Source organism: Streptomyces sp. NPDC041796 (assembly GCF_055590785.1).
The window spans coordinates 1-103,158 of the sequence record NZ_JBVJAH010000018.1; the positions used below are offsets into that span (position 1 = coordinate 1).

A 103,158-nucleotide genomic window follows, 5' to 3' on the forward strand; every position below is an offset into this window, starting at 1 on the left:
GCCCGGGCGTCGGCCTCGGCGGCGTGGGCCGTGCCGGGCAGGTTCACCGAGAGGGCGAGGGCGGCGGCGGCTCCGGAGACGGTGAGGAAGCCACGGCGACCGAAGTGACGGGCGGCGGCGCGGAGTTCGGGTGCGTGGTGGGCACTGGACCGGTCTGCGGGTGTCATGGACCCCTCCCCTGACGGTGTCTGTCAGAGGCATCTCAGTAGCACCGATTGTCGAGTACACAACATCCACATGTCGGCCACATGAGTTCCGCGTGCCGGACTCTCCCGTACCCTGCGGCCCCATGAGCGCTGTACGGAGGATCGCGGTGGTGACGGGGGCCGGCTCGGGCATCGGCCGGAGCGTGGCGCTGGCGCTGGCGGAGGAGGGCTGGGCCCTCGCTCTGGCCGGACGCCGGGCCGAACCGCTGGAGGAGACGGCGGCCCTCGCCGGTACGGACGCCCTCTGCGTCCCGACCGACGTCACCTCGCCCGACGCGGTCGCGGCCCTCTTCGCGGCCACGCGGGACCGCTTCGGCCGCGTGGACCTGCTGTTCAACAACGCGGGCACGTTCGCCGGGGGCGGCACGCCGGTCGAGGACCTGGACCACGAGACATGGCGGGCGGTCGTCGACGTCAACCTGACGGGCGCGTTCCTGTGCGCGCAGGCGGCGTACCGTCAGATGAAGGAGCAGTCGCCACAGGGCGGCCGGATCATCAACAACGGCTCCATCTCGGCGCACGTCCCGCGGCCCCACTCGATCGCGTACACGGCGACCAAGCACGCCATGACCGGCCTGACGAAGTCACTGTCCCTGGACGGCCGCCCCTACCGCATCGCGTGCGGCCAGATCGACATCGGCAACGCGGCCACGGAGATGACCGAGCGCATGCAGGCGGGCATCCTCCAGGCGAACGGCCGACGGGCGCCCGAACCGGTCATGGACGCGGCGGACGTGGCCCGCACGGTGGCCCACATGGCGGCACTGCCCCTGGAGGCCAACGTCCAGTTCGCGACGGTCATGGCCACGACGATGCCCTACATCGGCCGCGGCTGACCCGGCCGGCGTCCCCCCTGCCGTCCGGGCACCGCGCCCGCCCACCCGCCGGGGACTCCCGCGCCGGCCGGCACGGCTACGCCTGGCCCGTCTCGAAGCGGCTCACCTTCCCGTCGTCGCCCACCGTGAACCGCCACGCGGTCCGCATCTCGCCCCAGGTGTCGTTGCGGTAGCGGACGACGAGCGCGCGGCCGTCGGCCTGCTCGGACTCGACGTCCATGTGCCCGTTGGCGGAGAAGATCTCCCGCTCGGCCCACTGGTCGAGGTCACGGTCGGAGCCGTCGTCGGACATGGTGGCGCCGGGCGTGAGCGCCGCGTGGAACGCCTGCTGGTCATGGGCGTTGACCGCCGTGACGAAAGCGCGCACGGCGGGGTCGGTGAGCCGGTCCACGGGCACGGTCATGGTGTCTCTCCTTCGGTACGGGTACGAGGACGCCCCAGCCGTACACGCCGGTACCCCACTTCCCGTGCACCTTGCGCCACCCGTGGCGCGTCAGCCCCGGCCCCGGCCCGTGGGCGGGCGGACGGCCGCACGCACCCGTCCGGGTGAACGGACTGTGTCCTGGCGGCCGGGGGCGTGGCCCGGGGCGGACCATCGGCCGCATGCACGCCGTCAGTCAGGTCTTCGCCCTGATCGCCGCGGCGGTCCACGTCTTCGTCTGGCCGCTGGAGAGCTTCCTCTACGGCCGGCCGTGGGTGCGCGTCTTCCTGACCGGCAGCACGGCCGACGCGCCCGAGGTCCGGCTGTGGCGGTTCAACGTCGGGTTCTACAACCTGTTCCTGGCGCTCGGGATGATCGCCGGGTTCGTCGCGCTGCGCCTGGGACACGAGACCACCGGCCGCACGCTGATCATCTACATCTGCGCCTTCATGATCGGCGGCGGGATCATGCTGCTCGTCTCCGACCCCAAGCTGTGGCGCGGCTCCCTGGGGCAGGCGGTCCCGCCGCTGGTCGTCCTGGTGGCCGACCTCGTCGACCGGGCGTCCTAGGCCGGGCCCGGCCGCTGTTCGACCGCCTTCGCCACGTCGGCCAGGTCCCGCTCGACCGCCTTGGCGACGGCCCGGCGCCCCAGCCCGCCGAGCAGCTTGGCGAGCAGCCCGCCGACACCGCGCGGCGGGCGGGCGGAGAACGCCATCCGCACCACGGTCCGGCCCGGCCCCGCCTCCCGCACGGTGAACTCCGAGACGTAGTGCGCGCCCCTCGACTCGGCCTCCACCACGTAGCGGGACGGGGCCTGGCAGGCGGTCACCCACATCTCCTCGGTGGCCTCCTTGCCGAACATCTTCCGGGTCTCGATCCACCGGGTGCCGGTCTGGAACGGCCCCTCGGTGAGCACCTCCACGCGGGTGACACCGCTCAGCGTGCCGGGCATGCCGTGCAGGTCGGTGAGCGCCTCCCAGACGCGGTCGCGCGGGGCGGCGATGGGGCGTTCGACGGTGACGACGGCGACCTGTGGTGTGTGGTCCATGTCCGGATTGTCACCGAGAGGGGAGAGGCAGACGAGTCGGGCTGTACGCCGGGTTCTGTGCCCAGCAGGTTTGCGACCTGTCGACATCTCCCTCTGAGAGCCCGATAAGCCTCTGACCTCGGTTCTCTTCTGTTCTCTTGTTGGGTCGATGGTGGGTCGATGTTGGGGCATCTGAGTCTCCCCCACCGCTCCCCACCCCCAGATTCTCCCCAAGCGCTCCCCCAGGACCACCCTCCCACCAGGCCGTCTACAGCAAAATGCCGCCCGCCAGATTCCCGGCGGGCGGCATTGAGGGGGTCGTCTACGGGCCGAGGCTTCCAGGTTCGTAGCTGAGGCCGCGACGGACGGCGTACCGTCGGCGCTCGGCCTCGAGGGTCAGAACGCAGCAGCCGCATGCCGCGATCTCGTAGGTGTCCCCCGACGGCGTGACGATCCGGTCTAGAGGCGAGACGAATACATCCTCGTCGGCACACCGGAAGCAGTTGCCAGGCTTCCACTCGTACAGGGCAAGGACAGCGTCCGGAGTCAGACGGGGTGGCATGACGTTCTCCGCTGGAGCCGACGTGGGGCGAGCTGTATTCGCCGTGGCGCTGCACTGCGGCACGGTGCGTGCCGCAGCCTTCTCTTGTCCAACGGTTGGAGTGACCACGCCGTGGTTCATCCTTTCGTGTGAACGTTTGTTCTACTACCGACAGTAGCTTCGACTCTGTGGCATATGCCAGCAAGCCGCGAGGTGTGAGCTGTATGGAGTTGGGGGTTCCGCTTACTGTCTCGCATGCTCCCAGTTCACCCACCATGATCACAAAAGGCGCCAGTTCTGGCGCTGACAATCGATCATGATCGCAGCAGGTTTGTCGGGTGTACGCCGATCTACCCGAGTGGGTACTAGAGTCCCGCCGGGTCCTAGGTCGGCGAATTCAGGACGCCCGCCTGGCTGCCGACATGACGCAAGAGGAACTTGAGGAGCGGACCGGCATCGCAAGGAGGACACTCCAGCGGATCGAGGGCGGCTCTAACGACCCCAAAATGTCGCACCTCCTGCTCATCGCTCGCGCCGTCGGCGTGTCGATCCATGACCTGCTGCCATAGCCCGCTCAGGTGTGTACCTCGCGAACGGACCTGACCATCGTCTCGGCATATTCCACGCCACGAAAGTGCACGGCGCAATAGTTGTCGTGTAAATCGTGCGCGCCCCGTGTGAAACGGTGACGCTGAGTATCCGCCCGCCGGGTCCGCCGAACCGGCGGGCGGAGTTCATAGGCAGCACGGGCCGGCGTAGACGGGGGCGTCGAGATCGTGGGCCCCGTTCTGACCAAGGGTCACGCCGACGTACCGGCCGCCCTCCCAGATGGGCCGTGCGCACCAGACGCAGTGGGTGCCGGCGTACTGCCCGTGGGTCAGCTCCTCGGGCGGCGGGATCTCGCGCCCGCCCCCTGCCGTGCCTGCCGTGGCGTCGGTAGCCTCACTCATGCCGTCAGCCCTCCAGCTGGTGGCCACGCCCCCGGGCCGGTCGCGCGGTCGCGGGGGTCCTTGCTACTCAGGCCCACATTAGCGCGATAGGTGCGATAGGCGGGATAGGTGAGCTTGTCTCGCCTGGAGGACCAACCCCACCTAGCGTCCAGATCATGGACTGGAAGCCGGAGATTCCCAGGTGGAAGCAGGTGTACGACCTCTTCGAGGAGCGCATCGACAGCGGCGTGTACCCCCCTGGCGAGCGGCTGCCGTCCGCCCTCGACATCCAGACGGAGACGGGCATCAGCCCTGTCACCGCCCGGCGCGTCCTGAAGGAGCTGCGCGAGGCAGGCCTGGCGTACATGGAGCCCGGCATCGGCACGTTCGTCTCGCGGCTGCCAGACCGGCCGAGCCAGCCCTGATGTCAGACCGGCGCCGTACCCTGATCGGCATGACTGGGGTGGGGCGTACCGCAGATGAGCTGAACGCCGCGATTCGGGCCCTGTGGCCGGCCGGGGCGGTGCAGCCACTGGACCGCGACCGCTACGAGCGGCTGCTGGTGGAGTGGGCGGACGCGGCCCGTGCCGAGCGTGGGGAGCAGCAGCTCGCGGCATAGGATCCGGCCGTGGCAATCGAATTACCCGCCGAGCTGATGCGGCTCGAAGAGCGTGCTTGGGCTGAGCAGCAGGCCGGTGCGCTGACTGTGGAGACGGCACTCGCGGTCCAGCAGGCGCTCACCGCATACGCTGCGGCTATCTGTGAGGGCCGGTACGAGGGCGAGGCGACGGTGGAGCGGGCCGCCAGGAACCCGGAGCCGGACGAGTCCTGACGCGTCTCCGCCCGTCGGTCGCTGTCCCCGGTGGGGCCGACGGGCGGGTCCGGTAGAGCTGCGCCCAGCCAGAGGCGCGGATAGATGCCGCCATGGTACGAGCGGGCACTGACAACGAAAGGCCCCGCCGTTGGGTGCGGCGGGGCTGCGTTGCCAGTCAGGCGGCGGCGGTTCCGTACTTGCGCCTGACCCATTCCGCGCCCTTTGGGGTGAGGAGCAGGGTGCGGGTCCAGCTTCCGTTCGGGAGTGCTTCCCGGACGAAGGCGAAGCGTCCGCCGTTCTTGTCGGCGTACACGTCGTACTGGACTCGCCGCGGGTCGTCGGGATGCGGGTACGAGAAGACGTACTTATCCGTGATGAGCTGGTTGCGGAGGTCGGTCTCCTTCACGCCGATCTCCTTGGCGACTTGGCGGAGGCGGACGTTGTCCTTCTCGTCTTGCCAGTGCTCGAACGCCTCCGCCTTCGGCTTGGCCTGCTCGAGCTCGAGCTCGGTACGCACGAGCTTGAGGGCCGTGCTGTGCAGGATCGACGCCATCTCGAGGACGCCTTGCGAGGTGCTGATGTCGGGGACCGCCGACTGTGCGAGCTCGGCCTCGCGGGTCTTCACCGCGAAGTACGTCTTGGCCGCCGCCACTTCGGGCTTGCGTCCGTCTCCTGCGAGCGCTACGTGGTACGCGCCGAAGCGGGTGAGTCGATAGTCCTTCACCTTTGTGCGGCCCCACCTGCCGGTCTCCATCACTTTGGCGGCACCGACAATGTGATCAAGCGGGTCTAGTCCGCTGGCTTCGATCGTCGCTGTGGCACGAGAGATCGTGTCGTCGAACTTCCGCCACTCCTCGTAGCCCATGAGCTGCTGGAGGTCCCGGGCAGACCACCGCTCTTGCCCCCGGTGGTCCAGAAGCATGATCTGGTCGAACGGACTGCCTGCCGGAGTACCGTCACGCGGCTCGGGCAGGCTAGTGTGGAACTGATCCAAGGGTCTTCTCCTTGATCCGAGCCCCCGGCGGACTGTACCTCCGCGCGGGGGCTGATCTTGTCCCGCTCCGTGGCCGCATATGCCGCCACGGATGGCCTAAAGGCTACGCGCCGTGATCAGTCGAGTAGGGCTCTAGACGAGGGGCGCGCAGGAGCGTCTGTGCGGCGCGGATGCATGTACGCGCGCCCCACGCTTGACTCTTTCCCGCAGCCCGCTTCGTCGCTCGGCTGTGCTTCTCTCTATATAGACTCGAACACGTGTCCGATCAGCCCAGCCGTCTTGACCTGCTCCGGTTCCTCGAGCGCGTCCAGCTCCAGCAGCTCGACCAGACGCGCCGCTGGATCGAGGACGAGCAGCGGCGGCAGCAGATCCAGGCCCGCACCGCGCCGCCACCCCCGCCGCCGTACCGGATCCAGCGCGGCCTCACCGCCGAACGCGCGCCCGTCAAGGTCCACCTCGGGGACTGCGCCATGGGGAAGAAGGGGCAGGGCTGCGACGAGCACGACGCGAGGCGGGCCATCGTCGAGGGCGTCGAGGCCTGCGCCGTATGCCGCCCGGACAGCGAGCTCGGGATGCTGGACTGACGGGCTGACCTACCGGCCGAAGCCTCGAGCGGCAATCTCGCGCATCCCGTGCCACGGTGGGATTGGAACACCTGGAGGTCAATAAGCTGAACGGAGCACGCCATGGTCATCAAGAAGTTGCACGACATGGGTCTGCGTAGCGAACACGCATACGCCGCCGGCCTCGCCTCCATCGGCCTTACCGTCGCCATGTGGGCCGCGTCGCTGAAGGTGGAGCCCGGCACCGGGCTCGCCCGCGCTGACAGGTGGGGGATTTTCGTCGGCGAGTGGGCGCCCACATTCTTCGGCCTTGGTCTCGCCCTGTCGCAATACGAGCAGCAGGAGGGCACCCTCACCTCCACCGGCGCCGACGTTCGGGATCTCCATCGAGCCGTCGGATAGCCGCTCCCCGTAGATGGAGGGGGGTGGACGCGTGCGCACGCGTCGGCCCTCCGTGGGAGCCGGGAGACGGCGCGGCCCCGCCCCAAGGCGTGGGAGGGCGGGGCCATTACGGTCCCCCTGACGGGGGTGATGGGGAGGCCGTGCGGAAATCATGCACCCCGAACCGGCCACAGGGGTAGATGTGCGGCTGGAATATGTCGGGACGCGAAGAGGCCCTCCCCGACGTGGAGAGGGCCTTGATCGCTGACCTACACCGGGCAATGGGGACCGGGTCAGCCAACAGGTGTGCGAGCCGCCCTGCCCCATCGCAGCGTGGGGCAGGGATGCTCTACGCGGAGTCTGGGACCCTTGACCGTCGAGCGGCTCCGGCGTGCGCGTACTGCCGTGCTTCCAGTGTGGCACGAGGATCTGACAGTCGGGGCTATCTACGGCATGCCAGGCACTCGCTCGTAGTCGGGGCAGCGTTGGTAGAGGCAGATGACCCGCTCCGGCTTGCCTGGCTCTGCGTACCGCCGCAGACCCCATGTCTGACAGGAGGGGCATGCATGCTCCGGGAACGGCTTCGTGTACTTGGCGATGAACTCGCCAAACGGTGTGGGAGTCATCGCGCCATGGTGCACCCCTAACACCCGAAGACGCCACTGACCAGCGCATAACGTCGGGTTACTCGCGGGGTACGCTGACGCGGCGGCGTCCCGCCCACTTTCCCTGGGCGGGGCGCCGTTCTGCTGGCGGTGGCTAGTCGAGGTCTCCCCCGTGCTCCTGGTTGAGCCGGGAGGCTTCTTCCCATGTCATCGCAAACTGGTGGTACGCCCGCCTCGGGTTTCCGGAGAGCACGTGCTCCAGCTCTGTCCGCGCGCGTTCTCGCGCCCGCTCTGCTGCTTCCTCAGCGCGCCACTCGATGATCTCCTCAGGGGTGGCGTCCACGACGATGAACGTATCGGTGATGCTGGAGAAGACGGCGAACTTCCCGTCCGGTTGCTTAATGATCTGCTGGCCCATAGTCAGGCTTCCTTCCTGTCGAGGTACTTGTAGATGGTGGTGCGGGCGACGCCGAGTTCGTCGGCGATGCCTTGCACGGTGTGCTTGCGCTTGCCGTCCTCGCCGAGCTCGTCGTACATCTGCTGAGCGAGCGCGGCCTGCCGGGGCTTGAGCGCCTTCTTCCTGCCGCCGACTCGGCCCCGGGCGCGCGCGGCAGTCAGGCCGTCGTGGGTGCGTTCGACGGTCATAGCCCGCTCGAACTCGGCGACGGCGCCGAGGATGTGGAAGAACATCCGGCCGGACGCGGTGCTGGTGTCGATTTTCTGGTCGAGCACGACGAGGTTGACGCCCTGCTCGCGCAGTTGCTCGGACAGTTCGATGAGGTTCTTCAGGGAGCGCCCGAGGCGGTCGAGCTTGGTGATGACGAACTCGTCTCCCTCGCGTGCTGCGATGAGGGCCTTGTCGAGTTCGGGTCGTGAGGCGAGCTTGCCGGACGCCTTGTCGACGAAGATCCGGTCGCACTCGGCCTTCTTGAGCGCATCCTCCTGCGCGTCTGGGTTCTGGTCGCGGGTGGAGACCCGGCCGTATCCGATTCTCATGAACCCAGTGTAGTGCTTGCTAACCCTTTGTGCGACATAGTTCGTGACACGAGTTTCCGTCAAATCCGTCCTGCGGGAACGCGGTTGGGCCACGCCTGCCCGTCATTCACTCGTTTCTCGACGCCCTCGATACGTGTGGGGCGGGCACGACGAAGGCCCCCACCCGAAGGTGGGGGCTCTGTCACTTCGGCGGGGTGTCCGGCTTCTTCCCGCGCTTCACCCAGGCGGCCACAGCCTTGACCGTCGCCGGGTCGAGAGTGGCGACTTCCTCCACGGCGGCTGTGTCGGCGTCGCTCTGCGGCAGGCCGGCGTCCATGAAGGCGCTGTTGAGCATCATCAGGTTCGCGGCCTCTTGTGCCGGGTCCGTCGGCGGCCCCTCGGGGGGCTCCGGCTCAACGGGCGGTTCAGGTGGCGGCGGTTCGGGCTGCGGCTCCTGCCAGCCGAGGCTGACCTGGGTAGCCATATCGGCGGCGCCCACGTCAGGCCGGCGGGCGACAGGCCGCTCCGCGGGCATGTCGGTCATCCGCACTCCAGTTCTCACGCGTCGATGTGATGGATGTACTGACGCGCCCGGTCCGACATCGGCTCCGGAGGGGGCGGCTCCATGCCCTCCCGGCGGATGTAGGAGACGAGGCCGCGCACTCTGCCCAGTAGCCAGCCGATCGCCTCGTCCTGATCGGCGATGCGCTGCCGCTGCTTCTCCGCCTCGGCCTCTCGGAGTTCGACGCGCTTCTCCAACCGCTCGATTGCCTTGCCCTGCTGTTCTGTGACCGCGACGAAGTCGTCCCTCCTCTCCTGCTTCGGCGTGCGGCGGGCGGAGCGTGCCGCCCACACGCCGGCGCCTGCGGTCGCGATCGTCACGCCAATCTGTGCCCAGGTCTCAGGATTCATGCTCATAGGGAGGGCCCACTCTCTTGCGGCGGGGCGGCTCCTGCCATCCCGCGACCACCAGCACCGGGACGGTGATTGCCGTCCATACCGCAGCCGCGATCCAGCCGCGGGGGTTGTCCCCGAGAGCCCAGGTCGCGAGATTTGACGCCATCCACGGCACCACGACGATCACGAGTGCGGGGAAGGCGACTGCGTCACGGCCCGGCGGAGCCCACGCGTACACCAATGCCACCAGCCCGGCGCCTATCCAGCACCATCCCCAGGCGGCGAGCGGCATCAGTTTGATGAGGAGGACGAGGCCGCGCTGGTCAGGCTGCGGCATCGTCACCTGTGCGAGCCCATAGAGGGCCCACACGATTCCGTAGCAAGAGAGGATCGCCCCGCGGCGGCCGAGCTGTCGCCTGAGCCGCCGCAGCAGAGCGCACCGCACCTACACTCCAGTCAGGCGACGGTCGGTGCTCGGGGAGACCTGGCCACGGGTGATGAGCCCGAGGACGGCGAGCACGACCGCGTTGAGGGCGCCGACGGTTTCCGGGGCGACCTCGAGCCCGTAGGCGGCGAGCAGCGCGACGCCAGCGGCGACGAGTCCGGTGAACGCGGACGGCGCAATGGGCCGGGTCACGGCTGCGGTGGCCGCGGCGAACACGGCGCTGACGACAGCGACGATCGCGCCGGCCTGCTCGGCGGACAAGCCGAAGTTGAAGGACACGATGAGCGACAGACTGGCGCTGATCGCGGCGATGAGGAGAGCCGGTTCACGGCCGAAGGTCTTCATGGGTCTCTCGTTTCTGCGAGGGGGCTACTCGGCGGCCCAGTACAGGCCGGACGCGATGCGGTGGAGCAACTTGACGGGGCTGCCGTCGGTGGTGGTGGCGCGGACCTCGAAGCGGAGATGCTTGCCGTCGGGGACCTGGCCGGTGAGGTGGAACTGCACGCCGCCGCGGGCCCGCTTGGTGATGGGCAGGTAGGCGGAGGGGCTGCCGCCGGCCGTGTCCGTCAGGTAGAACCGGCCCTCGATGACCGCGTCGGCCGGGGTGCTGGGGTCGAGGAGCAGGTGGACGGTGGTGGCGTGAATGCGGGGTCCGGAGTGGACGACGGCGTCGGCGAACGCGAGGCCGGTCCAGACGCCGGACTCGAGGACGGCGTCGACCGGGTTCGGTTCGTTCAGGACCATGGGCGGCACGTCGGCCTCCTCGACGGGTGCAGGGGCAGGGGCGGGCGTGGGTGTCGTGGGTGTAGGGGTCTGGCCGGTGGCGCGGGCGACGATGCCGGGGAAGACGACCTCACGGAACTGGCGGACGCGGGCGTCGCCGGGGCAGGCGGTGCCGGCGACGGCCCAGGCGGAGTGGAGCCGGTGGTAGCCGAAGCCGGGGTCGTCGTGGGTGCGGCAGATGCGCAGCGGGATGCCGTGCCGTTGGTGCAGCCACACGCCGAGGCGGATGAGCATCTCGACCTGCTCGTCGGTCCACGGGTCGGTGCCGCTCGTGTTGCTGGCGGTCTCGATGCTGACGGCACCAGTCCCGTCGGGGCGGCGGTTCGCCGCAGCGTTGGCGTCGGCGCGGGTCTCGGTGCCGATGAACTGTCCCAGGTCGCCCGCGTACCCGAGGCCGAAGTGCGACTCGAGGTTCGTGCTGTCCCGCCAGTACTCGTAGGTCCGGCGCGCGGTCCAGGGGGCGATGATGCTGTGGACGATGAACTGGGTGGGCCGGATCGCGGGCTGTGTGTCCGACTCGGGCTGCAGCTCGTAGCGGGTGGCGAACGGGCACCAGGCCATGAGGCACCCCCTTCAGGTGGTGGTAGGCGGGTTACATGCGGTCGAGTCGCAGCCAGGAGTGGGTGCGGAGGATTGTGGCGGTGGCGTTGCTGGCGTTCTGGGCCCAGACGAGGGAGAACGTGCCGGGGGTGCCTGCGGTGATGACGAGGCCGCGGGGTTCGGCGGCGAGGATGGTGCCGGCGCCGATGGTGCCGATGGCCATGGTGGAGGTGGTGACGTCGGTGAGGGCGCCCCAGCGGGGGTAGGCGGCGAACGCTGTGGCGGTGGTGCTGTCGGGGCCGCCGGGCCACCACGATCCGGTGGTGCCGGCCGGGGCGGTGAACCCGATCTTCAGGTCGCCTGAGTCGTGGCCGTCGAAGATCAGCAGCCCGTTCAGGGTGTAGGTGGTGTTCGCGGCGACCGTGAATGTGAGGTGTGGGTCGGCGGTCGCGGTCGTTGTCGAGGCCCGGCTGGTGTTCGCGGTCTTGTAGGCGAAGAGGCGGGCATCGTGGGGGACCTCCTGCCAGGCGGAGCCGTCGTAGACGTAGAGCCGGTTGACGTCCTGGAGCCAGGTCACCATGCCCTCGACGGGCGAGGTGAGGGTGGCGGCCCGGGCCGAGGAGGAGGCGAACCGCATCACCGACCTGGGGATGATGCCGTTGGCCAGGTTCGTCGCGAGGGCCTCGAGGTTCGGGCTCTCAGAGTTCTGGTAGACGGTGACGGACTGGCCGTAGGTGTCGGTGGCCATCAGGCGATCCTCCTCAGTGTCAGCCAGGAGTGGCCGCGCAGGATGGTCGGGGTGGCTGAGCTGACCTGCTGTGCCCAGGCGAGGCTGATCTGCCCGGTACCGACGACGACTGCGGTGCCGACGGGGCGGCAGGCCATCAAGTTGCCGGCGCCGACGCCGGCGACCGGGCGGGTTGAGACGGAGAAATCTCCGAGGGCGCCCCAGTTGGTGGTGCTGGCGAACAGGGTGTTGCCGCTGTCGGAGCCGTGCGGGAACCATGCGCCCGTCGTGGAGGCTGGGGCGAACCAGCTCAGCTTGAGGTCGGCTCCAGCGTCGGCGTCGTAGTAGAGGAAGGCGTCGACGACGTAGGTGCCGGGCACGACGTTGATGATCAGGTGCGGGTCGGCGGCCAGCGTGGTCGTCGATGCCCGGGATGTGGAGACGCTTTTGCGGACGGTGACCGTCTCGCCGACCGCGAACGCCCCGGTCGATCCCCGCCCCCAGGCCAGCCAGTTCCCCGAGCTGGACTGGGTGATGACGATGGTGTCGGAGACGGCGGCTCCGACATAGGTCTCCATACGGCGGGCGACGATTCCGTCGGACGTGGTGATCGTGCCGTCCGAGCCAACCGTCGCGACGACAGCCAGCCGCCAGTCGCTGCCCCGCACGCCAGGCGTCTCGCTGCCCGCGCTCTTTGCCTGCTCGCGGACGGCTGCGGCCAGGACTTCGGTGAGGGGCCGGGCGGAGGCGCTCGTGGGTTTCACGTGCCCTCCTTCGCCGAGATGGTCTGGATCGCCATGTCGCCGCCGACGAGGTCGATCGGGAAGGAGTGCACCTGATGGAGCTCGGCGGTGCCGTCCGCGTACACCACCCGCAGCACGTCACCGGGCTCGAGGGCCGGGTTCACCATCGACACGAGGTTCGCGGTGGCGTTCGGCGCCTGGGCGGCGCGCAGCTTCAGCGTGGCGGCGGCCGTGCACTGGCCGGTCGTCAGCAGGGTCGAGGAGCTGTAGAACATCGGCCGTCGGCCGAACGGGCCGGACCAGTAGGTGGGCGATCCCGAGTCGCCGTCGACGACGAGAGCGGAGACGGGGGCGGAGTTCGACTCGGTGTTCTCCCCGCGGGCCAGGACGCCGTTGTAGACGCCATCGCTGGTCATGCCGCGGGCAGCCGAGATGTATGAGCCGCCCTCCCCTACCGACACGGTCCACGCCGGGGTAGTGGTGATCGGGTCGGGTAGCTCGGAGATGACGAACGTGCCGTCGGCGTCCGTGTAGCACTCGGCGCCGATCGCGGCAGCGAGCTCGGTGACGGCGGCCCACGGGTCGCCTTCGATGTCCCAAGTCCGGGCGCCGATCGCCGCATCTGTCGCCGTGGAGCTGACGGCCGCGTCGGGTATGGAGCGCTGAATGAGAGCCGTGATGGCGCCGACCGCGGTCCCGGTCGCCCTGTAGGGGGTCGTGAACTTGTCGTCGGCGACGACACACTCAAGGCTCTTGCCGCTCAGGGTGACCGGCCCTTCGTCGATGTCGCCCTCGACCGAGTCGAGGCGGAACAGACCGACCGGCACCAGCTTGCGGTAGGCCCCGACCTGCACACCGCGGGAGACCCGCAGCCTGGCGCCGTACACGGACAGCTGGTCGGTTGCCGTGCGGGGGATCATGCCCGGGTCGGGGATGGTGACGGTGCACTGGCGTCGGCACTGCTGGCCGCGGTCCACCTGCACCGACCCGCCCGTCACCTCCAGCTGCTCCACCCGGCCGTCGGTGAGGAACAGATCGACCTCGGCGACCGGCTGATGGGACTCGACGAGTGCAGCCAAGAACCGGTCGTCCACGGGATACATCAGGACCTCCGCCCGAAGAGCAGGTCCTCGCCGGTCTCGTACCGCTCCAGGACCTCGAAGCCGGTCGCGTTCTCGGCGATGACGTCGTAGCCGGTGCGGCCCGCGGAGGAAGCGACACCGACAGCGGTCGGCATGTCGACCTGGACGAGGGGCAGCGTCCATACCCGCATCTCGTCCGTAGCGATGCCGCCGCCGCGGGCCTCGGCAATCTGCCCGACAGCGACGTACATGTCGTCGACGCCATGCCCGGGAGCGGCTTGCCACAGCAGGATCGTCCCGGCGTCCAGGAGCCAGTGCAGGGCGGCCCGTTCGTCGTCCGACCAGGTGTAGACGGACAGGTCGCCCTCGAGGCTGCCCCGCACGTCGGAGAGGACGACGGGAGCCTGTCGGCCGCGGACCCGCTGCGCGGTCTGCTGGATGGGCCGCTGCCAGTCCGGCGCCCGCGCGATCATGACGTGGCAGTTGCGGCCCGGGTTGCCAGGGTCCTTCAGCCAGCCGTACTGAGGATCCCCGGCGTCGAGGGTGACGGTGTCACTCACACGGTTCGCCACCACCACGCCCGAGCTGTTCTTTGCCTCGGCGTAGTAGGAGACGGGCACCCCGAGCGGCGCCTCGTAGTCCTCGACGACCAGGGTTTCCGACGTGAGCGGCTCGTCCTCCAGCAGGCCGTTCGGCCCGCGGACCAGGGTGCGGGCACCGCCCTGGGACAGGCGCCACATGGTGACCGTGTCGCCGATCGTGAACTCGCGGAATGTCACCGTGATGTAGGCGTCGTCGTCGTGGGCTTCGATGTCGTCCAGCGGCAGGGACTGCCACAGAGCGGCCCGGTCCAGGCGCAGCACCGATGACCCGGCAGTCGCGGTCAGGGACCATTCGATCGCTGCCTGGGTCGCCCCCGTCGGGGCCGTCCCCGCGACACTCAGGTACCACCAGTTGGGCGAGGGCACGGCAGCGCTGCCGCTCGTGGTGACCCCGAGGTCGACGTTCGCTGCGTCGTACCAGCGGATCCCGCGGACCAGATTCCACCCACCGGCCTGCACCTTGGCGCCGATCTCCGCCGTGAAATCGAGACCCGTTGCCGCCCCGATCGGGAACTTCGCCGAGCGGATGACGCTGGTCGTGGCGGTCGCCGAGCTGACGGTCATGGAGTACGAGCCCTCGAGGCTGTCCGTGCCCCACGGGGTGAGGCGCGCCAGCGTCGCTACACCGCTGGCAACCGTCCACCCGGCGACGTCCTTCTCGAAGCTCGCGTCGGCGTAGGGGACGACGGAGCCCTCCCGGAGCGGGGTGGCCGGGATGATGACCGCGCCGTCCGCGCGCACGATCTGACCGGCCGTACCGCCGGTGATGCCGACGGCGAGGGCGGCGAAGGCCGCGGTGGCGGGCGCGACCTTGGAGACTTTCTGCCGGTAGTAGCCCGTGCCCGGGGCCGACAGGTTGGCCCGCTCCGAGGTGATCAGAGCGAAGCTGGCGTCATAGAAGCGCAGTTCCACCCATGTGGTGCTGCCAGCTGTCGGCGGGTTGAGGTAGGCGTAGCCGATGTACTCCTGGCCAGGCGTGACCGGCGGCCAGTCTGTCGTGCGGGTCCACGCGTCACCGGAGGCGGTGACCGTCATCGCCAGGACATGCCCGCCGGCCAGGTACCAGTCGACCGACCAGTTCGTGGGAGGCGTCTGCCGGGACAGCGTGCAGTTGTTCTCCGGGTGCCACAGCAGCGTCGGCGCGTCCATTCCCTCCGCATCGGCCGACAGCAGATTGCCGGTCGTGCGCATCGGCGTACCGAGGTACACGTTCTCGAAGTGCTGGATCACGCCCGCGCCCGCTGGGGTGACCGCCGAGACGACGACCTGCACCTTTGCCGCGCTGGCGGGGGCGTAGTCGGACACGCTGATGCGGTGCCACGTCGACGAGGCCGCCGACGTGGTCACCGACCACGAGATGCTGATCTCCGTGTTAGCCGCGTTCAGCCAGCGCAGACCGATCCGGTCCGGGACCGTCGCCCCAGACGCGTCACAGAACGCCTGGTACTCCTGCCACGGCACGACGGTGTACGAGGAGACGGTCCGGGCCTGCATCTCGCCTGCGGCCAGGGACGACAGCCGTAGCGTGCCGTCCCCGTTCCTGCCGCCCGTGCCCTTCGAGATGGAGCAGTTCAGCTTCGCCGTCCACCCGGAGGTGTTCGGGTCAACTGATTCCGTCGTCGCCGACAGGAGATTCCCGGGGATCGCCATCGGTCACCCCCTCCTGCCTGCGATAGCCGGGGCCACGGCGCGCAGGGTGGACTCCACCCGGACGTCGGCCACCTGCTCCAGGTACGCGTCAAACTCTCGGTCACGCACGACCAGCTTCAGTCGCTGTCCCTCCAGCGACTGGGCGCCCACGGCTGCGAGGACGGACATGTCCCGCCACTGCCCCGGGGTCAGGACCGCCTCCGGTTGGCGCAGATGATTCACGCCCACCTGTCCGGGCCCGAGCCAGCCGCCCGAGTCGTAGCCGCCGGGCCGGTTGTACGCACGTGGCAGGCTGCCGTACTGGGCCAGCGCGTACCGCATGGAGGCGTACACGTTGGCCAGCGGGTTCGTCGAAACGCCGTAGGAGAACGGGCCCGTGTTCCGGTACCGGCCGGCGTGGCGACGGAACGTCGGTCCGATGACCTGCATCAGGCCGACACTCGGGGTGCCGCGCTTCCAGTTGGAGTCCCACCGGTTGACGATGTTCGGGTCGCCGCCGGACTCCTGGTTCATCCGCCGCAGCGTGATCCCTGTGTACGAGGCGGGCTGCCCGACCAGGCCCAGCGCCTTTCGCACGACGCCAGACCAGCGCTGGACGCCTCGCCCGCCCGTGTCGCCGGTGACGCCCGTGAGGTACGGCATGGGGTCGACAGGCTTGCCGTTGAGCCTGGCCTCCAGGTGGAGGTGCGGCCCGGTGACGTTGCCGGTGGCGCCGACCCGGCCGATCTCCTGGCCGAAGCCGACTGCCCCGCTGTCCCGCGTGGCGGCGGACAGGTGCGCGTACAGGGACTGCAGGCCTTTGCCGTGCTGGACCAGGATGTGGGTGCCGTAGGGACCCTTCCGTCCCACGCCGAGGACTTGCCCGGGCGCGACCGCATGCACGGGCGTACCTGTGCGCGCGGGGAAGTCCAGGCCGGTGTGACGGCCGGACGACCACATGCCGCCGGCGACACCGAACTTCGTTCCGTAGGCGGCGTTGACGGGCTTGACCCACTGGCCGCCAGCGGCGACTTCCCGGTCCTCGGTGCCCTTGATGACACCCAGGGCCTTGTTGAGCAGCGCGTTCGGCACGGCCTTGACCAGGGTCCCCCAGCCGCCCTTCAGGCCGGGGATGCGGTTGATCAGGTCACGGATCGGCCGGGACGCTGCCTGGGCCGCCTTGTGTACCCCGCCAAGGACCCAGTCCTTGGCATTGGACAGGGCGTTTCCGATGGCCTCGACCTTGCCGCCGAACCAGTCCCGGATGCCGCCGTGCGCGCCTGAAACGTCGCCGACACGGCCGCCGCGGGCGAAGCCCGGGAGGCGTCCGGTCTGGTTCATGTAGTCGAGGTTGCCGAAGCCGATTCGGCGAGCACTGTCCCGCTTGATGATGTACTCGTCAGCCATCGCAAGGAGCGGGATGGAGTCCTTGCCTGGTACACCGCCTTCGGTCCGGCCGCCCTCGGCGAACTTGAGTACAGGCAGGGGGTCTATGGGAAGGACCTTGGCTGCGACATTCCACATTTTTCGCAAGCCGTTATTCCACACGAAGTCGATCACCCATTGCACGGGCGTTTTCGTCAGGTCCTTGATCTTTTCCCACGCCTTGCCGATGGCGTCCTTCGCCTTACCGAAGGAGGTGGCGACAAGGCTGACGCCCTTCTTGATGGCCTCGAAGGCAGGCCGGATGCCGCCCTCCCAGGCGGTCTTGATGGCCCACTGGATGCCTTTCCAGATCGGCTGCACGATGTTGTTGTTCAGCCAGGTGAAGGCCGGGCCGAGCTTGGTGCGCACCCACGTGACGAGGGAGGCGATACCGGAGACCAGTCCCGCGATCCAGCCGATGACCGTCGACAGAGCTCCGGCGAGAACACCGACGAAGAACGAGGCCAGCCGTACCAGCGGCGGTAGCAGGGCGGAAAGGACGCCGACTGCCAGGCGCAGCACCAGGCCGACCAGCTCCATGAGGGGCGGCAGGATCGGCGTGAGCGCCACGAACAGGTCGAGCCCGGCCTGGATCAGATCCATGAGGGGCGGCAGGAGCTGCTGGAGCAGCGACCCGGCGAGCTGGATCACGATGCCGAGGATCTCCGCGATCAGCGGGAAGATCGGCTTGAACGCCTCGAAGAGGATCAGAAGGGCGTCGATCAGCGGCGGGAGGGCGGCAGCCAGCGCACCCGCCAGGATCGTCGCCAGCTCGGCGAAGACCGGTGTGACGCTGGCGAGGATCGGCGCGAGCTGCTGGCTCATCGAGGTGAACACCCCGGCCAGCGGCCCCAGCAGCGCCTCAAGGGCGCCTGCAATACCCTCCAGCGCGATGCCGAGAACCGGCAGGATCGGGGTCAGCGCGCCCAGCACCGACTGCACCAGCTGGATACCGATCCCGATCAGCGGCTCGATCGCCGTCATCACCGTCGACAGCGCCTGCGAGAAGACGCCCGCGAGGAGCGTTGCCACCTGCCCGATCAGCGTGACCAGCGGGGCGAGGAACGGCTCCAGGGCTTCGAAGATGCGCGCGATCACCTCGCCCGCCAGGACCAGCGCAGGAGTCAGGGCGTGGATCACGGAGCTGAGCGGCCCGACCAGGACACTGACGAGCTGCGTGACGATCCGGATGATGGGAGTCAGCGCCGGTGCGAGGGCGCTGACGACGTCGGCGATCAGCTTGCCGATGGGTGCTAGAAGCGGCGTGACCGCCTGCACGACCTGCAGCAGCGCGACACCGACCTGGGTGATGACCGGCAGGAGCGCCGAGATGATGGGGGTCAGCGCGGCCGTCAGCGTCGTGATGAGCTGGACCAGTGTGGGGCCCAGCGTCTGCACGATCGGCAGGAGCGCGGCGCCCAGCTGTGTGGCGAGCTGGCCGAGGACCGGTCCGATGGCCGTGGCCATCTCGGCGATCGCGGGTGCGATGGCGGCGAGGATCGGCACCAGTGCCTGCACGACCGCGCCCAGGACCGGCACGATCGCGGCGACGATCTGGGCGACGGCCGCGAAGACGGTGCGCAGCTGGGCCTGAATCTCGGGCAGGCCGAGGACACGGCGCAGCTCCGCGAACGCCGCGGAGAGTGCGCCGATGATTGATCCGCCGGCGTCTCCGGCAGCTTTGAATATCTGGCCGATCGTGCCGAGGATGTTGCCGATGAGCTGGCCGAACTGGCTCAGCACCTGGAAGGCGGTGTCGATCCCCTGCTGCAGGCCTCCCGAGGCGAAGCCCTTGGCGATGCCGTCGGTGAACCGGGACATCGCGCCGGCCATCTGTCCGGAGAGGCGTTCCATCGCTGGCTGAGCGGCGATGCTGAGCTGCCCAAAGGCCGTGATCATCTGGCCCGGGATCTTCTCGAAGGCGGCGAAGTTCCGGTTGGCGCCCTCGAAAATCTTGTCGAGCATGCCCGACTTGGCCATCTCGGAGATCGCGCCGGCCGCGTTCTTCGCCATCGCGTTCCAGATGTCAGCCGTGCCGCCGAGCTGTCGCTGCAGGATGGGGATTGTCTGCTGGCCGAGGCTCGTGATGGTGGAGTCCAAGCCCGCGAACAGCCGGTTCTGGACGGACATGCGCATGGCTGTCCACGCCGGACCAAGGCCCCGGACGGCGGTCACGAAGGACTTGGCGTTCGGGCTGAGTTTCGCCATCGCCTCGTCGAGCTTCGAGGTCTGTGCGGCGGCTGCTGCCTGTGCGTCGGCCAGCGCTGAGACTGCTTCAGCGACGGCGCGTTCCGCGTCGGCTATCTGCCGTTGCCCGTCGACCCGCGCCTTGGCCACCCCTGCCTGAGCGTCCGCGAGGTCGCGCTGCGCATCCGCGACTGCCCGTGCGCCCTCCACGCCCGCGCGCTGCGCGTCCTCCTGCGCGCGCGCAAGCTGCCGCTGTCGGTCGGCGACCGTCGCGGTTGCCGCGCCGATCCGCTCCCGCGCCTGGACAACCTGGGCACTGCCATCGACACCGGCCTTGTTGGCCTTCTTCGCGTCGTCGGCCAGCCGCTTGGTATCCCGCTGCTGATCTTTCAGGTTCAGCGCGGCCCGGTCGTAGGCGAGCTGGAGCTTGGCCAGCTGCTCAGGGGTGGTGCCCGGCTTGGCCTGGGCAGCCTTGAGTTCCCGCTCCGCCTCAGCCAGGCGCAGCGTCGCCTCACGCTCGTCGAGCTGCGACTCGGCGAGCCGCTGGTTCATGTCCTCGAGGCTGCGAATCGCCTCACGCCGGGCGTCCGTCAGCGACGCCTGCGCCTCACGTGCGTCATGCTGGGCGTCACGCAGATCCCGCTCCGCGTCCCGCACGTTGCTCTGCGCGTCCAGCTGCCGCCGTGCTGACTCCTCGACCGTGTCAGCCAGGTTCCGTTCGGCGTCTGCGACCGCGCGCTGGGCTTCGCGCACCCGCTCGGCCGCCTGCACGCGCGCGTCCGCGAGGGCGCGTTGCGCGTTCGCCAGCCCGCGCTGCGCAGACTCGACCGCACGTGTAGCCGAGGCAGCTGCCTTGGCGTCCGCGGTGCCGTCGGCGAAGGCGGCCTTCATGGCGTCGCCCACTCCGGCGAGGCCCAGCTTCAACGCGCCCGCCGCGGTGGCGGCCGTGGCCAGGGCCGGCGCCAGGACAGCTGAGGCGGCGACGACGTTCTGCAGGTTGGCGGCGACCGCGACACCGGCGAGGACGCCGATCCCCTTCAGCCCGGCGCCGAACGCCTTACCGAAGCCGGACCCGGCAGCCTTGCCCGCGCTCGAACCGCGAGCAGACGCCTGCCGGGACCAGTCACCCTCAAACTCGGGCCGGATGCTGACGTATCCGCGTCCGACGAGCACACCGCCAGCAGCCACCGCGCACCCCCTACCGTCGTGATGCGCCCCCGAACACGGCGGCAAGCTGCGCCGCCCCGGAGCCGTGGCGGCCTCCGAAGCGGATGACGTTCGACTTCTGGCGCCGCGGCTCCACACCGGGTCGTTCGATCGGCTCTGGCGGCTTGAGCCGGCCACGCTTCTTCGGATCCGTGTTGACCAGCAGTGTCAGGTGCGTCAGCTCGCGAACTGCGTCCGCGGTCGTGGCGATGAGCTGCTGATCAAGAGACCAGGAGTTGTCAGGGTTCAGCGCCCGCGCGGTGGCCGACCCCGGCGGCAGATACCGGAGGAAGACGCGCAGCTCACGCCACGACATCTCCCCCCGGTACAGCTCCAGCAGTGACCGGCCCGGCCAGTAGTGGGCGACGTCCCACTCGACGGCCTCCCCGTGCTCCTCTAGGAGGCGGTGGAGGCCGGCGATTCCCCCGGCTCCAGCCCGCTGCGCCGCTGCCACTCCTCGGCGATGAGCTCCAGGTCACCGAAGGTGTAGCCCGCCTTGTACATCTCGCGGACCTTCTCGGCACCGAGGACTTCCTTCATGACGCCGACGGAGTCGTTGAGGTCGCCGACCTTCTCCTGCAGTTCGAAGGGCAGGGCCTTGACGGGCGGGAGGGTGAACTCGACGCCCCACAGGTCGTAGGTAGTCGGCGAGGGGAGGGCGTCGCGGCGCTGCTTGGCGAGGGCGTCGAGGGAGACGACTTCCCGCCCGGTGTTCTTGGTGGTCATTCGGTTCTCCTTGCGGGGTTGCGGGTTAGGCCCGGCAGGCACGACCCGCATGCGCGCCTGCCGGGAGTTCGGTTACGCCGTGGCCCAGGCCGGGTCGTTCGACAGCCACGTGGCGATCTCCGGGGCGCTGCTGGCGTAAGCGGAGACGGTCATCTCCAGGCCGACCGCCGCCGACCGGCCGATGGTCACGGCGCTTCGCTCGGTGACCTCACCCCGGGGAATGATCAGACGGTTGGTGATCGTGCCGTCCTCCCACTCCAGACCGAACGCGAATTCGGCGCTGTCGGGGGCGGCGGGGATGCTGAGGGTGTGCACGCCCGAGGCCGTCGCCAGGGTCGCCCCAGGGAAGTACAGGGTGACGGTGTCGGCCTTCAGCTCGATCGCGGTGAAACCGAGTGTGAAGTCGACGCCCGTCAGGACACGCCTCACCGGCGAGAGGGATTGCCAGGCGTTGATGTCCTCGTAGTCGGTCGACGGCTCCAGCGACACGCCGTCGTCCGACATGTAGCCGAGGTCCTTCCAGCCCGCCCCCCAGGCGGTGGTCAGGTCGGTCGGTGCGGTCGTGCCCTTCGGGGCCATGTAGATCCGGCCGGTCAGACCAACGCGCACGTTGTCAGCGTTGAGCGCCACGATTGCCTCCAGGCATCGCGAGGACCCGCGCGGCGCTCGCCGGCGGGTGAACGGATAGGTGGGTGCGGGTTGAGTCCTACGCGGGGCGGATGACCATGCTCATCACGAGCACATACCGCGGGGTTCCGGTGACATCGTCGGGGAGCCAGATCAGGCTCGTCTCCTCGACGTCATAGATGCGTGCCCCCAGCTGCACAGTGCCCTGGGCTGAGAGGAGGTGCGCGGACGCGAGCGCAGCCAAGTCGCGAGCGTCGGCCTTTGAACCTGCAAGGACGTCAATGTCGAGGGTGGCCTGCCTGGTGACGCCCTTGATCCGGGATCCCCCGCCGCCCAGGCTGACCGCCACGACCGGAAGGGAGTCGGCGAGGTGCTCTGGCCACTCGCTGCCCACGGTGACCGACTCGTCGAGCACACGAGACAGCAGACCGATCGCCACCGCCTCGATGTCAGGGAATACCGTGAGCGGGAGCTGGGCCACTACTCCTCGCCCTTACCCGTGCGGCGTCGCGGCGTCGGGCCCGGGTCTGCCGGCGAGGGAGCCGGATCCGGTACGTCGCCCCCCGTCTGGACGGTGGCTGATGCGTCCGCCGGCTGATCGTCGACGACCCGTGACACTCGTCCATCTCGTGCCAGCGCTGCGGCTTCCTCATCAGTCACCTCGATGACGTCGCCCGGCTTGGCGCCGCCCACCCAGTGGGCCAGTTGGATCTTCTTCATCAGGTAGTCCTCATCGCGTCAAGGGTTCGGCCAAGCACGCGCCACTTGGGGGAATGGCCCTCCTGGGGGCGTTCGCGGGAAGTGTTCGGCCGACCGGATCCGAACTCCACCTGTACCGCGTAGGCGACATTGGCGCCGATCTCGCTACGCCAACCGAAACTGTTCCGGGTGAGCTTCGCGTCCAGCGACTTCTTGTAGTCCCCGGACCGCACGACCGCGCCCCATGTCGGGCCGCTGTACACGGGGGCGAGGGCCTCAGCGATGGCCCGGCCCTGCTGGGCCAGGCCAAGCAGGTACGAGGCCATCTCGGGGCTGGACGCAATCTGACGGAACAGCCGCCGGTCCAGCACGATCCGGGCGCGGGCCATCAGTCGATCTCCTTCAGCCGTGCCTCGATGTGGTGCACACCCCCCGTGAACGGGTCGGGCCAGCGGCCGACCTTGCCGTCCACCTCCAGGGTCATGCCGTCGTACTCGACCCGATCGGTGGCCAGGAGGTCCAGGTCAACGCCTTCCGGTGTCTGCAGCTCCCACCCCGTGACCAGGGTGAGCCGATCGTCGTCCTGCTCGCTGGGCTGCCGCTGCCCGACCGGCTGGATGTTCACGCCCTCCACCGTGGTCCGCTCGGCGTTGCCCCAGTCTCGCTCGCGGTTGTTGTACCGGTCGGGGACGAGCGGCGCGCGCACGCGAACGAACGACTGATGGAACAGCATCGGCGCTCACCCCTTGAGCCGGTACTTGTCCACCATGGCCGACCACTGGGCGGTCACGCCGATCGAGGCCTGAGCACCGTAGGAGACGCTCTGGCCGCCGACCTGAACGGACTGCACACCGGGCTGCACGCGGTAGACGGCGCGCGCCTGGTCGATGACCACTTCCTGTATGTCTTCCGGTACCTGCGCATACCCGTGGGTGTAGGTCACTGCAAGGCACCGCAGCGTCTGCGGCCATGGAGCGTCCAAGCGGCGCAAGAAGCCGTCCTCGGACCACTCATAGTCGGTGCCGGCCGTGAGCGCCGTGCCCTCGAGGGAGACGCTCTCCACCGACAGCACCGGGGCGGCAGGCAGCAGCAACGAGTGGGAGCCAGTCCCGTCAAGGACAACCGTGTCTCCGGATACCAGACTCACCGGATGTCGCACCGCGCCGCGGAACCGGCGGGATGCGGCGTTCAGCGCCGCGAGGAGCTTCGGGTCCGTCTCAGGCACGCCGAGCCATACCGCAAGCTCGGCCGGGTCCGCGAGCGGGTCAGTCGCCACCACCCGTACCGCCGTCCTTGGTCGCCGCGGCGGTGCGAGCCTTGTTGCGGGTGGTCGTGCGGGCCTTGGCCGGCGCCTCGGCCGGCTCCGAGCCGGCGTCGGTCGAGGCCTCGGTTTCGGCGCCCTCCAGGACACCGAGCCGCTTGGCGTCGGCGGCGTTGAGCTTCATGGTCGTCTCCACGCCCGAGGGGGTGGTGACGTTGTACTTCTTCAGCGGACCGCCCACGACGGCCACCTCCATCCGTTCATCGAGGGGGACCGAATCCGAGGCGGCGCCACAGGTGGCATGCTGTGCGCCGCACATGGGGCACCGGCCTCGGATCAGTCGAGAGTTGACGAGCGTCACGCCATCAGCCCGGCGTTCTTCAGGGCGGTGATGATGGCGTTGACCTTGTCGGACAGGTCGCGGAAGTTGTTGTTCAGAGTGGCCTGCGAGAAGCTCGCCCCCACGTCCGCGATCGTTCCGTCCGCCGTGCCGTTGCTGTTCGTCAGCGCCGTGACCGCCGCTGCCTGCTTACCCTCGCGAGCCGCGCCCGCACCCGGGTTGAGGTACGCCATGTCAGCCTCCTCAGGCAGTCAGGTCGATCTCGACGAAGGCGTTCGGCTGGATGACGCCGAAGGCGGCCCTCATCTCGGCGAGGATCGCGACCATGTTGCGGATGAAGAAGTTCGCGTGGCTGTCCGAGATGGTGATGGACGCCTGCTCGCGGTCCCACAGGACGGCCTTGCGGAAGTCGCCGACGTAGCCGGTGCCGGCCGGGACGGCTTCGGTCTCGATGACCGGCAGGCCCCACAGGGTGCCCGCAGTTCCGAGCCCGGACGGGCCGCCGAAGTAGAACCTCGCCTCGTTGTCCTGCAGGAGGTCGATGGCCTCCAGGTCCGAGGGGTTGAACAGGTAGGCGTTCGGCGTGGAGCGGCCGACGAGGCGGACCTTTGTGCGCGCCTTGCGGGTGGTGGTCAGTAGGTCGCTGTCGTAGGCCTGGGCCTGAACGCCGGAGACGTTGGCCAGACCCTCGAGGTTCTCGCCGGTGCCGTCGCCGGACACCATCTGGTCCTCGAGTTCCTCCTCCAGGCCGTAGCGGAGGAAGGCGTCGATGATGGTGCGCACCTGAGCGGCGTCAGACAGGGCCCGCTTGGTCAGCGGAATCCAGTGCGCGATCGTCCGCACGGGCGTCGTGACCTTCGCCCATGCCAGCGCGGACTCGGGCTTGACGCCGTTCGCCGCGTTCATGGTGCCCGGGTCGGCGGTCGCCGTCGACTCCGCCACCGGGGCGGCGTTGTTCGTCTGCGACGTCATCCGGACGTATTCGATGGTGTCGGACGTGGTGGTCAGGTTCGTGACCACGTCCCGCAGACGCAGCGGGCGCTGGAAGGCGAGCTGTCCGACCTGCAGGCCCATCATCTGGTTGGTGACGAACGCGCCGCCGGAGGTGTCCGAGCTGCCGGTGACGAGGGCCTTGTAGCCGACCGGGCGGGACTGCACCCTGTGGTCCTTGCCGAACACCCCGTTAGGGGCGGACGCCATCAGGCCCTGGTACTCGGCGGACTTGACGAACGTCTCGCCCAGCGAGGCCTTGGCGTCCGGCACGATCAGGCCGGACGGGGTGCGGCGCTCGCCGGACTTCTCCTCCACCTGGATCTCGTCGCCGAGGTCGGCCAGGGCCTGCCGCATGGTGGCGGAGGCCTTGGCCTTCTCCAGCCCCGACTTCGCCTCCTGCGCCCGGTCCATGAACTGCTTGACCTGCGTGCGCTCGTCGTCGCTGAAGTCACGGCCCTCGTCGTCCGCCTTCGCGGCGATAGCCTGCGCCTGCAGCAGGTTGTGCTTGAGCTGTTCCTTCAGCTCCTGGATCTTGTCCACGGTTCTCCTCAGTCCGTAAGCGTGTAGGCCTCTGCCGCGAGGGCTTCGAGGTCGGCGTGCAGACGGAGCGAGGCGGGGCTCGGCCCGGCGGGCTGGACGGCCTTGGCCTCAGGGGCTTCCTGGGGCGAGGCGTCAGCGGGCTGGGCAGGCGTGGCCTTCTCGGCGTCCTGCGTGTTGTCGCTGGAAGGCAGGGAGTCCAGCAGCTCCTGGGACAGGCGCGCGATCTCGCGCACCTTCTGCTCGTTCTGAGCCGACAGCGTCCTGCCGGCCTTCAGAGACTCGAGCGTCTCCTGGACCTTCGCGAGGTCAGGAAGCATGTCGGTTGCGCTCTTCACGTCGATAAGCTCGGTCGCCTGGTTGGCCCCGATCAGCGTCGGGCCAACCTCGTACAGCCGCAGCTTGCGCAGCTCGTAGTACCCGGGACCGTCCTTCTGCTCCACCCACGAGCCCTCTTCGATGTCGTAGGCGAAGCTGAACTGAGTGACCCTGCGGCCCTTGAGCAGCCTGTATACCTGGGCGGCCTTGGTGCCGGGCTCGGTGTCCAGACGGGCCTTGACCCACAGGCCCTCCGGCCGTTCCTCTGCCTCCAGTACCTCGCCGATGTGGTACTCCGGGTCGTGGGACATGTGTGACCACAGGACCGGGATCGGGTCACCCCGGCCTTTCCACTCAGCGAGCGTCTCGGCGAACGCACCGGGGGTGATCTTGTCGCCGACCGAATCGACGTTGTACGCGGCGACGATCGCCTCGAACGTTCCCTCGTCGGTCCCTTCATGGGTGCCCGCGGCCTTGATCCGCACCGGGCAGCTCTTGATCCGCATGGTCACTCCGTTTTCGAGTACGTCAGAAGGCAGCGGCAGTTCGCCGTCTCGGCCGCATCTCCGTTACCGTCACCCGGCCATCGAAGGCCGTTGGAGAACGCGTCACCGAGAGGGACGGTCTCGCCGTTCATGGAGGCGTGCTGAGCACGGGGGCTGGAGCTCGTGGTCTGCCAGGTCTTGAAGCCCAGCCCGGATGCTTCAGCAGCGTCGTGGCCGCCGAAGGACATGGCCTCCGTCGCGGCGGTCTCGCTGCGGGTAAGCGCCGCAGCAGCCCACAAGCCGCCTGCCAGCAGCAGCGCCGCCGCCACGCCGCCCTCTTCAGGGGGCTCTTCAACCGCGGCGACGGCAGCCTCCTCGCCCGCGGCGTCATGCAGCTGTGCATGGTGCAGCGCGGCGGCCAGCAGCCACGGCTCCATCACTTCCGCCGACCAGCCGTTCTCCGAGGGATTGGCCTGCTCCAGCACCGCTCGCGCGCCTGCGAGCCCGAGCCTGACCATGAACTCGCCGATCACCTCAGCCAGCTTCGCCAGACGGCCGGAACGCCCGGACTCCCACCAGGACCGGACTGCCGCCACGCTGGCCGGGTCAGCGGCAATCAGCCTGGCGAACTCCGCCTCGGTCAGCTCGCTCAGCGCCTTGGCGAACTCCTCGCGCAGCTCAACGACCGATGAGGGTTGCTCCGTCGCCTGCCCGGCCTTGGTTGACACCGGCCGGGCCAGCGCTTTTGGGGCTGCTTCAGGCTCCGGAGCGGTATCGCGCGGAGAGGCTAGGCCGCCCTGGGTGACATTCAGCGGGACGATCAGGTCGTCGCCGCCGTCCACCGCGGGCAAGTTGTTGCGGGCCCGGGTCTCGTTAACCGTCATCCACGGCCGGCCCGTCGCTGTCGACGCGGCAGCCGCCTGCTCCTCGAAAGAGCCGCGCATCTTGGCATCGATGTTGAACTCGCAGTACACGTCCTGGCTGTCCGGAAGGTCCGGCAGGATCTGCGCCTGGATCTCCTGAGCGAGCATGACCATGTACGGGCCCAGAGTGTCCTGGTACAGGTGACTGTGCTGCTCTTTGATGTTGGAGTAGGTGGCGTGGTCGAGGATCCCGATCAGCGGCGGCGGGATGAAGTACGCCGCCGCGCACTCCTCCCTGGTCAGCTTCCGGCTCTCGATGTACTGGGCCTGCTGCGGGTTGAAGCCGACCGGCTCGTACTTCATGCCGTCCTCAAGGATCGGCGTGCCCCCCTCGCCGCCGCCGCCCTGCGTGAATGCGCGCCACATCTCCCGGAACCGCGCCTTCTCGCCCGGCCCCCACTCGGGCGCCTCCGGCGGACGGATCAGGACACCCGTGTGCCGGGCCCCGCCCTTCCACATCGCCTGCCGCTGCTTTGCTGACTCCGCGGACTCCAGGAGCAGATCCCGCAGGGACTCGATCGGCGAGGTCCCGCGCGTCAGAGTTTCCGGGCTGTAGCCGTGGATATGCACGACTTCATCCGGGCCGAAGTCCCGGCCACCCGCCGTCTCGTAGTACTCCGGGGCAATCCAGTTCCCCTCGGCCGGGCGGATCAGCGTGGGCGGCACCGGAAGCACCCGGAGCCGGCCGTCCAGCCGCAGCTTGATCCCGTAGAAGTCGTCGTAGAGGGCGTAGTCCGACACCATCCGCTCGATGAATCGGTACTGCGTCATGCGGGGCAGAGGCTCCGCCAACAGCTGCGCCAGCGGGTGATCCTTCAGCCGCTCCCGGTCTGTGTCACTGATCCTGCGGAAGGTGTGGATACCCACCTGTGCGATGTTCCGCGCGAGGAACGAGATGACCGTGCGGACCTGCGGCTGCGTGCGCCAGATCGTCTCGTACTCCCATGGCGCCGCAGCGATCGGCATCGCCGAGAACATCGGCGTGACGCCCGCGCCCGTGATGGCGAGCTGCCCCGAGCTGACCACGAACGCCATCAGCCACCCCCGCCCGTGAGGACTTGGGTGAACTCGACCTTTGAACGCTCGACCACGACCTCGCCGTCCATCGGCTGAGGAGCACGGCCAGCCTCGAGGAGCTCGACGTCGCGCAGCACCAGCAGCGGACCGCGCTTCGCCCACAGGATCCCGGAGAACGCCTTGTCGGCCAGGTTCACGACGACTCGCTTGCGTACAGCCGTGCGGCGCCATGCGAACATCTGCGACCTCCCGCCAGGCCGCTACACGACCATGATCTCGTCTTCGTCCGCGTAGCGGGACTTCCGCCGCGGGGGCCGTGCCACGATCTCCGCCATAGCGGTAGCCAGTGCAGACACGCCGTCGATCTTGTCTCCGCTGTTCGCCTTGTCCGGCTTGACGTTGCCCGCCGGGTCCATCGCCACAGCCAGGTTGTCCACGCACCAGCGCACGACCGGATGCCCGCCGTGCCGGAGCGCCGGGGCTCCTGGGGTGCCCTGCAGCACCAGTCGCTGGATCTCCTTCAAGACAGGCGACATGGTCGCGAAGCCTTGCCGCACCTTGACCATCGGCGCCCGCTCTGACACCAGGTCGTTCGTGAGCTGCGAGGCGTTCCAGGGGTCGTAGCCGATGCTGCGGACCTTGAACTTGTCGCGGTCGCGGCGGATCTGCTCACGGATCCAGTCGTAGTCCGCCACGTTGCCCGGCGTCGCCGTCAGCCAGCCCTCGCGCACCCAGCGGGATGCCGCCCCCGCAGTTCGCTTGTCGAGCGCCTTGAGGTTGTCCTCGGGGGTCCAAAAGCGCCAGAGCGCGTCGAGCGTGCCGGTCTCGTCGTCCGGGAAGAGCCAGCACAAGGCGCACAGGTCGCTCGTGCTGGCGAGGTCCAGCCCGCCCCATGTGTCCCGACCGGCGAGCGCCTCCTCGTCGACCATGCCCGCGTTGCTGTCCCAGTCCTCGAGGCGGATGAAGCGGGTCGACTGCTTCGTCCGGATGCCCAGATGCAGCCGCAGGTACTTCGCCAGATCGGCGGGGCTCTGCTGCGCCTCGGCCGCCGCCCCCTTCAGGTAGGCCGCACTCGGGCTCACGCCGTACCCCGGGTTCGCCTTGCGCTGCGTCTCCACCGAGAACGGATCATCGCCCTCGTCCGCACCCCAGACCACGCCGTAGGTATCCGGATCGTGCAGGGCCCGCCGGGCCAGTTGCTCCACGTACTGGCGGCGCCGGTCGTAGATGGACTCCTGCTTGCCCTCATCCGCCGTCGTGATGATCACCACGAGAGGCTGTCGGCGTGACCCAGTACCCGTCTCGATTGTCTCCACCAGGTCGGGAGACTTGTGGACGTGGAGCTCGTCGATGATCCCGCCGTGGACGTTCGCCCCATGCAGGGCCTCGGCGACCGAGGAGACGACCGTGAAGTAACTGCCGCTCGCCGGGTGGGTGATCTTCTTGGTGAACGCCTTGACGTTCCCCTTCAGCGCCGGCGCCCGCTCCGCGATCGTCTTGATCGGGTCGAACGTGTACCGGGCCTGCTTCTCGCTCGTGGCCGCCGCATACACCTGGGCGCCCGGCTCACCGTCCGCCGCCATCAGATAGACGGCGATGCCGCCGCTGAGAGTCGTCTTCCCGTTCCGCCGGGGCACGTCCACGTACAGCTTGCGGACGATCCTGACGTAGCCCTCAGCCTCGTCGTCCCAGCGGACCCACCCGAATACCGGGGCGATGATATACGCGACCTGCCACGGGTCCGGATCCAGGGGCTTGCCGGCCCACTTGCCCTGCGTGTGACGGAGCAGGTGGAACGCCTTCAGGACCCGGTCCACCCGGGTCGGATCGAACACAGCGCCCGGAGCCTCGCCTGGCGACGGCGTCTGAATCTTCGGAGGGCAGTCCGGGAGAGGAATGCCACGGGACCGCAGGTACCAGCCGACCTCGGGGCTGATACCCAAGTCAGCCAGAACCTGCGAACGGGTTCGCCTCGTCCCCATCGTCGCCCCCGCCTCGCGCCAGGGCCTGCTCCGTCGACGGCGTCAGGCCGAAGTGAGCCGCCCACGACCGCATCTCGCGGCCCGCGTTACGGGCAATCGCCACGCACGGATGCGCCAGCTTGCCCTGCCGTGCCTCGATGACGAGGCCCTCCTCCTGCACGACTCGCGTCGCGGACACGAACGTCGCCCACGCCTCGCAGTACGCGGCCAGCGCCGCACGGTCCTGCTCCTTGACCAGGTCCAGCCGGGACAGCTCCGGGATGACCCGGTCCCACTCCTCGGCCGCTTCCGGCGACAGCCAGGCCGGCGCCTGAGGTGGCACCCTCTTGAACGCCGGCCCGGTCTCGACCTTACGCCCGCCCGAGTCTCGGCCGGCCGAACGCCCGTTGATCAACTTGAGTGACGCCGGCGCTGCTGCCCTGGCCATGGCATCCCCCTATCGGCGATCTGAGCGCGCGTCTCCCGCTCTGGCCGCGGCGGTCCCCAAATGATCTCCGGCCGTGATTTTGACTCCCCTCCCGGCCGTGATCATTTTTTTCGCTCTTCCTTTTGGATCTTCTTTTCCCGCGCCCGCCGGCTTCCTTCGAGCGCCTCCCGGGCCGTCTTCTCGCGATGGCACGGCTCCGAGTGGATCAATCCGAGGTTGTCGAGATCCCGGGCAGCCCCTCCCTGGCTCACGGGAGTGATGTGCTCAAGCTCGTCAGCGCCCTCGCCTCCGCAGACGTAGCAGCAGCCGTTGTCGCGTCGCGCTACCCGCCTCTTGAGCGCTCGCATCGTGCCGCTGCTCATGCCGTAGCGCTCCTGGGGCGATGACCGTCCTCGCCAGGGCTCAGGCTGATGCTCGTCGCATCGCCCGCGCGTGGTAGCGATCTCGTAGCACTCAGGCAGTGCGCATCGGCTGGGTGGTGCGATGGGCACAGTGCACCTCCAGCCTGGTAACGGATGCGTCACACGCCACTGTCGATCTTCCGTCTCTGATCACATCGTGCGCACGCGCATGAGCACGCAAGAGACCAAGGAGTACGCGATGGCGTCTGGTTGCCGTGACTGTTCGACCTGTACCAAGCCCGGCTTGGTGAAGCTCGCCCAAGACTGGTCCGTGGGCTTCTTGTACCTGTGTACGGCGTTCATCGCCTACGTGGTCAAGAAGGGCGGCATGCGGCACTGCCCTCAGTGCAAGCACCTGTACAGCAACCATGCCCGACGCGCGGACGGGTCGTTCATGGACTGACCGACTCCGGGTGTACGTCCTGGATGTGCTGGCTAATGGGGCTGGTATCGATGCGCGCCACGTGAGTCTCGGTCGCCCCGCGAGCAGACGACGCAAGAATGGTGACAGTCAGCTCGATCTGCCTGCCGCAGCCGGGGCAGTCGATGACGGCCTTTGCTGTGGCCGCCATCAGACGCGGATGGCGTTGAGGACGAGCTCGGCGTGGGCGACGTCGACCAGCAGGCTCGTTCCGTAGTCGTTCGGGTCGAAAGGCCCGAACAACTGCGTCTCCCCCGCGGGCACGGCCTCGACGCGCGTGGGCGCGGTGAGCCCGTCCACGGTGCGCGAGGCGTAGAAGGTGACGTTCCGCGAGGACGCTCCGGTGTTCTTCACCATGAGGATCACCCGGCCATCGTTGGCGACGGAGTGGTTGTTGGTGGCGTCACCGGTCGTGGCTGCGGGCAGGACCGTGCCCGCGCGCGTGGACTGGGTGACGGGGACAGCTACGCGAGGCATGGCCTGCTCCGTGGGTGAGTCGGCCGTCAGGCCGTGGTGTCGTCTTGGATGAGCCCGAGGGCTTCGAGCGCGGTCAGCAGTGAGGCGAGCGCGGTTCCGTCGACCCTGGAGCCGGTTACGGTTTGTCGCGCGACGGGCGTAGCCCCGAAGAATCCGGCCGTGTTCGCGGCTCCGTCGAGGACGTGTCGTGTGGCCCCGTACAGCCCGGCCACGAACTCGACCTTGCCAGCGATCTGAACGTTCTGGGCGTCGGCTGAGAGCCGCATGTAGCTGCGCTGCGTACCGTTGAACGCCGTGCCGGACCAGTTGGAGACGATGAGGTCGGCTCCAGTGGCTTCGAGGTCGAGTCCTCCGCCGCCGCGGCGGAACCTGTACCCCTTGCCGGTGCCTTCGACGCTGAGGTCGGCTCCGATGATCCGGGCGGGCCCGGTGGTGTTGAGCCCGGCAAGGAATGCGGTGCCACCCTCGATCGCCGCTACCCGGGTGAGGCAGTCGTTGACGAAGACGTCGAGGTTGGCCAGGTTGCCGTTCGTCGTGTTCAGCGCGGCCATCGTGGCGAACTTCGCGTCGCCCCAGGCCCGGTCGCCATGCGGGTCCGTAGCGGCTACGTGGGCGGCTACGGCTGCGTCGGTGTATGCCTCCGCGTCCGCGTTCGACCCGTCTGCGCCCGCGGGCCCTTGGGGGCCGGCGGGTCCGGTCTCGCCTTGGGGTCCTGCGGGCCCGGTTGCCCCGGTCGGCCCTGCGGGCCCAGTGACGACCACGTACTCGCCCGCGGCGGGCGCGGTGGGCGCCACGTCGGCCAGGTCTACGGCCGGGGCCGCGGAGGGCAGCGAGAGCGGGTACGAGCGGCCCGGGGCGTCGTACCAGCGCTCCTGCACCCGGTACGTCCAGCCGGTCGGCGTGACGTCCGCGTCATCGGTCGCAAGCAGGGTGACGCTGATGTCGCCCTCGGCGTCCGGTGCGGCTTCGACCGTGCCCAGCAGCAGGGTGCCGTGCGTCGCTGAGGTGAGAATCGCGGGCTCCGGCGTGAACAGCAGCTTGCCCTTCAGCGGCGTTCCGTCAGGATGCTTGTAGGCGCCGGATACGGTGACGGTCGACAGACCAGGAGGCAGCGGCATGGCACCTCCTTGTGTGGGGCCCGCTCCGGCTCGGTGAGGGACCGGAGCGGGTGGTCCTGCCGCCCGGCGGGGGCCCGATGACGGCAGGACGACTAGGTGTAGTACCAGGTGACGCTTTTGACGCGGACGATGCCGTCGTGGGTCTCGAAGACCGGCTCTATGCGCCGGGCCCCGTCTGGGGCTGCGTCCACCTCGAGGATCACCACGGTCAGACCGGGCTCGCTCGACGGCCGCCGGTCACGTTCCCGCGCTTTGAGGAGCAGCAGCGCCTCGGGGAGCTCATCGAGCCAGCTGTTCGCGACGAACATCTCCACCACAGCCACAGCGAGCGCCCTCCCGGTAGTCAGGCGGCGTGTGCGCCCTCGGGGAGCGGCGGCGGGGCTCCCGGTTTGATGAGTTCGCGGGTCCATTCGTCTCGCTCAGCCTTGTTGAGGCCGGAGACGTCGTAGCGGGCTTTCTTGCCGCTGCCGACCTTCGTGAGCCGCCCTTCGGACGCCCAGCGCCATATGGTGCCGACGGGGCGCCCGGCGTAGTAGGCGGCGTCTTCAGCGGTGACAAGCCACGGCATGGGCACCCCCGGGAACGCGAAAGGCCGCCCGTGGGCGGCCTCAAGAGCGCAGGAAAGCTATTTGAGCAGATCATGACTTCGGTACCTGCTCTTGTCAAGTTCTCCTGCCGAAACCCTTTACACGCGGCAGACTGCGGGTTATGGCGACGGTGTTCAGCGTGCAGGCGGATTCGCGCGAGGAGTGCGAGCGGCAACTGACGCGGCTGTGCGAGGTGCTGGGGCTGCGGCCCGCTTTGGCGCCGTCGCGGTCGATCGGCACGGAGCGGTGGATGGCGCGAGCCACGGCCGTAGACTCACGCGAGCGCCCCACCCACTGAGCCTGGGTGGAGCGCTTCGCGTGGACCGTCAGAGGTTGTTGGTGGTCTTTCCCCACAGCCGGGTCTCACTGTGGACGGTCTGCTGGTGGACGGTGCCGGTGTAGTAGTGGTGGTGCTCGTCGGGCAGGACATCCTTGGCGCGGCCGAGCAGGCGGCCGATCGCGAGGGCGAGGGCGGTAGGGGCGCCGAAGACGAGGGCGATGACGGTGGGGTTGGCGTACCCGGAAGCCCACAAGAGGGCTGTGGTGGCTCCGCCTGTGGTGGCGATGAGGACGCTCGCGGAAAGCATGCGGACGCTGTCGTCGACAGCCTTGGGGCTCATGGGAGGCCGACCGGGCTGGGCGACTGGCGGGGTGTCCCCGATTGCGGGCAGGGGGGTCGGGTCACGGAACGACAGGATGGCATCGTCGATGATGCGCTTGGCCTCGGTGGCGGCATCCTCGTCGGTGAGGGGCTGCCCGAGGGCCGCCCGCTCGGGCAGCTGGCTCATGAGGTTCTCCTAGGCGATTCGGAAGGTGTCGGGGCGGCGGGTCTCTTGAAGTTGGCCGGTGTCGAGCAGATGGGTGATGTGGGCAGCGATCCAGGTCCGGGAGCGGCCGATTCGGGGAGCGGCCTCGGCAAGGTCCGCTGTGGTGATGCGGGTGCGGCCGGCCGCTGCGGCTTCGGCGAGGAGTCCGTCGATGACGGCGGCGGCGCGTTCAGGGGTGGAGTGGCTGGGTCGGTTCTCGGCGAGGTCGTCGCGAAGGAAGCCGAGGAGCCTGGCCTGTTGGCGGGCGGTGAGGCTGGTGGTGGAGGCGAAGGCCCAGGCGGGCGGGTAGCGGATTTCGATGCGCGCTACTGGGGGTTCGGGGTCGTTGTCGACGGTGGTCCAGGTGCGGAGGGCGGCGGCGAGGACCTTGGCATGAGCCCCGTCCGTTTCGGGTTGCTTCACGTGGTTTGTCTCCTGTGTCAGGTTGAGGCGTCAGCGGAGGGCGGTCACGCGCGCGCACGCGCATGACCTATAGGGATCGACCCTCTCGAGACGACTGACACCCGATACTGACTCTGGATCATGGTTTTCGGGTGTCAGAACGGTGTCACTGCAGGTCAGATGGGGTGTCAGTGCTGACGCCCCGGGTGTCAGGCGTCGGCCATCTCCGGGTAGAGGAGCCGGTAGACGCCCGCCTGCTCGGTTTCTGACAGGTGGATTCCAGCGTCTGACAGCTCCCCGAGGGCTTCTGACACCCAGGGACGGGACCGCCCGATGCGCTCGCCCTTGCCGAACGGGCCGAAGTCCTTCGGGCCGACGAACTCACGCTCTTCGGCCCGGAACTCGTCGAGCATGGCCATCAGGGCGGCCATGCCCGCCTCGGGGGTGTTCTCCTCCCGCTGAGGCCCCCCCGGCCCGAACGACCACGTTTCGGCGGCGGGCGGGATCTCTTGCTCCGCGTCGACGTCGGGGACGAACCCGTCGTCATCGGGGTCGTCGCCGACCGCTGCGTCGATCTCACGGGCGACCTGCTTCTCGATGAGCTCCTTCTCTGCTGCCTCGGTCTGGTCGGCGTTCATGGTGGCGGTCTCCTGTCGCGGGCTGTCGTCGGCGGTCAGGCTCTGTTCGGTGTCGTAGCGGTTGCGGTTGGCGTAGGCCTCGCCTGCGGCCTGGGCGGTGACGGGGTCGATGGGGGTTCGGGGCAAGACGGCGAGCGTGCCGCTGATCTGCTCATCGTCGATGAGGTAGGTCCGCAGCGGGGTGGCGTATCGCTCCTCGTCGATGCCGGGGGCGACGAGGTAGGCGTAGCCGGGCTTGCGGTTCTCCCAGGCTTCGGGCCGGGCGCCGGCATCGCGAACGTCGTCCGGCAGGGCCATGTCCGCGGTGGTGGAGCCCTTCACTCCGAAGCACAGGACGCCCCCGAGTTGTTCGCGCACGTCGGTGGGCATGGAGGTGGACGACGGCCGCTGAAGGCTGATCTCCACGCTGATCCCGGCGGAACGGGCCTCCATGACGAGGCCCTCCATCTCGGTGCCGTTTCGGAAGAACTTGGCGGCTTCCTCGATCCAGACGACCATGTACGGCATGCCCAGCTTCTCGAATGCCTCGGGGGTCCAGTTCTTGAAGCCGTGGCGTCCGAGCTCGTTGGCGCGGGCGGTGATGACGTTGGTCAGAGCGTCGATCATCCGCTCGCCGCCGGCCGTGGTCATCTCCACCCAGTCCAGGTAGGGCAGGAACGGGGCGAAGGTCTGCTGACCCTTTGACGGGTCAACGGCCCAAATGACCACGTCACGCCTGGTGAGGACTTCCGTGGCGACGACGGACAGTCCGGTTGACTTGGCCGAGCCGTTCATTCCTGCTACGAGGAAGTGGGTGGCGTTCCTCTTGGTGTGTTCGTCGAACGGGAACCAGAGGATGGCCTGCTGGCCGTCTTCGTAAATGCCGATGACGATGGGCTCGGTGATGGAGCCGCCGGGGCTGGAGGGGCCAGGCCAGACGGTGCTGGTCTTCAGTTCGTCCTTGGGGACGACGACGAGGGTGGCTTGGTCGGCCCGGTCGGGGTCGGGGACGATGCGGATGCTGGTCGGTGATACGCCGAGTTCGCCGGCGATGTGCTTGATGCGGTTGCCGAGGTCGTCGGAGGTGACCTGGCCGGCGGCGAGTTGCAGCGGCGCGGTGACCTTGTTCGGTTCGACCTTGGGCTTGGAGCGCAGGGCGACCTTGGCGTCGCCGATAGCCTTGACGAGCACGCCGGTCTCTACGGCGCCAGCGCCCTTCTCGGAGTCGGGGTTGACGCGCAGTGCTTGCCGGATGTTCCACGACCCGGCGGCGACGGCGCCGCCGATGACCAGCGTGGACAGCAAGGCGGGATTGAACGGGTCGCCGACCGTGCCGACAACCAGGTACGAGGTGCCGGCGGCGGTGGACAGGGTGGCGTGGATGCGGCGGGCGGGCTTGGTGCCCATGCCGGCCCACCAGGTCGCGGCGGTGAGGGCGCCGGCCGCGACGGTCAGGCCGACCGCCGCGATCGGGGATTCGCCCCATGCCTGGTGGGCGGCGAAGGTGGCGGGGACTTCCGCAGCCACAGTGAGCCAGGGCCGCATGCGGGGGTGCTTGGTGGCCTTCCACAGGTCGGCCTTGAGGCTGTCAGCCACGGGGGTTCTCCTGCTTGGTGTCGGGGGTTAGCGCCAGCCGAAGTTGCGGCTGGGCTTGACCTGGTGGCGGGCCTTGCCGATCTTGCGGAGGTCGGACTCGTACTCGCGCTCGAAGGTGGCGTAGACACTGGCGGCGTACTTCTGGATGTTCTTCTCGGCTGCCGCGATCTTCTTCATCCAGCGCGAGACGCGACGGGCACGAGCACGGGCGCCGCCGAGGCTCCCCCCGAGATCGGGGATGGTCTTGAGGACGGCCTCGAGGTGGTCGGCGTCCATGGCCCGCTCGGTGGCCCGGTTCCGCGCCTCCTTGCGGAGGTACTCGCAGAAGGCGCGGATGTCCTCGTTGGACATGAAGTCCGAGCCGGGGATCTTTCCGCCGGTCCCGGTGCGGCTGCCTGCGGCGGGGCTCTGGCCGACGGTCGGGGGGCCGGCCTGCTTCTCGTTGACGGTGAGGTTCAGTGAAGGGTTGAACCCTCCGCCTACGCGGGTCTTGTTGACGTTCTTCTGCGTCTGCGGGCTGCCGTTGCTCGGGGCGTGCCGGGGCGGGGGCGGGAAGGTCATCAGGACTCCTGCTCGGTAGTGGTTGCGGCGATGGACTGACGCTTGGCGTCGGCGGCGAGAGACCGCGCGACGCGGTGGAACTTGGGGGTGTCGCCCTTCGTGCGACGAGGCGGCGTGGGCCTGTACGAGGAGGCGCCTCGAGGAGCCTTCACTTGGATCGCACGCTGCGACGATGCGGCCTTGACCGGCTTCTCTCCGGGGGCTTCGGAGCGGGCCGCGAGGACGCGGCGCTGGGCGGCGTTCCGGGTGCGGATGACGTCCGCCGACTCGCCCGGCTTGGCGCCTTCGACGTCGAGCTTGGCTCGCTCCCAGACGACGTTCGGGTCAACCTCGCCGAGGTCCGCGGCGAGCTTCACTGCGTGCTCCCACACCTTCGGAAAGAGCTCGGCACGCTGAGCCGCGAGCTTCTCCGCAGCCTCCGCTGCCGCCTTCTGGGCGGCCTCCTTCTCGGCGCGCGCCCGCTGCTCCGCCTCCGCCTTCTCTCGGGATGCCTTCGCCTCGGCGCGGCGCTTCTGCCACCGCTGACGCCAGGTCGGCTTGCCGTCCCGCTGACGGATCCGGCCGTGCTCGTGGAGGTCCCACATGCCGGGGCCGGCGATCGAGGCGAGAGCAGTGCCGAACGCGGTCGCCGGGTCGAACGCCTCCAGTCCGTGGACGATGTTGATGGTGGCCGCGGTCAAGGCTCCGGCCCAGGCGACGAGCCGGTAGTGCCAGTGAGGGCGGCCGGCGGTCACGGCGGCGGCGGCTCCGACGAGGGCCACGAGCGCGATCACCTCGATGAAGACCGGGGCGACGAGCAGGTACTTGGCGTCGGGCTTGTAGAAGGCGGCCATCTGTACGGGCAGGGCTACTGCCGCGCAGAGGGCGTAGAAACCGAGGGCGACGTTCCGCCACCGTCCGCTCGCAGCCTCGCTTGCCTGCTCGGCTGCGAGCTTCTCCTGGGCTGCTTCCTCGGCGGCCTGTCGCTCAGCGGCGGCGAGTCGTTCGGCCTCTTCCCTCTTGCGGTTCGCGTCGGCGATCTTCGCGAGCTGCTCGGCCTCCTCCCGCTTGAAGCGCAGCGCGGCGCGCTCGTTCGCGAGACGGAGCTTCTCGGCCTCCTCGCGGGCGGTGATCCGGACCGCCTCAGCCTCAGCCTCAGCCTTGATGCGCCGCTCCTCGACCTCTGCGGCGGTGAGGGCGCGAACCCTCTCGGCTTCCGCGTCGGCAATGCCGGCCCGCGCCCACGACTCGGCGTGCGAGGTGTCCGGCGTGTGGCCGTTGACCTTCTCAAGGGCGGTGTTCACGGTGGTCTTTCCTTCCGGGTGCGGGCGGTCAGGCGTGTTGCTACTGACTGGCGGCGGCCCCGGGCAGGGCTGCCGCGATGGAGGTGTAGGCGCGGGCGATGTCGGCCCACAGGGCGCCTGCGGCGGCGAGCGGCTGCGCCTTGTGGCGGAAATCGTTGTCCTGGGCGGCGGCCTCGGCTCGCTCGGCGAGCTGTTCCGCGCGCTGGGTGGCGCCCTGCGCTTTGCTGAGTGCCTGCTCGTGGGTCACGGCTGTCCTTCCTGGGCCGGGTCTGTCCCGGCTCCCAGCCCCTCCCGGTGGTGGCCCGGGAGGGACAGGCAGCCGTCAGTCCTTGCAGATGCGGCACTGTTCGTTGGGCGGGCAGTAGTGGCGTCCGAGCAGGGTGTGAGTGGCGCGATTGGCGGCTCGCTCGCCTGCCTTGCCGCCGACCTTCTGGGCCGCGTAGATCACTGCGGCGGCTGCGTCGTCGACCTTGTCGGCGACCTTCTTGCGGGCCATGGGCAGTCCTTCCTGGGCCGGGCTGTCCGGCTCCCCTTGCCGTCCCGTCGGGCGGGGCGGCGCGGGCAGCCGTCAGGCCGCGGGGGCGATGCCGGGCATGTCGAGGTCGAGGAACCAGGGGGCGGCGACCGTGGCAAGGAACATGAAGGCCACCAGCGACGCGTTGAGGTCGGCGAGCTCGATCACGCCCTGGAGCGCGAGGCCGAGCGCGAGGCCGACGAGGGCGGCACGGATCATGACGGTCCTTTCAGCTGGCAGCCGGTCGGGGCTTGCGGGTCTCGGATGCGGGCTGGGCTGGGGGCCGGGCACCGGTCTCGCGGTTCCAGCGACCCGGCCCGGACATCCCGGTGGAGGTGGGCCGGGGCGCCGCGGCCCGGGGTTCGCGTCGGGCCGGCATCAGGCGACGTCGCCGAGACTGGCGCCGTACAGCTCGTCCAGCAGCCGGGGCCCGTCCGGGGTCGAGTTGTCGACCTGCGCGGCGAGCTGCTCGGCGACGAGGGCGGCGGAGTGGTCCCGTCGGCGGCGGGCGGTCAGGTAGTCGGCGAGGATGCTGCCGCGGATGCGGGCCTCAGCCTCGGCGAGGGCCTGCGGCATCGGGTCGTCGGCGGCGATCAGGGTGAAAGCGGGCATGGCGGAACTCCGTTCGGGTGGTCAAACCGGGCGGGGAGGAGGGTCAGGCGGTGGCGGCGAGTTCGGGGTGCTCCTCGGGCGAGGGGCCGCCGAAGTGGGCGAGGCGAGCCAGGCGCCACGGGTCCGTCGGGTAGGCGGCCCACTCCTCAGCGCCGAGCGGCATCTCGCCGCCCTCGCTTGCCATGACGACTGCGAGGTGGTCGCCGGTGAGCAGGTCGGCGGCGAAGGCCGCCAGGCCGGCTGCGACAGCCTCCAAAGACGGGTGCGGCTTGGGTGCCGGCTTGGGCTTACGGGAGAACAAGGGCATGGCGAATCTCCGTTCGGGTGGTCAGTCCGGGATGGGGTGGAGGGGGGTGCCGCACCCGCGGCAGGGGGTTGGGCCGCGGGCGCGGCGGTCTGGGAGGGGTTAGCGCTGGGCCTGCTGGGCGGCTACGGCCTGGCGTGCGGCCTCGGCGGCAGCACTGGCAGCCATGGCCTCGGCGATGCGCTGGGCGGCGAGGGCGTCAGCCGCCTGCTGGTCGGCGATCTCCTGCGGCGACATGGTCACCATCCCCGCTGCTTGATCGCGCGGCGGCGGGCGGCCGGCTCCGTCGGGAGCGGCGGGTAGGTGACGGTCTCCACGGTCAGCGGGCCAGAGCCGCGCTTGACGCCGGCCGCGACGGGGCGGCGGGACGGGGAGGGGAAGGTGCGAGCGTGCACTTGGGTAAGCTTCTGCTCAGCCATCTCGGTCTCCTTTACAGACCTTGGTGGTGTCGGCGGGTCGGCGTGTGCGCGATGTAGGAGTCGCAAGCACGTCGGCCCGTCTTGTTGTTTGCGCAGCTCGGCGGACGTGGTCCGGTAGGAGTGAGCCGCGCTTTCAAGCTCTGATTTGAAAGGTAGGGCACCCAGGGGCCGTCGTCAAGCACAGGCTTGAAAGGAGTCGAAATCGCCCCTACTCTCGGGACATGACAGAGGCCCTGGACACCGCGATCGCCGAAGTTGTCGGCACCCTTGAGGCGACCGACGACCCCGTAGAGCGCTACCAGGCAACCCGTCACGCCGAGACCGCCTTCGCCGCCCAACTGAAGAACGTCCGCAAGGGCATCGCTATGCAGCTCAAGCACGAGCAGGGCAAGACCTGGCGGGAAATCGGCGAGATCATGGGCGGCGTGACCGCTCAGCGCGCCGAGCAAATCTCCCGCGGCGTGTGACGGAATCTTCATGCCTTGGAGTCAAGCCGCACCGACTCCGCGGCACGATGAGCGGCTGATGCAGTAGCAGTGCAGTCGAAGTGCAATCCCAGTGCAGTTCCCCAGCACCCGACCGGCTGGAGCCTCGACAGTGGACGTCATCGACACGTGGACCGGGCGAACCGCTTGCGCACTGCAGGCAGCCCTCCGCGCGACGAACGAGGACTTTGCTAACCGGCTGGGCGTCGCTGTGCGCACCGTCGCCGGCTGGCACCAGCGCCCGGATACCGTGCCGCGCCCCGAAATTCAGGAAGCCCTCGACACCGTCTACGAAAGGGCTCCCACCTCTGTGCTTCGAAGGTTCAGCGTCCTCGCTCGTCCGGCGCCGCCGACCGTTCCGGCTCAGGCACTCCGCGTGGCTATCGCCGTGGTCGTGCGCGGCCAGGACGTGCTGCTGGTCTGCCGCCGCGGAGACGACTCCCTCAGCTGGCAGTTCCCGGCCGGCATGGTCAAGCCGGGCGCGTCGCCCGCAGTCGTGGCCGTCGAGGAGACGCACGCCGAGACGGGCGTGCGGTGCACGGTCCGCATGAGCCTCGGATCACGCGTGCACCCTACGACTGGCGTCCTGGCGGAGTATCAGCTCGCCGAGTACCTCATGGGTGAGGCCGAGAACCGGGACCCGATCGAGAACGCGGACGTCGCCTGGGTGCCGATCGCGTCGCTGTCCAAGTTCATTCCCGAGCAGACCATCTTCCCGCCGATCCTGGAGGCGCTCGCATGACCGACCAGACCGACCCTAAGCCGGGCATCTCTGCCGCGATCGTGGTACAGGGCGATCGTGTGCTCATGGTCCGTCGCCGCGTGAAGGAGGGCGAGCTGATGTGGCAGTTCCCCGCTGGCGGCATCGAGGTCGGCGAGACACCCGAGGAGGCCGCGGTCCGGGAGACGCTCGAGGAGACCGGCCTCGAGGTCAAGGCGATCCGGCTCCTCGGGCAGCGCGTCCACCCGAAGACAGGCCGGGAGATGTCGTACACCGCGGCCGAGGTCGTGGCTGGCGAGGCGCACGTCGCCGACGACGAGGAGCTTGCTGAGGTGGCCTGGGTCGCGCACGGCGAGATCCCCGGCTACGTGCCCTACGGGCTGTTCGGGCCCGTACAGGAGTACCTCGACGAGGCGCTGCCCCGATAGCCGGACGCACGAAATGCGCCCCACCCGATCATCCGGGTGGGGCGCCTGTGTCACTGCCCTGCGAGTTCGCCGATGTGCTTGGTGACTGCCTCCATGTGCTTGATGCCGATGTCCATCTCGGACGCCATGAGGTCGAACGAGGCTTGGTCTCCACTGACCGCGCCGTCGGTGCAGGCCTTGGCTGATGCCGCGAGGTGGTCGAGGGTCAAGTTCCACCTCTGGGCTGTGGGCGGGTGAGGCATGGGTGTGCCGCCGCGTGCAGTCTCAAGGTCGGCTGTCAGTGTGGAGCAGCTGTCGCGGAGGCCGGCGAGGTCGACGGGGTGGGAGTCCTCGTCGACGGCGGAGAGGTCGGTCAGGAGGGTGTTGAGGGTGGTGGAGCCGCCGCTGTCTCGCCATTCGATCATTTGCTGGACGGCGTCTGCGGTTGGTGATGCTGTGGCTGATGGCGTGGCAGCTGGCTTATCTGCCGCAGATGGCTGGGTCTGGGTACCGCAAGCGGTGAGGAGTAGACCGACCGTCAGGATGGCCGGAGCGGCTGTGCGGGTGTTCATGGCGCCCCCCTTGCTGGTGCGTGGGTTGCATCATGGCGACGGACTGCACTGCCTGATGGCCTCGTGACGGACTCGTGACGTTGAGCTATGCCGCCGCCCGCCGCTCGCCTGCCATGTTGAGCCGGAAGAGCTCCTCGTGTCCGTACCGGATGTCGCACCCGGGGCAGGTCTCGCTGCGGGTGGCGAGGGTGACGTGGAGGATCTGCCCGCAGTCGCAGACGACGGGGATGGTTCGGGGCGCCTTCTCCCCGCTGGTGATACCGGTGAGGGCGCGGTGGATGCTGGCGATTTCCTTAGCGAACTCGTCGACGGCAGTGTGCTGCTGGGCGGCCCACCCGAGGTTGAACCGGAGTGTCTGGCAGGCGTGGTCGACGCGCTGCTGCAGCGTGCCGCCTTCGCCGAGTTGGGCGTGGCCGTGAGCCTCCCAGTCCCGCACCCAGGTTTCGAGCGGGCCGAGGACGGGCCCGCCAGCGGTCTGCAGGTTGAGGATCTCGAGGCGGAGCGGGACGGGTGCGGTGCGGCTGCCGGAGACTGCCGGTCCGCCGCTGCTGGCGCCGCGCTCCAGGTGGTGGGCGAGCTGGGCGTACAGGCCGCGGGTTCCGCTGATGGCGGCGAGGTGGCCGGCTATCCGGTCCTCGCACGGGCGGCAGAGCTGGCGGCCCAGTTCGTCGGCCCAGAGGTCGGTGAAGCAGCGGGCGCAGGCGAGGTTCACGGCGTTCTCCGTTCGGGCGGTGCGGGTGCGGTCAGGCGGAGGGGCGTCAGTGGCGTGATCGGCCGCTGTACCAGGGCAGGGCGAGGCCGTCGTTCTTGGCGCGGGGCACGAGGTGCAGGTGGAGGTGGAACACCGACTGGGTCGCCTCCACGCCCCGGCTGGTGATGAGGTTCATGGGCCGGTCGGTCCACCGCATGAGCTGCGCGGCGTGGCGCATGGTGTCGGCGGACACCTCGGGGTCGCTGGCAAAGTCGCGGACGTGGCGCTTCGGGATGACCAGGGTGTGGCCGTCAACTACGGGGTTGAGCGGGACGATCGCGATGGTGCAGGACCACTCGCGGACCATGGTGGCCGGGGCGCGGCCGGCGACGATCTCGCAGAACGGACAGGCGTCGCTCATCGGTCTGCCTTCCAGTTGGGGCCGCGGAGTGCGGGCGGTACGTCGGCCATGGGGGTGGTGGGCCAGATCCGCTCAGGCCTCGGGGTGTACGGCTGTCGCTCCGGCGGTTGGGGCCGGTCGAGGCTGGCGAGGATGTCGTCGGTGAGCCCGTGCGCGTGGGCGAGGTCGAGCAGCTCGGGGCAGTCGGCGAGGTTTTCGGTGTACGGGTAGTCCATCTCGCCGTAGGTGCCGCAGCCGACGCACATGGTCGCCTCGTACCAGACGGCCTCTGCCGTATCCATGCGGTGCCGGGCGAGGATGCGACGGTCGGCCTCGCAGCGGCGGAGGACAGCGTCCGGGTTGTGGAGTGCGGCATGGATGGCGTTGAGGACGCCATTCGCGGCAGCGTCGAAGACTGCGAGCCGCCCGCCCGAGGCGGAGAGCTCTGAGTCCTTCTCCTCGCCCCACTGTGCCGCTGGGTGTTCGTCCCACCAGGGCCCGTCGGTCGCGTCCCGGGCGGCCTGCTCGGCCCGGTCGACTTGCTGGGTGATCCAGCCGTGGAGGTCGGTCACTGCTGCTCCTGCTGGTTGAGGTGGGCGGGGGCGCTGCCGGTTGTGGGTCGGAGCCGGCTGGGGGGGTGTGGCTGCGAGTTCGGCGCGCATCTCGGCCACGGTGAGCTGTTCGGTGATCGTGATCGTGCGGTCGATGCGGACATCGGCGACGTCCGGGCGGGCCTCCAGGGCGGTGGCTTCGTCGTAGGTGCGCTGCACGTTCTTGGAGAAGCGGCCCCATTCCCGCCACTCGGTCTGGTCGGCCCAGAGGACCATTACGCGCAGTCGCTCGGCACGGCTCCGGGGCCTGCTCACTGCTGCCACCCGCTCTGCAGCGCGGCGCGGAGTTCCTGGAGCGCCTCGTGCCGTTCGGGCCGGTGGGCCCAGGCGTCGGCGAGTTCGATGACGCGGGTGACGTCTTGCTCGGCGCTGCGGTGGAGGGCAGAGGCGATCTGGTTGGTGGCGTGTTCGGTCCTGATCTGGCGGGCGTGCATGCTCAGGACTTCCTGGGCTGCATGCTCTGCCTGGTCGCGGGTGTGGGCGACGCTGAGGAGGCCAACGAGGATGGCGTGGACGTTCACGGCGGGCTGGTCGGTCACTGCTGCTCCTTGGGCTGGGTGACGTAGGCGAGGTCCATGTCGAGCCAGGCGATGAGGGTCACGAGAGCGTCGGCGTCGGGCCGGAACCCGTCCTTCATGCGACTGAAGACGCTGGCCGACAGATCCAGTTCGGTTGCGAGGTCCCGCCACGAGCGGCCCGCCTGGGTGCGCTTGTGGTCCAAGTGGGCGTACAGCTCGGGCACGTCGAGTCGGTATCTGCTCACTGCTGCTCCTCCTGCTCGAGGGCGGCGAGGACACGGTGGACGGCCTGGCAGATGCCGTCGTCGCGGAGGGTGAGTGGCTGGCCGTCGGCGTTGAGGGCGGCGGCCTGCAACTGGGCGCAGGCGTCCCTTACGCGGTCGAGGGCGGCGGCGTTCCGTGCGGCTGTGCGGACTGCGTGGCCGTCTTCGCTGCTCGCTGCGACGAGGAGCTTGAGTCGCTCCATCTCCGTGTCGCGGACCTGCATCGCGGCGTCGGTGATCCGCTCTGCGTCTCCGATGACGTGGGTGCCGAATTCGAACGTTGCCCGGGCCCGGATCGCGGCGGCGATCTGGTCGCGGAGGGCGTCAGCGCCCGCCTGAGCCCCGTTCCCCGTGTCGGCGCCGCTCCGGTCGTTCTCGTGCTGCGGGGCGCTCTGTGCCCCCGGGGAGTCGCCTGTCGGGGGCGTGTTGGCGTTCATGCGGCGTTCCTCTCGTCGCGGATCGGCTGTGCGGGCGCCTGACGGCCTGTGATGGGTCGGTTGGAAACGTGGCGCCTGGGCGAGCTCTCAGGCCGGGAGGCGGGCGTCTGGGCCGCTTCCTGGGCGGGCTGCGGCGGCCGAAGCTGAACCTCATGCGGATGGATGAGCCCTCGCACGAGGCAGATCGCGACGGCGTTCGCCCGGTCACGCGCGCCCAACTGCTCGTAGGCGAGTCGGAAGTGGGACTTGACCGACTCTTCGCTAATCCAGAGCTCTCGGGCGATGTCGGCGTTCGTGTAGCCGTTCGCGGCAAGGCGGAGAACCTCGAGCCGGCGGGGCGTCAGGAAGCGGCGGTCTGCTGGTAGGCCGGTCACAGGGTCTTCTCCAGGACGTTCTCGATGGGCTGGTAGGGGTTGAAGCGGCGGGGTGCTGCGGTGGCGGGTCGGGCGAGGCCGTGGGGTGGGTCGGTGTCGAAGGCGGTCGACAGTCGTTCCTGCGGGCCGTGGAGGTCGACGAACGCCTGCGCGTCGGCGTCGGCTTCGGCGAGTTGCCGGTCGAGCTCGGCGTCGTCCGCCCAGCCGCACGGCTCCGACCACTGGCGGGCGGTCACGGCTGGCCGCCAGCGCGGGCGATGGCGGTGGCTTCGGCGAGGACGGCGATGTCGCGGAGGGCTTGGTCGACGGCCGTCTCGTCGTCGTGCTCGTGCCGGTCGTAGCGGGCGAGGACGTCCTGGGCGTGGGCGAGACGGCGGGCGAGGTCGGGGTTGCCGGCGATGACGGCGTCCCGGTCGGCGGCCAAGAGCTGGGCGGGGGTCATCGGGCGGTCCCGTTCGGGCCGGTGGGCTCGGACGCGTCGAGAAGCGCCAGCGCGTGGAGCAGCAGGGCCCGGCAGATCGCCCGATCTCGGGGGTCCTCGGGCGCCCGCCGGTCGACGATCTGCACGCGTCGGGTGTCCCCCTCGATGTCCGTGACGTACACGATCTGCGGGCCGGGCGGGAACTCGAAGGGCTGGGTCATCGGGCTTCTCCTCTGGTGCGTAGGCTGGGTGGTGGCCGCCCCGATAGCCCCGGGGCGGCCGTCGTACATCACGGGGCGGTCAGGCGGCGTCCAGGTCCTCGTTGAGCCCGTCTTCGTCGCCGTTGGTCAGCGAGTCGGACAGCCACTCGGCGAGGCCGTCGGCGGCTTCCTCGCCCACGTTGCGCGCCACCCACTCGATCGCGGCGGCGAGGTTGTACGCGTAGCCGGAGCCGAGGACGCAGGCCATGCGAAGCGTCGGGTCGGCGTTGGCGCCCTCAGCTCCGGTTGCCGGGAAGTAGTCGCGGCTCGCGTCGAGGAGGCTCTGGCGGAGCTGCTGGCGGTCGTCGTGGTAGGGAAGCGGCTGCATGTGTGTCTCCTTGGGTGGGGTCGTGGCGGCGGTCATGCGGCGGCGGGGGCGGCGTGCTGAGTGATTCCGGCAGCGGCGGATATGACGGCGGTGGCGAGCGGCGGTGGGACGGCGTTGCCGACGATCAGGTGCTGTTCGCCCTGGCGGCCCTGGAGCGGGAGCCCGGGGCGGAAGCCCTGCAGCGCGGCGCATTCGGCGATCGTCGGCCGGAGATGCGCGAGCTCCCGGTCCTTCCACAGCGGGGTGCCGATGTGGCGGCGCATGGCCTGCCGGGTGCCGTTGCCGAACGGTTCGGCGCCGCCGGTCGCGGTGCCGCCTCCGGTGACGGTCGGCGCGGGCCGCTGCGTGTAGCCCCAGCCGATGACTTCGGCCATGGCCGTGTACGGCGCCTGCCCGGGGCCGCCGTGTGTCGGGGCGGGCAGCATCGCCTCGCCGGTGCGGGAGGCGATGAGGACGGCGCGGGGGCGGCGCTGGCCGAGCCCGTAGTCGGCGGCGTCGATGACGGCGGTGTCCGTGCTGTAGCCCCAGGTGTCGAGGACGCGGGCGTAGTGCTCCCAGACGGGCAGGACGGACGGCACCTGCTCGAGGGCGACCCATTCGGGGCGCAGGGCGTGGAGCCAGCGCATGGGTTCGGCGGTGAGGATGCTCCGCTCGTCGAGGCACTGGGCGTGGAGTTCGGCCCGGGTGTCGCGGCCGGCGGCGAGGTCGTCGATGGCCTGGTGGACGTGGGGCAGGTCGCGCAGGCCGAGCTTCTTGCCGGACTTGCCGAAGCCGGGGCAGGGCGGGGAGCCGATGAGGCCGCGGGTGCCGCGGTGGTCGGCGGGGTTCATGGCGGTGACGTCGCCCTGGACGGTTGCGTGGCCGGCGGCGCGGCGGGTGGCGCAGGCGGCGGGGGCGAGCTCGAGGCCGGTCTCGTGCAGGCCGAGCGGGGCGAGCCCTTCGGCCCAGCCGATCCCGGCGAACAGGTCGGTGATCATGCGGCTTCCTCCGTGCGTCGGTTCCGGCGGGTGGTGTAGGCGGCGGCGGAGCGGGTGGTGGCCCAGCGGTGGCCGCAGCGGCAGATGTAGCCGTGGACGATCTGGTCGCCGCGGCGGAGCTCCTTCGCGGGCGGTATCCCGCGGGCCAGGCAGCTCGGGCAGGTGTCGAGGTACCGCATGGCAGGTGTCCCTCCGGTCAGGTCTGGGCCATGTCGACAAAGCGGGAGTAGTGGCCCTGGAAGGCGACGGTGATGGTCGCGGTCGGCCCGTTGCGGTGCTTGGCGACGATCAGGTCGGCCTCGCCGGCCCGCGGGGACTCCGACTCGTAGGCGTCTTCGCGGTGGAGGAGGATGACGATGTCGGCGTCCTGCTCGAGGGATCCGGACTCGCGGAGGTCGGCGACCATCGGCTTCTTGTCCTGCCGCTGCTCGGGCCCGCGGTTGAGCTGGGAGAGGGCGACGATCGGGACCTGCAGGTCCATGGCGAGGGTCTTGAGTCCGCGGCTGATCCGGGAGACTTCCTGCTGCCGGTTGTCGTTGCGGCCGGTGGTTTCGCCGCCCATGAGTTGCAGGTAGTCGATGACGACGAGGCCGAGGCCGTGGCGGCGCTGTACGCGCCGGCAGTGGGAGCGGATCTTGGCGAGGGTGACGCCGGTGTCGGCGACGATGTGCAGCGGGGAGGCCTGCATGTCCTTGCCCGCCTCGATCAGCTTCATGATCCTGGTGTCGTCGAGGGGGCCCTTGGTTTTCATCCAGTGCAGCGGGTAGCGGGCCTGGGCGGCCAGGAAGCGCTTCTCGAGCTCCTTGCGGCCCATCTCCAGGGAGAAGAACACCGTCGGGACGTCGTTACGGATGGCCGCATTGCGGGCGAAGTCGCCGGCCAGGACGGACTTGCCCATCGCGGGGCGGGCGGCGACGAGGACGAACTGGCCGGGCTGCAGGCCGCCGGTTAGTGCGTCCAGGTCGGTGAAGCCGGTGAGCAGCCCTTCCTTGGGGCCGTTCTCCCGGATGTCGACGACCTCGGCGACCGTGTCCATGATGTCGAGGCCGATCGAGAGGTCGTCGGAGCCGATGTCGTCGAGGCCGGTGAGTCCTTCGAGGGTGTCGTAGGCGTCCTGGACGATTTCTTCGGTGCTGCGTTCCCCGCTGCGGACCCCCTGGACCATGCCCTGGGCGGCGCTGAGGACCTTCCGCAGCGCGGCCTTCTCGCGGACGATCAGGGCGTGGTACTCGGCGTTGGCGACGGTGGGGACGGCGTGTACGAGCTGGAACGGGTAGGGCCGGCCGCCGCAGCGGACGAGTTCGCCGTCCTTCTCGAGCCGGTTGATGAGGGCGATCGGGTCGTGTGCCACGCCGGTGGTGTGGAGGTCGACGAGTACCCGGTAGATCGTTTCGTGGGCGGGGCGGTAGAAGTCTTCGGGCTGGAGGATTTCGACGATCTCTTCGCCTGCCCGGTCGGACAGGATCATGGCGCCGAGGACGGACTGCTCGGCCCCGAGGTCGAACGGGGGCTCTGCCTGGTCGTCTGTGGGCGGCTCGTCGTGGTCGGTGATCATGCGGCGTGGGCCTTCCTGTAGTCGGTGCCGGTGAAGGTGGCGAACTGGGAGCCGCCGTCGGCGAAGCGGGACATGGTGCGCGGGCCGAGCGGCTCGAGGGTCGGCAGGTTGGTGGAGATGAGGGTGGGGAGCTGGTTTTGCCAGCGGGCGTCGATGAGCTGGGCGATGGCGTCGACGGTCCAGGGGTAGAGCTGAGTGGCGCCCAGGTCGTCGAGGGCCAGGAGGGGCGCCTCGGCCCAGGTCCGCAGCCGCTCGCGGTCGACGGGACGGTCGGCGGCGGCCTTGAACTCGAAGTCGCTGACGAGGTAGTAGCGGCCGTACCAGCCGCGGCGGATCAGGAGCTCGCCGATCTTCCACAGGTGCCAGGTCTTGCCGGTGCCGGGCTCGCCCAGCAGCAGCAGGGAGGCGTGGGAGCCGTCGAGGTAGCCGTCGATCCAGTCGGTGATCTCGGGCCGGATGGCCCCTTCGGCACCGAAGGCCTTGGGCCGGCGGGCGAGGTAGCGGTCAAGGGTCTGGCTGCGGATCTCGGCGCGGGCGGCGGCCTGTTCGGCGTCGTGGCGGGCTCGCCGCTCGTCGGGGTTCGTCATCAGAAGGGCTTCGCTTTCTTGTAGTCCTCTGCGGTGGGCGCGGGCGCGGCAGCTCCAGTGGCGGGGTGGGGGCGGTTCGGGCCGGTCCACTGGCTCCCGACGGCGCGGAGCACGGGCCTGCCGTTCGGGTCGGGCGCGTGCTTGTCCTCGTAGCGGCGGTCGCGGATCCAGTTGGCGGAGTGCTTGAGGTACTGGAAGGGCTCGCCGGCCATCTCGCGGGCGTAAGCGACAGCGGCAGTAGTGATCTGCTGGGGGTCTGCGCCGCCGAGTACGGCGGTGGTCCACTCCTCGAGCGTCCTGTCGTAGTCCTTGCTCTTCGGGTAGAGCGACCAGAAGTTGCCGAACTCCTTCTTCTCGTCGGCGGTGATCTGACGGGTCGGCGAGGAAGGGGTAGCTACTGCTCCCCCTTGCGCGGAAGAGGCTTCTTCTTCTTGAGGGGAGTGAGGGGGTGAGGAGTAGGGGGTAGCCGTGGCTCCTTCAGAGTGAGCCGTGGCTCCTTCTGAATGAGCCGTGGCTACCCCTTGGAGGGGTGCAGGGGTAGCCGTGGCTCCCCCATGGGGTAGCGGTGGCTCCCCCTTAGAGGTAGCGGTGGCTACCCCTTGGACCTCGAAGGGAGGGACCTTGAACGTGGTGCGGATGCCGGGTACGGCGTAGAGGACTCGACCGTCCCTGCCCTTCCCGATCGGGACGCGGAACTCCCAGCCGGCCGCCGCGAGCCGCTTGAGTGCGTTGCGGACGACGACGGGGTCCTTCGCTCCGGTCCACCGGGCAAGGTCTTCCATCTTCGCGATGCTTTCGCGGGTGTCGTCGTTGGCGTCGTCGGCGATCTCCAAGGCGACCGCACGCTGGAGACCGGTGATGTCCGGTCCCAGTGCTTCGCGGAGATCGCGACGGAGCTGGTAGCCCATGGAGGTCTCTTCTCTCGGGAGGGTGTCGCGTGTGCGGGCTAGGCGGCGGTGCCGAAGATCGCCGTGTACTGCTGGCGCATGCGCTGGTCTTCGACGTGCCGGGGGTGGATGCAGCCGGGCAGGTCGCAGCCGGCGCGGACCTGGCCGACGGGCTCTCGCCGGTAGCGGATGCGGAACGCGATCCGGGCGACGGACTCCCGTGCTCCTTCGTGGCCGGTGCGGAGCGTGCTGCTCGCGTGCGGCCACAGCAGGTGCCCGTCGCTGGTCGGTACGGCGCGCCGCCAGAACGTCCCCTCGGGGCTGGACGGGGGACGGCCGGGCTTCCGCTTCGGCAGGCCGAGTTCGGCGCGCAGGTCCCGCACTCGGCGGCGGTGTACATGCAGTTGGAGAGCTATGGAACGGTCGGACAGTCCGGCCTGCAGCAGCTCGACCATGGCGGCGCGGCTCATGCGGCCAGCCCTTGTTCGCCTCGGCCGTGCCGGTTCTTGATCCGGAACACGGTGCGTTCGCTGACGCCGACGAACTCGGCGATCTCCCTGGGAGCCATGCCGCGGTCGTCGAGGCGGAGTACTTTCTCGGCGAGGGTGCGGCGAGCGGTACCGGCCCCGGCCGCCTTCGCCCGCTGCCGCGGGGTGGTGCAAGCCCAGGCGCCGTGCCGCTGGTTATGGCAGGAGCCGCGTTCGGCGCGCTGGATGAACTCGGCGCACTGGGCCTGCACGGGGCAGGCGCGGCAGATCCGGTTGGCGGGGCCGTAGTGGCCCTTCTCTTCGAACCAGAGGTCGGGGTTCTGTCCCCGGCACTTGGCCTGGTCCATCCATTCGAGGCTCACTGTTCGTTCTCCTTCCTGGCGTTGGGGATGCGAGGTTGTGCGGGGAGGTGCTGGCGCCAGTCCGCGCGAGGTTTGCGCTGCCGCCAGAGGGTGCGGGCGGCCATGGCGGCGCCGGGGGCGAGGGCGGCGACGGGGATCCACCAGAGGCTCACGCCGCCGCCTTCCGCTGCTGGAGGCGGGCGTTGCGGCGCTGCCGGGCTATGGCGACGCCGCGGTCGGTGAGCCGCCAGACGGCGAGCCGGTGGCCGTGGGTGGCCGGGGAGGTGGAGGGCACCATCTGTCCGGTGTGCTCGATGACTCCGCCCTGCCGGAGGGCGTTGATCGCGGCGCCGAGGTAGCCGTGGCCCAGCTCGGGCAGAACCTCGCGGAGGTGGTTGGCGGAGAACTCGGGGCGGATCACGCCGTAGTGGAGGACGGCCTGCTCGACGAGGAACTGGGACCACTCGGACTGGCGGACGATGTCGTTGAGGAGGAGGTTCTTGCCGTCGGACGCGAGACGCTCGGCGACGGTGAGGCGGCGGGTCATGACGGGCTCCGATCAGGTGTGCTTCTCTGGGGGTGGCCGCCCGCGATTCCCGCGCGGGCGGCCCGGGTGCTGCTAGTCGACGAGCTCGCCCTCGATGGGGCCCTCGTCGTAGTCGCCGGGCGGCTGCGGCTCTTGGAACACGGCGGGCGGCACGCTGCCCTCGGCGGCGACTTCCTTCACGGCGCGCAGCTGCTCCTTGCGCCACTCGGTGGAGGACGGCACCCACGGCTCGAGCCGCTTGGCGACGGTCTTGAGGACCATCTGGTCCTCCCACTTCACCCACGGCGAGGACGGGTTACTGCTGCCCTTGGACTCCTTGCGGACCTTGTCGATGTAGGCCCGGTTGATGACGACGACCTTCGAGGTGGAGCCGTCCTGGAAGACCCCGTAGGCGTAGGCGCCGATGATCGGGCCGCGGTCGCCGAAGTAGTCCGGCTTGTGCAGGGGCCGGTCCATGTCGGGGCTGTATTCGAAGTGGTCGTTAGCGTGGACGACTTCGGCTTTGACGGCCTTGACTGCGCCAGCGCGGTAGATACGTTCGACGACTCCGCGGTAGCCCTCGATGCCCTGGACTTCATTGCCGAAGGGGACGAGGTAGAACGCCTCGGTGCCGGGTTCGTGGCCGAGGCGGGCGCACTCCTGGAGGGCAGTCATGAGGGAGCCGGGGTTGCGGCTCGCGGTCTGGAGGAGCTGCTGGTTGGAGCGCAGCGCCCCGTAGGCGAGGCGCATCCACGTCTCGCCTTTGACGTGGGAGGGGAGGACAAGGGTGAGGTCGTCCTTGTGCTGGCGGACGATGGCTTCGGGCCCGTTGTCGCGGCGTTCGAGGGCGTTGCCGATCTGGCTCACGTGGTGCTCCTGTAGGGCTGGAGGGCGAGGGTCGTGCCGTCGGGGTTGACGGTTCGGTAGGCGATGCGGCGGCCTTCGCAGACGGCGCGGTAGCCGTCGCCGATCCAGTCGAGGACTTCGCCGCGGACCTTGGTGAGTTCGGTCGAGGCCTGCTGGTGGGCGGCGTAGGCGTCGTCCCAGCGGCAGACGAGGTCGAACGGGATTTCGACGTCGCGGTCTTCGCGGCCGTCGGGCTGGACGCGGATGGTCTGGTAGGTGGCGTCGGCGCCGTCGATGTCGGGCCGGTTGCCCTGGCGGACGTCGTCGAGAAACCGCTCGGCCGCGTCACGGAGGATCTTCGCGTCGTCCTCGTCGTACTCGATGACGTACTCGCGGTAGTCGTAAGGCAGGATCAGCACCGCGAGACGGGCCGGCCGGTGGAGCCCCAGCGTGTCCTGCTGCCAGAGCACCTGGCAGCGGTAGTGGACGGGGACTTCGTCGCTGCCGTCGGGGCCCCACCCTTCGGGGGACGTGGTCGTCTTGATCTCGACGATGGTGTCGCCGTGGAGCCGGTCGGGGGTGGCGCGCTGCCAGTCCCGGTCCCGGTGCTTCCAGGTGCCGGTGGTCAGCAGCGGGTGTTCGGGGTGGCGCTCAGTGAACTCTTCGGCGACGTCGTCCTCGAAGCGGCTGCCCCACTTCATCTGCGGCGTCGGTTCGAACGGGGCGGTCGGCAGGCCGGCCTTCTTGTGCCAGAGGCTGAAGCGGGACTGCCACGGGGACAGGCTGACGACGGCGGCGATCTCGGTGGCGGTGATGCACAGCCCGGCGCGGGCCTGCTCCCACTCGGGGGTGCCCGGCGTGTAGGTACCGAGGAGGACGCCGGTCGGGGTCTCGATGTCGGTCATCACCACGGCACATCCGTCGTGGTGTCGACGGGGACGCGCCACTCGGTGCCACCAGCGGTCTGGTGCCATTCGTGACGGCTGGGCGGGACGACGCAGCGGCGGAGGGTGTCGGTCTCCGGGGTGTACAGGGCCTCCGGGCACTGGGGGGTCGGCGGCTGTTCGATGGTCTGCTTGCCGCGGGCGATGGCCTGGAGGTTGGTGACGCCGTTCGGGTCGTACTGGATGGCGGCGACGGCGGCGCCGTACTCGGGGAACGCTTCGGCGAGGTGGTGGAAGTTCTGCTCGTCGGCAGCGGCGAAGGCGGACAGCAGGTGGGTGGTGAAGCTGCCGGCCTGGTAGCCGCCGCAGCCGAAGTGGAACAGGACGTGGTTCGCCGTCTCGGCGCTGATGGTGGGGCTGCTGGTGTCCATGTGCCCTCCTTGAGGGTGTGGAAGGTGGGGCCCCGCGCGGTGCGGCTGGTTGGCGGGGCCTGGGTGGGGTGGTCGTCAGGCGGCGGGCTTGGGCTCGGCGCTGCTCTTCTCGGCGAGGGCCTTGAGGTGGGCCTCGTAGTCGTCCTGCCAGGCCTTCGGGTCGTGGCCAGCGGCTTCCGCCTCGTCCCACGCCCACTCGCCGATCTCGCCGGACTCCAGCTGCTCGTTGAGGTCACGGACCGTGGTCTCGGCCAGGTCGGGGTCGGCCTTCTTCAACGCTTCCAGGAGGCGGTAGGAGGACCAGGCGTAGATGCCGGAGTGAACCCAAGCGTTGAAGGCGCCGCGGCCCTTCTCGGAGTCCATGTCGGCACCGAACATCTCGGCCGTGGACCGCAGGGTCTGCCTGAGCATGGCCTCTGCCATCTCAGCGACAGCGCCCGGCGCCGGCGGCACGATGATCTCGGCGGGCTTGCCACCCTTGCTGAGGGTGCTGGACCAGTCGCTGAGCACCGCGGCCCGGTCCCTCGCGTCACCGCTATAGCGGGCGGGCATCTGCATGCCGATGAAGTCCTCACCGACGAGGAGGAGCGGCTTCTCGGGTGCGGTCTGCCACGTGCGGAGGTGGGTGTCGGCGTGCTTCCAGCGGGCGAGCATCTTGGTGTCGAAGCTGACCAGGTCGCCGGACGCAGCCGCGTCTGTGAGTGCGTCACGGAACAGGCTCTGCCACTTGGGGAACGTGTGGTCCTTGGCGGGGACGACGAGGGTGCCGCGGTCGTCGGTGATGGCCAGTCCGTCGGCTGTGGCTTCGAGGTTGAGGATGGTGTCGCCCTCGTGGGTCGCCAGCCATCCGGTGAACCAGCCGAGGTTGTCCTCGCTGATGGTGGTGGTCCAGCTGTCGGTCTCCTCGCGGACCTTGGTGCGGGCGACGGCGAAGGTGTAGCGGTCGGTGGCGAGGGCGTGGATGTGGATGCCGTCGCACTCGAAACGGATGCCGTTGATCGGGGGCAGGGTGTCGTCGCTGCTGACGTGCGGGCGGGTCTGCTTGATGAGCCGCTGCAGCTTGTGCGCGTTGATCGTGGTCATGCGGGTCTCCTGGGATGCTGTTGGTGCGCCCCGCCGAATTCGCCTCGGCGGGGCGTCCTGCTGGGTGGTTAGCCCCGCCGGCTGGGCCCGGTGTCATGCGTCAGCCGGCGGGCGGTTCAGGTGGCGAAGGTGACGGTGCTGTTGACCGTCACCAGTCCCCTTCCGGCAGGTCGTAAGGCGGGTTGGGGACGTAGTCCGGGTCGTATTCGTCGACCTCGTCGTCCTGCTCCTCGACCTCTCGCGCAGCGCCCCACGAGGTCTGGCCGGTGGCGCGGGCGGGTACGACGGGCCCGGCGATAGGTGACTGCCACAGGGGCACCGGGACGGTCGGCTGGTCGTCGGCCGCCACGTCCCGGTGCCCGGCCGGGGCGGAGACCGCGGTGGCGTTGGCCTTGAAGGCCCGCAGCTCCAGCAGCTCGGCCCGCATCGCCTCCGCCTCGGCGAGGGCGCAGTCGGCGGCGGTCTCCGCCTCGATGGCCCGGGTCCGCAGATGGTCGGCCTGGTCGAGTGCTTCGCGCCGTTCCTGCTGGAGGAGCGCGAAGGCGTCGTCGGCGGCCATGCGCCAGGTGAGGTGGCGCCGGTTCTCCTCGCGGAGCCGCTGGATCTCGTCGGCGGCCCGGTGCTGGCCGCGTCCCCGCCACGGGGTGGTGAGGCTCATGACGCCGCCTGCTGGCTGTAGAAGGCGGCCATGTCGCGGAGGAGTTGGAGGGTGTGCTCCGCCTCGGCGAGTTCGGCGGTGAGGCGGCTGACGGTGGCCTCCTGCTCGGCCAGCAGCTGCTCGATCGGCGTGGGGTCAGCGGTCATGCGGGTTTCCCCCAGTTCCAGAGGTGGCGCCCCAGTCGGAGGAGCGCGATGGAGAGGGCGGCGGTGGCTACGGTCAGCAGCTCTTCGCGGGTCATGAGGTGGTCCGGCGGGCGATGGCTGCCGCGTACCAGGCGTCGAGGTCCGTCTCGACGTAGCCGGCGGCCAGTGAGGCGGCGTAGTCCGCGGCCGTCTTCTCATCGGCCGGCTCCCGGTCCACCAGGCCCAGGGCCCGCAGGAGCGGGCCCCCGATCTGCGGCGGCACCACGGGGTGCGCGGTCAACAGCTCCGACACGACGACCTCTGTGCGGGTCATGAGACGGCCGCCTCATCGGACATGCGGCGGAGGGCTCGGACGCAGAGCCGGATCGCGAGAAGGAACCCGGGCCCAGCGCCGGAGGATTCCGGCGTCATTTCCAGCGCCAGCCTGTCGGCGGCCTCGGCCAGGACCTCGGCTCGTGGCGCCCATCCAGCAGCACGCAGGCTCTCCACGTACCGCTGGCGGCAGGTCTCGCAGTCACGGCAAGCGCGGTCGCCGGGCTCGTCGCCGCAGTTGCCGCACATTGCGCCGGCGGAGCTGAGGGCCTGGATGGCTGTCTCGTCGCGCTCGCTCATGCCGCCACCGCCTTACGGGCGGCGTCCCACAGGTCGATGCCGCGACGGATCGCGTGGCAGCAGTGCAGGAAGCCCGGCGTGTAGTCGCTGAAGTCACACTCAGGCAGGTCGCCGAAATCCCAGCCCTCGTACCGGAAGCCCGACAGAGCCGCGCGGGCGCCCGCTTCGTGGCTGATGTCGCCCAGTTCGAAGATCGCGCGGGTGACCTCAGCGCCGATGCCGCGCGGGGCCTCGCCGTCGCGGATGGAGTGGACGACGTACCGCTTGACCTGCTGCTCGAAGCGGTCCGGGTTGAAGCCCTCGACCTCGTCACGACCGGCACGGACCTTCTCGCCCCAGTAGCCGGGGTTGATCTCGCCAGGGAAGGCGGTGCGACGGAACAGGTCGAACATGTCCTCCGTCGCGTCGATGTCGAAGTGGAACGTCCACCCCGTCTTGACGACCAGGTTGTACGGCCAGGTGATCAGCTCGAACGGGTAGCGGCCAGACGGAGAGTCCGCCGTGCCCTCGAACCTCAGATGCCGGTACAGCCCGTCGTCGTGGAGGACGGTCATCTGGTGGCCGGCGGTGTCCCGCTCGAAGCGGGCCTTGATCTCGGGGTAGTCGGTCACGGCGTGGCCTCCGTGCGGGGCGGGCAGGCGGGGCAGCAGCTGCCGGGGACGGTGAACTGACTGTCGGCGTCGAGGTCGTAGAACTGGTGGCGCTGTTCGGCGAGCTCGGCGGCCTTGAGAGCGGCGGCCTTCAGGTCGGCGGCCAGCTGCGCCAGCGGCACGTCCACGCGGGCCAGGTCGGCGGCGGTCATCGGGCACCGCCCTTCTGAGCCTCGGCCTCGATGGCAGGGAGGACGGAGGTGCGGAACCAGGCCGAAGCCTCGAAGCCTCCGGACGCCAGCTCGACGAGCTGGCCGTAGCCGGTGTGGATCTCGCCGGTGAACTCGTTCTCCCACTCCCAGCGGACGCCGCGCTCGTCGAGCCACTGGCCGAGCTTGGCGATGTACTCGGCGTGCAGGTCGCCGCAGCCGTATCCGCGGTCGTCCCGATAGCCGTAGGCGGTGTCGAAGGAGACGGTCAGCCAGCAGGCGCGGCAGTGGTACTTGCCGTCGCACGGCCCCCACTCGGCTACGTAGCCGCCGTTCTCAGGGAGGTTGCAGTCCTCGTCGTGCTCGGCGGCCTGCTCCGCCGTCCGCAGCGCAGCGTCCGGCCGATAGTGGATCATCAGCCAGGCGGGCAGCCCCTGGCCAGGGTTGTTGCTGATGGTCCAGGCGTTGTCGGGACGGACCGCCCACTCGCCGTCGGCGTAGCTGCTGTCCTGCTCGTCGGTGTACGCATGCTGGTCGCTGGCCCCGAGAAGGTCGCGGCAGAACGCGAAGACCTCGCACTGGTCAATCTGGTCGAGCACGAAGATGCGGGTGTCGAGGGTCATCGGGCCACCGCCTTCGGGGTCACGAGCAGGCCCGGGTTGTAGGCGGCGAGCGTCTTGTTCGCGCGGTGCAGGTCGGCGAGGGCGTATTCGCGGGCCTTGCGGGTGTACGGGGTGCGGCAGCGGGACGCGGTGATCGCCGCCTCGACCGCGTCGTCCTCAGCGGCCATGACCTCGGGCGGCATGGCCAGCCCGGCCAGCGCGGCGATGTGATCCGGCATCGGGACAGCGGGAAGGTTGGTGGCGATCACTTGGCACCGCCCAGCAGCGCGACGGTGAACGTGCCGACCAGGCCCTCGCCGCAGTGAACGGCACCGAAGCCCTCTGCGGTCACGACGACGGCGAGGTCACCGACACGCACACGCTGGAGGTAGCGCTCGATACTGCTGGCCAGGTCGCAGGCGGGCACCGTGAGGGGCGCCAGCTTGATCGACGGATCGAAGGTCACGATGACCGGCTCGGGCGCGGTCTGGGATGATGTGGTCACGGGTTTCTCGCTCTCTCTTGCAGGTGGATTGCAGGTGAGGGGTGGAGCTCGATGGGCCGTCGTCGCGGTGTAGGAGCCCGGCGGCGGCCCGCATAGCCGCTAAGCGGCGAGGGCCGGCGTGGCCTTGCGGGTCAGACGGGTTCGGCGGGGCTCGGCCGGCCGGGCGTCCGTCGACGGCACGTGTGCGGCCTGCCCTTGCTGGGCGATCCAGGCGTCGATCGCGGTGATCCGAGCGGCGACTCGCTTGCCGAGCAGGAACGCTTCGGGGCCTTTGGCGTGCATGCGCCACTTCCGGTAGGTGCTGGGCGTAACGCCGACGCGGGATGCGATTCCGAGGATCACTTCGCCGGTGTTCTTGTCGACGTAGTCCTCGATCCAGACAATCCCGGGCGGCGGCTTCTGCTGGGCGAGCTTGCGGTTGCTCATTGGATCTCCTATCTGGGGGGCGGCTGGTCCGGGGGGTTGCCGCGCCTCCGAGTCGTTTCGTTCGGATTCAGAGACGCGGGTGGCGCGAAGAGGACCCGGACCCCTACGCCGACGGCCTCCGCTATGGCGCAGGCGGTGTCGGAGTCGCAGTCCTTGCGCTCTCCGGTGAGCAGGTGGCCGATCAGGGCGTGATGCGAAAGCCCCACAGCCTTTGCGAGTTCTCGGATGCTGTACGAGCGTCCGCGTTCCGGGTGATCCATTGCGTGTCTGAGGATCTTCGGATCACGGAGGGCATATCGGTCGCTCATGACTCTCCATCGGAACAGTTCGGCTCGCGATGAGAACAGTAGAGCACAGACGGATCCGACTCGTCTACAGATTGGAACGGCCGGATGTGAAGTTTCGGCAAAGCGACCGCTCGGATAGCATCGATCCGTAGACGATTCGTCTTCACCGGCGGATGGTTGTACGGCCCGACCTGCGATTTGTAGAGTCGGGGCGGACTAGACGAGAGACAGTCGGCGTGAACGAGACCAGAGGAGAAAGCGGCATGGAGGCCCCCGCCCCCGACCTCAACCGCGACAACACCTCACCGGAACCCCTCCCTGACAACCTCGTCAGGGACATGGACCGCGACGAACTCAGCCAGCTCGTGCGCCAGGTCAACGCGGAGGGCGTCTCCTTCGGCAGGATGGAGCAGCGCGCCAGCGCCGCCGGCTACCCCGTCTCCAAGCCGTACTTCCAGAAGATGGCGACGAATGCCGTGGCTACCGCGCCGGACCCTGACCAGCTGGCCGGCCTGGCGGCGGGCCTCGGCTTCCCGGAGAAGGTGGTGAAGCGCGCTGCGGCCGTTCAGTACCTCAAGTACGAGGCCACCGAGCTGTCCGGCTACGACGATGACGTGCGCATCATCGTGGCTCACCTCGCCGGGATGGGGCCGCGCGACCGGCGACGCTGGCGGGCGATGATCGAGGCTGACGAACGCACACGACACGACACCGAATAGCCCTGCGCATCACGGCCACACGAGGCGATCCTTGAGCGCTGAATCGAATCTGCCGAAGGCCGTTGTGGCTCGCTCTCAGTGAGCGTATGGTTCCGGATCCGAACACTTTCGCCTCAGGGGACCCCCATCACCCTGCCTTCCCCACGGGGGTGGATTCGTGCTGTCTGTGCGTTACGTACTGGAGGATCTCCCGGAAGACGAACCCGTAGTCGTCCGCGAAGGCCGGGGCCGCATCGAGTTTGAACTGTGCCGCGGCCTGTTCGTCCCTGAGGGTGTCGCTGCGCTCAACTCGGCCACCGCGCAAGTCATCGCTGGGGGACAGTGGTTCCAGTTGTGGCGGGGCGAAGTCGTGTCGCTCTGCTCGCCGGAGTTTAGGGGACTGCCGTATGCCGGGATACATCGAGGATCGCTGGTTCAGGAAGGGGCCCGTCGATCCTGAGACGGGCAAGCCGACCCGGGAGAAGACGGACCGATACGGCAAGGGCAAGCGGTGGCGGGTCGCCGGCATCCCCGGCGTCCGCGACCGCAGCTTCGAGAAGCTTGAGGGTCCCGACGGAGCGAAGAAGTGGCTGAAGGACTCGGCCACCGACACTTCCCGTGGGGCCTTCTACGATCCGCGCGACGGCAACATGCTGCTCGACGAGTACGTGCGGCAGCACTGGTGGCCCAACCTGCGCAAGCCGCCTGGCACCAAGCAGTCGATGAAGCCGCGGGTCTTCAACCACATCCTGCCGCACGTGGGCCACATGCCGCTGAACCGGATCGGGCATGACGAGATCCGCGCCTGGCTGACCAGAGTTGAGCAGGACATCGACGTGAACACGGTGCGCACCACGTGGCGCCACTTCTCCTCGATCATGCAGGCCGCACACAAGGCCAAGCGAATCCCCGAGAACCCGTTTCGAGACGAGGATCTGTCACCGCCGTCTGCCCCCGAGTCGAAGGCCAAGGCCTGGCCGCAGGAGACCGTGGCCGCCGTGCGGCAGCAGCTGGGACCTCGCTACGGGATCCTCCTCGACCTGGGCGTGGCGGCCGGGCTGAGGCAGGGCGAGTGCTTCGGCTTCTCCCCCGACGACATCGACGGAGAGGAGATCCACGTGGTGCGGCAGGTCGTCCGGGTGGGCGGCAAGCTGGCGTTCGCTCCCCCGAAGGGCAACAAGACTCGAGTGGCGCCGTGCCCGCCGGAGCTGGCCCGGGCCGTCAAGGAGTACGCGAACGCGTTCCCCACTGTCGAGGTAACGCTGCCCTGGATCGACCCCGACAGGCCGAACCTGGACTGGGAGAAGCGGCCCAAGCGGACAGTACGGATCCTTGTGACCACTGTCCGAACCAAGGGTGTGAGCGGCGGGGCGATGAACCGCACCTACTTCGATGACCGCCTGTGGAAGCCGGCCCTGGCCGCAGCGGGGGTCATTGAGCAGCCGGAGGTCGAGTACATCCAGGGCAAGGGAAAGAAGCCGTGGCGGCGGGTGTCCTGGGAGATGCCGCGCGAGGACGGATTCCATGTCACGCGGCACACCTTCGCTAGCGTGGTACTGGCTGCGGGTGAGACGATTACTCAGCTGGCTGCATGGCTCGGGCACAGCGACCCCGCGTTCACGCTGAGGACTTACGTGCACTTCATGCCGAAGTCTGGTCGGCGGGCGCTCGCGGCGCTAGGGGCCTGGATGGCCACCGGCAGCATTCCCGCTCCCCGTGAAGCTCCGGACGCTGCGGATTCTCCCCAGATTCTCCCCAGCGAGCTGGTCGATCAAGGAAATCCGAGCTAAGCGCCAGGTCAGAGGCTTACGAGGCAGACGAGTCGGGCTGTACGCCGGGTTCTGTGCCCCGGGACCTCGCGGTCGTCGGGGCGACGGCCATCCATCTAGGACCGGCGTTGCCGCCGGCCTCGTGCGGTCTACCCGCGGACTCGGGCGGGCAGCCCTCATGCGTCCGCGCAGGGACACCGAGGTGTCCCCTCTTGACCTTGCTCCGGGTGGGGTTTACCTAGCTGCCCAGGTCACCCTGGGCACTGGTGGTCTCTTACACCACCGTTTCACCCTTACCGAGGACCGAGGTCCCCGGCGGTCTGTTTTCTGTGGCACTGTCCCGCGGGTCACCCCGGGTGGCCGTTAGCCACCACCCTGCCCTGTGGAGCCCGGACGTTCCTCGGGAAGATCCCCGAAGGGTCTCCACGCGGCCGTCCGCCCGGCTCGTCTGCCGTGTCGACCATGGTACCCGTACAGGAGCCGCGGTTGACCTTGTCGCAGCGTCAACGTTTCTACTGGCCTCATGCGGATCGGAGAGATCGCCGCCCTCGTGGGCATCACGGCACGGGCGGTACGCCATTACCACCACCTCGGGCTGCTGCCGGAGCCCCGGCGGCTGGCCAACGGGTACCGGGACTACACGCTGCGCGACGCCGTGCTGCTGGCGCGGATCAGGCGGCTGACCGAGCTGGGGCTCGGGCTGGACGAGGTGCGGGACGTGCTGGCGGACGACGCCGGGCGGGAGCTCGTCGACGTACTGGAGGAGCTGGACGCCGACCTTGCGCGGCAGCAGCGGGAGATCGGTGCGCGGCGGGAGCGGCTCGGGATGCTGCTGGAGCGGGCGCGGGCGGGGCGGTTGCCCGTCGAGGGGCCGGTGTCGCCGGGGCTGGCGGAGCTGTTCGGGGACATGGCCAGGGCCTCGGCCGGGCTCCCGGGGCCGGAGCCGGCGATGGCCGCGCGGGACCGGGAGATGCTCGCGCTGCTGGAGACGGTGGTGCCGGAGGAGGAGGGTGCCAGGTTGACGGAGGCCATGCGGGCGGTGACGCGGGAGCCCGGTGCGATGGAGCGGGCGTACGAGGTGTACGCGCGGCTCGACGCGCTCGTGGACGCGGCGGCCGACGACGTACGGGTGGAGGAGACCGCGCGGGCGCTGGCCGGGCTGCTGCCGGACGAGGTGGTGCCCGACGACATGGGTGACCTGGAAGGCGGACCGGCCGCGGTGTTCTTCGCGGACCTCTCGGCCGCCCAGGCCGAGGCCGTCCGGCGGGCGCTGCGGATCGCCGCGGAGCGTGCGCGGTGAGGCGGGTGGTGCGGGGTGCGGCGTACGCGTTGCTGCCCGCGGAGACGGTGCTCGCCGTGTGCCTGGTCGCGGGGGTGCGGATACCGGGCGCCGTGGTGGCGGGGGCGGAGGTCGCGGTCGTCGCCCTGCTGGGCGCGGAGGTTCTGCTGTACGTACGGCTGCGGCGTCAGGGGCTCGGCCGCCGGGCGGCGGTGCACGAGCTGGTTCCTGAGCCGGTCGTCCGGCTCGTGGGGCATGAGCTGCGGCTGATGGTGAGCCTGGTGCGGTGGGTGGCGCGGCGGCCCCAGGGGGCCGGGCGGGCGGGTGTCCGGGCGTTCGGGCACGCGCGGGACCAGGCCGCGTACCTGTACGGGTTCGCGTTCGTCTGCGTGGTGGAGACGGTCGGCATGTCGTACCTGCTGGCGTCGTGGCCGGTCGTCCACGGTGTGGTCCTGGTGCTGGACGTGTACACCGTGCTGTTCGTGCTCGGGCTGCACGCGGCGTCCGTGACCCGTCCGCACCTGCTGGACGGCGACGCGTTGCGGGTGCGGCAGGGAGCGCACGTGGATGTGGTGATCCCGCTGGAGCGGATCGCCGCCGTACGTCACGAGCTGCTGTTCTCGCACGAGAAGGAGGAGGGGGTGCTGAACATGTCCGTCGCCTCGCAGACGTCCGTCACCATCGAACTGAACGAGCCGGTCACCGCCGTGCGGCTGCTGGGGCAGCGGTACCGGGTACGGCTGGTGCGCTGTCACGCCGATGAGGCGCGCACCTTGGTGGCCGCTGTCAGGCAGGCGCGAACAGTGCCTTCGCCCGCCCCGGATCCGCTTGGGTGAGCCGTACGCGCAGCCGCTCCCCCAGCGAGAGCGGTCGCGTGCCGCCCTCGACACGGGCCACGACCGCCGGCTCCTCCAGGTGGACGGTGCCGATCTCCGGGTCCCGGTCGTGCACATCGACGACGTACGCCTCGAAGACCTCCCCCACCCGGTCCTTGAGCAGCGCGGCCTCCACGATGTCGACGCACTCGCGCTCGACGGTGTTGGCCCGGCGTGCCCCCTCCGCCATCCGTTGCGGCAGGGAGGGCAGGGCCGCCCGTACCCATTCCGGGGGTTCCTCGCCCCCGACGGCGGCCACGCACAGCTCACCGGCGTACCGGTCGACGAGGCGGCGCAGCGGGGCCGTGCAGTGCGTGTACTCGTCGGCGACGGCGGCGTGGACGGCCGGCACGGGGGTGTCGCCGTCGGTGAAGACGGTGTAGCCGGCGCCGCGCAGAAGGGTGGTGCAGTCCTGGAGGAAGGCCGCGTGGCGGGTGTCGTGCGGGTCGAGGGAGCGGATGAGGGCCGCGTAGGAGATGTGGTGCGGCCAGCCGATGCCGAGGGCCTTGGCGGACCGCCGCAGCCGGGCGACGGCACCGTCGGGGGCGGTGGGGAGGGTGCGGAGGATGCCGGTGCCGGAGGCGGTCATCAGGTCGGCGGCCGCCGTGCCGGTGAGCAGGGAGATCTGGGCGTTCCAGGCGTCGACGGGGCGGGGGGCGCGGTACTCCAGGCGGTAGGAGCCGTCGTGCTCGACGATCTCCTGCTCGGGGACGTTGAGCGAGATGCCACCGCGTTCGACCTCCAGGCGCCGGCGGAGGGTGCCGATTTCGCGGAGCAGGGCGAGCGGTTCCTCCGCGGTGCCGTCGTCGAGTTGCCGCTGGACGCCCGCGTAGTCGAGCCGTGAGCGGCTGCGGACGAGGGCGCGCTGTACGTCGGTGGCGACGGGGCGGCCGTCCGCGTCGAGGTCGATGCGCCAGAGCAGGGCGGGGGCGGTCTGCCCGGGGAGGAGGCTGGCCGCGCCCTCGGAGATGACGGCGGGGTGCAGCGGGATGCGGCCGTCGGGGAAGTAGAGCGTCTGGACCCGCCGGTGGGCCTCGTCGTCGACCGCGCCGCCGGGGGTGACGAAGGCGGTGACGTCGGCGATGGCGTAGTGGACGCGGTAGCCGCGGTCGCCACGGCGTGCGAGGTGCATGGCCTGGTCGAGGTCGGTGGAACCGGGCGGGTCGATGGTGAAGAAGGGGATGTCGGTCGCGTCGCGCGCCGGGAGGCGCGGGGCCTTGGCGGCGGCCTCCGCCTCGGCGAGGGCGGCGGGCGGGAAGGTGTCGGGGACGTCGAGCCTGGTACGCAGCGCGCGCAGGGCCGCCCGCAGGGGCGCCTCGGCCGCGCCGGTCACACGTATCTGGCGGCGGGGCATGGGTCGAGCCTATGGCGCGGGGCACCGGGCGGCACGTCGTGGGGCTGTGCGCTTTGTACGCTGGCGCGGGGCCGCATCCCCGTTTTCGTACGTACTGAAGGAGAACCACCGTGCTCGTGCTGTTGCCGCCCTCGGAAGGAAAGGCCGCATCGGGGAGCGGCGCACCGCTGGAGCCGGGTTCCCTGTCCCTGCCGGGGCTCGCCGCGGCGCGGGCGGCCGTGCTGGAGGAGCTGGTGGAGCTGTGCGCCGCCGACGAGGAGAAGGCGCGGGAGGTCCTGGGGCTGAGCGAGGGGCTGCGCGGCGAGGTGGCGAAGAACGCCGGGCTGCGGACGGCGGGTGCGCAGCCCGCCGGCGAGGTCTACACCGGTGTGCTGTACGACGCGCTGGGGCTGGCGACGCTGGACGCGGCGGCACGGGAGCGGGCGCACGCGTCGCTGCTGGTGTTCTCCGGCCTCTGGGGCGCGGTGCGGGTGGACGACCGGATCCCGTCGTACCGCTGCTCGATGGGCGTGAAGCTGCCGGGGCTGGGTGCGCTGGGGGCGTACTGGCGTACGCCGATGGCGTCGGTCATGCCCGAGGCGGCCGGGGACGGGCTGGTCCTGGACCTGCGGTCGGCGGCGTACGCGACGGCGTGGCGGCCGAAGGGCGAGGTCGCGGCGCGGACGGCGACGGTGCGGGTGCTGCACGCGCCGACGCGGAAGGTGGTCAGCCACTTCAACAAGGCCACCAAGGGGCGGATCGTGCGGAGCCTGCTGGAGGCGGGCGCGGCGCCAGGGTCGCCGGGTGAGCTGGTGGAGGCGCTGAGGGACCTGGGGTACGAGGTGGAGACGCCGGCGGCGGGGAAGCTGGACGTGCTGGTGGACGAGATCCACTGAGCCCGCCGCCCGCTCGTTGCACCACATGCAACGATCGTTGCGGGTGATGTGACACCTGGGCAGGATGGGCGCATGACTTCCGCCCCGTCCGTGCTGGGTCATGCCGCCGTCCTGCCCGTCGTGGTGATCGAGGACGCCGCCGACGCCGTACCGCTGGCACGCGCGCTGGTCGCGGGCGGGCTTCCGGCGATCGAGGTGACGCTGCGGACACCGGCCGCGCTCGACGCCGTCCGGGCGATCGCGGCCGACGTCCCGGACGCCGTGGTGGGCGCGGGCACCGTCCTGTCGGCATGCGCGGCGGCGGACGCCGTGGGAGCGGGGGCGCGGTTCCTGGTGAGCCCCGGCTGGACGGGCGGGCTGCTGGACGCCATGGAGGCGTCGGGCGTGCCGTTCCTGCCGGGCGTCTCGACGGCCTCGGAGGTCGTGGCGCTGCTGGAGCGGGGGGTGCGCGAGATGAAGTTCTTCCCGGCGGAGGCGGCGGGCGGCACCGCCTACCTGAAGTCGCTGGCCGGCCCCCTGCCGCAGGCCCGGTTCTGCCCGACGGGCGGTATCTCGCCCGCGACCGCGCCCGGGTACCTCGCCCTGCCGAACGTCGGCTGCGTGGGCGGTACCTGGATGCTGCCGGGCGACGCACTGGCGGCGCGGGACTGGGCGCGGGTGGAAGCCCTGGCGCGGGAGGCGTCGGCGCTACGGGGTGGCACGCGCCCGGTCCGGACACGACACGGCGCTACGGGGTGAGCGCCTCCAGGAGCCACGCGAAAACTCCGATGCCCGCGACGGCGGCCACGATGAACACGATGGTGAGGGCGAAGACCGGCAGTGCCAGGGCCAGCAGCGCGAGGGAACGGCCCCGGGCCGCCTCCGCCTCGTGGTCGTCTTCCGGGACGGTCACGTCAGACGAACCCGACATCGATGTGGTCGGCCACCGGGCGGTAGCCGAGGCGCTGGTAGAGCGCGGTGCTAGTGGTGTTGGCGACATCGGCGAACAGCAGCACCTGCTGGGCGCCGGCGTCCTGGGCGGCGCGGCTGACGGCGGCGGTGACCGCCCCGGCGAAGCCACGGCCGCGCAGCCCGGGGGGCGTGTAGACGGGCGCGATACGGGACTGCCCGGCGACGGGCGGGGAGTGCGCGGCCATCGAGACGGGCCGGCCGCCGGTCTCCCAGACGTACAGCCCGCCCTGGGCGACGCGGCGCTCGGCGTGCGCCGTGCGGTCGGTGGCCGGGGGCACACCGATGTCGGCGGCGAAGGCACTCGTCCAAGCGGCGACGAGCGGTACGTCGTCACCGGTGGCCCGCCGAGCGGCGCCCGGTGGGGCGGGGCGGGGCGGCGTGAGGTCGCCGAGCCGGAACAGCCGGCTGCGGCGGGTGACCGCCCAGGACGCGCCCGGCGCCGTCCATGCCTCGGCGAACGCCCGCGCGGGGCCCTCGCCGCCCTTCACGCCCTCGACGGTCGTGCCGCGCAGGGCCTCGGCGAGCTGCCGGGCCGCCTCGTCCGGCATCGGTCCCAGCAGCGGGGCCCTGGGCGGGGTGTGGACGACCACCGCCTCGACGGGCCCGCCGGCGGTACGGCGCCACGAGCCGAACCGGACGTCCTCGGGCCCCAGTGCCCCGGGGCCGTGGCGCCGCACCGTCTCCGCGACGGTGAGCGGCACGGTGTGGCCGGCCGGGTCGGTTTCGAGGCACGGGCCCGCCGCGCGGAGGAACTCCTCGACGTCGTGGGTGAGTTCCCATCCCATGGCTGCGCTCAGCGGAGGTGGGACGTGTCGTTCAGGAGGCGGACCGAGGCGTTGCCGTCCTTGTAGTACGCCACCGCCGACAGCGAGGCGGCGGACAGCTCCATGCGGAACAGGGACTCCGGCGGGGCGCCCAGGGCCAGCCGGACCAGCGTCTTGATGGGCGTGACGTGCGTGACCAGCAGGACGGTACGGCCCGCGTGGCGGGCGGTGAGCTGGTCGCGGGTCGCCGCCACCCGGCGTGCGACGGCCGCGAAGGACTCGCCGCCGCCCGTGGGCGCGGCCTTCGGGGAGGCCAGCCAGGCGTCCAGGTCGTCCGGGTACCGCTCCCGGACCTCCGCGAACGTCAGGCCCTCCCAGGCGCCGAAGTCCGTCTCCCGGAGGCCGTCCTCGATCCGGACCTCCAGGCCGAGGCGGGCAGCGACCGTCGCGGCGGTCTGCCGGCACCGGGCCAGCGGGGAGGAGACGACCTCCTGGACCGTGCCGCGCGCCGCCAGGACGGCCGCGACCGCGTCCGCCTGCCGCCGGCCCACCGGGGACAGGTCGGGGTCGCTTCCACCGCTGCCCGAGAAACGCTTCTCGGGCGTCAGCGCGGTCTCGCCGTGCCGCAGCAGCACGAACGTGGCCGGCGCCCCGAGGTCCGCCGCGGCAGCCCAGCCGACGGGCGGGGCGGCGGTCGCCACGCTCGCCGCGGTCCGGCTCGCGGCAGCGGCGACGCCCACCTCGCTGAGCGCGTCACCCCCGGCGGGTGCGGTGCGGGCGGATGCGGTGCGGGCGGGTGCGGTGCGGGCGGGTGAGGTGCCGGCAGATGCGGTGCTGACGGGTGCCGCACCGGCGGATGCGGTACCGGCATGTCCGGTGCCGGCGGCCGGGGCGGCCGGTGCGGTGCCGGCGGGTCCGGTACCGGCATGTCCGGTACCGGCGGTCGTGGCAGCCGGTACCGTGCCGGCGAGCGCCGCGCGGGCCTTCGCGGCGCCCGCCGCCGCGTCGCCGACCACGCGGGCCGCGCCCGCGTCCAGGGCGCCCGGGCGGGCGGGCGCGCCCAGGGACGCCGTCGACGTGGACGGCTGCCACTGCCTGCCGCGCTTACCGGCGTCCATCGCCTCGTTGGCGAGCCGGTCCGCGTGCTTGTTCCGCTCGCGCGGGATCCACTCGTACGTCACCTGCGACGGCGGGAAGATCCGTGCCGCCTCCGCCGCCAGCGGCTTCATGTCCGGGTGCTTGATCTTCCAGCGCCCCGACATCTGCTCGACCACCAGCTTGGAGTCCATCCGGACCCGGATCGTCGCGTCGGGCGCCAGCTCCCGCGCCGCCTTCAGACCCGCCACCAGGCCCTTGTACTCGGCGACGTTGTTCGTGGCGACGCCGATGTACTCGGCCGCCTCCACCAACGGCTCCCCCGACACCGGGTCCAGGACCACCGCCCCGTACCCCGCCGGCCCCGGGTTCCCCCGGGAGCCGCCGTCGGCCTCGACGATCAGTTCCCGCACGGCAGTCATTACAGGCCCGACTCCGACGTACGCACCAGGATGCGGCGGCAGTTCTCGCACCGTACGACCGTGTCGGGCGCCGCCGCCCGCACGTCGTTGACCTCGGTGATGTTCAGCTCGATGTGGCAGCCCTCGCAGCGGCGCTGGTACAGGCGCGCCGCACCGACCCCGCCCTGCTGCTCGCGGATCTTCTCGTACAGCTTCATCAGGTCGGCCGGGACGGAGCCGGCCACGAGCTCGCGCTCCTTGGCGACGGACGCCGCCTCGCTGTCCAGCTCCTGCGTCGCGGCGTCCCGCCGGGCCACCGCGTCGTCGACCTTGGCCTGGACGGAGGAGACCCGCTCGGTCAGCTCGGCCACGCGCTCCTGCGCGGACTCACGGCGCTCCATGACCTCCAGGACGATGTCCTCCAGGTCGCCCTGGCGCTTGGCCAGCGAGACGATCTCCTTCTGGAGGTTCTCCAGGTCCTTCGGGGACGTGATCGCCCCGGAGTCCAGCCGCTGCTGGTCGCGGACGGCACGCTGGCGCACCTGGTCGACGTCCTGCTCCGCCTTGGTCTGCTCGCGGGCGCAGTCGCTCTCCTCGGTCTGCGCGGCGACGAGCAGGTCGCGCAGCTGGGTGAGGTCCTTGTTCAGCGACTCGATCTCGGCGTGCTCGGGCAGGGACTTGCGCTTGTGGGCGAGCTGCGACAGGCGTACGTCGAGGGACTGGACGTCGAGGAGTCGGATCTGGTCGGCGGGCGCGGCGTTCAGTTGGGGGCTCCAGAAGAAGAGTGGTGGGACCACGGGTCGGTGACCGTCTTCGACACATGGACCCGCAGGTCCCAGCCGTAGCGGTCGGAAATCTCGTCGAGCTGGGCTGCGGCCAGCTCGCACCAGGGCCACTCGGTGGCCCAGTGTGCGGCGTCGACCAGCCCCAGCGGTGAGTGCTGGGTCGCCTCGGAGGCCGGGTGGTGGCGCAGGTCGGCGGTGAGGAACGCGTCCACGCCCGCCGCGCGCACGGCGTCGAACAGGCTGTCGCCCGAGCCGCCGCTGACGGCGACGGTACGGACGATGGCGTCGGGATCGCCCGCGACGCGGATGCCCTGCGCGGTGGCGGGCAGCCGCCTGGCCGCGCGGTCGGCGAACTCGCGCAGGGTCTCGGGCGGCTCGACCTCGCAGATCCGGCCGAGGCCGTTCTCGGGTACGAGGGGCCCGGTGACGCGCAGGTCGAGGGCGCCGGCGAGGGCGTCGGAGACGCCGGGGTCGGCGGTGTCGGCGTTGGTGTGCGCGACGTGCAGCGCGATGTCGTTCTTGATGAGCGTGTGGACGACACGGCCCTTGAAGTGGCCGGCCGCTACGGTCGTCGTACCGCGCAGATAGAGCGGGTGGTGCGTGACGATCAGGTCGGCGCCGAGCGCGATCGCCTCGTCGGCGATCTCCTGTACGGGGTCGACGGCGAACAGGACGCGCGTGACCCCGGCGTCGGGGTCGCCGCAGACCGTGCCGACGGCGTCCCACTGTTCGGCCCGCTCGGGCGGCCAGAGGGCGTCGAGCTCGGCGATGACTTCAGACAGACGGGGCACGGAGGAAAGGCTACCTGCCCCGCGCTCGGCCTCCTGCCCCGCGCTCGCCCTCGCGCCGGGCGGGCGCCCCCCTCCGGCGGGGCCGGTGAGGGGGCGTTTCGCGCGTGGTCCGGCGGCGTCGGTGGGGGCGCGGCGGGGCCCGGCAGCACACCCAGATCCTCTTTCTCAGGAGAATCCGGACATCGCCACCCTTATAGGTGAAGCGTGGAAGCAGCCGTTGTTCGGCTGGAAGTGCGAAAACTACGTTCAGTCGCCGGAGGTGACGAATCGATGACAGCCTGTGCCATCGAGACGGCCGCGGAGGACGACGGCGCGGTATCGCGTGCGGGTTTCACGATCGCGGCGAACGGCGCCTACGCGGCGCGGCTTGCGGGTGGCGGCGAGGCACTGTTTCCGGAGCGGTGGACGCTGGACGGGCCGGAGCCGTACGCGGTGCCCCTTCCCGCCGCACAGCCCGAGGACCCGCACGCACAGGTGCTTCCGCTGGTGGACGGGCGGGTGCTGATCGGGCGCCGGACGGGTGGGCGGTACGTCTTCTCGCTGCTGTATCCGACGGGGCCGCGGACCGGTGAACTGCCGCTGGGAGCCGTCGAGTCCGTGTCGCTGCGGCTGCTGCCGCCGTCGCCGGACGGGGCGTGCGCCTACGCGCTGGCGGTCGGGGAGCACTCGACGGGCGTCTGGCTGGTGGCGGGCGGGACGCGGGGTGGCCCCGAGCACGTGGCCGAGATCGGGGGGCGCTGTTCGGGCGGGGCGTGGCTGGACCGTGCGGGCAGGATGCTCGCGCTGGACCGGCGGCCGGCCGGGGGCGGGCCGGTCAAGGCGGTCGCCGTCGACCTGGAGCGGGGCGGCGAGGTGACCCCGCTGCTGCAGATCGCGGAGACCAGCGACGACCGGGTGCTGCTCGCGGATCCGGACAGCGGGCTGCTGCTGATCCGGTCCGACGCGCCGTCGCCGGGTCACCACCGGCTGGGGTGGGGGGTACTGGGCAGCACGCTGCCGGTGCGTTTTCCGGAGTGCCTGCGGCTCCCGGACGCCGCGGTGACACCGTTCGCGGTACAGCCGGGGCAGACGCTGACCCCCGAGGCGTGCGCCGTGGCGCTGCGGATCGACGCGGCGGCGGGAAGCTGGGTGGGGATGTGGCGGCCGGCGGGGCGCCGGCTGCACCAACTGCCCGCGCCGCACGGCTGGCTGGCGGGGGCGGGGCTGTGGACCCACGACGGGGTGCTGCGGTTGCCGTACGCGACCCGGGCGGTGCCGTGCGGCCTGGCGCGGGTGGAGGCGGCGCGGGTGGAGGGCGAGGCGGGGGTGGCGGAGGAGCCCGTACCGCATCCGGCCACACAATCGGCACAATCGGAATGCGCTGGTGGGGAACCATCCGAGCGCGCGCTGACTCCTGGTGTGTGCAAGCCGGTGCCGTTGCAGCAGGCACCGCTCACCGGCCGCACAGCCCGCGGATAGACTCTCGGGCCGCAACGTCGTCAGCGATCATTACGGGGTGACTTCCCACATGTCTGAAGCCAGCACCGACACGACCCACGGGCGACCGCAGGGGGACGCCGGTGGCTCCGGAAAGCACCGAGGGGGCGCGGCGTCGACGGAGGACCTGTCGACCCAGCCGCACGGCCGTCACCGCAAGGACCCGCACAACAGCGCGGCCTGACGGTACGACCGACCTGAAGGGGCCGGTCCGGGGAGGATCCCCCGGGCCGGCCCCTTCGCCGTACGAGGCGGTGGACGCGGTGGGACAGGTGGACGCGATGGGACATGTGGAGGCGGTGCGCGGTTCAGTCCTTCGCCAGGGACAGCACCTCGGCCGCGGCGAACGTCTCGCCGGGCGGCCGGCCGGCGTAGTACGGCGAGAGCAGGGCGTCCAGCTCCTCGTACGAGAACGCCTCCTTGGCCGTGTCGAACTTGGCCGCCGCCCTGGGCCGTTCCATGACGGCCACCATGCCGCCGTGGACGACGAACAGCTGGCCGTTGACGCCCGAGGCGGCGGGCGCGGCGAGGTAGCCGACGAGCGGGGCGACGTGGTCGGGTGACAGCGGGTCGAGGGCGTCGTCGCCGCTGGGCTCCTTGAAGCCGGCGAAGACGTCCTGGGTCATACGGGTACGGGCACGGGGGCAGATGGCGTTGCACGTGACGCCGTACTTGGCGAGCGCGAGCGCCGTGGAGGTCGTCAGGCCCACGATCCCGCCCTTGGCGGCGGCGTAGTTGGGCTGGCCCGCCGAGCCCGCGAGGAACGCCTCGGAGGAGGTGTTGACGATCCGGCCGTGGACCGGCGCCCCGTTCCCCTTCGCACGCTCGCGCCAATGGACGGACGCGAAGTGGGTGGTGTTGAAGTGACCCTTGAGGTGGACGCGTATCACCGCGTCCCACTCCGCCTCGCTCATGGAGAAGACCATCCGGTCGCGGAGGATGCCCGCGTTGTTGACCAGGACGTCGAGTCGGCCGTACGTGTCGACGGCGAGGCCCACGAGTTCACCGGCCGTCGCGTGGTCGGCGACGTCCCCGACGTGGGCCACCGCCCGGCCGCCCGCCGCGCGGATCTCGGCGACGACCTCGGCGGCCGCGGCCGCCGACCCCTCCCCGTGGTCGTTGACGACCACGGCCGCTCCCAGCCGGGCGAGTTCGAGGGCTTCCGCGCGGCCGAGGCCCCGCCCGGCGCCGGTGACGATCGCGGAGAGATCCCGCAGGGGCATGGACATGGGACCCTCCTCCTCAGATCTCGATGCAGGTGCGCAGCGCCTCGCCGGTCCGCATCTGCTCCAGGGCGTCGTTGATGCCGGCCAGCGGGACCCTGTGGGTGATCAGGCCCGCGAGGTCGATGCGGCCCGCCCGCCACAGGGCGATGGCCCGCTCGTACGAACGGAGCACGTCCCCGCCCCCGTACATCGAGGGCAGGATCCGCTTCTCGTCGAAGAACAGCTCGAACATGTTGAGCTGGAGGAAGTCGTCCATGGCTCCCGCGCCCACGATGCAGAGCGTGCCGCCGCGCCGGGTCGCCTCGTAGGCGGTGCGGGCCGTGGCGGACCGGCCGACGACCTCGAAGACGTAGTCGAAGCCCTCGCCGGCGGTGATCCGCTGTTTCGCGTCGGGGAGCTCCTCCGGCGCCACCGCCTCCGTCGCGCCGAACCGCAGCGCCGCCTCGCGCCGTGACGCCACCGGGTCGACGGCCACGATCTGGGCGGCGCCCTGGAGCCTGGCGCCCTGGATCGCCGAGATGCCGACGCCTCCGCAGCCGATGACGGCGACCGACGAACCCGCTTCCACACGTGCGGTGTTGATGGCCGCGCCCAGTCCGGTCGTCACCCCGCAGCCGATGAGCGCGGCGATGTCGAAGGGGACGTCGTCGGGTATGGGTATCGCACAGCCCGCGTCGACGACGACCTCCTCGGCGAAGGTCCCGGTTCCCGCGAAGCCGAAGACGTCCCCGCCGGGGCGCTTGAAGTTGGGCGTACCGGCGTTGAGGAAGCCGGCCAGGCAGAGCTGGGTCTGGCCGCGCTTGCAGGACGGGCAGGCGCCGCACGCGGGCAGCCAGCACAGCAGCACCCGGTCGCCGGGCCGCAGCGTGGTCACCCCGTCGCCGACGTCGGCGATCTCACCGGCGCCCTCGTGGCCGGGGACGAAGGGCGCGGGCTGCGGGAGTACGCCGTTCATCGCGGAGACGTCGGAGTGGCACAGGCCGGTCGCCCTGACCCGGATGCGCACCTTGCCGGGTCCGAACCCCACGGCCTCGATGTCGTCGAGGACTTCCAGTTTGTCCTGGCCGGTCTCGTGCAGTACGGCTGCGCGCATGGTGCGGCTCCCTTCACACGGTTTCTACGAGGGTGTCGGTGAGGACCGGCGCGTCGTCCCGTTCGGCGGCGGACACCGCCACCCGCACGCCCCCGTCCTGGCGCCACATCCGGATGCGGAGGGTCTCGCCCGGGTACACGACGCCGGCGAAACGGGTGCGGTACGAGCGGACGCGGGAGACCTCGCCGTCGAGGAGCGTGTCGGTGACGGCCTTCAGCGTCATGCCGTAGGTGCACAGGCCGTGCAGGATCGGCCGGTCGAAGCCCGCGACCTTGGCGAACTCGGGGTCGGCGTGGAGGGGGTTCCAGTCCCCGGAGAGCCGGTAGAGCAGCGCCTGGTCCTCGCGGACGTGCCGTTCGACGGTCCGGTCGGGGGCGCGGTCGGGGGTTTCGAGGCGGGCGGAGGGACCGCGCTCACCGCCGAACCCGCCTTCGCCGCGTACGTAGACCTCGGCGTCGCTCGTCCACAGCGGCCCGGCGTCGTCGACGGCCTCCGAGCGGAGGACGAGGACGGCCGCCTTGCCCTTGTCGTACACGGCGGCGACGCGGGAAGTGGTGGCCGCCCGGCCGCGCACGGGGATGGGCCGGTGCAGCCGGATGGTCTGGCCGCCGTGCAGGACGGCGGAGAGGTCGACGTCGATGCCGGGTGCCGCCAGCCCGCCCATCATGCCCATGCCCGCACCCGCGACGGTCGCGAAGCTGGGCAGGACGTGCAGCCGGGATTCCAGGGTGTAGCGCAGCTCGTCGGGGTCGGTGGCGGGCGCGCCGGCACCGAGGCCGAGGTGGTAGAGCTGGACGTCCTTGTGGTCCCAGGTGATCTCGGCGGAACGGGGCTCGGCCGCGAGTGCCTGGCCTGCGTCAATGGGCATGGGGCTCCTGCTCGTCGCTGGAGACCTCGGCACGGCCGTCCGCACCGTCGGCCGCGCCGAGGCCGCGTAGGGGCCGGTTCTAGAACGCGTTCTAGCCCCGGTGGTCCTCCTGTATAGCGCGGCGCCCTGGGGTTGGGAAGGGCCCTGACGGCGTGTCAGCTCGACGGGAGGGCGGGGCGGGGCGGTACGACTCCCGGGTGGGCCGCCGTGCGCCGCGGGGCGGTACGCATCCCGGGTGGGCGGTCGTGGTCCGCGGGGCGGTACGACTCCCGGGTGGGCCGCCGTGCGCCGCGCAGCGGTACGCACACCTCGTCGCGGGCGGTCGTCGCCGCGGGGCGGCACGGGGCACAACGGGTGGGGCGGCACGGGTGGGCACTACGGGCGGCGCGGTGCCTGGCGGTGCCCGGCCGGGACGACACCCACGGCCGGCGCCGGCGGGCGGGGCGCGGTGGGTGCAGCCGGACGCGGGGCACCGCGGCGGGCGGTCCCGGCGGGCGGGACCGGCTCCGCGGCGCGGCGTCCGGGGGGTGGGCGGCAGCCGTCAGCGTGACGGATCAGCCGGGGTGAAGGGGGTCAGAGCTTGTCCATGCCCTTGTACGGGCTGACGATACGGGTCTTCTGGGAGCCGAAGTCGACGAGCGTGGCGATCTGGTCCTCGACGGCGATGACCGTGCCGAGGCCGTGCCTGTCGTGGGAGACCCGGTCCCCCACCGCGAAGTGCTTGATCGGTGCGGCGACGGGGGCTTTGAAGGGACTGGTGGCGAGGTGGCGCCGGGGCGCGGATCGGTTCGTCATTTCCCGCCAGTATGCGGCACGGAGGCCGGATGGGGCAGAGGGCTGCCGTGACCGTGACCTTACGCCTCGGCGCGGCGGGGCAGCCACAGCAGCATCAGCACGGCGCCCACCAGCAGGATGCCCGCCCCGGTGCGGAACGCCAGCGCGTACCCGGCCGTGAGCGCCTCCGGCCCCGTGCCGCCCGCCGTGCGGGAGGCTGCGACGGTCGACAGGACGGCCAGACCCAGGGCGCCGCCCATCGTGCGGGAGGTGTTGACCAGGCCCGAGACCAGGCCCGCGTCGCCCGGTGCGGCGCCCGACGTGGCGAGGGAGGCGAGCGGGGTGATGGCCAGCCCCATGCCGGCCATCATCAGGATGCCGGGTCCGAGGATGGTGGTGACGTACGTACCGTCCGCCTCCATCAGCGACTGCCAGCCGAACCCGGTGGCGGCGATCAGTGCGCCGATCACGGCGAGGTTGCGTGCCCCGGTGCTCACCATCAGCCGAGGCGCCAGTTTCGAGCCGAGGACGACGGCGAGCGAGCTCGGCACGAGGGCGAGGCCGGCCTCCAGCGGCGTGTAGCCGAGCACGTTCTGGGCGTACACGGTCATGAAGAACCACATACCGAACGAGGCCGAGCCGTTGACCAGCATCGACACATTGGCCGCGGTGACAGCCCGGGAGCGGAACACCTTGAGCGGCATGAGCGGGGCCTTCGCCCGGGCCTCCACCGCCACGAAGGCCGCCAGCAGCGCCACCCCGCCGAGCAGCGGCAGCAGCGTCGCCGCCTCGCCCCAGCCGGCCTGCTCGGTCTGCACGATGCCGTACGCGACGGCCGCGAGGCCGCCGGTGACCAGCACCGCGCCCGGCAGGTCGAGCCGCCGCCCGCCCTCCGCCCGGCTCTCCCGGATCCACAGCGCGGCGCCGACGATCACCAGGGCCCCGACCGGCACGTTGATCAGCAGCACCCAGCGCCAGGAGAGCAGGTCGGTCAGGACGCCGCCGACCAGTCCGCCCGCCGCGCCGCCGCCCGCACCCACCGCGGACCACGTCGCTATCGCCCGGGTCCGCGCGGGCCCCGCCGGCACGGCGCCGGTGACGATGGTGAGCGTCGCGGGAGCGAGGACCGCCGCGCCGAGCCCCTGGGCGGCGCGGGCGGCGAGCAGCTGCCAGCCCTCCACGGCGAGCCCGCCGGCCACCGAGGCGGCGGTGAACAGCCCGAGCCCGACCAGGAACATCCGCTTGCGCCCGAACAGGTCCGCGGCCCTTCCGCCGAGCAGCATGAACCCGGCGAAGGCGATCGAGTACGCGTTGAGCACCCACTGGAGCCCGACCGCCGACAGACCGAGGTCGGCGCGCATCGACGGCAGGGCGACGTTGACCACGGAGACGTCGAGGACCACCAGGAACTGGCCGGCGCACGCGGCGAGGACGACCGCCCAGGTACGGGCGGCGGGGCGGGCGGAGCCTGCGGTCAGCGGGGCCTTGGCGGTGTCGGTACGGGATGGCGGCATGCGTGTCATGGTCGCAGGCGTGGTGCGGTCCGTACATCCGGATATGGGCCTACTCCGGAAGTCCCGGTCCTCCCCGCGCCGCCTACGATGTGACCGCCCAGTACGGATGTCCGACCAGGAGGAACCCCATGGCCGTGCCCGCCGCGCCAAAGCCGGAGACGCTCGCCGCCTTCGAGGCCGCCAAGGGGTTCATGCCGGTGCGCGAGGGGCTGGCGCTCCACGCGGCGGCCGCCGAGGCCGCGCGGCTGGGACTGCCGCTGCTGGAGGTCGGCACGTATTGCGGGCGCTCCACGATCCTGCTCGCCGACGCGGCCCGCGCCGCGGGCACCGTGGCGGTCACCGTCGACCACCACCGGGGCAGCGAGGAGCAGCAGCCGGGGTGGGAGTACCACGACCCGACGGTGGTCGATCCCGAGGTCGGGCTGATGGACACGCTGCCGACGTTCCGCCGCACACTGCACAAGGCGGGGCTGGAGGAGTACGTCATCGCGGTCGTCGGCCGCTCGCCGCAGGTCGCACGGGTGTGGGCGGGCGAGGTCGGCCTGGTCTTCATCGACGGGGGCCACACCGACGAGCACGCGACGGCCGACTACGAGGGCTGGGCGCCGCGCGTGGCCGAGGGCGGGCTGCTGGTCGTCCACGACGTGTTCCCCGACCCGGCGGACGGCGGCCAGGCCCCGTACCGCGTCTACCTGCGGGCCCTGGAGTCCGGTGCGTTCACCGAGGTGTCGGTGACGGACTCGCTGCGCGTCCTGCGGCGTACGGGCCCGGGTTTCTGAGCCGCGGGCCCGGCACCGCCTAGCATCAGCGTGTGCACCACGACGACAGTCCGCCGGCCCCTCGCCCGGCCCGCCGCTCGAAGCTCACCCTGACGTTGGCCGTGCCGGCGGCGGTCGCGCTGGCCGGCTGGCTGGTCTGGGGCGCGACGAGCGGCCCGGCCAAGAGCGCCCCGCCGCAGGCGCGGCCGGCGCCGGGTCCCTCCGCACCGGGCCCTTCCGTGTCCACCGCCCCGCTTCCGCTCGCCGGGAAGACCGTCGTGATCGATCCGGGCCACAATCCGGGTAACTTCGATCACCCGCGGGAGATCAACCGGCTGGTGGACATCGGAACGAACCGCAAGGAATGCGACACCACGGGTACGTCGACGAACACCGGTTACACGGAAGCCGCATTCACCCTGGATGTTTCACACCGTCTTCGCACACTGCTTCAGGAGCAGGGCGCCACGGTGACCCTCACCCAGGACGCCGACCGCCCCTTCGGCCCGTGCATCGACGAGCGGGCCCGGATCGGCAACGCCGCGAAGGCCGACGCCGTGGTCTCCGTCCACGCGGACGGTTCCGGCACCGGGAACCGCGGCTTCCATGTGATTCTTCCCGCGCCGGTCAAGGGCGGCGCGGCCGACACGACGCGGATCGTGGCCCCGTCGCGGGCCCTCGGGGAGGGCATCGTGCGGGAGTTCGCGCGGGCGACCGGAAGCGCTCCGGCCAACTACATCGGCGGCGGAAGCGGGTTGGACGTACGCAAGGACCTCGGCGGGCTGAATCTGTCGACGGTGCCCAAAGTGTTCGTCGAATGCGGCAATATGCGTGACCCGAAGGACGCCGCATTGCTGACAGACGCGGCATGGCGGCAGAAAGCGGCCCGGGGAATCGCGGTCGGCGTCCGTACCTACCTGCGGGGCTAGGTCCGGCGGACGGTAGCCTGCCGGGGGTCCGGGGTCGCCCCGGAGCCAAACCCGTACCGCATCCGTACGATGGGGCCGGCCACCCCCGTGCACCGCGCCACCCCGACGAGACGAACCGACGAAGGACTCTTACACGTGAACATCCGCTCCCTCACTCGAGGCGATGGCGTGGTGATCGGAGCAGCGGTGGTGCTGTTCATCGCCTCGTTCCTCGGCCTCACTCCGGGCGTCGACTGCCCCAGCGGCATCGACTGCTCGAACTTCGACTCACCCAACGCCTGGGATTCCCTCGGCATGCTGATGAGCATGTTCCTCTCCGGTGTCATCGGGGCGGCGCTGATCGTGGTCGGGCGCGCGATGCCCGGCCGCAAGGTGGCGGGGATCGACCTGGGCCAGTTCGGTGTGGCTTTCTGCATCTTCGCGCTGTGGACGGCCTTCTGGACCATCATCGACTGGGAGCCCGACGCCGGTGCGGGCATGATCCTGGGCCTGCTGGCGACGATCGCGCTCGCCGCCGCCGCGGTGGCCGCTCCGCTCGTCCCGGCGCTCAAGGCGCCGCTCGTGGGCGCGCCGCGTCCGCAGCAGCCGCAGCCGTACGGCGGTCAGCCGCAGGCGGGTTACGGCTACCCCGGCGCCCCCGGCGCCCAGCAGCCGCCGTACGGCGGCCAGCCGGAGGGTGGTTACGGCTACCCGGGCGCGTCGCAGGCCGGTCAGCCGGGCCAGCCGCATCCGTCGCAGGCCGGGCAGCAGGCCCCGCAGGCCCCGTCGCAGCCGTCCCAGGGCCAGGGCCAGCAGCCCGCGTCCACCTCGGACTTCTCGCCGTTCTGGTTCGCCGTGCCGGTGGCCCGTCCGCTGTACGCGGAGGACGGCTCCCCGACGCCGATCGCGGAGCTGGCGCCCGGCACCTGGTACCTGGCGGTGGAGCAGCGCGGCCCGGGTCTGGTCGCCCAGACGCAGGACGGCCGCCGTGGCGTGCTGCAGGACACGACGGGCATCCAGCGCGGCTGACGCGCCACGATCCGTTCCCGTACGGCCCCTCGCCCTTCCGGGCGGGGGGCCGTTGGCGTACAGTCACCCGCGCATGGAACTGACGGTTCGTCAGGAAGGTGCGGGGCATGCGGCTCGGACTGGCACTCGGCTACTGGGGGCGCGGCCCGAACCCCGGCCATCTCGAACTGGCCCGCGAGGCCGAGCGCCTCGGCTACGACTCCGTCTGGACGGCCGAGGCGTGGGGCTCCGACGCGTTCACCCCGCTCACCTGGATCGCGGCCCACACCCGCCGGATCCGGCTCGGGACGGCGATCGCGCAGATGGCCGCCCGGACGCCGACAGCCACCGCCATGCACGCACTGACCCTGGACCACCTCTCGGGCGGCCGGATGATGCTGGGCCTCGGCCTGTCCGGGCCGCAGGTCGTCGAGGGCTGGTACGGCCGCCCGTTCCCCGCGTCGCCGCTCACGGCGACGCGCGAGTACGTCGACGTCGTCCGCCAGGTCCTGCGCCGGGAGGCCCCCGTGACGCTCGACGGCCGCTTCCACTCCCTTCCGTACGCCGGCGAGGACGGCACCGGCCTCGGCAGGCCGCTCAGAGCGATCACCCACCCGCTCCGCGCCGGCCTCCCGGTCCTGCTCGGCGCGGAGGGCCCGCGGAACATCGCCCAGACGACCCGGATCGCCGACGGCTGGCTGCCCCTGTACTGGTCCCCCCTGCGCCCGGACGTGTACGACGTGAAGGAGCTGCCCGTCGGCTTCATTGTGGCGCCCATGGCCCGTGCCCGGCTCTGTGACGACGTCGCCGAGGGCCTGCTGCCCGTCAAGGCGATGCTGGGCTTCTACATCGGCGGCATGGGGCACACCACCCGCAACTTCCACGCCGACCTGATGGCCCGCATGGGGTACGAGGCGGAGGCCCGCCGCGTCCAGGAGCTGTTCGCGCGGGGGCGCCGCGACGAGGCGGTCCTCGCCGTCCCGGACGCCTTCGCCGACGAGATCTCGCTGGTCGGGCCGCGCGAGCGGATCGCCGAGCGACTGGCGCTCTGGCGCGAGGGCCCGGTCACCGACCTCCTGGTGACGGCCCCGGACCCCGCGACCCTCCGGCTGCTGGCGGAGCTCAACGCGTAGGGCGCACACGGGTTTCGGGCGCACGGGAGCGGCAACCAGGGGAGCATGTCTCCCCGTCATCGGAACGGAAGCGCACAGGCGGCGACCGCGGTCGCGGTGGTCGCCGACGTCATGGCCGCGATCATCGGCCTGTGGATCCTGATGTACCTGTTCGACGCGAACCGGGCCAACGACCTGGTCCAGTTCGTCCAGGAGGCGGCCCGCTGGCTGGCGGGCTGGTCGCACGACCTGTTCACGTTCGACCTGGCGTGGCTGCGCGTCGTGGCGGGCTACGGCCTCGCCGCGCTCGTGTACCTGCTCCTCGGCCACGCCCTCGCCGGCCGACTGCGCCGGTACTGAAGCACGCTGTGCCCTCGCCGTACGGCGCCCGGTGCGGGTGCCGTACGGGCGGGCGCGGGGTCAGCGGGTGGTGCCCCAGGTGTGGGCCACGTCCACGACGAGGCGGTCGGACAGGTGGAGGACGCGGAACGGGAGCCGGGCGCGGACGCCGAGGCCGATCTGGGTGTCGCCCTCGAAGCTGCCGACGAACCGGGTGTCCTTGAAGGTGCGGTAGCCGGTGAGGTTCACCCCGGGCAGCGGCTGTGCCACCTTGCCCCGGTAGGTCGCCCCGCCGGTCTCGGGGTTGTAGCTGGGCGCGGCGATGCGCACTTCCAGTACCGCTCCGCCGGCGACCGGGACGTACCGCCCGGAGCCGTCCTGGTACACCCGGTCGACGTAGCGGACGTGGTAGCCGGCCTTGCCGCTGCCGATGCCGGGGACGTGGAAGACCATGCGGTCGAAGCAGTCGTGGCGACCGGTCCTGATGTCCACCAGGGAGGCGGTTGCGGCGCTGACACCGGTCTTCAGGGTGCTGCCCCACCCGGTGGGGCAGGCGGCGGTGGTCCGCGTGGCCGCCGCCGGGGCCGCCTGGGCGGGCACCGTCAGCATTCCGAGTCCGGCGCCTGTGAGCAGGAGCGTCACCAGTGCCGTGGCGCGTCGTTTCATGTGTTTTCCCCTGACGCTGGGCCTTTATTGTGTTGGACGACCGGGACAGCGGGATGGTTGCGGACGAATCGTCCGGAATTCCGTCTCGATCGGTGAACCCGGGTACCCCGCCCCGAGGATGGCGAATCCGGGCGGGGTCCGGTTCAGGCCATCAGCGACAGCAGTCGGGCGCCAGGCCGTGCGGCAGCCTCTCGCCGCCGAAGACGGCCGTGGTCGCCTCGTCCCCGCCCAGGGCGGCCACGGCGAGCAGCAGGGAGCCCGCCGTCCAGGTGGTGAGTTCCTCGGGCCAGACGGCGCGGTCGCCCTCGAAGACGTAGCCCGTCCAGTACATGCCGCCGGGGCCGCGCAGGTGGCCGATGGACTGGAGGATCTGCAGGGCACGGTCGGACTCGCCCATGGCCCAGAGGGTGAGGGCCAGTTCGCAGCTCTCGCCGCCGGTGACCCAGGGGTTGGGCAGGACGCAGCGTACGCCGAGGCCGGGGACCACGAAGTCGTCCCAGGCGCTCTCGATGCGCTCCTTGGCCGCCGCGCCGGTGACGGCTCCGCCGAGGACGGGGTAGTACCAGTCCATCGAGTAGCGGTTCTTGTCCAGGAACCGCTCGGGGTGGTGGCGGATGGCGTGGGCGAGCGCGCCCGCGGCCAGTTCCCAGTCGGGCTGCGGTTCCTCGCGTTCCTCGGCGATGGCGAGGGCGCAGCGCAGCGCCTGGTGGATGGAGGAGGAGCCGGTGAGCAGCGCGTCGGTGACGGGCGTGCCGTCGGGCTCCCGCTTCCAGCCGATCTGGCCGCCGGGCTGCTGGAGGCGGAGCACGAACTCGACGGCGGCGTACACGACGGGCCACATCCGGTCGAGGAAGGTGTCGTCGCCGGTGGCGAGGTAGTGGTGCCAGACGCCGACCGCTATGTAGGCGCAGAAGTTGCTCTCGCGGCCGTGGTCGGTGACCCGGGTGTGGTCGCCGTCGTGGTAGGCGGCGTACCAGGAGCCGTCGTCGTTCTGGTGCCGGGCGAGCCACTCGTAGGCGCGGGTGGCGGCCTCGTGCTCGCCGGCGGTGTCCAGGGCCATGGCGGCCTCGGTGTGGTCCCACGGGTCGAGGTGGTGGCCGCGGAACCAGGGGATGGCGCCGTCCTCGCGCTGGACGGCGAGGATGCCGGCGACGGTCTCGGCGGCCTGCTCGGCGGTGAGGACGCCGGGCAGGACGAGGTGTTCGGTCCTCTCGGGGCTCGTCACGCGGTCTCGGCCTCGGCCTTCGGCAGCTTGGGCTTGGTCGCGTAGGCCACGAAGCTCTTGCCCATGACGGGGTTGAGGGCCTGTTCGGCGATGCGGGTGACGAGGGGCTTCTTCATGATGTCCCAGACCAGCAGCTTGTGGTACGCGCGCACCGGCAGCGCCTTGTCGTTGTCGACGCCGAACGCGCACTTCAGCCACCAGTACGGCGAGTGCAGCGCGTGCGCGTGGTGGGTGCCGTACGGCTTCAGGCCGGCTTCGCGGATCTTGGCGAGCAGTTCGTCGGCCTTGTAGATGCGGATGTGACCGCCCTCGACCTCGTGGTAGGCGTCGGAGAGGGTCCAGCAGACCTTCTCGGGGCCGTAGCGGGGGACGGTGACGGCGATGCGGCCGCCGGGCTTGAGGACGCGGACCATCTCGGCGAGCACGCCCTTGTCGTCCGGGATGTGCTCCATGACCTCGGAGATGATCACGACGTCGAACGACTCGTCGGGGAACGGCAGGTTGAGGGCGTCGCCCTCCATGGCGGTGGCGGTCGCCCCGGCGGGCGCCTCACCGGCCTCCTTCATGGCGGCGAACCACTTGGCGACCTCGCGGATCTCCTCGCCGTTCTGGTCGAGGGCGACGACCTGGGCTCCGCGCCGGTAGCACTCGAACGCGTGCCGCCCGGCCCCGCAGCCCAGGTCGAGCACACGGTCGCCGGGGGCGAGCGGGAAGCGGGTGAAGTCGACGGTCAGCACGGGGACGGCCTGCTTTCACGGAGGAAGGAGGAGAGGGGGGTGAGGGGAGCGAGGGGGGAAGGGATGGGCGTCTGGGTCACCGGCGGGCTCCCCGCGCCGCGATGGCCTCGCGGTACAGCTCCGCCGTGCCCTGGGCCGCGCGGGCCCAGGTGAACCTGTCGAGGACCCGGGCGCGGCCTGCCGCGCCGAGCCGGGTGCGCAGGTCTGCGTCACCGAGGATCCGGCCGAGGGCCGCCGCGAGGGCGCCCGCGTCGCCGGGCGGGACGGCCAGGCAGGTCTCGCCGTCCGGGCCGGCGACCTCGGGGATGGCGCCGCCGGTGGTGGCGACCAGGGGCGTCCCGGTGGCCATCGCCTCGGCGGCGGGCAGGGAGAACCCCTCGTACAGCGAGGGCACGCACGCCACTTGGGCGCCCCGGTAGAGGTCCACCAGCTCGGCGTCGGTGATGCCCTTGACGAACCGGACGGCGCCGTCGAGCCCGTACCGCTCGATGGCCTGCGCGACCGGCCCGTCCTCGGCGCGCTTGCCGACGACGACGAGGTGGGCGTCCGGGTTCTCGGTGCGGAGCTTGGCGAGGGCCTCCACGAGGTGGACCAGGCCCTTGAGCGGGACGTCCGCGCTGGAGGTGGTGACGATCCGGCCGGCGACCTCCGGCACGGCCGGGTCGGGCGACCACAGGTCGGTGTCGGCGCCGATGTGGACGACGCGGATGCGGTCCTGGCGTACGCCGAGGTGCTCGACGATCTCGTCGCGGGAGGTGCCGGAGACGGTGAGCACGGAGGGGAGGCGGCGGGCGACGCGCTTCTGCATGCGCGTGAAGGCGTACCAGCGGCGGACGGAGGCGCGGCGCTTCCAGTCCTGCGCGGCGTCCAGCTCCAGTTGCCGGTCCACCGTGATGGGGTGGTGGACGGTGGTGACGAGCGGGGCGCCGATGTCGCCGAGGAGGCCGTAGCCGAGGGTCTGGTTGTCGTGGACGACGTCGAAGTCGCCGCGGCGGGCGGCCAGGTGGCGGCGGGCCCGCAGCGAGAAGGTGAGCGGCTCGGGGAAGCCGCCGGTCCACATGGTGGCGACTTCGAGGGCGTCGATCCAGTCGCGGTACTCGCCCCGCTTCGGCGTGCGGAAGGGGTCGGGCTGCCGGTACAGGTCGAGGCTGGCGAGCTCGGTGAGGGGGACGCCGTCGTCGAGTACGGGGTAGGGCTGGGAGCCGATCACCTCGACGCTGTGCCCGAGGCGGGTCAGTTCGCGCGACAGGTGGCGGACGTAGACGCCCTGTCCGCCGCAGAACGGGTTCCCTTTGTACGTGAGGAGCGCGATGCGCAGCGGGAGGTCGTCGCTCCCGGTCACACCGCCGCGGGGGCTTGCCTCTATGGCCTCAGCGGTCACTCGCGGCCCCCTTCTGCCTTGCGTTTCGCCGGAGCGTAACCGGTCGCGCTAATCTAGAACAAGTTTCAGACTTGATCGTTCAAGGAGCTTCGAATCTACCGGCAGGTAGCGCCGCTGTAAGGGCCGGATCAGGTGATTCCCGCCACGGCGGGCGCCCGCCGGTGCCGGCCCGTACACACGCCTGTACGCCATGGAACGGAACAACGGAACGGGACACATGACAGCGGAAGTCAGACCGGCGTCGCCGCCGCTCACCGAGCGCCAGGAGGCGCGCCGTCGCCGGATCCTCCACGCGAGCGCGCAGCTCGCCGGCCGGGGAGGCTTCGACGCCGTCCAGATGCGGGAGGTCGCCGAGGCGGCCGGGGTGGCGCTGGGCACGCTGTACCGGTACTTCCCGTCCAAGATCCACCTGCTGGTGGCGACCATGCAGGACCAGCTCGACCACATGCACACGACGCTGCGCAAGCGGCCGCCGGCCGGGGAGTCCGCCTCGGAGCGGGTCGCCGAGACGCTGATGCGCGCCTTCCGGGCCCTCCAGCGCGAGCCGCACCTCGCGGACGCGATGGTGCGGGCGCTGACGTTCGCCGACCGCAGTGTGAGCCCGGAGGTGGACACCGTCTCCCGGCAGACGACGGCGATCATCCTGGACGCGACGGGGCTGGAACACCCCACGCCGCAGCAGCTGTCGGCGGTTCGGGTGATCGAGCACACCTGGCACTCGGCGCTGATCACCTGGCTGTCGGGCCGTGCGTCGATCGCCCAGGTGAAGATCGACATCGAGACGGTGTGCCGCCTGATCGACCTGACGGCCCCGGACGCGCCGGGCACCGGGCCGGCCTGAGCCGAGCCCCGCCTGATCGGCCGGAACCCGGCCCGTCGCACGGAAACCCCAGGGGCGGGCGCCACCGGCTCCGCCCCGGCCCTCCCCCCGCCGCGGGGGCTACTGGGTGTTCTTGTTCTTCTCCAGGTCCTCCTGGAAGAGCTTCGCGCACTCCGGGCCGCTGTCCGTGGCGATGAAGGAGACGATCAGGAAGGTGCCGGACTGGCCGTGGTGGCTGGCCTTCACCGTCCAGCCGCTCTTGGTCAGCGACTTGATGGCCACGTTCTCCTGGTCGAAGCTCTGCGACTCCTTCCAGCCGCCCTTGGCGAGCGCCGCGACCGTGTCGTCGTAGGACTTCCTGGAGGCGGTGGCCTTCTCGGCGTCCGCCTGCCACGAGACCATGCACGGCTTGAGAGCCGGCGGGACGTCGTCCTCCGAGGGCTTCGCGACGAAACCCGCCGCCGTGGCCGCGGTCGAGATCTCCTCGGTCACCGCGGCGGCGTCCAGGCTGCCGCCGGCCTCCGCGCCCGCGCCCGCCGCCGGGGACGAGGAGCCGGACGAGGGTGCCGCGGTCCCCGTTCCCTCGCCGGAGCCACCGCCGCCACAGCCCGCTACCAGCAGCACCACACCGGCGGCCGCGGCCGCCCTCCCCCAGGCGCCCGACTTCGGCCGAGCAGGGGGGACCCCCATCGCCTTGCGCATGAATCTCCCAATCCTGCGTGCACGCGGGCCCCGTGCCCTCGTGATCAAGCGACGAGTCTGGCACGGGGGTACCGGCAGGACCGTGCAATGACGGGCGCCGCGCGCCGTTCCCTCGTGGCTCCTTCACTCGTCGTCGGGAGGGAAGACCGGCCCGCCGTGGTCCATCAGGGTGATCGTGATCGCCTCCACCGGGCACCCCTCCGCCGCCGCTAGGATCCGCTCGTCGGCGTCGGTCTCGGCGGTCCGGGGCCGCGACTGCCGGGCGGTGTCCAGGGCGAAGCCGTCCGGGGCGTGGTTCACACACATGCCGGAGCCGATGCACACGCCCCGGTCGACCTCCACGTGCCAGCGGTCGCCCATCATGCCCCCTGATGGCCGGCCGGGAGGTGGATCATCTTGTACTCCAGGTACGCGTCGTACCCCTCGGGTCCGAACTCCCGGCCCAGTCCCGAGTTCTTGTAGCCGCCGAACGGGCCCAGCATGTCGAGGCTGAAGGTGTTGACGTTGAAGGTGCCCGTGCGCACCCGGCGGGCGAAGTCGACGCCGCGGGTGACGTCGCCGGTCCACACGCTGCCGCTGAGGCCGTAGTCCGAGTCGTTCGCGATGGTCAGCGCCTCGCTCTCGTCCTCGTACGGCAGCAGGCAGATGACGGGGCCGAAGATCTCCTCGCGGGCGACGCGCATCCGGTTGTCGACGTCACCGAGGAGGGTCGGCTCCACGTACCAGCCGCGCTCCAGGCCTGCCGGGCGGCCGCCGCCCGCGAGGACCTTGGCACCCTCCTCCTGGCCGACGCGTATGTAGTCGAGGGACCGCTGCCGCTGGCGCCGGGCCACCAGCGGGCCGACCTGGGTGGCCGGGTCGAGCGGATCGCCGACCACCAGGGCGCCGGCCGCCGCCGCGAGCGCCTCGGCGAACTCGCCGTACCGGGAGCGCGGCGCGAGGATCCGGGTCTGGGCCACGCACGCCTGGCCATTGTTCATCCAGGCGGCCGGGACGATCCCGGCGACGGCCGCCTCCAGGTCGGCGTCCGGCAGGACGACGGCCGCGGACTTGCCGCCCAGCTCCAGGGTGACGCGGGTGAGGTTGCGCGAGGCGACCTCCATGACCCGTTTCCCCGCCGCCACCGAGCCGGTGAAGGACACCTTGTCGACGCCGGGGTGGCCGACCAGGTACTCGCTGACCTCCCGGTCGGCGGGCAGGATCGACAGCACCCCCTCGGGCAGCCCGGCCTCGGCCGTGATCTCGGCCAGCAGGTAGGCGTCGAGGGGCGACTCGGGCGACGGCTTGAGCACCACCGCGCATCCGGCGAGCAGCGCCGGGCCGAGCTTGGCGGCGGCCGTGAACTGCGGGACGTTCCACGGCACCACGGCCGCGACCACCCCGACCGGCTCGCGCCGCACCAGGATCGGGCCGAGGACACCGGCGCGCTCCACCTCGTACGGGTGGTCGCGCGCGACCGTGATGGCCGCGTCCCACACCATCATCGCGCCGAGCGCCTGCGCCAGGACGCTCCACGAGTAGGGGGAGCCGTTCTGCGCGCTGACCGTCCGGGCGATCTCCTCGTGTCGTACGGCGATCGCGTCCTTGATACGGGTGACGACGGCGATCCGCTCGTCCAGGGACGTCCGGGGCCAGGGCCCCTCGTCGAAGGCCCGGCGGGCCGCCGCGACCGCGCGGTCGACATCGGCCTCGGAGGCGTGCGGCACCCGGCCGATGACCTGTTCGGTGTGCGGTGAGACCACCTCGATGACGTCATCACCGAGGGGATCGGCCCACTCCCCGCCGATGAACAGCTTCCCGTGCTCGACCAGCTCGGTCATGGCGCCGCCTCCCCGAACTTTCTGACTGTGTGTCAGAACTGATACCAGTTCTCGTTATACTTGGCCAGACTTGGGACGAAAGGGGCCCTCACCAGCGGCATTGCCGTGGTGAGGGCCGTCATCACGCTGCCTGGGCCGTCTCCGGGCCGTCAGACGCTCCATGGGAGGCCCGGTACATGTCGTCGACAGCCTTCCGGGTGCGGCTCTCACTGCTCGGCATGAGGTGCGTGTACACCCGCAGCGTGAACCCGGGGTCGGCGTGTCCCAGGTAACCGCTCAGGGCCTTGATGTTCTCGCCGGCGTCCAGCAGGACGGAGGCGTAGAAGTGCCTGAGGGCGTGCATGCCGTTCTCCCGTGACTCCCGGGCCCTCTCCCCCGGTTTGGGCTCCGGGAGGACGCCGGCGACCACAAGGGCGGGCTTCCAGGTAGCGGTGTTGAAGTAGTGCCGCCCGACGGCCTTGCCCTCCTCTGTGGTGAACATCAGCCGTTTGGTCAGCAAGGGGCCGTCCGGGCTCTCCCACGGCAGTGTGACGTCCTGCGGCGGGAACTGCTCCATGTGAGCGGCCAGGGCCCGGCCCACCTCCTTGGGCAGAGGCACGTCACGGACCTTGCCCCGCTTGGGCGGCGCGAAGACGGCCCGGCCGCCGACCATCTTCACCTGATAGCCCACATGCAGCCACCCGGTAAGGAATCCGACCTCATCGACCGGGAGTCCGAAGATTTCGCCTTGTCGTAGCCCGCAGCCGCTCCCCACGTCGATCATTGCGCGATAGTGGGCGGGAAGCGCTTCCCGGACAGCGAAGACCTGCTCAGCACCCCACGGCCGGACCCGGCGCGGGACCGAGGCCGGCGCCTTTACCGAGGCAGCGCGGCAAGGGTTCCGCGAGATGAGCCGGTCGTCCAGGGCGGCTGTGAAGACGGCCGACACGTTGGCGAAGATGACCCGGCGGTAGGACGCGGCCAGACCCGCATCTTCGAGCCTGCGCAACAACTCCCGGATGTGCTCGGCCTGAAAGGAACCGAGCGGGCGCGACCCGATGTACGGGTAGGCGTGCAGTCGAAGCCTCGACTCCGTACCCGTACGCGTGGCGATGTCGGTCGTCTGGGCAGCAACCCAGCGTTCCGCGTACTGCTGAAAGGTGGTGCGGCCGACCTTGGGGTCGATGTACTCACCCCGCGCCATGTCAGCCTCAGTGCTCGTCAACCACTGCTCGGCCAGGCGCTTCTGTTTGTCGGGGAAGCTCTTGGACCTCTCGGTGCCGTCGGGGCCCACGTACCGGGCGCGGTAGCGCATGCCGATACCGAAGCGATCGGTCTTGACGCGTCGGGGCTTACCGTCGGGGCCCCGCTCAACCTTGTACCACCGGTCCTGAATGTGCCCTGCCATACGCTTGTGCCCTCCATGGGGATGACCGAGTGGGGCGCGACGCAGGGCCGCACCCCAGGGGACGGATTAATTGCTTGTTTGGTCTCAGGCGGCCGGGTCGGCGGCCATGCGCTCGGCGGCCCAGCGATGGACTGCGGCGGGGTCGTAGCGGATGTACTTGCCGACGCGGAAGCCGGGCGGGCCGGTGCGCTTCTTGCGCCACTGGTAGACGGTCTCTTTGGGCACGTCGAACAGTTCGGCAATGTCGTCAGGGGTGAGGTAGCGGTCCGGGAGTCCGGCCCGGAGCGTGGTCCGGGGGTCGGTGTCGGGTTGCACTGGGTGCGCCCTCCGGAGGCGGTAGTTGGGGTCTCGCGTCTGTCCGAGGTGCTGATTTCTGCGTCACCGCGTCACCTGCGTCACCCGGGCGTCTGACCTGCGGTTTTGGGGTGACGCAGGGCCTTGGGGGTGCGTCACCCGTGACGCAGGCTGTCCGTCACGCGTGACGCAGGTGACGCGGCGTGACGCAGAGAAGGGCCGTCTGCGTCACGCCCGTATGCGCAGGTCACCCGCTGTTTTCCGGGCTTCCGTGACGCAGGTGACGCAGCGTTCCCCACTTAGGAAAAAACGGGGGTGTCTGTGGTGGTGTGGCGCGGCTCAGGGAGTGAAGAAGGAGCCGCTTCGCGGCGCGTCCAGCGCAGGGCGGCGGCCGCCGCCGAACAGCAAGAGGAGCACGCCTGCCCGGTGGTGCTCCTCTTGCTCGTGCGGTCGGGCGTGCCGGTCAGAAGGCCTGCTGTTCGTGCGGTGGTGTGGCCGGTGAGCGGGTCATTTCGATGTAGCGGCCCTCCCGGGTGCGGCCCGAGTCGATGAGGACACCCCTGGCCGCCAGGGTCGGCTGGAGGCGCTTGAGACGGTCGGAGAGGACTTTCCCGGTGGTGGGCCACCCCTTGGGCAGGGGGCGGAACTCCTCGCCGGTGTAGAGGCGGGTGAGACAGTGCAGCCACTCCGTGGACGTCATCCGCTGCCCTGCGCCCGGTTCAATGTCGGCGGCGTGCCGGAGGACGGTCTGTGCCAGTAGGTCACCCTCGATCACGTCGTCGTTCAGGTCGTCCAGGCTGGCGCGGTAGGCGGTGAGCGCTCCCAGGCCGGTTGCCGCGTCGAGCTGGGCGCACAGGTGCGCGAAGTCCGCCATCCGCAGGTCGGTGGGGGTCTCCGCCTCGACCGCGCGAACTTTGACCGTCAGGTCGAGGAGAGAGCCGAGGACGACGGGCAGAACCTCCGCGTACTCCGCCCACAGTTCCGCCTCGGTGCGCCGGACGCGGGGGCGCTCCAGCCGCAGCGGCAGGAGCCGTTCCGCAAGGTCGGGGCGGATGACGCCCACGTCGATGCCGGTCAGGAGCAGGGGGCGGCGGTAGCGGGCGCGGAAGACATCCCCGTCGGTGAAGAGAGCGCGCTTGACGTTCTCGGCGCCGGTGACGATGCAGCACATCGCGTCGGACAGGTCCGGGGTCATGTGGGAGAGGTTGTCCAGGGCGGTGACCCATCCGGCGGCCACGGCCGCGATCAGGTTCTCTTCGTCCTTCGGAGCCCGGCGCAGGTCACCGCTCATGCCCTCAATAATCCTCACGAGCATCCGCCCGCCGGTGGACTTGCCCGCGCCCTGCGGTCCGGTGAGGAACGGGGCGGGGACGGGCACGGACGGTCCGAGACAGCCGATGAGCCAGGCAATGGCCAGGCACTCGGTCTCCGCGTTGGCGAAGTTGCACAGTCGCAGCAGGAGATCGATGCCCTTGCCGTCGGTGTCCTTGGCCGGCAGGGGCAGCTCCCCGGTGAGCTGGGTGCGCCGCCAGCACACCTCACGCGGGTCGGGGATGGCAGTGTCCCAGCCGGTGGGGTGGATACGGACCGACTGCCCATCCGTGCGGCCCAGGTCCAGCCACGTGGCGCCGTCGAACCCGGGCGCGACGCGGATGTGAACCGGCTGCGTCTCCTCGGTCAGCGCGAGCGCTTCAATCAGATCCAGCGCTTCCTTAAGCGCGGTGCCGTTGAACACGCCGACCCCGTCGCGGAAGAGACCGACCATGAGTTCCTGCCGGTGGCTGCCCGTCGTGCCCTGCGAGCGGATCGGCCGGGCCACGGGATGGCCGTTCCTCTGCGCATAGACGTTGCCGTCGGCGGTGCGGAAGTACCGGAAGTGCGCCTGTGCGTAGTCGGTGATGACCTCGCGAGCGGGGTTCTTCTCGTCGTCGGACATGGCTCACATCCCCAGAGCGGTGCGAGCGTTGGCCCACGCCTCGGTGCAGTGCCGGACGGTCTCACCCTTGGCCTGCGCGGCGGTGAACAGCCTCCCGACGTGGGCATCGGTCAGGCAGCCGCACCAGCCATGCGAGGACAGCACCGCGAGAAAGGTGCGGTACACGGTCACGTGCACCGCGCTCGATGCCTCGGCGATGCGCTGCTCCGCCATGGCGATGCCACGCTCCAGGTAGACGGGCGAGCGGTGGCGGCATCCCCCGGTGGCCGCCCGTGCGGGCACAGTGAGGGCATGGGGCGATGGCCGGACCGTGGACGGCTTCTTCACGGCCAGTGCGCGAACGGCGTCCGGCAGGTAGGCCATGGTGCCGGCGCCGAACCCAAGCCACCGGGCGTAGGCCATCGCGGACTTGATGTCCACGCCCTGCCGTACCGCGTTCGCGGACTGCAAGGCACCGAGGTAGAGCCAGTGCTCGCCGCGCGTGGTCGGCACGGTCTGCGTGGCAGGCAGGGTCTCGCGCGCCCATGCGATCGCGTCGGCGTTGTCCAGGTCTACAACCGTCAGACCGGCCCCGCCCGGGTGGTAGGCAACCGCCGCGGCTCGCAGCCAGGCGCGGCGCCAAGGCCCGGAGGTGAGGACATGCGGGTCGGTGGTGGCGGCGGCCCAGCCGTGGCAAGGTCCGGGGCAGTCGCACGGTCCGGAGTTCTTCATGTTCGGCCGGCCGCCGCAGGCGTTGCCCTAGCAGCGGCGGCAGTTGCCGAAGGGGACCTTGCCCTCCCGCAGCGGCAGCACGGGGAGTTGCGAAGCGGCCAGGTCGAGCGCCACCGACAGGTGGTCTCGCCGGATGAGGGCACGTTGAGTCATGCTGGTTGTCTCCAGTTCTGTTGAGTGCTGGCAGACGAAGGCGGCCCCGGTCATTGGCGTGAAGGGGGTCGCCTTCGGCATCTAGGGAGGGAGGCAGGCGCCCTCACCCGAAGGGCCGTTCTACGGCCGTTTCGGGGTGGGTTTCGCGGGTGCCTCCCTGCCTCCCTGGATGGGCGTTTGTGCTGGTCAGGGCCAGGGAGCCGGGTCAGAGAGGGGGTGAGGGAGTTCTCCCTGCTTCCCTGGGCGCCTCCCTGTTACTGGGCCGCTTCGTCAGGGGTGTCGAGGTCGCGTTCTGCGAGGGCGCGGGCGACCTTCTTGGCGTCGACGACCATGCGGCCGTCGGACTTGCGCGGCTCTGCCCCGGCCGCTTCCAGGACCTGCTTGAGGTCGGAGAAGGTCCACTCTCGGTACTGGCTGGGGTTGCGGGTTGCGAGCTGCCGCAGGACCTCTTGGGTGAGCATGCGGGGGGCGTCGCCGAGGACTGCGGCGATGTCGGCGAGCGGGTCCACCGTGGAGGCGGGCTTGTCGATGGCGGCCTGGGTGGTGACGGCGGTGCGGCGGGCTTTGGCCCGGTCGGCGATCTCGCATGCCTGGTCGTCGTCGATGTAGTGCGTGCGCACCGTGACCGACGACTGCCCCGGGGCAAGCTTCAGCCCATCACCGGCGATGACCAGGGTGCCCTTGTCCAGGCCCTGACGGAGCTTGTGCGGGGCGGCCCCGCCGTCAACCGCCGCATCCCCCAGCGCCATCCGGGCCTGCGACTCGGTGCCCAAGACGAGGGAGGCGCGGATGTGGTTGCCCTCGCGGGAACGCTTGGGCAGGTTCTCGTTGGTCGGGTCCTGGGTGCCTTCCCACGTGGTGACGTTCACCGCCCGGCCCTGGTCGTGGATCGCCTTGATAGCCCGGAAGTAGCGGGAAGTGGCCTTCGCCCCGCCATACGGGCGCTTGTCCTCCCCCACCGCGCCGGAGCCGTAGGCGACCTGGGCTTCATCGACGATGACGACCAGCGGGGAGAACGTCGTGCCCTTGGGTGCCATGAGGCGGCGTTCCATCTCCTCGGCGGCATCCTCGACCATGTGCGTGACGTCGATGACGTGGTCATCGGTCGGCCCCTCGATCAGCACCGTGGCCAGGCCCTTGAACATGCTCCAGTCACCCACGCCCTTCAGGTCGCCGATGCGGAACTCCACCCGGGGATCCAGGGCCAGCCACAGGGCCAGGGCCCGCAGGGAGGCGGTCTTGCCCTGGTTGGACAGGCCCGTGATCAGCAGCATCCGCTGATACAGGCTGACCAGCGCGGCATCCCCGCGCAGGTCCTGACCCCACGGGGCACGGCCGGACTTGTAGTCGGCCGTCGCCTCCTGGTCGAGGACGAGCGGGGAGGGGCCGATCGGCTCGTCGAGCGCGCCGGAGTCGGCGATCCACAGCCGGACGGTCCGGGCGGCCTGGGGGATGCTGATGAACACTTCGTGCTCGTGCCGGCCGAGGTTCTCGGCGAGCTTGCGCCGCCGGTTCTGGATCTCCTCGGTGGACACCCCAGAGGGCAAGGTGACGTCCACCTCCACCCCACAACCGGCAAGCACGATCGGGCTGAGCATCTGCGCGCCAACATCGCCCATCTCCTTGATGGCGTTCTTCAGCGCGGCAATGCCCAGGTCCCGCAGCGCGGTGACCACGATCGACGGCGTGATCGGAGCCCCCGCGTCGTCGGCGCGCTTACCGGCGGGGAGAGCCCAGTTCGGGGCGGCGTTGCGGTGGCGGCCGACCGCCCACAGACCGGCGAGGGCGAGCCACGGCCCGATGGCGACCAGCGGCCCCCACACCACCTGCACGATCACCACCAGCAGCCGGATCAGCTCGACCAGCGCCATCAGCGGCGTGACCACGTCGGTGACGTCCTTGTTCGCCACCGCCAGGGCGATCCCAATCAGGATCAGGCCGCCTATCGTCCCCGCGGTTCCCACCGCCGCGCCTTTGACCAGGCGTTCAGGGGCGGTGAGCAGGTCCATGCGGCGCCTGTGCCTATCCGCGCGGAAGCGGTGCAGCCGCTCCTCCCAGTCGCCGGCCGCCTCGTAGTTCCCGGCCGCCTCTGCGGCCCTCAGCATCCGTTCGTAGCGGGCACCGGTACGACCGTCCCACGCCCGCCGGGCCACAATCCGAGTGCCGCCCACCACGTAAGACGTGTGGCGGAACGCGAACCGCCCAGCAGCCTTCGTACGCTCGTGCGTCACCGCGTCAGCCATCGCACGCCCCGTGCGCTTCCACACCCGCACCGGGGCCGCACCCTCGGGCGCCGGGGCGGGGGTGGTCTCTTCCACGGCCTCAACAGCCGAGGGCGGGTCCTTGAACAGAGGGACGACGTTGTCCGTCATGCTGGAGGTCTCCTGTCTGGCCTTGTGCTGGATGGGTTGGGCCCGGGGGCGGCCGGATTCCTTGGCCGGGATGGCCGCCCCCGGGGCGTAGTCAGGCGCGGTACTTGCGCACGTGCTCCTCGCCGCGCCGCTTGGCCTCGTACGCGCCGCCGTAGACGCGGCCCCGCACGCCGCAGGAGCAGCGCCAGCCGGTGTAGTTGCCGTAGGTGCCGTCAAGGGCAATGCGGTGCTTGGTGCGGAAGATGTTGTTCATGGCAGTGATCCCTTCGGGTCGGGTTAGTTGGTGTGGTTCTTCGCTTCGCGCTTGCGGGCGCCGTCGATGATCCGGTCGACCTTGCGTTCGAGGTCGGCCTGGTGGACGTCGTCACCGGCCAGGCCGCGCTTGCACATACGCGCGACCAGGTAGGTGACCTTGGCCTTTTCGGCGGTGGTGAGCTTGGGTTCCGGGTCGTGCTTGCCCATGGCGGTGCCCTTCTGGGGCCGGTCTGTCCGGCTCCCCTCACCGCCCGAGCAGGTCGGGCGGATCGGGCAGCACGTCAGCGGCGGCGACGGGACCGGCTCACGTTCCTGACGGCGGCCGTACCCTCCGCCCCGCCCACCGATCGCACGATCGTCACGACACCCCAGGTCAGGGCGACGGCCAGGAAGGCGAGGATCGCCAGGTTCGCGGCGATGGCGGTCAGGGCGCCGACGAGCAGCGGGCCGAAGTACACGCCGGCCGCCACCGCCCCCGCGCCGACACCGGAGCCGAGTGCGATGCGCTGCACGGTGCGGTCAGGGGCGGCCTGGTGGATGTGCTGGTGCACGATCTGCGGGGCGGTCTGCTGGGCGGGGACGATGCTGGCCGCATCGGCGTAGACGTAGCGGCCGTCCGGGAGCTGCACCACACGCGGCAGCTCAGGCAGCGATTCCATAGGAGGCTCCTTGGGTCAGGCAGCGGCCTGATCGGGATAGGCGCACGGGGCGCACATGCCGAGCGAGGGCGGGATCACGTATCCGGCATCCCGCTGGCACTCGGGGCAAGTGCGGCGGGCCAGCATCGCCAGGGCGAGCGCGCCCCACTTACGGGCCGTCATCGGCCGCACCGGCTTGGCCTGGTCGATCCGGTACAGGTACGCGGCCAGCGGCCCGCGCCGACAGCGGGGACGCAGCACCTGAACGGCCACGTCCTGACCCCCGGGCCGAAGCCCACGGGCACGGAGCTGTCGACGGGTGGCGTAGCCGTCCGGGGCCAGGCGCCAGGGAAAGGTGGGGATGCCGAACCGTTCGCCGGTCGGGTCGTAGCAGTCGGCCGGCGTCATGCCGCCACCTCACTGCCAACGGCTCGCTCCGCCCGCAGCGTGTCCCGCAGCGCCCGGGCCTTCTCCGCCGACGTGCGCACGGCCTTGCGGATGCGTTCGGCCGTCAGGTCCGTGTCGGGCCAGTCGGCGGTGACCGAGCGGGCCTCATTCAGCAGCTCCTCAGCGGTGCGGGTCGGTCGGGTACTGCGGGCCGCGTCTGGCACCCGACCGGTTGCCCTCGCTGGTCGGGTCGACTCGGCAGCCGTCGCCCCGACCGCGGCCGACTCGGCAGGTTCGCCGATCGGGAGCGGCAGGTCGACCGGTACCGGCTCCATGACCGGCAGCTCCCCCACCGGGCCAGGCGGCTCTGGGGTCGACTCCACCAGGTCAAACATCGACCGATTGGCGTCGTTATGAACTGATTTCGCCGCATCTGCGGGGAGAGTCGGTCGGTGGTGGAGAACCTTGGCCACCAGGTCCGAGCCGAAGTAGATCGACCCGACCGGGAGGGACGTCGCCAGCAGCACCAGTGCCCAGTTCGCCGGATCCCAGTCGGCCAGTCGACCCCAGTCGACCGACCGCCCATGAAGCTCGGGCACCAGGCCGTGCACGTAGTTCAGGACCAGCGAGGCGATCGTGTAGGCGGCCAGCACCCGCAGCGCGAACCGCTTATCGGCGCGGTCGGTCAGGACCAGCGTGGCGACCAGGGCGAGGGCCATCAGGCCGTCGACCACGAACGGGTAAAGCGTGGCGGCAGTGCTGTCCGCGCCGACCGCCCGGGCGACGTCCCGCAGCGCGTTCCACGACACCCGGAACGCCATGCCGACCACGGCAACCAGGGCGAGGACAAGCAGGGTCTTGCCGCCCCGGTTCACACCGCACCGCCCAGCGCGATCAGGGCTGCGATGACCAGCAGGGCACCGGCCGCGTACGTGAGATCGATGGCGCGCTGAAGGCGGGCGAACTTGTTGACCGCGATGCGGGACAGATTCGCGATGTCCTCCGCCCGCCCGTCCTCGGCGAGGGTGGTACGGATCTGCTCCGGGGTGAGCGTGGCCCACTTCGGGAAGCCGGACCCACCGCCCAGGTTGGGGCGGACAGCCCGCAGCAGCAGGGCCACCACGGCCAGCAGGACGGCGACGCCCGCCCCGCCGGTGAGGAGCGCGGCCGGGTGCAGGTGGGCGTTGCTGGCGACCGCCCACACACCGGCGAGGCCGGCGCCAGTGAACGCCAGCAGCAGCGACGCCTTGGTGTTCGTACGGGCAAGCTCCGCCTTGACCTCCGCGTGCGCCGCGCTGAGAGCGGCATCGGCCTGACTCATGCCCCCACCTCCGGCACGAGCACGGTGGTGGCCTTGTTCGTCAGGTCCCGACGGGCCGCCAGGACTCGGTTCCGCGCCCGCCGGATGCGCCGCTCATCCAGCTCGCTCACCGGTCGGTCTAGCGTCATGATCTGCGCGTCCAGCAGCTCGACCTCCGCCAGGATCAGCGGAATCTCCTGCTCGATCGCGTCCAGCTCCGCATTCGACGGCTCACCGTCCGACACGGGGGCGGTAACAACCGCCTGAAGTGCACCGATGTGCTTCATGAGTCGTGGTCTCCCTAGCAGGTCCTACGGCTCGACAGCGGCCCCGGTGGTAGGACACCGGGGCCGCACGCCGTTGAAGTCGGAACATCCGGCTCCCCTCAACCCCGCCCGTACAGCCGATAGGCCGGACGGACGGAGGAGGCAACCGGCCGCAGCCGCCAAGGCTGCGGAGAGGTTGTGGCGCGGGCGTCGCCGCGCCGGCCGCCTCGTCAGAAAGGCGGCTCGTTGAATCGGCACTCTGTTGAGTTCTCAAGAAGCGACCGACAAGGGGCCCGCAGAGAGCACGAGCTATCCCGAACCGGGAATTCCGCACAGGCGGGCACACTTAACACGGTTGCACCGCTTGCTCAACTTGTAGGTACAAGCTGATGCAGTGATGCTGCACCCACGGACAGTGAGTCGTCAAGGGATTGGGGCCCACATGTACCAACAAGTTGCGCGAGTGCGTCATGATGAGGGCATGAGCAAGCAACCGAAGTACCGGCAGGTGGCTGACGCGCTGCGCCGCGAGATCGACAACGGCACCTACCCGCCGGGGTCTCGGTTGCCGTCCGAAAGCGAACTGTCTGCCCGCTTCGAGGCCTCTCGGAACACGGTCCGGTCTGGGCTAGGACTGCTGGTCAGTCAAGGGCTCATCTCGTCCAGCCAGGGGCTCGGGTACGAGGTCGCCAAGCACGAGGTGTTCGAGCTGAACGCCTCCCGGTTCGAGAACCTCACGTTCCCCCAGAACGGCGACGCGTACAGCACCGACGTCACGAACGCGGGTCGTCGGCCCAGCCAGACGTTCAGGGTGGAGTTGCAGCCGGCCCCGGCATACCAGGCTGAGCGTCTACGCGTCGACGCTGGCTCCACCACCGTGCTCCGGTTCTGCCATCGCTTCGTGGACGACGTCCCGTGGTCCACACAGGCGACCCACTACCCGGAGTGGCTCTTGCGGCAGGGGCCACGGCTGGCCGAACCGGGGGACATCGCAGAGGGCACCACCAGGTACTTGGCCAGCCTCGGGGTGGAACAGATCGGCTACTTCGACGAGATCGCCACCCGCATGCCCACCCCGGAGGAGGCCCGGCTCCTGGAGGTCGGTGCGGGCGTGCCGGTGCTCCTATGGACGCGTACGGGCTACTCGAAGGATCGGCCCATCCGATGCACGGTGACCACGTTCAGGGGGGACCTGAACCGCATGAACTATGAGATCGGCAACCTGTCCGCCCGTGGCGAGGAGCCCCAGTGAGGATCGTGCCCGCTAAACCCAGCGACTTGCCCAAATTGCTCGCCTTCCGCGAGGAGGCGGCGGCTTGGCTGAGCAAGCTCGGCAGCGACCAGTGGCGTCGCCCTTACCCGGCCGATCGCCTATTGGCAACCATCGAGGCCGGCACCGTCTTCATGGTCCGGGACGGCGACGCCACAGCGGCCACGATCACACTCACGCCCGAAGCGGAAGAGGGACTGTGGACTGAGGCGGAACTCGCTGAGCCCTCTGTATTCGTCAACAAGCTGACCGTTGCCCGGACACATGCCGGCCAGGACCTGGGGGGCAGGCTTCTCGACTGGGCTGGTGATCGCGCACACCGCGCGTCGGCCAAATGGCTCCGCCTTGACGCATGGACGACAAACAGAAAACTACAGGCCTACTACCTGCGTCACGGCTTTGCACATGTTCGCACGGTCTTCGGAGGCGGGGCTGTTAACGGCGGCCCAAGAGTATCGGGGTGGCTTGCGCAACGCCTGACGGCTCCAGCACGCCACGGCCTCACAGATGAGACGCCGCCCCTTTCCCGCATAGTGGCCACTGGTGACATGTATTGAAATGACTCAGCGCACACGAAACGGATGGATAGCCTTGATGCGTTCTTTCACGTAGTCCGCATCCCGTTCTTCCCCCAGAGCATTAAACAAGGAGGTAAGCCGCACAGCCTCACCTGGCCGGTTTCCGACAAATTGATCGATGAGGAGATCAGCCACATCTTGCATGCCTTCCCTCCTGAGGCGCGTCAACAGGGGCGCCATCTTGCTGGTATCACGTTCACGGGAAGCAGCTTCGACGATTTTCACCCTTAGAGCATCATCGGATTTTGCCAAAAAGTCCACCAGGACTCTTGGATTCTTACGTTGCACAAAAGCATTAATAGCCGCCTGATATGGCTCATCAGACGCCATTACTGCACACAGATCCAGCATCACCTGCACATCTGCAGACTTCGCATTCCATACAAACCAAGTGATAATGGACTCTGTAAGATCAGAGCCATCGACCAGCGTAAAACCCCATTCCAAATTGCGAATAAGGGAAATAACGTCACGGGGTTCGCGATGGTGCCCAAACTGAACAGAAATGGCGGTCGCTGTTTCCCGGTCGCGCATATCTGTCAGACTCCGCAAAACTGCTGCAACGAATTGCACAGGCCCCCGCTGGCCAATCAATGCGGCTTGTCGGCCCCATCGACGCTCTGACCCGAGAGCCACCTCTCTGAGAAGCGACGTGGCGGCATCTCCAGGTGACATGTCCAGGATTTCCAGCAAATCGTCACCTTCGCCCGAATCTGAGCGAAGGTCCGGGCGCGCCGAGCCCTTAAGCCTGTTCAACTCCTGCTGCAATGCTTCGGCTCGCGACTTAGCCTCTGCAGCTGCCTGCTGCGCAACGTGCAGGGCCTCGAAGTCACGTGACTCCTCTCCGGCCTTGGCCGCCTCTTCAGCGGCCGCTAGCTGACTTTCCAGGTTCGCGCAACGTTGCTCTGTTGCCTGTGCTAGTTCCTTAGCTTCATTCAACTGATTTCGCAGAATCTCCACTTCCTCGCGGAGACGTTCGATCTCTTCCTGGGCGCTCTCGCTTCCGGCCTCAAGTTCGTGCTGAGACTCTTGTTGAGAGAGCACCCGCGCCGCCTCTGCTCCCTCCAACTCCCGCATGCTCACCTCAAGCTCAGCAATCCGCTGCTGCCGCGTCTGCAACGCCTCTAGAAGAGCTTGCTCACGGATCTCTGCCTGACGCTGCTCCCGGTCCGCTTGCTCCAGGCGGTCCTGGAGCATCTGCACCTCGTACAGACCCTTGTTGCTGACGCGCAACGCAGCTCGGTGGAGCTCTCTGGTGTGGATCACGACCTCACGCTGTACGGGTTGCTGCCGTGCAACACCTACCTCCGTCAATAGATCGCGCACGAATGGCCAGGGAGGGATACGGGTGCCGTTGAGATACCGAGACACAGTTCCCGGATCGCTGTGGCATCGCGCGGCATAGCGC

General features: G+C 70.3%; 143 protein-coding genes, 1 other RNA gene and 1 pseudogene. 29 read left to right on the forward strand and 116 right to left on the reverse strand.

All coding sequences use genetic code 11. The features are described 5' to 3' along the window. Positions 1 to 289: 289 nt before the first annotated feature. Positions 290 to 1,042, forward strand: coding sequence for an SDR family oxidoreductase (locus tag ACZ6C1_RS29355; protein WP_469244875.1), 753 nt, complete (start codon positions 290 to 292; stop codon positions 1,040 to 1,042). Positions 1,043 to 1,118: 76 nt separating this feature from the next. Here the strand turns inward: ACZ6C1_RS29355 and ACZ6C1_RS29360 are convergent, their stop codons facing one another. After that, a complete protein-coding gene (locus tag ACZ6C1_RS29360) occupies positions 1,119 to 1,445 on the reverse strand; it encodes a nuclear transport factor 2 family protein (RefSeq protein WP_469244877.1) in 327 nt (108 codons plus the stop codon). Positions 1,446 to 1,645: 200 nt separating this feature from the next. On the opposite strand from ACZ6C1_RS29360, the gene ACZ6C1_RS29365 reads away from it, so the two are divergent. Then, a complete protein-coding gene (locus ACZ6C1_RS29365) occupies positions 1,646 to 2,032 on the forward strand; it encodes a DUF1304 domain-containing protein (protein WP_469244879.1) in 387 nt (128 codons plus the stop codon). On the opposite strand, the gene ACZ6C1_RS29370 is transcribed toward ACZ6C1_RS29365, so the two are convergent. Continuing rightward, entirely contained in the window at positions 2,029 to 2,511 is a 483-nt protein-coding gene (locus ACZ6C1_RS29370) for an SRPBCC family protein (protein ID WP_469244880.1), read from the reverse strand. The two genes, ACZ6C1_RS29365 and ACZ6C1_RS29370, sit on opposite strands and share 4 nt — an antisense overlap. An 858-nt stretch (positions 2,512 to 3,369) precedes the next feature. On the opposite strand from ACZ6C1_RS29370, the gene ACZ6C1_RS29375 reads away from it, so the two are divergent. Next, positions 3,370 to 3,600, forward strand: coding sequence for a helix-turn-helix domain-containing protein (locus ACZ6C1_RS29375; RefSeq protein ID WP_469244882.1), 231 nt, complete (start codon positions 3,370 to 3,372; stop codon positions 3,598 to 3,600). Positions 3,601 to 3,765: 165 nt separating this feature from the next. Here the strand turns inward: ACZ6C1_RS29375 and ACZ6C1_RS29380 are convergent, their stop codons facing one another. Beyond that, positions 3,766 to 3,981 (reverse strand): hypothetical protein, encoded by a 216-nt coding sequence (locus tag ACZ6C1_RS29380; protein ID WP_469244884.1) that lies wholly within the window; start codon positions 3,979 to 3,981, stop codon positions 3,766 to 3,768. 155 nt (positions 3,982 to 4,136) lie between these two features. Here ACZ6C1_RS29380 and ACZ6C1_RS29385 point away from each other — a divergent pair, with 155 nt between their 5' ends. The 3 genes from ACZ6C1_RS29385 to ACZ6C1_RS29395 are packed head-to-tail and all read left to right on the forward strand — an operon-like array spanning position 4,137 to position 4,792. Then, complete coding sequence (locus ACZ6C1_RS29385) at positions 4,137 to 4,385, forward strand: GntR family transcriptional regulator (RefSeq protein ID WP_469244886.1); 249 nt, start codon at positions 4,137 to 4,139, stop codon at positions 4,383 to 4,385. A gap of 29 nt (positions 4,386 to 4,414) precedes the next feature. Then, positions 4,415 to 4,579 (forward strand): hypothetical protein, encoded by a 165-nt coding sequence (locus tag ACZ6C1_RS29390; protein ID WP_469244888.1) that lies wholly within the window; start codon positions 4,415 to 4,417, stop codon positions 4,577 to 4,579. Positions 4,580 to 4,588: 9 nt separating this feature from the next. Beyond that, positions 4,589 to 4,792 (forward strand): hypothetical protein, encoded by a 204-nt coding sequence (locus ACZ6C1_RS29395; RefSeq protein WP_469244890.1) that lies wholly within the window; start codon positions 4,589 to 4,591, stop codon positions 4,790 to 4,792. 157 nt (positions 4,793 to 4,949) lie between these two features. Here ACZ6C1_RS29395 and ACZ6C1_RS29400 read toward each other — a convergent pair whose 3' ends face one another. Then, on the reverse strand, positions 4,950 to 5,768 hold the full coding sequence (locus ACZ6C1_RS29400) for a phage antirepressor KilAC domain-containing protein (protein ID WP_469244892.1): 819 nt from the start codon (positions 5,766 to 5,768) through the stop codon (positions 4,950 to 4,952). A 257-nt stretch (positions 5,769 to 6,025) separates the two neighbouring features. Between ACZ6C1_RS29400 and ACZ6C1_RS29405 the strand changes: the two genes are divergently transcribed. After that, the gene (locus ACZ6C1_RS29405; protein ID WP_469244894.1) at positions 6,026 to 6,352 is read left to right on the forward strand and encodes a DUF6233 domain-containing protein; all 327 of its coding nucleotides are present in this window, start codon (positions 6,026 to 6,028) and stop codon (positions 6,350 to 6,352) included. A 102-nt stretch (positions 6,353 to 6,454) separates the two neighbouring features. After that, positions 6,455 to 6,733, forward strand: coding sequence for a hypothetical protein (locus ACZ6C1_RS29410; protein ID WP_469244896.1), 279 nt, complete (start codon positions 6,455 to 6,457; stop codon positions 6,731 to 6,733). 738 nt (positions 6,734 to 7,471) lie between these two features. Here the strand turns inward: ACZ6C1_RS29410 and ACZ6C1_RS29415 are convergent. From ACZ6C1_RS29415 to ACZ6C1_RS29555, 29 genes are all read right to left on the reverse strand, one after another. Further along, positions 7,472 to 7,735 (reverse strand): hypothetical protein, encoded by a 264-nt coding sequence (locus ACZ6C1_RS29415; protein ID WP_469244898.1) that lies wholly within the window; start codon positions 7,733 to 7,735, stop codon positions 7,472 to 7,474. Between the two features lie 2 nt (positions 7,736 to 7,737). Then, positions 7,738 to 8,313 carry a recombinase family protein gene (locus ACZ6C1_RS29420; RefSeq protein WP_469244900.1) on the reverse strand — a complete coding sequence of 192 codons (576 nt, stop codon included), beginning with the start codon at positions 8,311 to 8,313 and terminating at the stop codon, positions 7,738 to 7,740. Positions 8,314 to 8,494: 181 nt separating this feature from the next. Continuing rightward, positions 8,495 to 8,836 carry a hypothetical protein gene (locus tag ACZ6C1_RS29425; RefSeq protein ID WP_469244902.1) on the reverse strand — a complete coding sequence of 114 codons (342 nt, stop codon included), beginning with the start codon at positions 8,834 to 8,836 and terminating at the stop codon, positions 8,495 to 8,497. A 14-nt stretch (positions 8,837 to 8,850) separates the two neighbouring features. Next, the gene (locus ACZ6C1_RS29430; RefSeq protein WP_469244904.1) at positions 8,851 to 9,204 is read right to left on the reverse strand and encodes a hypothetical protein; all 354 of its coding nucleotides are present in this window, start codon (positions 9,202 to 9,204) and stop codon (positions 8,851 to 8,853) included. Beyond that, on the reverse strand, positions 9,194 to 9,526 hold the full coding sequence (locus ACZ6C1_RS29435; protein ID WP_469244906.1) for a hypothetical protein: 333 nt from the start codon (positions 9,524 to 9,526) through the stop codon (positions 9,194 to 9,196). The genes ACZ6C1_RS29430 and ACZ6C1_RS29435 overlap by 11 nt, the downstream gene beginning before the upstream one ends. Before the next feature lie 108 nt (positions 9,527 to 9,634). After that, positions 9,635 to 9,979 carry a hypothetical protein gene (locus tag ACZ6C1_RS29440; RefSeq protein ID WP_469244907.1) on the reverse strand — a complete coding sequence of 115 codons (345 nt, stop codon included), beginning with the start codon at positions 9,977 to 9,979 and terminating at the stop codon, positions 9,635 to 9,637. Positions 9,980 to 10,003: 24 nt separating this feature from the next. Further along, positions 10,004 to 10,978 (reverse strand): N-acetylmuramoyl-L-alanine amidase, encoded by a 975-nt coding sequence (locus ACZ6C1_RS29445; RefSeq protein WP_469244909.1) that lies wholly within the window; start codon positions 10,976 to 10,978, stop codon positions 10,004 to 10,006. A gap of 31 nt (positions 10,979 to 11,009) precedes the next feature. Then, positions 11,010 to 11,705, reverse strand: coding sequence for a hypothetical protein (locus tag ACZ6C1_RS29450; RefSeq protein WP_469244911.1), 696 nt, complete (start codon positions 11,703 to 11,705; stop codon positions 11,010 to 11,012). Next, positions 11,705 to 12,448, reverse strand: a complete 744-nt coding sequence (locus tag ACZ6C1_RS29455; protein WP_469244913.1) for a hypothetical protein — start codon at positions 12,446 to 12,448, stop codon at positions 11,705 to 11,707. Before ACZ6C1_RS29455 ends, ACZ6C1_RS29450 begins: the two co-directional genes overlap by 1 nt. After that, positions 12,445 to 13,506, reverse strand: coding sequence for a DUF5047 domain-containing protein (locus ACZ6C1_RS29460; protein ID WP_469244914.1), 1,062 nt, complete (start codon positions 13,504 to 13,506; stop codon positions 12,445 to 12,447). Before ACZ6C1_RS29460 ends, ACZ6C1_RS29455 begins: the two co-directional genes overlap by 4 nt. Before the next feature lie 23 nt (positions 13,507 to 13,529). Continuing rightward, complete coding sequence (locus ACZ6C1_RS29465) at positions 13,530 to 15,761, reverse strand: hypothetical protein (RefSeq protein WP_469244916.1); 2,232 nt, start codon at positions 15,759 to 15,761, stop codon at positions 13,530 to 13,532. Positions 15,762 to 15,764: 3 nt separating this feature from the next. Further along, complete coding sequence (locus tag ACZ6C1_RS29470) at positions 15,765 to 20,657, reverse strand: peptidoglycan DD-metalloendopeptidase family protein (RefSeq protein ID WP_469245175.1); 4,893 nt, start codon at positions 20,655 to 20,657, stop codon at positions 15,765 to 15,767. Then, positions 20,551 to 21,012, reverse strand: a complete 462-nt coding sequence (locus ACZ6C1_RS29475; protein WP_469244918.1) for a hypothetical protein — start codon at positions 21,010 to 21,012, stop codon at positions 20,551 to 20,553. The genes ACZ6C1_RS29470 and ACZ6C1_RS29475 overlap by 107 nt, the downstream gene beginning before the upstream one ends. Further along, positions 20,955 to 21,284 carry a hypothetical protein gene (locus ACZ6C1_RS29480; protein WP_469244920.1) on the reverse strand — a complete coding sequence of 110 codons (330 nt, stop codon included), beginning with the start codon at positions 21,282 to 21,284 and terminating at the stop codon, positions 20,955 to 20,957. Before ACZ6C1_RS29480 ends, ACZ6C1_RS29475 begins: the two co-directional genes overlap by 58 nt. Positions 21,285 to 21,356: 72 nt before the next feature. Next, positions 21,357 to 21,914, reverse strand: coding sequence for a phage tail tube protein (locus ACZ6C1_RS29485; RefSeq protein ID WP_469244922.1), 558 nt, complete (start codon positions 21,912 to 21,914; stop codon positions 21,357 to 21,359). Between the two features lie 76 nt (positions 21,915 to 21,990). Next, complete coding sequence (locus ACZ6C1_RS29490) at positions 21,991 to 22,392, reverse strand: hypothetical protein (protein ID WP_469244924.1); 402 nt, start codon at positions 22,390 to 22,392, stop codon at positions 21,991 to 21,993. Further along, positions 22,392 to 22,631, reverse strand: a complete 240-nt coding sequence (locus tag ACZ6C1_RS29495; protein WP_469244926.1) for a hypothetical protein — start codon at positions 22,629 to 22,631, stop codon at positions 22,392 to 22,394. The genes ACZ6C1_RS29490 and ACZ6C1_RS29495 overlap by 1 nt, the downstream gene beginning before the upstream one ends. Next, positions 22,631 to 22,999 (reverse strand): hypothetical protein, encoded by a 369-nt coding sequence (locus ACZ6C1_RS29500; protein WP_469244928.1) that lies wholly within the window; start codon positions 22,997 to 22,999, stop codon positions 22,631 to 22,633. The genes ACZ6C1_RS29495 and ACZ6C1_RS29500 overlap by 1 nt, the downstream gene beginning before the upstream one ends. Then, on the reverse strand, positions 22,999 to 23,343 hold the full coding sequence (locus tag ACZ6C1_RS29505; RefSeq protein WP_469244930.1) for a hypothetical protein: 345 nt from the start codon (positions 23,341 to 23,343) through the stop codon (positions 22,999 to 23,001). Before ACZ6C1_RS29505 ends, ACZ6C1_RS29500 begins: the two co-directional genes overlap by 1 nt. Before the next feature lie 6 nt (positions 23,344 to 23,349). Further along, positions 23,350 to 23,889: a mobile element protein gene (locus tag ACZ6C1_RS29510; RefSeq protein WP_469244932.1), complete on the reverse strand. Its 540-nt coding sequence runs from the start codon at positions 23,887 to 23,889 to the stop codon at positions 23,350 to 23,352. Beyond that, positions 23,876 to 24,127: a hypothetical protein gene (locus ACZ6C1_RS29515; protein WP_469244934.1), complete on the reverse strand. Its 252-nt coding sequence runs from the start codon at positions 24,125 to 24,127 to the stop codon at positions 23,876 to 23,878. Before ACZ6C1_RS29515 ends, ACZ6C1_RS29510 begins: the two co-directional genes overlap by 14 nt. A gap of 101 nt (positions 24,128 to 24,228) precedes the next feature. Next, entirely contained in the window at positions 24,229 to 24,444 is a 216-nt protein-coding gene (locus tag ACZ6C1_RS29520; protein WP_469244936.1) for a hypothetical protein, read from the reverse strand. Between the two features lie 10 nt (positions 24,445 to 24,454). Continuing rightward, positions 24,455 to 25,744 (reverse strand): phage major capsid protein, encoded by a 1,290-nt coding sequence (locus tag ACZ6C1_RS29525; protein ID WP_469244938.1) that lies wholly within the window; start codon positions 25,742 to 25,744, stop codon positions 24,455 to 24,457. Between the two features lie 8 nt (positions 25,745 to 25,752). Next, a complete protein-coding gene (locus ACZ6C1_RS29530; RefSeq protein ID WP_469244940.1) occupies positions 25,753 to 26,565 on the reverse strand; it encodes an HK97 family phage prohead protease in 813 nt (270 codons plus the stop codon). Between the two features lie 2 nt (positions 26,566 to 26,567). Then, on the reverse strand, positions 26,568 to 28,502 hold the full coding sequence (locus tag ACZ6C1_RS29535; protein WP_469244942.1) for a phage portal protein: 1,935 nt from the start codon (positions 28,500 to 28,502) through the stop codon (positions 26,568 to 26,570). Continuing rightward, the gene (locus tag ACZ6C1_RS29540; protein WP_469244944.1) at positions 28,502 to 28,723 is read right to left on the reverse strand and encodes a hypothetical protein; all 222 of its coding nucleotides are present in this window, start codon (positions 28,721 to 28,723) and stop codon (positions 28,502 to 28,504) included. The genes ACZ6C1_RS29535 and ACZ6C1_RS29540 overlap by 1 nt, the downstream gene beginning before the upstream one ends. Positions 28,724 to 28,744: 21 nt before the next feature. After that, positions 28,745 to 30,466, reverse strand: coding sequence for a terminase large subunit (locus tag ACZ6C1_RS29545; RefSeq protein WP_469244946.1), 1,722 nt, complete (start codon positions 30,464 to 30,466; stop codon positions 28,745 to 28,747). Then, positions 30,429 to 30,893, reverse strand: a complete 465-nt coding sequence (locus ACZ6C1_RS29550; protein WP_469244948.1) for a phage terminase small subunit P27 family — start codon at positions 30,891 to 30,893, stop codon at positions 30,429 to 30,431. The genes ACZ6C1_RS29545 and ACZ6C1_RS29550 overlap by 38 nt, the downstream gene beginning before the upstream one ends. Positions 30,894 to 30,994: 101 nt before the next feature. After that, the gene (locus ACZ6C1_RS29555) at positions 30,995 to 31,255 is read right to left on the reverse strand and encodes an HNH endonuclease (protein WP_469244950.1); all 261 of its coding nucleotides are present in this window, start codon (positions 31,253 to 31,255) and stop codon (positions 30,995 to 30,997) included. Between the two features lie 286 nt (positions 31,256 to 31,541). Here ACZ6C1_RS29555 and ACZ6C1_RS29560 point away from each other — a divergent pair, with 286 nt between their 5' ends. Then, positions 31,542 to 31,697 carry a hypothetical protein gene (locus ACZ6C1_RS29560; RefSeq protein WP_469244952.1) on the forward strand — a complete coding sequence of 52 codons (156 nt, stop codon included), beginning with the start codon at positions 31,542 to 31,544 and terminating at the stop codon, positions 31,695 to 31,697. 168 nt (positions 31,698 to 31,865) lie between these two features. On the opposite strand, the gene ACZ6C1_RS29565 is transcribed toward ACZ6C1_RS29560, so the two are convergent. The 4 genes from ACZ6C1_RS29565 to ACZ6C1_RS29580 all read right to left on the reverse strand — a co-directional run bounded on the left by ACZ6C1_RS29565 (position 31,866) and on the right by ACZ6C1_RS29580 (position 33,878). Then, on the reverse strand, positions 31,866 to 32,192 hold the full coding sequence (locus tag ACZ6C1_RS29565) for a hypothetical protein (protein WP_469244954.1): 327 nt from the start codon (positions 32,190 to 32,192) through the stop codon (positions 31,866 to 31,868). A gap of 26 nt (positions 32,193 to 32,218) precedes the next feature. Beyond that, a complete protein-coding gene (locus tag ACZ6C1_RS29570) occupies positions 32,219 to 33,310 on the reverse strand; it encodes a hypothetical protein (protein ID WP_469244955.1) in 1,092 nt (363 codons plus the stop codon). A 92-nt stretch (positions 33,311 to 33,402) separates the two neighbouring features. Further along, positions 33,403 to 33,633, reverse strand: a complete 231-nt coding sequence (locus tag ACZ6C1_RS29575; RefSeq protein WP_469244956.1) for a hypothetical protein — start codon at positions 33,631 to 33,633, stop codon at positions 33,403 to 33,405. Positions 33,634 to 33,653: 20 nt separating this feature from the next. Then, a complete protein-coding gene (locus ACZ6C1_RS29580; protein WP_469244957.1) occupies positions 33,654 to 33,878 on the reverse strand; it encodes a helix-turn-helix domain-containing protein in 225 nt (74 codons plus the stop codon). Between the two features lie 140 nt (positions 33,879 to 34,018). Here ACZ6C1_RS29580 and ACZ6C1_RS29585 point away from each other — a divergent pair, with 140 nt between their 5' ends. After that, positions 34,019 to 34,195, forward strand: coding sequence for a hypothetical protein (locus tag ACZ6C1_RS29585; protein WP_469244958.1), 177 nt, complete (start codon positions 34,019 to 34,021; stop codon positions 34,193 to 34,195). Between the two features lie 28 nt (positions 34,196 to 34,223). On the opposite strand, the gene ACZ6C1_RS29590 is transcribed toward ACZ6C1_RS29585, so the two are convergent. The 12 genes from ACZ6C1_RS29590 to ACZ6C1_RS29645 form a co-directional block, all read right to left on the reverse strand. Continuing rightward, positions 34,224 to 34,685 (reverse strand): hypothetical protein, encoded by a 462-nt coding sequence (locus tag ACZ6C1_RS29590; protein WP_469244959.1) that lies wholly within the window; start codon positions 34,683 to 34,685, stop codon positions 34,224 to 34,226. A gap of 9 nt (positions 34,686 to 34,694) precedes the next feature. Continuing rightward, positions 34,695 to 35,126 (reverse strand): hypothetical protein, encoded by a 432-nt coding sequence (locus tag ACZ6C1_RS29595; protein ID WP_469244960.1) that lies wholly within the window; start codon positions 35,124 to 35,126, stop codon positions 34,695 to 34,697. A 188-nt stretch (positions 35,127 to 35,314) separates the two neighbouring features. Next, positions 35,315 to 37,318 carry a plasmid transfer protein TraB gene (gene traB / locus ACZ6C1_RS29600; RefSeq protein ID WP_469244961.1) on the reverse strand — a complete coding sequence of 668 codons (2,004 nt, stop codon included), beginning with the start codon at positions 37,316 to 37,318 and terminating at the stop codon, positions 35,315 to 35,317. 27 nt (positions 37,319 to 37,345) lie between these two features. After that, positions 37,346 to 37,879, reverse strand: a complete 534-nt coding sequence (traA, locus tag ACZ6C1_RS29605; protein ID WP_469244962.1) for a plasmid transfer protein TraA — start codon at positions 37,877 to 37,879, stop codon at positions 37,346 to 37,348. Then, positions 37,879 to 39,162, reverse strand: coding sequence for a hypothetical protein (locus ACZ6C1_RS29610; RefSeq protein ID WP_469244963.1), 1,284 nt, complete (start codon positions 39,160 to 39,162; stop codon positions 37,879 to 37,881). The genes traA and ACZ6C1_RS29610 overlap by 1 nt, the downstream gene beginning before the upstream one ends. Before the next feature lie 40 nt (positions 39,163 to 39,202). After that, on the reverse strand, positions 39,203 to 39,409 hold the full coding sequence (locus ACZ6C1_RS29615; RefSeq protein WP_469244964.1) for a hypothetical protein: 207 nt from the start codon (positions 39,407 to 39,409) through the stop codon (positions 39,203 to 39,205). Between the two features lie 75 nt (positions 39,410 to 39,484). Next, complete coding sequence (locus ACZ6C1_RS29620; protein ID WP_469244965.1) at positions 39,485 to 39,658, reverse strand: hypothetical protein; 174 nt, start codon at positions 39,656 to 39,658, stop codon at positions 39,485 to 39,487. Between the two features lie 72 nt (positions 39,659 to 39,730). Further along, positions 39,731 to 39,895, reverse strand: coding sequence for a hypothetical protein (locus ACZ6C1_RS29625; RefSeq protein ID WP_469244966.1), 165 nt, complete (start codon positions 39,893 to 39,895; stop codon positions 39,731 to 39,733). A gap of 159 nt (positions 39,896 to 40,054) precedes the next feature. Next, positions 40,055 to 40,288 (reverse strand): hypothetical protein, encoded by a 234-nt coding sequence (locus ACZ6C1_RS29630; protein WP_469244967.1) that lies wholly within the window; start codon positions 40,286 to 40,288, stop codon positions 40,055 to 40,057. A 43-nt stretch (positions 40,289 to 40,331) separates the two neighbouring features. Next, the gene (locus ACZ6C1_RS29635; protein ID WP_469244968.1) at positions 40,332 to 40,595 is read right to left on the reverse strand and encodes a hypothetical protein; all 264 of its coding nucleotides are present in this window, start codon (positions 40,593 to 40,595) and stop codon (positions 40,332 to 40,334) included. Positions 40,596 to 40,694: 99 nt separating this feature from the next. Continuing rightward, positions 40,695 to 40,838, reverse strand: a complete 144-nt coding sequence (locus ACZ6C1_RS29640; protein ID WP_469244969.1) for a hypothetical protein — start codon at positions 40,836 to 40,838, stop codon at positions 40,695 to 40,697. Next, entirely contained in the window at positions 40,832 to 41,011 is a 180-nt protein-coding gene (locus tag ACZ6C1_RS29645) for a hypothetical protein (RefSeq protein WP_469244971.1), read from the reverse strand. The genes ACZ6C1_RS29640 and ACZ6C1_RS29645 overlap by 7 nt, the downstream gene beginning before the upstream one ends. A gap of 221 nt (positions 41,012 to 41,232) precedes the next feature. On the opposite strand from ACZ6C1_RS29645, the gene ACZ6C1_RS29650 reads away from it, so the two are divergent. From ACZ6C1_RS29650 to ACZ6C1_RS29660, 3 genes are all read left to right on the forward strand, one after another. Then, the gene (locus tag ACZ6C1_RS29650; protein ID WP_469244973.1) at positions 41,233 to 41,478 is read left to right on the forward strand and encodes a hypothetical protein; all 246 of its coding nucleotides are present in this window, start codon (positions 41,233 to 41,235) and stop codon (positions 41,476 to 41,478) included. A gap of 130 nt (positions 41,479 to 41,608) precedes the next feature. Then, positions 41,609 to 42,238: an NUDIX hydrolase gene (locus ACZ6C1_RS29655; RefSeq protein ID WP_469244974.1), complete on the forward strand. Its 630-nt coding sequence runs from the start codon at positions 41,609 to 41,611 to the stop codon at positions 42,236 to 42,238. After that, complete coding sequence (locus tag ACZ6C1_RS29660; RefSeq protein ID WP_469244976.1) at positions 42,235 to 42,645, forward strand: NUDIX hydrolase; 411 nt, start codon at positions 42,235 to 42,237, stop codon at positions 42,643 to 42,645. Before ACZ6C1_RS29655 ends, ACZ6C1_RS29660 begins: the two co-directional genes overlap by 4 nt. 50 nt (positions 42,646 to 42,695) lie before the next feature. On the opposite strand, the gene ACZ6C1_RS29665 is transcribed toward ACZ6C1_RS29660, so the two are convergent. The 35 genes from ACZ6C1_RS29665 to ACZ6C1_RS29835 all read right to left on the reverse strand — a co-directional run bounded on the left by ACZ6C1_RS29665 (position 42,696) and on the right by ACZ6C1_RS29835 (position 59,852). Then, entirely contained in the window at positions 42,696 to 43,196 is a 501-nt protein-coding gene (locus tag ACZ6C1_RS29665; RefSeq protein WP_469244978.1) for a hypothetical protein, read from the reverse strand. 85 nt (positions 43,197 to 43,281) lie between these two features. Continuing rightward, complete coding sequence (locus tag ACZ6C1_RS29670) at positions 43,282 to 43,908, reverse strand: hypothetical protein (RefSeq protein ID WP_469244980.1); 627 nt, start codon at positions 43,906 to 43,908, stop codon at positions 43,282 to 43,284. A 46-nt stretch (positions 43,909 to 43,954) separates the two neighbouring features. Next, positions 43,955 to 44,308 (reverse strand): HIT family protein, encoded by a 354-nt coding sequence (locus ACZ6C1_RS29675; RefSeq protein WP_469244982.1) that lies wholly within the window; start codon positions 44,306 to 44,308, stop codon positions 43,955 to 43,957. Continuing rightward, a complete protein-coding gene (locus ACZ6C1_RS29680; protein ID WP_469244984.1) occupies positions 44,305 to 45,153 on the reverse strand; it encodes a DUF6221 family protein in 849 nt (282 codons plus the stop codon). Before ACZ6C1_RS29680 ends, ACZ6C1_RS29675 begins: the two co-directional genes overlap by 4 nt. Then, complete coding sequence (locus ACZ6C1_RS29685; protein WP_469244985.1) at positions 45,150 to 45,437, reverse strand: hypothetical protein; 288 nt, start codon at positions 45,435 to 45,437, stop codon at positions 45,150 to 45,152. Before ACZ6C1_RS29685 ends, ACZ6C1_RS29680 begins: the two co-directional genes overlap by 4 nt. After that, positions 45,434 to 45,661 carry a hypothetical protein gene (locus ACZ6C1_RS29690; RefSeq protein ID WP_469244987.1) on the reverse strand — a complete coding sequence of 76 codons (228 nt, stop codon included), beginning with the start codon at positions 45,659 to 45,661 and terminating at the stop codon, positions 45,434 to 45,436. The genes ACZ6C1_RS29685 and ACZ6C1_RS29690 overlap by 4 nt, the downstream gene beginning before the upstream one ends. Beyond that, positions 45,658 to 46,116 carry a hypothetical protein gene (locus tag ACZ6C1_RS29695; protein WP_469244989.1) on the reverse strand — a complete coding sequence of 153 codons (459 nt, stop codon included), beginning with the start codon at positions 46,114 to 46,116 and terminating at the stop codon, positions 45,658 to 45,660. The genes ACZ6C1_RS29690 and ACZ6C1_RS29695 overlap by 4 nt, the downstream gene beginning before the upstream one ends. Beyond that, positions 46,113 to 46,490, reverse strand: a complete 378-nt coding sequence (locus ACZ6C1_RS29700) for a response regulator transcription factor (protein ID WP_469244991.1) — start codon at positions 46,488 to 46,490, stop codon at positions 46,113 to 46,115. Before ACZ6C1_RS29700 ends, ACZ6C1_RS29695 begins: the two co-directional genes overlap by 4 nt. Further along, positions 46,487 to 46,726, reverse strand: a complete 240-nt coding sequence (locus ACZ6C1_RS29705; RefSeq protein ID WP_469244993.1) for a hypothetical protein — start codon at positions 46,724 to 46,726, stop codon at positions 46,487 to 46,489. The genes ACZ6C1_RS29700 and ACZ6C1_RS29705 overlap by 4 nt, the downstream gene beginning before the upstream one ends. Next, positions 46,723 to 46,932, reverse strand: a complete 210-nt coding sequence (locus ACZ6C1_RS29710; protein ID WP_469244995.1) for a hypothetical protein — start codon at positions 46,930 to 46,932, stop codon at positions 46,723 to 46,725. The genes ACZ6C1_RS29705 and ACZ6C1_RS29710 overlap by 4 nt, the downstream gene beginning before the upstream one ends. Beyond that, a complete protein-coding gene (locus ACZ6C1_RS29715) occupies positions 46,929 to 47,132 on the reverse strand; it encodes a hypothetical protein (RefSeq protein ID WP_469244997.1) in 204 nt (67 codons plus the stop codon). The genes ACZ6C1_RS29710 and ACZ6C1_RS29715 overlap by 4 nt, the downstream gene beginning before the upstream one ends. 79 nt (positions 47,133 to 47,211) lie before the next feature. Further along, on the reverse strand, positions 47,212 to 47,499 hold the full coding sequence (locus ACZ6C1_RS29720; RefSeq protein ID WP_469244999.1) for a hypothetical protein: 288 nt from the start codon (positions 47,497 to 47,499) through the stop codon (positions 47,212 to 47,214). A gap of 32 nt (positions 47,500 to 47,531) precedes the next feature. Beyond that, positions 47,532 to 48,476, reverse strand: coding sequence for a DNA cytosine methyltransferase (locus ACZ6C1_RS29725; protein WP_469245001.1), 945 nt, complete (start codon positions 48,474 to 48,476; stop codon positions 47,532 to 47,534). Then, a complete protein-coding gene (locus ACZ6C1_RS29730) occupies positions 48,473 to 48,655 on the reverse strand; it encodes a hypothetical protein (RefSeq protein ID WP_469245003.1) in 183 nt (60 codons plus the stop codon). The genes ACZ6C1_RS29725 and ACZ6C1_RS29730 overlap by 4 nt, the downstream gene beginning before the upstream one ends. A gap of 17 nt (positions 48,656 to 48,672) precedes the next feature. Then, positions 48,673 to 50,031 (reverse strand): replicative DNA helicase, encoded by a 1,359-nt coding sequence (gene dnaB / locus ACZ6C1_RS29735; protein WP_469245005.1) that lies wholly within the window; start codon positions 50,029 to 50,031, stop codon positions 48,673 to 48,675. Beyond that, entirely contained in the window at positions 50,028 to 50,618 is a 591-nt protein-coding gene (locus ACZ6C1_RS29740) for an ATP-binding protein (RefSeq protein WP_469245006.1), read from the reverse strand. The genes dnaB and ACZ6C1_RS29740 overlap by 4 nt, the downstream gene beginning before the upstream one ends. After that, on the reverse strand, positions 50,618 to 51,526 hold the full coding sequence (locus ACZ6C1_RS29745; protein WP_469245008.1) for a hypothetical protein: 909 nt from the start codon (positions 51,524 to 51,526) through the stop codon (positions 50,618 to 50,620). The genes ACZ6C1_RS29740 and ACZ6C1_RS29745 overlap by 1 nt, the downstream gene beginning before the upstream one ends. A 38-nt stretch (positions 51,527 to 51,564) precedes the next feature. Next, positions 51,565 to 51,975: a hypothetical protein gene (locus ACZ6C1_RS29750; RefSeq protein WP_469245010.1), complete on the reverse strand. Its 411-nt coding sequence runs from the start codon at positions 51,973 to 51,975 to the stop codon at positions 51,565 to 51,567. Continuing rightward, on the reverse strand, positions 51,972 to 52,355 hold the full coding sequence (locus tag ACZ6C1_RS29755; protein ID WP_469245012.1) for a WhiB family transcriptional regulator: 384 nt from the start codon (positions 52,353 to 52,355) through the stop codon (positions 51,972 to 51,974). Before ACZ6C1_RS29755 ends, ACZ6C1_RS29750 begins: the two co-directional genes overlap by 4 nt. Beyond that, a complete protein-coding gene (locus ACZ6C1_RS29760) occupies positions 52,352 to 52,507 on the reverse strand; it encodes a hypothetical protein (RefSeq protein ID WP_469245015.1) in 156 nt (51 codons plus the stop codon). The genes ACZ6C1_RS29755 and ACZ6C1_RS29760 overlap by 4 nt, the downstream gene beginning before the upstream one ends. Then, positions 52,504 to 52,881: a hypothetical protein gene (locus tag ACZ6C1_RS29765; protein WP_469245017.1), complete on the reverse strand. Its 378-nt coding sequence runs from the start codon at positions 52,879 to 52,881 to the stop codon at positions 52,504 to 52,506. Before ACZ6C1_RS29765 ends, ACZ6C1_RS29760 begins: the two co-directional genes overlap by 4 nt. 72 nt (positions 52,882 to 52,953) lie before the next feature. Further along, positions 52,954 to 53,727 (reverse strand): recombinase RecT, encoded by a 774-nt coding sequence (locus tag ACZ6C1_RS29770; protein WP_469245019.1) that lies wholly within the window; start codon positions 53,725 to 53,727, stop codon positions 52,954 to 52,956. Continuing rightward, entirely contained in the window at positions 53,724 to 54,611 is an 888-nt protein-coding gene (locus tag ACZ6C1_RS29775) for a YqaJ viral recombinase family nuclease (RefSeq protein ID WP_469245021.1), read from the reverse strand. The genes ACZ6C1_RS29770 and ACZ6C1_RS29775 overlap by 4 nt, the downstream gene beginning before the upstream one ends. Next, the gene (locus ACZ6C1_RS29780) at positions 54,611 to 55,021 is read right to left on the reverse strand and encodes a hypothetical protein (protein ID WP_469245023.1); all 411 of its coding nucleotides are present in this window, start codon (positions 55,019 to 55,021) and stop codon (positions 54,611 to 54,613) included. The genes ACZ6C1_RS29775 and ACZ6C1_RS29780 overlap by 1 nt, the downstream gene beginning before the upstream one ends. 75 nt (positions 55,022 to 55,096) lie before the next feature. Beyond that, positions 55,097 to 56,104, reverse strand: a complete 1,008-nt coding sequence (locus tag ACZ6C1_RS29785) for a DNA polymerase III subunit beta family protein (RefSeq protein WP_469245025.1) — start codon at positions 56,102 to 56,104, stop codon at positions 55,097 to 55,099. 148 nt (positions 56,105 to 56,252) lie between these two features. Beyond that, positions 56,253 to 56,762, reverse strand: coding sequence for a hypothetical protein (locus tag ACZ6C1_RS29790; RefSeq protein ID WP_469245027.1), 510 nt, complete (start codon positions 56,760 to 56,762; stop codon positions 56,253 to 56,255). Next, positions 56,759 to 56,908 (reverse strand): hypothetical protein, encoded by a 150-nt coding sequence (locus ACZ6C1_RS29795; RefSeq protein WP_469245028.1) that lies wholly within the window; start codon positions 56,906 to 56,908, stop codon positions 56,759 to 56,761. Before ACZ6C1_RS29795 ends, ACZ6C1_RS29790 begins: the two co-directional genes overlap by 4 nt. A gap of 91 nt (positions 56,909 to 56,999) precedes the next feature. Beyond that, entirely contained in the window at positions 57,000 to 57,221 is a 222-nt protein-coding gene (locus ACZ6C1_RS29800) for a hypothetical protein (RefSeq protein WP_469245030.1), read from the reverse strand. Beyond that, complete coding sequence (locus ACZ6C1_RS29805) at positions 57,218 to 57,520, reverse strand: hypothetical protein (RefSeq protein WP_469245032.1); 303 nt, start codon at positions 57,518 to 57,520, stop codon at positions 57,218 to 57,220. The genes ACZ6C1_RS29800 and ACZ6C1_RS29805 overlap by 4 nt, the downstream gene beginning before the upstream one ends. Beyond that, positions 57,517 to 58,131: a hypothetical protein gene (locus tag ACZ6C1_RS29810; RefSeq protein WP_469245034.1), complete on the reverse strand. Its 615-nt coding sequence runs from the start codon at positions 58,129 to 58,131 to the stop codon at positions 57,517 to 57,519. The genes ACZ6C1_RS29805 and ACZ6C1_RS29810 overlap by 4 nt, the downstream gene beginning before the upstream one ends. After that, entirely contained in the window at positions 58,128 to 58,322 is a 195-nt protein-coding gene (locus tag ACZ6C1_RS29815) for a hypothetical protein (protein WP_469245036.1), read from the reverse strand. The genes ACZ6C1_RS29810 and ACZ6C1_RS29815 overlap by 4 nt, the downstream gene beginning before the upstream one ends. Continuing rightward, positions 58,319 to 58,942: a hypothetical protein gene (locus ACZ6C1_RS29820; protein WP_469245038.1), complete on the reverse strand. Its 624-nt coding sequence runs from the start codon at positions 58,940 to 58,942 to the stop codon at positions 58,319 to 58,321. The genes ACZ6C1_RS29815 and ACZ6C1_RS29820 overlap by 4 nt, the downstream gene beginning before the upstream one ends. Continuing rightward, positions 58,939 to 59,160 (reverse strand): hypothetical protein, encoded by a 222-nt coding sequence (locus ACZ6C1_RS29825; RefSeq protein ID WP_469245040.1) that lies wholly within the window; start codon positions 59,158 to 59,160, stop codon positions 58,939 to 58,941. The genes ACZ6C1_RS29820 and ACZ6C1_RS29825 overlap by 4 nt, the downstream gene beginning before the upstream one ends. A gap of 26 nt (positions 59,161 to 59,186) precedes the next feature. After that, complete coding sequence (locus ACZ6C1_RS29830) at positions 59,187 to 59,426, reverse strand: hypothetical protein (RefSeq protein ID WP_469245042.1); 240 nt, start codon at positions 59,424 to 59,426, stop codon at positions 59,187 to 59,189. Between the two features lie 99 nt (positions 59,427 to 59,525). After that, positions 59,526 to 59,852 carry a helix-turn-helix transcriptional regulator gene (locus ACZ6C1_RS29835; RefSeq protein WP_469245044.1) on the reverse strand — a complete coding sequence of 109 codons (327 nt, stop codon included), beginning with the start codon at positions 59,850 to 59,852 and terminating at the stop codon, positions 59,526 to 59,528. A 523-nt stretch (positions 59,853 to 60,375) separates the two neighbouring features. On the opposite strand from ACZ6C1_RS29835, the gene ACZ6C1_RS29840 reads away from it, so the two are divergent. Then, positions 60,376 to 60,858, forward strand: a complete 483-nt coding sequence (locus ACZ6C1_RS29840; RefSeq protein ID WP_469245046.1) for a hypothetical protein — start codon at positions 60,376 to 60,378, stop codon at positions 60,856 to 60,858. A gap of 386 nt (positions 60,859 to 61,244) precedes the next feature. Continuing rightward, positions 61,245 to 62,627, forward strand: a complete 1,383-nt coding sequence (locus tag ACZ6C1_RS29845; protein WP_469245048.1) for a tyrosine-type recombinase/integrase — start codon at positions 61,245 to 61,247, stop codon at positions 62,625 to 62,627. 24 nt (positions 62,628 to 62,651) lie between these two features. Here ACZ6C1_RS29845 and rnpB read toward each other — a convergent pair. Continuing rightward, an RNA gene (rnpB, locus tag ACZ6C1_RS29850) (RNase P RNA component class A) lies at positions 62,652 to 63,053 on the reverse strand. Between the two features lie 76 nt (positions 63,054 to 63,129). Between rnpB and ACZ6C1_RS29855 the strand changes: the two genes are divergently transcribed. Both ACZ6C1_RS29855 and ACZ6C1_RS29860 read left to right on the forward strand, forming a co-directional pair. Continuing rightward, on the forward strand, positions 63,130 to 63,906 hold the full coding sequence (locus ACZ6C1_RS29855; protein ID WP_469245050.1) for a MerR family transcriptional regulator: 777 nt from the start codon (positions 63,130 to 63,132) through the stop codon (positions 63,904 to 63,906). Continuing rightward, entirely contained in the window at positions 63,903 to 64,721 is an 819-nt protein-coding gene (locus ACZ6C1_RS29860) for a hypothetical protein (RefSeq protein WP_469245052.1), read from the forward strand. The genes ACZ6C1_RS29855 and ACZ6C1_RS29860 overlap by 4 nt, the downstream gene beginning before the upstream one ends. Here ACZ6C1_RS29860 and ACZ6C1_RS29865 read toward each other — a convergent pair. Continuing rightward, positions 64,672 to 66,114, reverse strand: a complete 1,443-nt coding sequence (locus ACZ6C1_RS29865) for an RNB domain-containing ribonuclease (protein WP_469245054.1) — start codon at positions 66,112 to 66,114, stop codon at positions 64,672 to 64,674. The two genes, ACZ6C1_RS29860 and ACZ6C1_RS29865, sit on opposite strands and share 50 nt — an antisense overlap. A 110-nt stretch (positions 66,115 to 66,224) precedes the next feature. Here ACZ6C1_RS29865 and yaaA point away from each other — a divergent pair, with 110 nt between their 5' ends. Continuing rightward, positions 66,225 to 66,989, forward strand: a complete 765-nt coding sequence (yaaA, locus tag ACZ6C1_RS29870; protein WP_469245056.1) for a peroxide stress protein YaaA — start codon at positions 66,225 to 66,227, stop codon at positions 66,987 to 66,989. Positions 66,990 to 67,061: 72 nt separating this feature from the next. Continuing rightward, a complete protein-coding gene (eda, locus tag ACZ6C1_RS29875) occupies positions 67,062 to 67,727 on the forward strand; it encodes a bifunctional 4-hydroxy-2-oxoglutarate aldolase/2-dehydro-3-deoxy-phosphogluconate aldolase (RefSeq protein ID WP_469245057.1) in 666 nt (221 codons plus the stop codon). On the opposite strand, the gene ACZ6C1_RS29880 is transcribed toward eda, so the two are convergent. The 5 genes from ACZ6C1_RS29880 to ACZ6C1_RS29900 are packed head-to-tail and all read right to left on the reverse strand — an operon-like array spanning position 67,717 to position 71,776. Next, the gene (locus ACZ6C1_RS29880) at positions 67,717 to 67,881 is read right to left on the reverse strand and encodes a hypothetical protein (protein ID WP_469245058.1); all 165 of its coding nucleotides are present in this window, start codon (positions 67,879 to 67,881) and stop codon (positions 67,717 to 67,719) included. The genes eda and ACZ6C1_RS29880 overlap by 11 nt on opposite strands. A 1-nt stretch (position 67,882) precedes the next feature. Next, positions 67,883 to 68,725 (reverse strand): GNAT family N-acetyltransferase, encoded by an 843-nt coding sequence (locus tag ACZ6C1_RS29885; protein WP_469245059.1) that lies wholly within the window; start codon positions 68,723 to 68,725, stop codon positions 67,883 to 67,885. A gap of 8 nt (positions 68,726 to 68,733) precedes the next feature. Continuing rightward, complete coding sequence (locus ACZ6C1_RS29890; RefSeq protein ID WP_469245060.1) at positions 68,734 to 70,221, reverse strand: bifunctional RNase H/acid phosphatase; 1,488 nt, start codon at positions 70,219 to 70,221, stop codon at positions 68,734 to 68,736. Then, positions 70,221 to 70,964, reverse strand: a complete 744-nt coding sequence (locus tag ACZ6C1_RS29895; RefSeq protein ID WP_469245176.1) for a zinc ribbon domain-containing protein — start codon at positions 70,962 to 70,964, stop codon at positions 70,221 to 70,223. The genes ACZ6C1_RS29890 and ACZ6C1_RS29895 overlap by 1 nt, the downstream gene beginning before the upstream one ends. Then, complete coding sequence (locus ACZ6C1_RS29900) at positions 70,961 to 71,776, reverse strand: Nif3-like dinuclear metal center hexameric protein (RefSeq protein WP_469245062.1); 816 nt, start codon at positions 71,774 to 71,776, stop codon at positions 70,961 to 70,963. The genes ACZ6C1_RS29895 and ACZ6C1_RS29900 overlap by 4 nt, the downstream gene beginning before the upstream one ends. 270 nt (positions 71,777 to 72,046) lie before the next feature. Between ACZ6C1_RS29900 and ACZ6C1_RS29905 the strand changes: the two genes are divergently transcribed. Beyond that, on the forward strand, positions 72,047 to 73,234 hold the full coding sequence (locus tag ACZ6C1_RS29905; protein ID WP_469245064.1) for a hypothetical protein: 1,188 nt from the start codon (positions 72,047 to 72,049) through the stop codon (positions 73,232 to 73,234). A 49-nt stretch (positions 73,235 to 73,283) separates the two neighbouring features. Further along, positions 73,284 to 73,436: a hypothetical protein gene (locus ACZ6C1_RS29910; protein WP_198943984.1), complete on the forward strand. Its 153-nt coding sequence runs from the start codon at positions 73,284 to 73,286 to the stop codon at positions 73,434 to 73,436. A 124-nt stretch (positions 73,437 to 73,560) separates the two neighbouring features. Here the strand turns inward: ACZ6C1_RS29910 and ACZ6C1_RS29915 are convergent, their stop codons facing one another. From ACZ6C1_RS29915 to ACZ6C1_RS29935, 5 genes are all read right to left on the reverse strand, one after another. Further along, positions 73,561 to 74,481 (reverse strand): 3-oxoacyl-ACP reductase, encoded by a 921-nt coding sequence (locus ACZ6C1_RS29915; RefSeq protein ID WP_469245066.1) that lies wholly within the window; start codon positions 74,479 to 74,481, stop codon positions 73,561 to 73,563. Between the two features lie 13 nt (positions 74,482 to 74,494). Then, complete coding sequence (locus ACZ6C1_RS29920) at positions 74,495 to 75,571, reverse strand: Zn-dependent alcohol dehydrogenase (RefSeq protein WP_469245068.1); 1,077 nt, start codon at positions 75,569 to 75,571, stop codon at positions 74,495 to 74,497. 13 nt (positions 75,572 to 75,584) lie between these two features. Next, positions 75,585 to 76,439, reverse strand: coding sequence for a MaoC/PaaZ C-terminal domain-containing protein (locus tag ACZ6C1_RS29925; protein WP_469245070.1), 855 nt, complete (start codon positions 76,437 to 76,439; stop codon positions 75,585 to 75,587). Positions 76,440 to 77,012: 573 nt separating this feature from the next. Further along, entirely contained in the window at positions 77,013 to 77,234 is a 222-nt protein-coding gene (locus tag ACZ6C1_RS29930; protein ID WP_073751884.1) for a hypothetical protein, read from the reverse strand. Between the two features lie 59 nt (positions 77,235 to 77,293). Then, positions 77,294 to 78,727, reverse strand: coding sequence for a DHA2 family efflux MFS transporter permease subunit (locus ACZ6C1_RS29935; protein ID WP_469245073.1), 1,434 nt, complete (start codon positions 78,725 to 78,727; stop codon positions 77,294 to 77,296). Positions 78,728 to 78,855: 128 nt separating this feature from the next. On the opposite strand from ACZ6C1_RS29935, the gene ACZ6C1_RS29940 reads away from it, so the two are divergent. The 5 genes from ACZ6C1_RS29940 (at position 78,856) to ACZ6C1_RS29960 (ending at position 82,873) form a co-directional block, all read left to right on the forward strand. Further along, positions 78,856 to 79,506, forward strand: coding sequence for a class I SAM-dependent methyltransferase (locus ACZ6C1_RS29940; RefSeq protein WP_469245074.1), 651 nt, complete (start codon positions 78,856 to 78,858; stop codon positions 79,504 to 79,506). A gap of 32 nt (positions 79,507 to 79,538) precedes the next feature. Further along, a complete protein-coding gene (locus ACZ6C1_RS29945; RefSeq protein ID WP_469245075.1) occupies positions 79,539 to 80,414 on the forward strand; it encodes an N-acetylmuramoyl-L-alanine amidase in 876 nt (291 codons plus the stop codon). Between the two features lie 168 nt (positions 80,415 to 80,582). Then, the gene (locus ACZ6C1_RS29950) at positions 80,583 to 81,422 is read left to right on the forward strand and encodes a hypothetical protein (RefSeq protein WP_469245076.1); all 840 of its coding nucleotides are present in this window, start codon (positions 80,583 to 80,585) and stop codon (positions 81,420 to 81,422) included. Between the two features lie 107 nt (positions 81,423 to 81,529). Continuing rightward, a complete protein-coding gene (locus tag ACZ6C1_RS29955; protein ID WP_469245077.1) occupies positions 81,530 to 82,534 on the forward strand; it encodes an LLM class F420-dependent oxidoreductase in 1,005 nt (334 codons plus the stop codon). A gap of 45 nt (positions 82,535 to 82,579) precedes the next feature. Continuing rightward, a complete protein-coding gene (locus ACZ6C1_RS29960) occupies positions 82,580 to 82,873 on the forward strand; it encodes a hypothetical protein (protein WP_469245078.1) in 294 nt (97 codons plus the stop codon). Positions 82,874 to 82,933: 60 nt separating this feature from the next. Here the strand turns inward: ACZ6C1_RS29960 and ACZ6C1_RS29965 are convergent, their stop codons facing one another. The 4 genes from ACZ6C1_RS29965 to ACZ6C1_RS29980 form a co-directional block, all read right to left on the reverse strand. Continuing rightward, positions 82,934 to 83,518, reverse strand: coding sequence for an AMIN-like domain-containing (lipo)protein (locus ACZ6C1_RS29965; RefSeq protein ID WP_469245079.1), 585 nt, complete (start codon positions 83,516 to 83,518; stop codon positions 82,934 to 82,936). A 151-nt stretch (positions 83,519 to 83,669) separates the two neighbouring features. Beyond that, positions 83,670 to 84,743: a prenyltransferase/squalene oxidase repeat-containing protein gene (locus ACZ6C1_RS29970; RefSeq protein WP_469245080.1), complete on the reverse strand. Its 1,074-nt coding sequence runs from the start codon at positions 84,741 to 84,743 to the stop codon at positions 83,670 to 83,672. Continuing rightward, a complete protein-coding gene (locus ACZ6C1_RS29975; protein WP_469245081.1) occupies positions 84,740 to 85,480 on the reverse strand; it encodes a class I SAM-dependent methyltransferase in 741 nt (246 codons plus the stop codon). The genes ACZ6C1_RS29970 and ACZ6C1_RS29975 overlap by 4 nt, the downstream gene beginning before the upstream one ends. A 76-nt stretch (positions 85,481 to 85,556) precedes the next feature. Further along, positions 85,557 to 86,861, reverse strand: a complete 1,305-nt coding sequence (locus ACZ6C1_RS29980) for a glycosyltransferase family 4 protein (RefSeq protein WP_469245082.1) — start codon at positions 86,859 to 86,861, stop codon at positions 85,557 to 85,559. A 217-nt stretch (positions 86,862 to 87,078) separates the two neighbouring features. Here ACZ6C1_RS29980 and ACZ6C1_RS29985 point away from each other — a divergent pair, with 217 nt between their 5' ends. Then, positions 87,079 to 87,702, forward strand: a complete 624-nt coding sequence (locus tag ACZ6C1_RS29985) for a TetR family transcriptional regulator (protein WP_469245083.1) — start codon at positions 87,079 to 87,081, stop codon at positions 87,700 to 87,702. Between the two features lie 99 nt (positions 87,703 to 87,801). Here the strand turns inward: ACZ6C1_RS29985 and ACZ6C1_RS29990 are convergent, their stop codons facing one another. The 15 genes and pseudogenes from ACZ6C1_RS29990 to ACZ6C1_RS30060 form a co-directional block, all read right to left on the reverse strand. Continuing rightward, positions 87,802 to 88,383 (reverse strand): hypothetical protein, encoded by a 582-nt coding sequence (locus tag ACZ6C1_RS29990; protein ID WP_469245084.1) that lies wholly within the window; start codon positions 88,381 to 88,383, stop codon positions 87,802 to 87,804. 123 nt (positions 88,384 to 88,506) lie between these two features. Then, positions 88,507 to 88,743, reverse strand: a complete 237-nt coding sequence (locus ACZ6C1_RS29995; RefSeq protein WP_469245178.1) for a ferredoxin — start codon at positions 88,741 to 88,743, stop codon at positions 88,507 to 88,509. Continuing rightward, positions 88,743 to 90,203, reverse strand: a complete 1,461-nt coding sequence (locus ACZ6C1_RS30000; protein ID WP_469245085.1) for an aldehyde dehydrogenase — start codon at positions 90,201 to 90,203, stop codon at positions 88,743 to 88,745. Before ACZ6C1_RS30000 ends, ACZ6C1_RS29995 begins: the two co-directional genes overlap by 1 nt. A 121-nt stretch (positions 90,204 to 90,324) precedes the next feature. Beyond that, positions 90,325 to 91,590 (reverse strand): tyrosine-type recombinase/integrase, encoded by a 1,266-nt coding sequence (locus ACZ6C1_RS30005; protein ID WP_469245086.1) that lies wholly within the window; start codon positions 91,588 to 91,590, stop codon positions 90,325 to 90,327. Between the two features lie 84 nt (positions 91,591 to 91,674). Then, positions 91,675 to 91,905, reverse strand: coding sequence for a helix-turn-helix domain-containing protein (locus ACZ6C1_RS30010; protein ID WP_469245087.1), 231 nt, complete (start codon positions 91,903 to 91,905; stop codon positions 91,675 to 91,677). 442 nt (positions 91,906 to 92,347) lie between these two features. Beyond that, a complete protein-coding gene (locus ACZ6C1_RS30015; protein ID WP_469245088.1) occupies positions 92,348 to 93,820 on the reverse strand; it encodes an ATP-binding protein in 1,473 nt (490 codons plus the stop codon). Between the two features lie 3 nt (positions 93,821 to 93,823). Further along, a pseudogene (locus ACZ6C1_RS30020) lies at positions 93,824 to 94,684 on the reverse strand (bifunctional DNA primase/polymerase). Positions 94,685 to 94,938: 254 nt separating this feature from the next. After that, entirely contained in the window at positions 94,939 to 97,056 is a 2,118-nt protein-coding gene (locus ACZ6C1_RS30025; RefSeq protein WP_469245090.1) for an ATP-binding protein, read from the reverse strand. A gap of 91 nt (positions 97,057 to 97,147) precedes the next feature. Then, positions 97,148 to 97,309: a hypothetical protein gene (locus ACZ6C1_RS30030; protein ID WP_469245091.1), complete on the reverse strand. Its 162-nt coding sequence runs from the start codon at positions 97,307 to 97,309 to the stop codon at positions 97,148 to 97,150. Between the two features lie 23 nt (positions 97,310 to 97,332). After that, the gene (locus ACZ6C1_RS30035) at positions 97,333 to 97,518 is read right to left on the reverse strand and encodes a DUF6257 family protein (RefSeq protein WP_469245092.1); all 186 of its coding nucleotides are present in this window, start codon (positions 97,516 to 97,518) and stop codon (positions 97,333 to 97,335) included. Positions 97,519 to 97,592: 74 nt separating this feature from the next. Continuing rightward, positions 97,593 to 97,970 (reverse strand): DUF6251 family protein, encoded by a 378-nt coding sequence (locus ACZ6C1_RS30040; protein WP_469245093.1) that lies wholly within the window; start codon positions 97,968 to 97,970, stop codon positions 97,593 to 97,595. Between the two features lie 15 nt (positions 97,971 to 97,985). Next, positions 97,986 to 98,357 (reverse strand): RRQRL motif-containing zinc-binding protein, encoded by a 372-nt coding sequence (locus ACZ6C1_RS30045; RefSeq protein WP_469245094.1) that lies wholly within the window; start codon positions 98,355 to 98,357, stop codon positions 97,986 to 97,988. After that, the gene (locus ACZ6C1_RS30050; protein ID WP_469245096.1) at positions 98,354 to 99,211 is read right to left on the reverse strand and encodes a DUF2637 domain-containing protein; all 858 of its coding nucleotides are present in this window, start codon (positions 99,209 to 99,211) and stop codon (positions 98,354 to 98,356) included. Before ACZ6C1_RS30050 ends, ACZ6C1_RS30045 begins: the two co-directional genes overlap by 4 nt. Beyond that, a complete protein-coding gene (locus ACZ6C1_RS30055; RefSeq protein ID WP_469245098.1) occupies positions 99,208 to 99,657 on the reverse strand; it encodes a Pycsar system effector family protein in 450 nt (149 codons plus the stop codon). Before ACZ6C1_RS30055 ends, ACZ6C1_RS30050 begins: the two co-directional genes overlap by 4 nt. Further along, on the reverse strand, positions 99,654 to 99,923 hold the full coding sequence (locus ACZ6C1_RS30060; RefSeq protein ID WP_469245100.1) for a DUF6284 family protein: 270 nt from the start codon (positions 99,921 to 99,923) through the stop codon (positions 99,654 to 99,656). The genes ACZ6C1_RS30055 and ACZ6C1_RS30060 overlap by 4 nt, the downstream gene beginning before the upstream one ends. Positions 99,924 to 100,383: 460 nt before the next feature. Here ACZ6C1_RS30060 and ACZ6C1_RS30065 point away from each other — a divergent pair, with 460 nt between their 5' ends. After that, a complete protein-coding gene (locus ACZ6C1_RS30065; protein ID WP_469245102.1) occupies positions 100,384 to 101,154 on the forward strand; it encodes a GntR family transcriptional regulator in 771 nt (256 codons plus the stop codon). After that, a complete protein-coding gene (locus ACZ6C1_RS30070; protein ID WP_469245104.1) occupies positions 101,151 to 101,729 on the forward strand; it encodes a GNAT family N-acetyltransferase in 579 nt (192 codons plus the stop codon). Before ACZ6C1_RS30065 ends, ACZ6C1_RS30070 begins: the two co-directional genes overlap by 4 nt. Positions 101,730 to 101,735: 6 nt before the next feature. Here ACZ6C1_RS30070 and ACZ6C1_RS30075 read toward each other — a convergent pair whose 3' ends face one another. Beyond that, on the reverse strand, positions 101,736 to 103,016 hold the full coding sequence (locus ACZ6C1_RS30075; RefSeq protein ID WP_469245106.1) for a hypothetical protein: 1,281 nt from the start codon (positions 103,014 to 103,016) through the stop codon (positions 101,736 to 101,738). Between the last annotated feature and the right edge of the window lie 142 nt (positions 103,017 to 103,158).

Coding starts and splice junctions, on each gene's coding strand:
- ACZ6C1_RS29740 (WP_469245006.1), bottom strand. CDS start 50,618: ATGACGAACCCCGACGAGCGGCGAGCCCGCCACGACGCCGAACAGGCC.
- ACZ6C1_RS29365 (WP_469244879.1), top strand. CDS start 1,646: ATGCACGCCGTCAGTCAGGTCTTCGCCCTGATCGCCGCGGCGGTCCAC.
- ACZ6C1_RS29410 (WP_469244896.1), top strand. CDS start 6,455: ATGGTCATCAAGAAGTTGCACGACATGGGTCTGCGTAGCGAACACGCA.
- ACZ6C1_RS29430 (WP_469244904.1), bottom strand. CDS start 9,204: ATGAATCCTGAGACCTGGGCACAGATTGGCGTGACGATCGCGACCGCA.
- ACZ6C1_RS30045 (WP_469245094.1), bottom strand. CDS start 98,357: ATGACGCCGGCCGACTGCTACGACCCGACCGGCGAACGGTTCGGCATC.
- ACZ6C1_RS29505 (WP_469244930.1), bottom strand. CDS start 23,343: ATGCTGTTCCATCAGTCGTTCGTTCGCGTGCGCGCGCCGCTCGTCCCC.
- ACZ6C1_RS29550 (WP_469244948.1), bottom strand. CDS start 30,893: ATGGCCAGGGCAGCAGCGCCGGCGTCACTCAAGTTGATCAACGGGCGT.
- ACZ6C1_RS29720 (WP_469244999.1), bottom strand. CDS start 47,499: ATGCAGCCGCTTCCCTACCACGACGACCGCCAGCAGCTCCGCCAGAGC.
- ACZ6C1_RS29820 (WP_469245038.1), bottom strand. CDS start 58,942: ATGACCCTCGACACCCGCATCTTCGTGCTCGACCAGATTGACCAGTGC.
- ACZ6C1_RS29665 (WP_469244978.1), bottom strand. CDS start 43,196: ATGAACACCCGCACAGCCGCTCCGGCCATCCTGACGGTCGGTCTACTC.
- ACZ6C1_RS29620 (WP_469244965.1), bottom strand. CDS start 39,658: ATGGCCCGCAAGAAGGTCGCCGACAAGGTCGACGACGCAGCCGCCGCA.
- ACZ6C1_RS29765 (WP_469245017.1), bottom strand. CDS start 52,881: ATGACCCGCCGCCTCACCGTCGCCGAGCGTCTCGCGTCCGACGGCAAG.
- ACZ6C1_RS30055 (WP_469245098.1), bottom strand. CDS start 99,657: ATGAGTCAGGCCGATGCCGCTCTCAGCGCGGCGCACGCGGAGGTCAAG.
- ACZ6C1_RS30025 (WP_469245090.1), bottom strand. CDS start 97,056: ATGACGGACAACGTCGTCCCTCTGTTCAAGGACCCGCCCTCGGCTGTT.
- ACZ6C1_RS29925 (WP_469245070.1), bottom strand. CDS start 76,439: ATGCCCATTGACGCAGGCCAGGCACTCGCGGCCGAGCCCCGTTCCGCC.
- dnaB (WP_469245005.1), bottom strand. CDS start 50,031: ATGATCACCGACCACGACGAGCCGCCCACAGACGACCAGGCAGAGCCC.
- ACZ6C1_RS29885 (WP_469245059.1), bottom strand. CDS start 68,725: ATGGGATGGGAACTCACCCACGACGTCGAGGAGTTCCTCCGCGCGGCG.
- ACZ6C1_RS29960 (WP_469245078.1), top strand. CDS start 82,580: ATGTCTCCCCGTCATCGGAACGGAAGCGCACAGGCGGCGACCGCGGTC.
- ACZ6C1_RS29515 (WP_469244934.1), bottom strand. CDS start 24,127: ATGGAGGTGGCCGTCGTGGGCGGTCCGCTGAAGAAGTACAACGTCACC.
- ACZ6C1_RS29370 (WP_469244880.1), bottom strand. CDS start 2,511: ATGGACCACACACCACAGGTCGCCGTCGTCACCGTCGAACGCCCCATC.
- ACZ6C1_RS29805 (WP_469245032.1), bottom strand. CDS start 57,520: ATGAGCGAGCGCGACGAGACAGCCATCCAGGCCCTCAGCTCCGCCGGC.
- ACZ6C1_RS30000 (WP_469245085.1), bottom strand. CDS start 90,203: ATGACCGAGCTGGTCGAGCACGGGAAGCTGTTCATCGGCGGGGAGTGG.
- ACZ6C1_RS29640 (WP_469244969.1), bottom strand. CDS start 40,838: ATGGTGACCATGTCGCCGCAGGAGATCGCCGACCAGCAGGCGGCTGAC.
- ACZ6C1_RS29985 (WP_469245083.1), top strand. CDS start 87,079: ATGACAGCGGAAGTCAGACCGGCGTCGCCGCCGCTCACCGAGCGCCAG.
- traA (WP_469244962.1), bottom strand. CDS start 37,879: ATGACCTTCCCGCCCCCGCCCCGGCACGCCCCGAGCAACGGCAGCCCG.
- ACZ6C1_RS29360 (WP_469244877.1), bottom strand. CDS start 1,445: ATGACCGTGCCCGTGGACCGGCTCACCGACCCCGCCGTGCGCGCTTTC.
- ACZ6C1_RS29955 (WP_469245077.1), top strand. CDS start 81,530: ATGCGGCTCGGACTGGCACTCGGCTACTGGGGGCGCGGCCCGAACCCC.
- ACZ6C1_RS29890 (WP_469245060.1), bottom strand. CDS start 70,221: ATGACTGCCGTGCGGGAACTGATCGTCGAGGCCGACGGCGGCTCCCGG.
- ACZ6C1_RS29905 (WP_469245064.1), top strand. CDS start 72,047: ATGACAGCCTGTGCCATCGAGACGGCCGCGGAGGACGACGGCGCGGTA.
- ACZ6C1_RS29825 (WP_469245040.1), bottom strand. CDS start 59,160: ATGCCGGATCACATCGCCGCGCTGGCCGGGCTGGCCATGCCGCCCGAG.
- ACZ6C1_RS29565 (WP_469244954.1), bottom strand. CDS start 32,192: ATGCCTCGCGTAGCTGTCCCCGTCACCCAGTCCACGCGCGCGGGCACG.
- ACZ6C1_RS29500 (WP_469244928.1), bottom strand. CDS start 22,999: ATGGCCCGCGCCCGGATCGTGCTGGACCGGCGGCTGTTCCGTCAGATT.
- ACZ6C1_RS30035 (WP_469245092.1), bottom strand. CDS start 97,518: ATGGGCAAGCACGACCCGGAACCCAAGCTCACCACCGCCGAAAAGGCC.
- ACZ6C1_RS29635 (WP_469244968.1), bottom strand. CDS start 40,595: ATGCCCTTGTTCTCCCGTAAGCCCAAGCCGGCACCCAAGCCGCACCCG.
- ACZ6C1_RS29580 (WP_469244957.1), bottom strand. CDS start 33,878: ATGCCGTGGCTTGTCACCGCTGAAGACGCCGCCTACTACGCCGGGCGC.
- ACZ6C1_RS29845 (WP_469245048.1), top strand. CDS start 61,245: ATGCCGGGATACATCGAGGATCGCTGGTTCAGGAAGGGGCCCGTCGAT.
- ACZ6C1_RS29745 (WP_469245008.1), bottom strand. CDS start 51,526: ATGGGCTACCAGCTCCGTCGCGATCTCCGCGAAGCACTGGGACCGGAC.
- ACZ6C1_RS29450 (WP_469244911.1), bottom strand. CDS start 11,705: ATGGCCACCGACACCTACGGCCAGTCCGTCACCGTCTACCAGAACTCT.
- ACZ6C1_RS29920 (WP_469245068.1), bottom strand. CDS start 75,571: ATGCGCGCAGCCGTACTGCACGAGACCGGCCAGGACAAACTGGAAGTC.
- ACZ6C1_RS29540 (WP_469244944.1), bottom strand. CDS start 28,723: ATGTTCGCATGGCGCCGCACGGCTGTACGCAAGCGAGTCGTCGTGAAC.
- ACZ6C1_RS29715 (WP_469244997.1), bottom strand. CDS start 47,132: ATGACCCAGCCCTTCGAGTTCCCGCCCGGCCCGCAGATCGTGTACGTC.
- ACZ6C1_RS29660 (WP_469244976.1), top strand. CDS start 42,235: ATGACCGACCAGACCGACCCTAAGCCGGGCATCTCTGCCGCGATCGTG.
- ACZ6C1_RS29995 (WP_469245178.1), bottom strand. CDS start 88,743: ATGGGCGACCGCTGGCACGTGGAGGTCGACCGGGGCGTGTGCATCGGC.
- eda (WP_469245057.1), top strand. CDS start 67,062: ATGACTTCCGCCCCGTCCGTGCTGGGTCATGCCGCCGTCCTGCCCGTC.
- ACZ6C1_RS29780 (WP_469245023.1), bottom strand. CDS start 55,021: ATGGACACCAGCAGCCCCACCATCAGCGCCGAGACGGCGAACCACGTC.
- ACZ6C1_RS29650 (WP_469244973.1), top strand. CDS start 41,233: ATGACAGAGGCCCTGGACACCGCGATCGCCGAAGTTGTCGGCACCCTT.
- ACZ6C1_RS29915 (WP_469245066.1), bottom strand. CDS start 74,481: ATGTCCATGCCCCTGCGGGATCTCTCCGCGATCGTCACCGGCGCCGGG.
- ACZ6C1_RS29415 (WP_469244898.1), bottom strand. CDS start 7,735: ATGGGCCAGCAGATCATTAAGCAACCGGACGGGAAGTTCGCCGTCTTC.
- ACZ6C1_RS29940 (WP_469245074.1), top strand. CDS start 78,856: ATGGCCGTGCCCGCCGCGCCAAAGCCGGAGACGCTCGCCGCCTTCGAG.
- ACZ6C1_RS29555 (WP_469244950.1), bottom strand. CDS start 31,255: ATGAGCAGCGGCACGATGCGAGCGCTCAAGAGGCGGGTAGCGCGACGC.
- ACZ6C1_RS29695 (WP_469244989.1), bottom strand. CDS start 46,116: ATGAACGCCAACACGCCCCCGACAGGCGACTCCCCGGGGGCACAGAGC.
- ACZ6C1_RS29710 (WP_469244995.1), bottom strand. CDS start 46,932: ATGACCCCCGCCCAGCTCTTGGCCGCCGACCGGGACGCCGTCATCGCC.
- ACZ6C1_RS29585 (WP_469244958.1), top strand. CDS start 34,019: ATGGCGACGGTGTTCAGCGTGCAGGCGGATTCGCGCGAGGAGTGCGAG.
- ACZ6C1_RS29785 (WP_469245025.1), bottom strand. CDS start 56,104: ATGACCACGATCAACGCGCACAAGCTGCAGCGGCTCATCAAGCAGACC.
- ACZ6C1_RS29645 (WP_469244971.1), bottom strand. CDS start 41,011: ATGGCTGAGCAGAAGCTTACCCAAGTGCACGCTCGCACCTTCCCCTCC.
- ACZ6C1_RS30005 (WP_469245086.1), bottom strand. CDS start 91,590: ATGGCAGGGCACATTCAGGACCGGTGGTACAAGGTTGAGCGGGGCCCC.
- ACZ6C1_RS29425 (WP_469244902.1), bottom strand. CDS start 8,836: ATGACCGACATGCCCGCGGAGCGGCCTGTCGCCCGCCGGCCTGACGTG.
- ACZ6C1_RS29520 (WP_469244936.1), bottom strand. CDS start 24,444: ATGGCGTACCTCAACCCGGGTGCGGGCGCGGCTCGCGAGGGTAAGCAG.
- ACZ6C1_RS30065 (WP_469245102.1), top strand. CDS start 100,384: ATGAGCAAGCAACCGAAGTACCGGCAGGTGGCTGACGCGCTGCGCCGC.
- ACZ6C1_RS29420 (WP_469244900.1), bottom strand. CDS start 8,313: ATGAGAATCGGATACGGCCGGGTCTCCACCCGCGACCAGAACCCAGAC.
- ACZ6C1_RS30030 (WP_469245091.1), bottom strand. CDS start 97,309: ATGAACAACATCTTCCGCACCAAGCACCGCATTGCCCTTGACGGCACC.
- ACZ6C1_RS29590 (WP_469244959.1), bottom strand. CDS start 34,685: ATGAGCCAGCTGCCCGAGCGGGCGGCCCTCGGGCAGCCCCTCACCGAC.
- ACZ6C1_RS29675 (WP_469244982.1), bottom strand. CDS start 44,308: ATGAGCGACGCCTGTCCGTTCTGCGAGATCGTCGCCGGCCGCGCCCCG.
- ACZ6C1_RS29380 (WP_469244884.1), bottom strand. CDS start 3,981: ATGAGTGAGGCTACCGACGCCACGGCAGGCACGGCAGGGGGCGGGCGC.
- ACZ6C1_RS29495 (WP_469244926.1), bottom strand. CDS start 22,631: ATGAAGAAGATCCAACTGGCCCACTGGGTGGGCGGCGCCAAGCCGGGC.
- ACZ6C1_RS29630 (WP_469244967.1), bottom strand. CDS start 40,288: ATGCCCGCTTTCACCCTGATCGCCGCCGACGACCCGATGCCGCAGGCC.
- ACZ6C1_RS29990 (WP_469245084.1), bottom strand. CDS start 88,383: ATGCGCAAGGCGATGGGGGTCCCCCCTGCTCGGCCGAAGTCGGGCGCC.
- ACZ6C1_RS29835 (WP_469245044.1), bottom strand. CDS start 59,852: ATGAGCAACCGCAAGCTCGCCCAGCAGAAGCCGCCGCCCGGGATTGTC.
- ACZ6C1_RS29440 (WP_469244907.1), bottom strand. CDS start 9,979: ATGAAGACCTTCGGCCGTGAACCGGCTCTCCTCATCGCCGCGATCAGC.
- ACZ6C1_RS29465 (WP_469244916.1), bottom strand. CDS start 15,761: ATGGCGATCCCCGGGAATCTCCTGTCGGCGACGACGGAATCAGTTGAC.
- ACZ6C1_RS29795 (WP_469245028.1), bottom strand. CDS start 56,908: ATGACCGCTGACCCCACGCCGATCGAGCAGCTGCTGGCCGAGCAGGAG.
- ACZ6C1_RS29385 (WP_469244886.1), top strand. CDS start 4,137: ATGGACTGGAAGCCGGAGATTCCCAGGTGGAAGCAGGTGTACGACCTC.
- ACZ6C1_RS29865 (WP_469245054.1), bottom strand. CDS start 66,114: ATGCCCCGCCGCCAGATACGTGTGACCGGCGCGGCCGAGGCGCCCCTG.
- ACZ6C1_RS29435 (WP_469244906.1), bottom strand. CDS start 9,526: ATGCCGCAGCCTGACCAGCGCGGCCTCGTCCTCCTCATCAAACTGATG.
- ACZ6C1_RS29800 (WP_469245030.1), bottom strand. CDS start 57,221: ATGACCCGCACAGAGGTCGTCGTGTCGGAGCTGTTGACCGCGCACCCC.
- ACZ6C1_RS29730 (WP_469245003.1), bottom strand. CDS start 48,655: ATGCGGTACCTCGACACCTGCCCGAGCTGCCTGGCCCGCGGGATACCG.
- ACZ6C1_RS29535 (WP_469244942.1), bottom strand. CDS start 28,502: ATGGCGTTCGTGGTCAGCTCGGGGCAGCTCGCCATCACGGGCGCGGGC.
- ACZ6C1_RS29570 (WP_469244955.1), bottom strand. CDS start 33,310: ATGCCGCTGCCTCCTGGTCTGTCGACCGTCACCGTATCCGGCGCCTAC.
- ACZ6C1_RS29725 (WP_469245001.1), bottom strand. CDS start 48,476: ATGATCACCGACCTGTTCGCCGGGATCGGCTGGGCCGAAGGGCTCGCC.
- ACZ6C1_RS29625 (WP_469244966.1), bottom strand. CDS start 39,895: ATGATCCGTGCCGCCCTCGTCGGCCTCGCGCTCGGCCTCGCGCTCCAG.
- ACZ6C1_RS29855 (WP_469245050.1), top strand. CDS start 63,130: ATGCGGATCGGAGAGATCGCCGCCCTCGTGGGCATCACGGCACGGGCG.
- ACZ6C1_RS29775 (WP_469245021.1), bottom strand. CDS start 54,611: ATGACCGACATCGAGACCCCGACCGGCGTCCTCCTCGGTACCTACACG.
- ACZ6C1_RS29445 (WP_469244909.1), bottom strand. CDS start 10,978: ATGGCCTGGTGCCCGTTCGCCACCCGCTACGAGCTGCAGCCCGAGTCG.
- ACZ6C1_RS29935 (WP_469245073.1), bottom strand. CDS start 78,727: ATGCCGCCATCCCGTACCGACACCGCCAAGGCCCCGCTGACCGCAGGC.
- ACZ6C1_RS29530 (WP_469244940.1), bottom strand. CDS start 26,565: ATGCGGATCAAGAGCTGCCCGGTGCGGATCAAGGCCGCGGGCACCCAT.
- ACZ6C1_RS30060 (WP_469245100.1), bottom strand. CDS start 99,923: ATGAAGCACATCGGTGCACTTCAGGCGGTTGTTACCGCCCCCGTGTCG.
- ACZ6C1_RS29930 (WP_073751884.1), bottom strand. CDS start 77,234: ATGACGAACCGATCCGCGCCCCGGCGCCACCTCGCCACCAGTCCCTTC.
- ACZ6C1_RS29390 (WP_469244888.1), top strand. CDS start 4,415: ATGACTGGGGTGGGGCGTACCGCAGATGAGCTGAACGCCGCGATTCGG.
- ACZ6C1_RS29480 (WP_469244920.1), bottom strand. CDS start 21,284: ATGACCACCAAGAACACCGGGCGGGAAGTCGTCTCCCTCGACGCCCTC.
- ACZ6C1_RS29965 (WP_469245079.1), bottom strand. CDS start 83,518: ATGAAACGACGCGCCACGGCACTGGTGACGCTCCTGCTCACAGGCGCC.
- ACZ6C1_RS29910 (WP_198943984.1), top strand. CDS start 73,284: ATGTCTGAAGCCAGCACCGACACGACCCACGGGCGACCGCAGGGGGAC.
- ACZ6C1_RS29355 (WP_469244875.1), top strand. CDS start 290: ATGAGCGCTGTACGGAGGATCGCGGTGGTGACGGGGGCCGGCTCGGGC.
- ACZ6C1_RS29815 (WP_469245036.1), bottom strand. CDS start 58,322: ATGACCGCCGCCGACCTGGCCCGCGTGGACGTGCCGCTGGCGCAGCTG.
- ACZ6C1_RS29750 (WP_469245010.1), bottom strand. CDS start 51,975: ATGAGCCGCGCCGCCATGGTCGAGCTGCTGCAGGCCGGACTGTCCGAC.
- ACZ6C1_RS29790 (WP_469245027.1), bottom strand. CDS start 56,762: ATGAGCCTCACCACCCCGTGGCGGGGACGCGGCCAGCACCGGGCCGCC.
- ACZ6C1_RS30040 (WP_469245093.1), bottom strand. CDS start 97,970: ATGGAATCGCTGCCTGAGCTGCCGCGTGTGGTGCAGCTCCCGGACGGC.
- ACZ6C1_RS29545 (WP_469244946.1), bottom strand. CDS start 30,466: ATGGGGACGAGGCGAACCCGTTCGCAGGTTCTGGCTGACTTGGGTATC.
- ACZ6C1_RS30015 (WP_469245088.1), bottom strand. CDS start 93,820: ATGTCCGACGACGAGAAGAACCCCGCTCGCGAGGTCATCACCGACTAC.